Source organism: Alteraurantiacibacter aquimixticola, assembly GCF_004965515.1.
Lineage (GTDB): Bacteria > Pseudomonadota > Alphaproteobacteria > Sphingomonadales > Sphingomonadaceae > Alteraurantiacibacter > Alteraurantiacibacter aquimixticola.
In genome coordinates this window covers 906,889-1,022,231 of the sequence record NZ_SSHH01000001.1, presented here as the reverse complement: position 1 = coordinate 1,022,231, position 115,343 = coordinate 906,889, and the positions used below count along the sequence as shown (strand labels likewise).

88 protein-coding genes and 2 pseudogenes (1 of these 90 running past the window's edge) are annotated in these 115,343 nt (G+C 62.9%); 30 read left to right on the top strand and 60 right to left on the bottom strand.

The window, feature by feature from the left end; genetic code table 11:
* Positions 1–282: the end of a phosphoribosylaminoimidazolesuccinocarboxamide synthase gene (gene purC / locus E5222_RS04610; RefSeq protein WP_136692517.1), read on the top strand. It extends 525 nt beyond the left edge of the window; the window shows 282 of its 807 coding nt (coding positions 526–807); the start codon falls outside the window, past its left edge; its stop codon occupies positions 280–282.
* A 53-nt stretch (positions 283–335) separates the two neighbouring features.
* Positions 336–3,212, top strand: a complete 2,877-nt coding sequence (locus E5222_RS04605) for a M16 family metallopeptidase (RefSeq protein ID WP_136692516.1) — start codon at positions 336–338, stop codon at positions 3,210–3,212.
* A gap of 3 nt (positions 3,213–3,215) precedes the next feature.
* Here E5222_RS04605 and E5222_RS04600 read toward each other — a convergent pair whose 3' ends face one another.
* Entirely contained in the window at positions 3,216–4,403 is a 1,188-nt protein-coding gene (locus tag E5222_RS04600; RefSeq protein WP_136692515.1) for a PepSY-associated TM helix domain-containing protein, read from the bottom strand.
* Between the two features lie 191 nt (positions 4,404–4,594).
* Here E5222_RS04600 and purS point away from each other — a divergent pair, with 191 nt between their 5' ends.
* Both purS and purQ read left to right on the top strand, forming a co-directional pair.
* The gene (gene purS / locus E5222_RS04595; RefSeq protein ID WP_136692514.1) at positions 4,595–4,834 is read left to right on the top strand and encodes a phosphoribosylformylglycinamidine synthase subunit PurS; all 240 of its coding nucleotides are present in this window, start codon (positions 4,595–4,597) and stop codon (positions 4,832–4,834) included.
* Entirely contained in the window at positions 4,834–5,505 is a 672-nt protein-coding gene (gene purQ / locus E5222_RS04590) for a phosphoribosylformylglycinamidine synthase subunit PurQ (RefSeq protein WP_136692513.1), read from the top strand. The genes purS and purQ overlap by 1 nt, the downstream gene beginning before the upstream one ends.
* Positions 5,506–5,856: 351 nt before the next feature.
* On the opposite strand, the gene E5222_RS04585 is transcribed toward purQ, so the two are convergent.
* Positions 5,857–8,211 (bottom strand): putative bifunctional diguanylate cyclase/phosphodiesterase, encoded by a 2,355-nt coding sequence (locus E5222_RS04585; protein WP_342773163.1) that lies wholly within the window; start codon positions 8,209–8,211, stop codon positions 5,857–5,859.
* Between the two features lie 90 nt (positions 8,212–8,301).
* On the opposite strand from E5222_RS04585, the gene E5222_RS04580 reads away from it, so the two are divergent.
* A complete protein-coding gene (locus E5222_RS04580; RefSeq protein WP_136692512.1) occupies positions 8,302–8,619 on the top strand; it encodes a hypothetical protein in 318 nt (105 codons plus the stop codon).
* Between the two features lie 74 nt (positions 8,620–8,693).
* On the opposite strand, the gene E5222_RS04575 is transcribed toward E5222_RS04580, so the two are convergent.
* The 6 genes from E5222_RS04575 to E5222_RS04550 all read right to left on the bottom strand — a co-directional run bounded on the left by E5222_RS04575 (position 8,694) and on the right by E5222_RS04550 (position 19,549).
* Entirely contained in the window at positions 8,694–10,730 is a 2,037-nt protein-coding gene (locus E5222_RS04575) for a glycoside hydrolase family 97 protein (RefSeq protein WP_136692511.1), read from the bottom strand.
* On the bottom strand, positions 10,727–12,322 hold the full coding sequence (locus E5222_RS04570) for an alpha-amylase family glycosyl hydrolase (RefSeq protein ID WP_136692510.1): 1,596 nt from the start codon (positions 12,320–12,322) through the stop codon (positions 10,727–10,729). The genes E5222_RS04575 and E5222_RS04570 overlap by 4 nt, the downstream gene beginning before the upstream one ends.
* A complete protein-coding gene (locus E5222_RS04565; protein ID WP_246021540.1) occupies positions 12,319–14,157 on the bottom strand; it encodes an alpha-amylase family glycosyl hydrolase in 1,839 nt (612 codons plus the stop codon). Before E5222_RS04565 ends, E5222_RS04570 begins: the two co-directional genes overlap by 4 nt.
* On the bottom strand, positions 14,154–15,668 hold the full coding sequence (locus tag E5222_RS04560) for a tryptophan halogenase family protein (protein WP_136692509.1): 1,515 nt from the start codon (positions 15,666–15,668) through the stop codon (positions 14,154–14,156). The genes E5222_RS04565 and E5222_RS04560 overlap by 4 nt, the downstream gene beginning before the upstream one ends.
* 119 nt (positions 15,669–15,787) lie before the next feature.
* The gene (locus E5222_RS04555) at positions 15,788–18,640 is read right to left on the bottom strand and encodes a TonB-dependent receptor (protein ID WP_136692508.1); all 2,853 of its coding nucleotides are present in this window, start codon (positions 18,638–18,640) and stop codon (positions 15,788–15,790) included.
* Between the two features lie 210 nt (positions 18,641–18,850).
* A complete protein-coding gene (locus E5222_RS04550) occupies positions 18,851–19,549 on the bottom strand; it encodes a DUF6445 family protein (protein WP_136692927.1) in 699 nt (232 codons plus the stop codon).
* A 127-nt stretch (positions 19,550–19,676) separates the two neighbouring features.
* Here E5222_RS04550 and E5222_RS04545 point away from each other — a divergent pair, with 127 nt between their 5' ends.
* From E5222_RS04545 to E5222_RS04535, 3 genes are all read left to right on the top strand, one after another.
* A complete protein-coding gene (locus E5222_RS04545; protein ID WP_136692507.1) occupies positions 19,677–20,768 on the top strand; it encodes a LacI family DNA-binding transcriptional regulator in 1,092 nt (363 codons plus the stop codon).
* 112 nt (positions 20,769–20,880) lie between these two features.
* Positions 20,881–22,407, top strand: coding sequence for an MFS transporter (locus tag E5222_RS04540; protein ID WP_136692506.1), 1,527 nt, complete (start codon positions 20,881–20,883; stop codon positions 22,405–22,407).
* On the top strand, positions 22,400–23,788 hold the full coding sequence (locus E5222_RS04535) for an alpha-amylase family glycosyl hydrolase (protein ID WP_136692505.1): 1,389 nt from the start codon (positions 22,400–22,402) through the stop codon (positions 23,786–23,788). Before E5222_RS04540 ends, E5222_RS04535 begins: the two co-directional genes overlap by 8 nt.
* A gap of 238 nt (positions 23,789–24,026) precedes the next feature.
* Here the strand turns inward: E5222_RS04535 and E5222_RS04530 are convergent, their stop codons facing one another.
* Together E5222_RS04530 and E5222_RS04525 are read right to left on the bottom strand one after the other, a co-directional pair.
* Positions 24,027–26,735 carry a TonB-dependent receptor gene (locus E5222_RS04530; protein WP_169053479.1) on the bottom strand — a complete coding sequence of 903 codons (2,709 nt, stop codon included), beginning with the start codon at positions 26,733–26,735 and terminating at the stop codon, positions 24,027–24,029.
* A 135-nt stretch (positions 26,736–26,870) separates the two neighbouring features.
* A complete protein-coding gene (locus tag E5222_RS04525; protein WP_169053478.1) occupies positions 26,871–27,734 on the bottom strand; it encodes a glycerophosphodiester phosphodiesterase in 864 nt (287 codons plus the stop codon).
* 174 nt (positions 27,735–27,908) lie between these two features.
* On the opposite strand from E5222_RS04525, the gene E5222_RS04520 reads away from it, so the two are divergent.
* On the top strand, positions 27,909–28,664 hold the full coding sequence (locus E5222_RS04520; RefSeq protein WP_136692502.1) for a DeoR/GlpR family DNA-binding transcription regulator: 756 nt from the start codon (positions 27,909–27,911) through the stop codon (positions 28,662–28,664).
* On the opposite strand, the gene E5222_RS04515 is transcribed toward E5222_RS04520, so the two are convergent.
* Positions 28,651–30,009, bottom strand: a complete 1,359-nt coding sequence (locus E5222_RS04515; protein WP_211196085.1) for a DUF5690 family protein — start codon at positions 30,007–30,009, stop codon at positions 28,651–28,653. The genes E5222_RS04520 and E5222_RS04515 overlap by 14 nt on opposite strands.
* A gap of 86 nt (positions 30,010–30,095) precedes the next feature.
* The gene (locus E5222_RS04510) at positions 30,096–31,178 is read right to left on the bottom strand and encodes a metallophosphoesterase family protein (RefSeq protein ID WP_136692501.1); all 1,083 of its coding nucleotides are present in this window, start codon (positions 31,176–31,178) and stop codon (positions 30,096–30,098) included.
* A gap of 321 nt (positions 31,179–31,499) precedes the next feature.
* Here E5222_RS04510 and E5222_RS04505 point away from each other — a divergent pair, with 321 nt between their 5' ends.
* From E5222_RS04505 to bktB, 5 genes are all read left to right on the top strand, one after another.
* Positions 31,500–32,756, top strand: coding sequence for a TetR/AcrR family transcriptional regulator (locus E5222_RS04505; protein WP_136692500.1), 1,257 nt, complete (start codon positions 31,500–31,502; stop codon positions 32,754–32,756).
* 66 nt (positions 32,757–32,822) lie between these two features.
* Complete coding sequence (locus E5222_RS04500; RefSeq protein ID WP_136692499.1) at positions 32,823–34,895, top strand: 3-hydroxyacyl-CoA dehydrogenase NAD-binding domain-containing protein; 2,073 nt, start codon at positions 32,823–32,825, stop codon at positions 34,893–34,895.
* Positions 34,892–35,671 (top strand): SDR family oxidoreductase, encoded by a 780-nt coding sequence (locus E5222_RS04495; RefSeq protein WP_136692498.1) that lies wholly within the window; start codon positions 34,892–34,894, stop codon positions 35,669–35,671. The genes E5222_RS04500 and E5222_RS04495 overlap by 4 nt, the downstream gene beginning before the upstream one ends.
* Positions 35,671–37,422, top strand: coding sequence for an acyl-CoA dehydrogenase family protein (locus tag E5222_RS04490; RefSeq protein WP_136692497.1), 1,752 nt, complete (start codon positions 35,671–35,673; stop codon positions 37,420–37,422). The genes E5222_RS04495 and E5222_RS04490 overlap by 1 nt, the downstream gene beginning before the upstream one ends.
* A 17-nt stretch (positions 37,423–37,439) precedes the next feature.
* Positions 37,440–38,627, top strand: a complete 1,188-nt coding sequence (bktB, locus tag E5222_RS04485) for a beta-ketothiolase BktB (protein WP_136692496.1) — start codon at positions 37,440–37,442, stop codon at positions 38,625–38,627.
* Between the two features lie 27 nt (positions 38,628–38,654).
* Here the strand turns inward: bktB and E5222_RS04480 are convergent, their stop codons facing one another.
* From E5222_RS04480 to E5222_RS04450, 7 genes are all read right to left on the bottom strand, one after another.
* Entirely contained in the window at positions 38,655–39,563 is a 909-nt protein-coding gene (locus tag E5222_RS04480; protein ID WP_136692926.1) for an SDR family NAD(P)-dependent oxidoreductase, read from the bottom strand.
* A gap of 83 nt (positions 39,564–39,646) precedes the next feature.
* Positions 39,647–40,345, bottom strand: coding sequence for a TetR/AcrR family transcriptional regulator (locus E5222_RS04475; RefSeq protein ID WP_246021539.1), 699 nt, complete (start codon positions 40,343–40,345; stop codon positions 39,647–39,649).
* Between the two features lie 58 nt (positions 40,346–40,403).
* On the bottom strand, positions 40,404–41,996 hold the full coding sequence (locus E5222_RS04470) for an AMP-binding protein (protein WP_136692495.1): 1,593 nt from the start codon (positions 41,994–41,996) through the stop codon (positions 40,404–40,406).
* Positions 41,993–43,591 (bottom strand): carboxylesterase/lipase family protein, encoded by a 1,599-nt coding sequence (locus E5222_RS04465; RefSeq protein ID WP_246021538.1) that lies wholly within the window; start codon positions 43,589–43,591, stop codon positions 41,993–41,995. Before E5222_RS04465 ends, E5222_RS04470 begins: the two co-directional genes overlap by 4 nt.
* A gap of 177 nt (positions 43,592–43,768) precedes the next feature.
* Positions 43,769–46,039, bottom strand: a complete 2,271-nt coding sequence (locus tag E5222_RS04460) for a TonB-dependent receptor (RefSeq protein ID WP_136692494.1) — start codon at positions 46,037–46,039, stop codon at positions 43,769–43,771.
* 157 nt (positions 46,040–46,196) lie between these two features.
* The gene (locus tag E5222_RS04455) at positions 46,197–47,828 is read right to left on the bottom strand and encodes a carboxylesterase/lipase family protein (RefSeq protein WP_136692493.1); all 1,632 of its coding nucleotides are present in this window, start codon (positions 47,826–47,828) and stop codon (positions 46,197–46,199) included.
* Positions 47,829–47,845: 17 nt separating this feature from the next.
* Positions 47,846–49,513 (bottom strand): MFS transporter, encoded by a 1,668-nt coding sequence (locus E5222_RS04450; RefSeq protein WP_136692492.1) that lies wholly within the window; start codon positions 49,511–49,513, stop codon positions 47,846–47,848.
* Positions 49,514–49,765: 252 nt separating this feature from the next.
* Here E5222_RS04450 and E5222_RS04445 point away from each other — a divergent pair, with 252 nt between their 5' ends.
* A complete protein-coding gene (locus E5222_RS04445) occupies positions 49,766–50,833 on the top strand; it encodes an SMP-30/gluconolactonase/LRE family protein (RefSeq protein WP_136692491.1) in 1,068 nt (355 codons plus the stop codon).
* A 9-nt stretch (positions 50,834–50,842) separates the two neighbouring features.
* On the opposite strand, the gene E5222_RS04440 is transcribed toward E5222_RS04445, so the two are convergent.
* Positions 50,843–52,150 (bottom strand): spinster family MFS transporter, encoded by a 1,308-nt coding sequence (locus E5222_RS04440; protein WP_136692490.1) that lies wholly within the window; start codon positions 52,148–52,150, stop codon positions 50,843–50,845.
* Between the two features lie 46 nt (positions 52,151–52,196).
* The gene (locus E5222_RS04435; RefSeq protein WP_246021575.1) at positions 52,197–54,821 is read right to left on the bottom strand and encodes a TonB-dependent receptor plug domain-containing protein; all 2,625 of its coding nucleotides are present in this window, start codon (positions 54,819–54,821) and stop codon (positions 52,197–52,199) included.
* Between E5222_RS04435 and E5222_RS16500 the strand changes: the two genes are divergently transcribed.
* The gene (locus E5222_RS16500) at positions 54,820–55,041 is read left to right on the top strand and encodes a hypothetical protein (RefSeq protein ID WP_169053419.1); all 222 of its coding nucleotides are present in this window, start codon (positions 54,820–54,822) and stop codon (positions 55,039–55,041) included. The two genes, E5222_RS04435 and E5222_RS16500, sit on opposite strands and share 2 nt — an antisense overlap.
* A gap of 27 nt (positions 55,042–55,068) precedes the next feature.
* Here the strand turns inward: E5222_RS16500 and E5222_RS04430 are convergent, their stop codons facing one another.
* Complete coding sequence (locus E5222_RS04430) at positions 55,069–56,145, bottom strand: AraC family transcriptional regulator (RefSeq protein ID WP_136692488.1); 1,077 nt, start codon at positions 56,143–56,145, stop codon at positions 55,069–55,071.
* Between the two features lie 210 nt (positions 56,146–56,355).
* Between E5222_RS04430 and E5222_RS04425 the strand changes: the two genes are divergently transcribed.
* The 3 genes from E5222_RS04425 to E5222_RS04415 all read left to right on the top strand — a co-directional run bounded on the left by E5222_RS04425 (position 56,356) and on the right by E5222_RS04415 (position 61,281).
* Positions 56,356–57,483 (top strand): AraC family transcriptional regulator, encoded by a 1,128-nt coding sequence (locus tag E5222_RS04425; protein WP_169053476.1) that lies wholly within the window; start codon positions 56,356–56,358, stop codon positions 57,481–57,483.
* A 152-nt stretch (positions 57,484–57,635) separates the two neighbouring features.
* Positions 57,636–59,657 (top strand): acetoacetate--CoA ligase, encoded by a 2,022-nt coding sequence (locus E5222_RS04420; RefSeq protein WP_136692486.1) that lies wholly within the window; start codon positions 57,636–57,638, stop codon positions 59,655–59,657.
* 4 nt (positions 59,658–59,661) lie between these two features.
* Positions 59,662–61,281: a tannase/feruloyl esterase family alpha/beta hydrolase gene (locus tag E5222_RS04415; protein WP_136692485.1), complete on the top strand. Its 1,620-nt coding sequence runs from the start codon at positions 59,662–59,664 to the stop codon at positions 61,279–61,281.
* Between the two features lie 238 nt (positions 61,282–61,519).
* On the opposite strand, the gene E5222_RS04410 is transcribed toward E5222_RS04415, so the two are convergent.
* The 13 genes from E5222_RS04410 to E5222_RS04350 all read right to left on the bottom strand — a co-directional run bounded on the left by E5222_RS04410 (position 61,520) and on the right by E5222_RS04350 (position 72,907).
* Entirely contained in the window at positions 61,520–61,942 is a 423-nt protein-coding gene (locus E5222_RS04410; RefSeq protein WP_136692484.1) for a Fur family transcriptional regulator, read from the bottom strand.
* A gap of 9 nt (positions 61,943–61,951) precedes the next feature.
* On the bottom strand, positions 61,952–62,434 hold the full coding sequence (locus E5222_RS04405) for a hypothetical protein (RefSeq protein WP_136692483.1): 483 nt from the start codon (positions 62,432–62,434) through the stop codon (positions 61,952–61,954).
* 2 nt (positions 62,435–62,436) lie between these two features.
* Positions 62,437–63,249, bottom strand: a complete 813-nt coding sequence (locus E5222_RS04400) for a ferredoxin--NADP reductase (RefSeq protein WP_136692482.1) — start codon at positions 63,247–63,249, stop codon at positions 62,437–62,439.
* Positions 63,246–63,680, bottom strand: coding sequence for a hypothetical protein (locus E5222_RS04395; protein ID WP_136692481.1), 435 nt, complete (start codon positions 63,678–63,680; stop codon positions 63,246–63,248). Before E5222_RS04395 ends, E5222_RS04400 begins: the two co-directional genes overlap by 4 nt.
* The gene (locus tag E5222_RS04390) at positions 63,673–64,218 is read right to left on the bottom strand and encodes a hypothetical protein (protein WP_136692480.1); all 546 of its coding nucleotides are present in this window, start codon (positions 64,216–64,218) and stop codon (positions 63,673–63,675) included. Before E5222_RS04390 ends, E5222_RS04395 begins: the two co-directional genes overlap by 8 nt.
* A 706-nt stretch (positions 64,219–64,924) precedes the next feature.
* Positions 64,925–65,419, bottom strand: a complete 495-nt coding sequence (locus E5222_RS04385; RefSeq protein ID WP_136692479.1) for an EF-hand domain-containing protein — start codon at positions 65,417–65,419, stop codon at positions 64,925–64,927.
* Positions 65,420–65,449: 30 nt separating this feature from the next.
* Positions 65,450–66,256, bottom strand: coding sequence for a DUF4198 domain-containing protein (locus E5222_RS04380; RefSeq protein WP_136692478.1), 807 nt, complete (start codon positions 66,254–66,256; stop codon positions 65,450–65,452).
* Between the two features lie 47 nt (positions 66,257–66,303).
* On the bottom strand, positions 66,304–67,050 hold the full coding sequence (locus tag E5222_RS04375) for an energy transducer TonB family protein (protein WP_136692477.1): 747 nt from the start codon (positions 67,048–67,050) through the stop codon (positions 66,304–66,306).
* 53 nt (positions 67,051–67,103) lie between these two features.
* Positions 67,104–69,155, bottom strand: a complete 2,052-nt coding sequence (locus tag E5222_RS04370) for a TonB-dependent receptor plug domain-containing protein (protein ID WP_136692923.1) — start codon at positions 69,153–69,155, stop codon at positions 67,104–67,106.
* Between the two features lie 146 nt (positions 69,156–69,301).
* Positions 69,302–70,672 carry an NADPH cytochrome P450 oxidoreductase family protein gene (locus tag E5222_RS04365; protein ID WP_169053475.1) on the bottom strand — a complete coding sequence of 457 codons (1,371 nt, stop codon included), beginning with the start codon at positions 70,670–70,672 and terminating at the stop codon, positions 69,302–69,304.
* Positions 70,665–71,672 carry an FAD:protein FMN transferase gene (locus tag E5222_RS04360; protein ID WP_169053474.1) on the bottom strand — a complete coding sequence of 336 codons (1,008 nt, stop codon included), beginning with the start codon at positions 71,670–71,672 and terminating at the stop codon, positions 70,665–70,667. The genes E5222_RS04365 and E5222_RS04360 overlap by 8 nt, the downstream gene beginning before the upstream one ends.
* 47 nt (positions 71,673–71,719) lie before the next feature.
* A complete protein-coding gene (locus tag E5222_RS04355) occupies positions 71,720–72,214 on the bottom strand; it encodes a DUF2271 domain-containing protein (RefSeq protein ID WP_136692474.1) in 495 nt (164 codons plus the stop codon).
* Positions 72,215–72,226: 12 nt separating this feature from the next.
* Entirely contained in the window at positions 72,227–72,907 is a 681-nt protein-coding gene (locus E5222_RS04350; protein WP_136692473.1) for a PepSY-associated TM helix domain-containing protein, read from the bottom strand.
* A gap of 213 nt (positions 72,908–73,120) precedes the next feature.
* Here E5222_RS04350 and E5222_RS04345 point away from each other — a divergent pair, with 213 nt between their 5' ends.
* Genes E5222_RS04345 through E5222_RS04335 form a run of 3 tightly spaced genes read left to right on the top strand, consistent with a single transcriptional unit; the run spans position 73,121 to position 77,474 of the window.
* Entirely contained in the window at positions 73,121–75,394 is a 2,274-nt protein-coding gene (locus tag E5222_RS04345) for a TonB-dependent receptor (protein WP_136692472.1), read from the top strand.
* Positions 75,391–75,960: a hypothetical protein gene (locus E5222_RS04340; RefSeq protein ID WP_136692471.1), complete on the top strand. Its 570-nt coding sequence runs from the start codon at positions 75,391–75,393 to the stop codon at positions 75,958–75,960. Before E5222_RS04345 ends, E5222_RS04340 begins: the two co-directional genes overlap by 4 nt.
* Positions 75,957–77,474 carry a PepSY-associated TM helix domain-containing protein gene (locus E5222_RS04335; RefSeq protein WP_136692470.1) on the top strand — a complete coding sequence of 506 codons (1,518 nt, stop codon included), beginning with the start codon at positions 75,957–75,959 and terminating at the stop codon, positions 77,472–77,474. The genes E5222_RS04340 and E5222_RS04335 overlap by 4 nt, the downstream gene beginning before the upstream one ends.
* A 79-nt stretch (positions 77,475–77,553) precedes the next feature.
* On the opposite strand, the gene E5222_RS04330 is transcribed toward E5222_RS04335, so the two are convergent.
* From E5222_RS04330 to E5222_RS04290, 9 genes are all read right to left on the bottom strand, one after another.
* Positions 77,554–79,002: a PepSY domain-containing protein gene (locus E5222_RS04330; RefSeq protein WP_136692469.1), complete on the bottom strand. Its 1,449-nt coding sequence runs from the start codon at positions 79,000–79,002 to the stop codon at positions 77,554–77,556.
* Between the two features lie 12 nt (positions 79,003–79,014).
* A complete protein-coding gene (locus E5222_RS04325) occupies positions 79,015–81,162 on the bottom strand; it encodes a TonB-dependent receptor (RefSeq protein ID WP_136692468.1) in 2,148 nt (715 codons plus the stop codon).
* A gap of 132 nt (positions 81,163–81,294) precedes the next feature.
* On the bottom strand, positions 81,295–81,792 hold the full coding sequence (locus E5222_RS04320) for a DUF3299 domain-containing protein (protein ID WP_136692467.1): 498 nt from the start codon (positions 81,790–81,792) through the stop codon (positions 81,295–81,297).
* 11 nt (positions 81,793–81,803) lie between these two features.
* Complete coding sequence (locus E5222_RS04315) at positions 81,804–83,048, bottom strand: ABC transporter permease (RefSeq protein WP_136692466.1); 1,245 nt, start codon at positions 83,046–83,048, stop codon at positions 81,804–81,806.
* Positions 83,045–83,695 (bottom strand): ABC transporter ATP-binding protein, encoded by a 651-nt coding sequence (locus tag E5222_RS04310; protein ID WP_246021537.1) that lies wholly within the window; start codon positions 83,693–83,695, stop codon positions 83,045–83,047. The genes E5222_RS04315 and E5222_RS04310 overlap by 4 nt, the downstream gene beginning before the upstream one ends.
* Positions 83,692–84,126 (bottom strand): Fur family transcriptional regulator, encoded by a 435-nt coding sequence (locus E5222_RS04305; RefSeq protein WP_211196084.1) that lies wholly within the window; start codon positions 84,124–84,126, stop codon positions 83,692–83,694. The genes E5222_RS04310 and E5222_RS04305 overlap by 4 nt, the downstream gene beginning before the upstream one ends.
* Complete coding sequence (locus E5222_RS04300; RefSeq protein ID WP_136692463.1) at positions 84,114–84,500, bottom strand: MerC domain-containing protein; 387 nt, start codon at positions 84,498–84,500, stop codon at positions 84,114–84,116. The genes E5222_RS04305 and E5222_RS04300 overlap by 13 nt, the downstream gene beginning before the upstream one ends.
* Positions 84,497–85,078 (bottom strand): DUF1826 domain-containing protein, encoded by a 582-nt coding sequence (locus E5222_RS04295; protein ID WP_136692462.1) that lies wholly within the window; start codon positions 85,076–85,078, stop codon positions 84,497–84,499. The genes E5222_RS04300 and E5222_RS04295 overlap by 4 nt, the downstream gene beginning before the upstream one ends.
* A gap of 1 nt (position 85,079) precedes the next feature.
* On the bottom strand, positions 85,080–87,113 hold the full coding sequence (locus E5222_RS04290) for a TonB-dependent siderophore receptor (protein WP_246021536.1): 2,034 nt from the start codon (positions 87,111–87,113) through the stop codon (positions 85,080–85,082).
* Positions 87,114–87,296: 183 nt separating this feature from the next.
* On the opposite strand from E5222_RS04290, the gene E5222_RS04285 reads away from it, so the two are divergent.
* From E5222_RS04285 to E5222_RS04275, 3 genes are read left to right on the top strand one after another with little or no spacing between them, the layout of a single operon-like run.
* Positions 87,297–88,028 (top strand): ABC transporter ATP-binding protein, encoded by a 732-nt coding sequence (locus tag E5222_RS04285; RefSeq protein ID WP_136692460.1) that lies wholly within the window; start codon positions 87,297–87,299, stop codon positions 88,026–88,028.
* The gene (locus E5222_RS04280) at positions 88,025–89,470 is read left to right on the top strand and encodes an ABC transporter permease (RefSeq protein WP_136692459.1); all 1,446 of its coding nucleotides are present in this window, start codon (positions 88,025–88,027) and stop codon (positions 89,468–89,470) included. Before E5222_RS04285 ends, E5222_RS04280 begins: the two co-directional genes overlap by 4 nt.
* Complete coding sequence (locus tag E5222_RS04275; RefSeq protein ID WP_136692458.1) at positions 89,470–90,720, top strand: DUF3526 domain-containing protein; 1,251 nt, start codon at positions 89,470–89,472, stop codon at positions 90,718–90,720. Before E5222_RS04280 ends, E5222_RS04275 begins: the two co-directional genes overlap by 1 nt.
* Positions 90,721–90,777: 57 nt before the next feature.
* On the opposite strand, the gene E5222_RS04270 is transcribed toward E5222_RS04275, so the two are convergent.
* The 7 genes and pseudogenes from E5222_RS04270 to E5222_RS04240 all read right to left on the bottom strand — a co-directional run bounded on the left by E5222_RS04270 (position 90,778) and on the right by E5222_RS04240 (position 100,281).
* On the bottom strand, positions 90,778–93,834 hold the full coding sequence (locus tag E5222_RS04270; RefSeq protein ID WP_136692457.1) for an efflux RND transporter permease subunit: 3,057 nt from the start codon (positions 93,832–93,834) through the stop codon (positions 90,778–90,780).
* Entirely contained in the window at positions 93,831–94,988 is a 1,158-nt protein-coding gene (locus E5222_RS04265; protein ID WP_136692456.1) for an efflux RND transporter periplasmic adaptor subunit, read from the bottom strand. The genes E5222_RS04270 and E5222_RS04265 overlap by 4 nt, the downstream gene beginning before the upstream one ends.
* Positions 94,985–96,502, bottom strand: a complete 1,518-nt coding sequence (locus E5222_RS04260; protein WP_136692455.1) for an efflux transporter outer membrane subunit — start codon at positions 96,500–96,502, stop codon at positions 94,985–94,987. Before E5222_RS04260 ends, E5222_RS04265 begins: the two co-directional genes overlap by 4 nt.
* Positions 96,503–96,506: 4 nt before the next feature.
* The gene (locus E5222_RS04255) at positions 96,507–97,307 is read right to left on the bottom strand and encodes a MipA/OmpV family protein (protein WP_169053473.1); all 801 of its coding nucleotides are present in this window, start codon (positions 97,305–97,307) and stop codon (positions 96,507–96,509) included.
* A 64-nt stretch (positions 97,308–97,371) separates the two neighbouring features.
* Entirely contained in the window at positions 97,372–98,085 is a 714-nt protein-coding gene (locus E5222_RS04250) for a response regulator transcription factor (RefSeq protein ID WP_136692453.1), read from the bottom strand.
* Positions 98,082–99,185 (bottom strand): sensor histidine kinase, encoded by a 1,104-nt coding sequence (locus E5222_RS04245; RefSeq protein WP_136692452.1) that lies wholly within the window; start codon positions 99,183–99,185, stop codon positions 98,082–98,084. Before E5222_RS04245 ends, E5222_RS04250 begins: the two co-directional genes overlap by 4 nt.
* A gap of 403 nt (positions 99,186–99,588) precedes the next feature.
* Positions 99,589–100,281, bottom strand: a pseudogene (locus tag E5222_RS04240) (integrase core domain-containing protein).
* Between the two features lie 213 nt (positions 100,282–100,494).
* Here E5222_RS04240 and E5222_RS04235 point away from each other — a divergent pair.
* The 5 genes from E5222_RS04235 (at position 100,495) to E5222_RS04215 (ending at position 105,024) form a co-directional block, all read left to right on the top strand.
* Complete coding sequence (locus E5222_RS04235; RefSeq protein ID WP_136692451.1) at positions 100,495–101,964, top strand: ATP-binding protein; 1,470 nt, start codon at positions 100,495–100,497, stop codon at positions 101,962–101,964.
* Positions 101,964–102,656 (top strand): response regulator, encoded by a 693-nt coding sequence (locus E5222_RS04230; RefSeq protein ID WP_136692450.1) that lies wholly within the window; start codon positions 101,964–101,966, stop codon positions 102,654–102,656. The genes E5222_RS04235 and E5222_RS04230 overlap by 1 nt, the downstream gene beginning before the upstream one ends.
* Positions 102,657–102,909: 253 nt before the next feature.
* The gene (pal, locus tag E5222_RS04225) at positions 102,910–103,422 is read left to right on the top strand and encodes a peptidoglycan-associated lipoprotein Pal (protein WP_211196083.1); all 513 of its coding nucleotides are present in this window, start codon (positions 102,910–102,912) and stop codon (positions 103,420–103,422) included.
* A 97-nt stretch (positions 103,423–103,519) separates the two neighbouring features.
* Positions 103,520–104,296, top strand: a complete 777-nt coding sequence (locus E5222_RS04220) for a sulfite exporter TauE/SafE family protein (RefSeq protein WP_136692449.1) — start codon at positions 103,520–103,522, stop codon at positions 104,294–104,296.
* An 11-nt stretch (positions 104,297–104,307) separates the two neighbouring features.
* A complete protein-coding gene (locus tag E5222_RS04215) occupies positions 104,308–105,024 on the top strand; it encodes a hypothetical protein (protein ID WP_136692448.1) in 717 nt (238 codons plus the stop codon).
* Between the two features lie 266 nt (positions 105,025–105,290).
* Here E5222_RS04215 and E5222_RS04210 read toward each other — a convergent pair whose 3' ends face one another.
* The 9 genes and pseudogenes from E5222_RS04210 to E5222_RS04170 form a co-directional block, all read right to left on the bottom strand.
* Entirely contained in the window at positions 105,291–106,883 is a 1,593-nt protein-coding gene (locus E5222_RS04210; protein WP_136692447.1) for a PepSY-associated TM helix domain-containing protein, read from the bottom strand.
* On the bottom strand, positions 106,880–107,170 hold the full coding sequence (locus E5222_RS04205) for a hypothetical protein (protein ID WP_136692446.1): 291 nt from the start codon (positions 107,168–107,170) through the stop codon (positions 106,880–106,882). Before E5222_RS04205 ends, E5222_RS04210 begins: the two co-directional genes overlap by 4 nt.
* Positions 107,167–107,439 (bottom strand): hypothetical protein, encoded by a 273-nt coding sequence (locus tag E5222_RS04200; protein ID WP_136692445.1) that lies wholly within the window; start codon positions 107,437–107,439, stop codon positions 107,167–107,169. Before E5222_RS04200 ends, E5222_RS04205 begins: the two co-directional genes overlap by 4 nt.
* Positions 107,436–108,266 (bottom strand): alpha/beta hydrolase, encoded by an 831-nt coding sequence (locus E5222_RS04195; RefSeq protein WP_169053472.1) that lies wholly within the window; start codon positions 108,264–108,266, stop codon positions 107,436–107,438. Before E5222_RS04195 ends, E5222_RS04200 begins: the two co-directional genes overlap by 4 nt.
* Positions 108,263–110,470, bottom strand: coding sequence for a TonB-dependent siderophore receptor (locus E5222_RS04190; protein ID WP_136692921.1), 2,208 nt, complete (start codon positions 110,468–110,470; stop codon positions 108,263–108,265). Before E5222_RS04190 ends, E5222_RS04195 begins: the two co-directional genes overlap by 4 nt.
* 591 nt (positions 110,471–111,061) lie before the next feature.
* Complete coding sequence (locus tag E5222_RS04185; protein WP_136692443.1) at positions 111,062–111,394, bottom strand: hypothetical protein; 333 nt, start codon at positions 111,392–111,394, stop codon at positions 111,062–111,064.
* Between the two features lie 63 nt (positions 111,395–111,457).
* Positions 111,458–113,650 carry a xanthine dehydrogenase family protein molybdopterin-binding subunit gene (locus E5222_RS04180; RefSeq protein WP_136692442.1) on the bottom strand — a complete coding sequence of 731 codons (2,193 nt, stop codon included), beginning with the start codon at positions 113,648–113,650 and terminating at the stop codon, positions 111,458–111,460.
* Positions 113,647–114,633, bottom strand: a pseudogene (locus E5222_RS04175) (FAD binding domain-containing protein). The gene E5222_RS04180 and the pseudogene E5222_RS04175 overlap by 4 nt, the downstream one beginning before the upstream one ends.
* Entirely contained in the window at positions 114,630–115,133 is a 504-nt protein-coding gene (locus tag E5222_RS04170; protein ID WP_136692441.1) for a 2Fe-2S iron-sulfur cluster-binding protein, read from the bottom strand. Before E5222_RS04170 ends, E5222_RS04175 begins: the two are co-directional and overlap by 4 nt.
* Between the last annotated feature and the right edge of the window lie 210 nt (positions 115,134–115,343).

The window sequence follows — 115,343 nt, the reverse complement described above, 5'->3', positions numbered from 1 at the left end:
TTCAAGCTCGAATTCGGCCGCATCTACGATGGCGATTTCAGCCGCGTGATCCTGGCCGACGAGATCAGCCCGGACAATTGCCGCCTGTGGGATTTCAACACGGGCGAAAAGCTCGACAAGGACCGCTTCCGCCGCGACATGGGCGGTGAGGAAGAGGCATACCAGGAAGTCGCGCGCCGCCTCGGCCTGCTGCAGGGGGACGATAACGGCCCGGGTGAGGTGCTGGACATGAACGCCCACCGCTCGCGCCTGCGCTCGCCGCCTGCCAAGCCGAAGAAATAGGCCGCAGTAACAGGACATTGCAGGTTCAGCATTTCTGCCCCATCTAGCTGGGCATGAAATTCCGTGCCCTCACCGCGCTCCTGTGCGCAGCCGCCCTTCCGCTTGCCGCCTACGCACAAGCTCCCGAGTACCAGACCACGGATGCGGCCGTTTCCGTACCCGCCGCTGCTGCGGACGATCCCTGGCCCTTTGCCGCCAGCGACCTGCCGGTGGACCCGGACTATCGCGTGGGCGTGCTCGATAACGGGCTGCGCTATGTGATCCGCCCCAACGGCACGCCTGCGGGCCAGGGCATGGTCTATCTATGGGTCAATGCCGGGTCGCTGGGTGAGGAGCCCGACCAGGCCGGCTATGCCCATATGGTCGAGCACATGGCCTTCAACGGCACCACCAATGTTCCCGAAGGCGAGATGATCCGCCTGCTCGAACGCGAAGGGCTGGCTTTCGGCGCGGACACCAACGCCTCCACCACATTTGACCGCACGACCTATACGCTCGACCTGCCGCGCAATGACGAGGGGCTGCTCGACACCGCGCTGATGCTGATGCGCGAGACGGCGAGCGAGATCCTGTTCGAGCCCGAAGCCGTCGCGCGCGAGATCGGCGTGATCCATTCCGAACAGCGTGTGCGCGACACCTTCCAGCTGCGCAACCTGCTCGCCCGCCTCGAATTCCTCTACCCCGGATCGCAATTCGCGCAGAACTGGGTCGGCGGCACCGAAGAGACCATCGCCAATGCAACCTCGCAGCGGCTTCGCGACTATTACGAACGCTGGTACCGGCCCGACAATGCCGCGGTGATCGTGGTCGGCGAATTCGATCCCGACCAGGTGGAAGCCGCGATCCGCCAGCATTTCGCCAGCTGGGAAGCGCCGGCAGTGGAAGCGCCCGCCAGCGCCGGGCCGATCCCCTATGAACGGCAGGGAGATACCGAGGTCTATCTCGACCCCGCCCTGTCCGCCGAAATCCTCATCACCCGTCACGGCCCCTATATCGACCGTCCCGACACGGTCGAATCGCGCCGCGAGCGCGTGCTGCGCCAGATCGGCTACGGCATCATCAACCGCCGCCTCACCCGCCTTGCGCGCGAGGACAATCCGCCCTTCCGCAGCGCGGGCATGGTGACGGAGGAGAATTTCGAAATCGTCCGTTCAACCTCGCTGGTGGTGCAGGCGGCCGAGGGTGAATGGGAACGCGGCCTCGCCGCCGCACAGGAGGAATATCGCCGCGCGATGCTGTATGGCTTCAGCGAAGGCGAAGTGGCGGAGCAGGTCGCCAATCTACGCGCTGCGATCGAGAGCAATGCGGCTGGCGAGAACACCCGCAACAATCGCGATTTCATGACCGGCGCGCTGACCCTGCTGCAAGATGGGCAGGTCCCGACCACGCCTGCCAGCGCGCTCGAGCGCTTCGAAGCGCTTGAGCCCACGATCAACCCCGAAACGGTGCTTGCCGCGCTCAAGGAAGATGTCGTCCCGCTCGATAATCCGCTGATCCGCTATGCCGGGCGCGAGGCTCCCGAAGGCGGCGCAGAGGCTTTGCGCGCCGCGTGGGATGAAGGCATGGCGCTGGTGCTGCAGCCGCGCGAGGAAGCCGCACTCGGCGAGTTTGCCTATACCGACTTCGGCACACCCGGAACGGTAGTGAGCGACGCGGTGGAGCCGCTGCTCGGCATCCGCCAGATCACCTTTGCGAACGGTGTGAAGCTGAACTTGAAGCGCACCGACCTCGAAGAGGATCGCGTCTCGGTGCAGCTCAATATCGATGGCGGGCAGATGCTCGACACGCGCGAAGCACCGCTGGCCACCGCTATGACCAGTTCACTGCTGGTGGGCGGCTTGGGTGAGCACTCGCTGGATGAGCTGCAATCTGTGCTCGCCGGGGCGCAGGTCGGCCTCAATATCGATGCGGATGAGGAGACGTTCCGCTTCCGCTCCACCACCACTCCGCGAGATCTCGACACGCAGTTGCAACTCTTCGCCGCGATGATCGCCGATCCCGGCTATCGCCCGCAAGGTGAAGAGCAATATCAACGTAATGTCAGCAACTTCTTTGCCCGACTTAACGCGACGCCTGATGCAGCCCTGGGCAATGAACTGGGGTCGATCCTGTCGGACAATGACCCGCGGTTTTCGTTGCAGCCGGAGGAGGCCTATCTCCAGCTCAGCTTTGCCGGATTGCGCGATGCAATTGCCGAGCGCTGGCAAAACGGCGCGATCGAGCTGGCGCTGGTCGGCGATTTCGACGAGCAGGCCGCAATCGACCTGGTCGCCGCCACACTGGGCGCCCTGCCCCCGCGCGAAGCGGATTTCGGCGCATGGGCGGATAATCGCGACCGCCGCTTCACCGATAGCCGTTATCCGCGCATTCTCTATCACCAGGGCGAGGACAACCAGGCGCTGTTGCACATGATGTGGCCCACCCGCGATGGCGAGGATCTGCGCGAGACGCTGGAGCTGGAACTGCTGCAGGCGGTCGCCCGCTCCCTGCTGCTCGACACTTTGCGCGAGGAGCTGGGGCAGACCTATTCGCCTTCCGCCAGTGCGCAGCAATCGCGCGTCTATCCCGGCTATGGCACCTTCGCGATCAGCGCCTCCCTGACCCCCGACGATGTCCCTGCCGCGCGCGACGCGATGTTGCAGGTGATCGATAGCCTGCGCAGCGCTCCGGTGGACGAGGACACGCTGCAACGCGCCCGCGCGCCGCAGCTGGAAGCCTATGACAATCTGCTGAAGACCAATGGCGGCTGGATGGGCCTTGTCGACCGCGCGCAGACGCAGGCGGACCGGCTGGAGCGTTATACCGAAGGCCGCGCGGTGCTGGAGGCTCTGACACCCGAGGACGTACAGGAAATGGCGCTGCGCTATCTCGATCCGGCGGAGCGGCTGGAGATCACCGTGCTGCCCGATCCGGGCGAGGCGGCTGACTAAGGGTCAGGCGCGGCGCTTCTTGTCCAGCTCGCGCTTGCCCCAGACATAGATCCCGCTGATCGCAAGGAAGGTCAGCGCGATACCGCTGAGGAAGACGAGCAACTCCCACACGATGCCGCCAATGGTGGCGTAATGCGCCTGCCGCATCCATGTCGACACCGCGATGGCGCGGGTGGGCGCGGGCGGCGGACCGGCACGCGCGGGGCTTTCCTCGACCGAAACGGGACCGCCATTGAGCGGCACGCTGGCGGTGGCTTCCATGCCCTCGCCGACAAGGTTCACGGTCCACGCGGCGCTCTCGACCGTCGGCGCGCTGATCGCGGTGGGCCTGCCGTCATAGGCTGCACTGGCGGAAGCGAGCGCGGCCATCCAGGCCTCATCCTCTGCCTCCAGCACCTCACCCTGCGGGCCGCCGCCGCGCCGCGGGCGCTCGGGCTGCTCCACGCCCGGCTCCACCAGCATGGCGAAGAAGCCGGGGAAGGAAATCCACGCGCCGGTGATCGCTTCCACGACCAGCACGATGGACAGGACGAAGCCCGACTGGCGATGGATGTTGAGCATCTTCCCGTCGCGCTTCTGCCACTTCAGAGCGGCCCAAACGCGCTTCATGCCCGGCCAGAAGACATAGATGCCGGTCACCGCCGAAATGGTCAGGAACAGGCCCATAATGCCTACGATCTGGCGGCCGATGCCGGGGATCAGGAACAGGCCGTGGATGAAGTGCATGTACCACATGAAGCCGCCCGAACTGTCGGTATTGTCGATCACCTCGGCACTGTCGGGATCGACATAGGCCTGGCGGCTCATCCCACCGGGAGCACCAATGCCGAAGGGCGGATCGGCATAGCCTCCAGTGGAAGCAACGATCGGCTCGCCCACCTCGCCCATCTGGATGCGGACGATGGGCCCGTAATCGGCCAGCGCCTCGCGCGCCTTGGCGATATGGTCTTCACTGATGGCAGCCGGATCGGCGGTGGCGGCGACCTCGCGCTGCGGGTTGAGCAGCGCCTCGGTCTCCTCCGGCCAGACTTGTGCAGAGCCGGTCACGCCCAGCACCGCCATCGGGATCAGCAGGATAATGCCCAGCCAGCGATGCACCGCCAGCCACAGCTGCCGCCGCTTCGCCTGCTTGGAGAGATAGGGCTTGGCCGTCATCGCCGCGCCGTCATTACCGCTGGTTACCTGGTCCATCGCATCCTCGAATCACTCGAATATGCTGGGTTAATGAGAGGGATTCGCAGCAACAAGCCCTGAATTGTAACAACTCCACCCACAACGGCCATTTGGCGGGGGCTTGTTCGGGTGCTTGCCCTTGCAGCACGGGGCCTCCATCGCCATAGGCACTCGTGAACCGACTCCATAGATATGCGAAGGTCCGCCCCATGAAAGTCCGCATCCATGTCAGCCTCAAGCCCGGCGTGCTCGACCCGCAGGGCCGCGCAGTCCACCATGCTCTTGAAGGCCTCGGCTTTTCCGGCGTCGAGGATGTGCGCATCGGCCGCCTGATCGAACTGGACGTGGCCGACAGCACCACGGACGAGGCGCTGGACGACATGTGCCGCAAGCTGCTCGCCAACATGGTGATCGAGAACTACCGGATCGAGAAGCTGGAGACAGCCTGATGAAAGCCGCGGTCATCACCTTCCCCGGCTCGAACTGCGACCGCGACATGGCAGTGGCGATCGAGCAGATTTCGGGCAAGGCGCCGCTGCGCGTATGGCATGGCGATGCGGCCCTGCCCGACGGGCTCGGCTTCATCGCCCTGCCCGGCGGCTTTTCCTATGGCGATTACCTGCGCTCCGGCGCGATGGCCGCGAACAGCCCGATCATGAAGAGCGTGGTAGAGGCGGCCGGCAAGGGCGTGCCCGTGTTGGGCGTGTGCAATGGCTTCCAGGTGCTGACCGAAAGCGGCCTGCTGCCCGGCGCGCTGATGCGCAATGCGGGCCAGACCTTCATCTGCCGCACCGTCGCGCTGAGGGTGGAGAATAGCCAGTCGCTCTTCACCAGCCGCTACGAAAAAGGGCAGGTGATCCACATTCCCGTGGCGCATCACGACGGTAATTACTTCGCCGACGAAGCTACGCTGGACCGGCTGGAAGGCGATGGCCGCGTGGCCTTCCGCTATGCCGAAGCCTGCAACGGCTCGCGCCGCGACATCGCCGGCATACTCAATGCGGGCGGCAATGTGCTCGGCATGATGCCCCACCCCGAACGCGCGATCGAGAGCGACCATGGCGGCAGTGATGGCCGCGCGCTGTTCGAGAGCGTGTTTGAAAATCTTTCGGTAGCGTAGCTTGTTTCATGCGCCCGCATCCGCGGGCGCGTCCTCGGTGAATTTTGTTCGGCCTCAAGCGCCGGCGGGGCCATCCGGCCCCTTGGCTATCCTCGCCTGAATCCCTCCGTTCCGCTTCACTCCACTACGGGGCGGCGCAGTTTATCCTGAGCGGCTGCTGCAAGCAGCCAGCCGAAGGGGGCGCGCGTTCGCGCTTGCGGGCCTGCGGCCCGTTACAGAGCTTATCTGGCAGGTCCGAGCGGTTCTTGGTCACGGCAGTAAAAGGCCGACTGGCCGCCCGCAGGTGCCCCGCAGCGTAGCGGAGGGAACAGCACCGAGGACGAAGGCGCGGATGCGCCTTCGCAAAACCAATCACGCAGCAGCGTTGCGCCGCTTCACCACCAGGCTGCGCGCTTCGATGGCGGGCATCGGGCGGCCGAAATAGTAGCCCTGGATCTTGGTGCAGCCGAGGTCGCGGACCATCTGGGCCTGCTTCTCGTCCTCCACGCCCTCAGCGGTCGTGGACATCTCCAGGCTCTGCGCCATGGCGACAACGGCATTGATGATGGCGAGGCTCTCGCGATTGTCCTGCGCGGCGCCCTGCACGAAGCTGCGGTCCACCTTGATGGTCGAGAAGCGCAAAGTACGCAGGTAGCCGAGCGAGGAATAGCCGGTGCCGAAATCGTCAAGCGCGATGGAGCAGCCGAGATCCATGATCTCCTCCAGCGTCTGGCGCGCATGGCGCCCGTCGCGCAGGAACACGCTTTCGGTAACTTCCACTTCCAGGCGATGCGCGGCGAGGCCCGTATCGGCCAGCGCGCGCACAACGGTCTGGGCGAAGTTCGGTTCCAGCAGTTGCTCGCCCGATACGTTCACCGCCACGCGGATATCCTCGGGCCAAGTGGCGGCATGGCGGCAGGCCTCGCGCAGCACCCAGTCGCCGATCGGCACGATCAGGCGCGTATCCTCGGCCAGCGGGATGAACTTGCCCGGGCTGACGAAGCCATGCTCCTTGCTGTTCCAGCGCAGCAGCGCCTCGAAGCTGACGACGTTTTCCGCCTTGGCATTCACCACCGGCTGGAAATGCACTTCCAGCTCCTCGCGCGAAATGGCGTGACGCAGCGAGGCTTCCAGCTTCAGCCGCTCCTCCGCATCCGCATGCAGCGAAGGTTCGAAATAATGATGTTCGCCACCGCCCTCGTCCTTGGCGCGATAGAGCGCGAGGTCGGCATTGCGCATCAGCGTCTCGACATTCAGGCCGTCGCGCGGACCGATGGCGGAACCGACGCTGGCACCGATATAAAGCGTGTGGTGGTCGACCGTGTAGGGCGCGGAGAGCGAGGCGATGATATTGTCCGCCACCTTGCCGGCATAGGCCGGGTTCGGCACGTCGCGGATAACCACGGCGAATTCGTCACCACCCAGGCGGCCGACCTGTTCATTGTCGCTGATGACCTGCTTCAGCCGCAGAGAGACCTGCGCCAGCAGCTTGTCGCCTACGTGGTGGCCCAGAGAATCGTTCACCGCCTTGAAACGGTCGAGATCGATCATCAGGAAGGCACAGCGCGTCTTCCATTGCGCGGCATAGCGCAGGGCTTCGTTCAGCCCCTCGGTCAGCATCAGGCGGTTGGGCAGCCCCGTCAGCGTGTCGTAGCGGGCAAGGTAGGCGATCTTTTCGGAGGATTCGCGCTGTTCGGTGACGTCCGAACCCACGCCGCGGAAACCGCCATGGCCGCCTTTCTCATTGGCGATCGGCGTGCCGGAAAGCTCCCACCAGCGGCGCCCCGTGGACAGCTCCACCTGCACCACCAGGTTGGCGAAGCTTTCGCGCCGCTTCAGCCGGTCGGCCAGCTCGTGGAGCGAAGGCGGCAAATTGCCGCTCTTCCAGCCCTCGTCGCCGCATAGCAATTCGACGAAGCGCTTGCCTTCCACGCTCTTGGCATCGCAGCCGAGCGCATAGGCGAAGCGCGGGCTGGCAGCCTTGATGCGGCGGTGCTGGTCGACCTGCCACAGCCAGTCGGCCTCGTTCTCCTCGAACTCGCGCAGGAGGAGCGAGACCACCTCGTCCTTTTCCGCCACGCCCGCTTCGGCGACGCGTGCGGTCAGGAAGGTGCGCGCAGAGGAAATCGCCCCGCTGATGATGATGCCGCAGAAAAGGACCGAAGCGAGCGCGAAGACATAGCTGCCCTCGAGCACAAAGATATAGATCCCCGCGGCACCGCAAACACCGGCGAAGATGATCGAGGTGATCGGGGCCTGCGATGTCTTGAGCGCAGAGCCGGCCACCAGCATCGCCACTGCCGTCCACAGTGCGTATTTGTCAGCCGGTGAAGCGGTCGGCGCAAAACCCAGCAGCGGCAATGTCCACACCGTCGCAAGCGCCAGCACGGCCACGGCATGACGGAAATAGTCGGCCTTGGTCATCAAGCGATGGTCGACGCCCTCCAGCGAGGCTTCCACCCGCGTGATATGCGCCACGGCGATGGCCAGCGTGCCCATCCAGCCGCCCAGCAGCAGGATCGGCAGGTCGCCCAGGAAGAGGCCGAGCGTGATCAGCGCGGCCAGCATGTGGCCGATGATGCGGGTAGAGGTATTGGCGTAGAGATCGCGATATTGCAGAGAGCGCAAGCGTGCCCAATCGCCCTCGCCGGGTTCGGCAAGACCGATCACCTGCATAGCGTTCAACCGCAAGGGCAGGCTGGGCAGTCCGGAGTAGTTCTCACTCACACGACCGTATTAGGCTGAAAAGCGTTGATTTCGGGTAAAGCAAAAACGCTGTTCCGACACTGGGCGAAACGTTCTTGCAATCAGGGCGATTTGCGCGACCGAATCGCTACGTTCCGCCTGTCACGGCAATATCATGCGAAAGGCACCCAGCTTGAAGGCATCGAAGCGGTAGCCGTAGCTGGGCCGAAAGGGAAAATTCTCGCTCGGGTGCGGTGCCTTGCCTTCGTCGGCCAGCCTTGCAGCAAGGAACCGGTCATCAGGCAGCACAGGCTTATCGAAACCTCGGCGATGCCGAGAAGATCGGACATGGCCCTCAGCTACGGCGTAGAGCCTTCACCCACACCGAAAATGCCGATTGCCGGGCTTTCGACGACGGTGGCCTTGCCGCCGCGCCCAGCCCAGCGGTGATGAAGCAGGCAAGCGGTTGTCCGCCCCCGCGCCGCCGCCGCCAGGAACGACGATGCGCGGAGGCGCTGGATAGCTCACTCGCCAGCAGGTGCCAGCTCGATGGCGAAGCCACCCGCGCGTGCCATGTGCAAGGTGAGGGTGTCGGTAGAAGTCACCGTGTAGCTGCGCACGTCCAACGCGTGGCGATCCTCTCCCAGGCCGTCTGCCGTTTCACCGTCTTCCCAGATGGTGGCGACATAGGCGGTGCCAGGGTCGAGAAAGTCCAGCGCCACGGTGGCATCGCGTGCCTCGGCATCGGTCACGCCGCCGATATACCAGCCTTGCGAATTGCGATCCCGCCGCGCGATCACCGCATATTCGCCCACGGCGCCGTCGAGCAGGCGGCTCTCGCTCCAGTCAGCAGGCACGCGTTGCACCCAGTCGAGCGCCTCGGGGTAGGCAGCGATATTCTCGGGCAGGTCGGCCACCATCTGGATCGGTGAGTAGATCGCCACGTAGAAGGCCAGCTGGCGCGCCAGCGTGGAGGGAATGTCAGGCGCCTCGGCCCCGCGGCCACGCAGCGAGAAAACGCCGGGCGTATAGTCCATCGGCCCCGAAAGCAGGCGGGTGAAGATCATCTCGGGCACATGGTCCGGCCCGTTCTTGGGCACGCCCCATGCGTCGTATTCGGCCCCGCGCGCGCCTTCGCGACTGACCCAGTTGGGATAGGTGCGGCGCAGGCCCGTATCCTTCACCGGCTCATGCGGATTGACTGCGATGTGGTGATCGGCAGCAATCCGGACCACGCGCAGGTGGTGTTGCACAGCCTCCTGCCCATCATGCCAGACGAAGACTTCGCCGCCCTCGCCATCCGGCGCGATCACGCCGCCGGCATCGGCGACATAGCCGGTCTTCACCGCATCGATGCCAAGGCTTTCGTAGAAGGCCATCGCCTCTTCGAGCTGGCGCTCATAGACACCGATATTGCCGCCGGTTTCGTGGTGGCCGATGATCCGCACGCCGCGCTCGGCGGCATAGGCAGCGACGGCCTCGATATCGAAATCGGGGTAGGACTGGGTGAAGCTGAAGTCGCGCCCATTGCCGAACCATGTGCCGTCCCAGCCGACATTCCAGCCTTCGATCAGCACGCCGCGAAAGCCGTGCTCGGCAGCGAAGTCGATATAGCGCATGGCATTCGCGGTGGTCGCGCCGTGACGGTCCCCGCTGTTCCAGCTGCTCTCGTCGAGGTGCATTTCCCACCAGATGCCGATATATTTGTGTGGCTTGAACCAGCTGACGTCGCCCAGCGCATTGGGCTCGTTCAGATTGAGGATCATCGCGCTTTCGAACAGGCCTGCCGGGCCGTCAGCGATCTGGATCGTGCGCCACGGCGTGTGGAACGCGCCTTCACGCACCACTTTCGGCCCGCGCGGACTGGGCGCAAGCTGCGCGCGGAAATTCGTGCCTTCCATGCGGCGCAGCCACATGCCCGAATAATCGACCAGAGCCGCCTCGTGGAAGGAGACATGCGTGCCGTTTTCCAGCACCATGGTCACTGGCGTGTGCACGGTGGACAGCGCGCTGATCGGGGTGCGCTCATAGAGGTATTCGTAGCGGTTCCAGTCGCCTGCCTGGATCGACCAGGCCTCGCCATCGCCGGCAATGCGGAATTCGGTCAACTCCTCGGCAATGTTGGCCACCGGCATGCTCGCCTGCTCGGGGAATTCCATGCGGAAACCCAAGCCATCGTCGAACACGCGCATGCGCACGGTCATTTCGCGCGCAGCCTCGTCCTGCTGGCGGAAGGTGACGGCCAGCTCATTGTGGTTGTCACGGACGAAGCGCCGTTCGCCCCATGGCTGTTCCCATGTAGCGTCGACGCTGTCGGTGGTCTCCGCGATCACTTCGAAACCGCGCCGCATCGGGTCGGCATCGGTGAAATTGAACCCGATGGTCGAACGTGCGATCACGGGTTCGCCATTGAAGCTGACTTCGTAGACGGGAATGCCTTCGCCATCGGCCTCCAGCGTGGCGACGATGCGGCCATCGGGCGAGGAGACCGTGCCTGCCAGCGCGGCCGTGGGCCATGCCACCAGCGTGGAGGCTGCGATAAGGGATCGGACGATATTCATGCCTGCACCACCAATGCTGCATAAGGGGGAAGTAACTTTGCGCTCGCGCCGTTGACCTTGGCGAGTACCGCGCCATCGGCTTCACCGGGCTCAAGTGCGATCGGATCGGCGCCGAGATTGACGAAAGCGCGCACGCATTCGCCCTCGCTACGGCGGCCCAGCACCAGCAGCGTTCCGCGTACTTCGCAGCGCGAAACTGCACCGTGATGCAGTGCCGGATGCGCCTTGCGTAGCGCCAGCATGGCGCGGGCGTGGTTCAGCAAGGATGCTTCGTCCGCCTCCTGCACCGCCACGGCACGGGCGCGGTTTTCCTCGCCCATCGGCAGCCACGGCGTTTCGCTGCCAAAGCCGCCGCAGCCACGCGTGTCCCACGGCATCGGCGTGCGCGCACCATCGCGGCTGAGCGTGAGCGGCCAGTTGGCGATGGCTTCGGGATCGTGCAGCTGGTCGAAGGGGATATCGACCTGCGTCAGGCCCAGCTCCTCGCCCTGGTAGAGGATGATGTTGCCCCGCAGGACAGCAAGCAGCAGCATCTTCATCCGCGCGAAGGCATCGCGGTTGCCGTTGTCGATCCAGCGCGACAGGGCGCGCGGCGCGTCGTGGTTCTCGAAAGCCCAGCTGGGCCAGCCGAGGCCTTCCTCATCCGGCCAGTTCGCCAGCGCCTTGCACACCAGTTCGCCGGTCAGCTTGTCGGCGTAGAGGAAATCGAAGCCATAGGCCGAGTTGAGATGGCTCTCTCCCGCCGTGAACGCCTTCATCTCCTTGTCGGCATCGTCCCCGCCCACCTCGGCGACGGTGAATATGCCGTCGAACTCGTCGGTCAGGGCGCGGATCCGCTCGATGAAAAGCGGGATATCCGCATGCGACTGGTTATGGAGCTTGAGCTGGAAATCGAACGGGCGCGTGCGCTGTTTGCCGTTATGGGGCGCGGGCGGATTGTCGCGCAGTTGCGGGTCGTGCATCGCGAAGTTGAGCGCATCGATGCGGAACCCGTCGACCCCGCGATCGAGCCAGAAACGCATCACGTCGAGCACTGCATCCTGCACCTCCCGGTTGTGCAGATTGAGCTGCGGCTGAGATGAGAGGAAATTGTGCAGGTAGAACTGCCCGCGCCTTGCATCCCAGGTCCAGGCAGGGCCGCCGAATACGGACTGCCAGTTGGACGGTGGTGAGCCATCGGGCTTGGCATCGGCCCACACGTACCAGTCCGCCTTGGCACCGTCGCGGCTGAACCGGCTTTCGGCAAACCAGGCGTGCTCATCGGACGTGTGCGAATAGACCTGGTCGATCAGGACTTTCAGGCCCAGTTCGTGCGCGCGTGTCACCAGCACGTCGAAATCAGCCAGCTCGCCGAAAATCGGATCGACGTCGCGATAGTCCGAAACGTCGTAACCGAAATCCTTCATCGGGCTGGTGAAGAACGGGCTGATCCAGATGGCATCGACACCAAGGGAAGCGACATGGTCCAGCCGGGAGGTGATGCCAGGCAGGTCGCCAATGCCATCGCCGTTCGAATCCATGAAGCTGCGCGGATAGATCTGGTAGATCGATGCGCCTTTCCACCAGGGCATGGGAGTTTCGGAAGTGCTCATTCGGCAACCTCGCTCACCCGGCAGAGCGCCCAGCCGAACGCAGGCAGCGTGAAGGCTGCACTGCCCGGTGCGGAAACGATGGCGGGACATTCGCCCGCCAGTGTCTCGAACGCGCGGGCATTGTAATTGACCCACATATTGACCGAGCGCTCCTCGTCGCTGGTGTTGAACACGGCGAGATATTCGGTCCCGTCGTCGGGATCGAAACGGGCTGCTGCGAAAATGCCTGCCTCCTGTTCATAGTGGCGCACCTGCTGAGGGCCGCGCGCGAGTGCCGGATGTGCACGGCGCAAGGCGGAGAACTCCGCGATCAGGCGATAGAGAGGGTGGGCGATGTCGAAATTGCTGTCCGCCGTGGTCGCATCGGTGCCGATCAGTACGTTGTCGTTGTATTCCGCCGTCAGACTGGGGAACATGTCCTCGCGCGCACGCTGGTCGTTGCCATCGCCAACGAAGCCCTGCTCGTCACCATAATAGATGGTGGGAGAGCCGCGCAGGCTGAGCATCATGGCGTGGCCCAGCATCACCCGCTGTAGGAGCTCGTCCTGCGAGATACCGGGAATGTCATCGCGGATCAGGGTGGAGAAGCGGCCCATGTCATGATTGCCGAGGAAGGTCGGCAGCGTGCGGGCAGTCTCCTCGCCATCCTCATACAATACGTCGCCATCGAACATTTGCGCCAGCACGACCGTGCCCTGATTGCGCCCCAGAAGCTCGCGCATGGCGGCCTGGAAGGCGAAGTCGAGTACGGCAGGCAGGCCGTCGCGGCGCGTGTATTCGGCGATATAGCCGTTCTCGGGCACGTCCTTGTACACTTCGCCGAACATGTGGAAGTTGGGGATGCCGGCCCCGGCCGCGCATTCCCGCATGGCGGGTACGAATTCCTGCCAGAAGCCGGGATCGACGTGACGCGCGGTATCGATGCGGAAGCCGTCGACACGGGTTTCGGTGATCCAGTCGCAGAAGATTTCCTGCATGCCGGCGCGCACGCGCGGATGTTCGGTAAACAGGTCATCAAGCCCGGAAAAATCCCCGAAACGACTGTCTTCGCCGGTGAAGCTGCTGTTGCCGCGATGGTGGTAGTAGATCGGATCGTTCAGCCAGACGGGCACTTTCACGTCGCGCTCCGCCTCGGGCACTTCGGGAATATAGGCGTAGTTCGGATCGACCAGCCGGGCGAAATTTTCCTCGCTCGAATCCTCATGGCCGGTGAAGCCGGGGTTGATCGGCTCTCCATCCACGCCGCCGCGCGTGGAATAGGGATAGTCGCCCAGGCTGCGATATTCGAAATTGCTCTCGTCACCATCGGCATAGGTAATCACGTCAGCCGTGTGGTTGGTGATGATGTCCATGTAGACCTTCATCCCGCGCGCATGCGCGGCATCCACGAAGGCGACAAATTCCTCGCGCGTGCCGAAATGGCTGTCAGGCCGGGTGAAATCGGTGACCCAGTAGCCGTGATACCCCGCGCTTTCATCTCCTGGCGGGCCCTGCACCGGCTTGTTCTGGAAAATCGGCGCGAACCAGATCGCGGTGATGCCCATTCCTTCGAGGTAGTCGAGGCGGCTGGTAAGACCGGCCAGGTCGCCGCCATGAAAGAAGCCGCGCGCTGCGGGGTCGAAGCCGGTTTGCAGGCGGTCGCCGGCAAATTCCCCGGTGTCGTTCGAAGGATCGCCGTTTTCGAAGCGATCCGGCAGCACGAAATAGATGATCTCCTCGCTCGGCAAGCGGTCGAGATAGGCTGCGCCATCGCTTTCGTCGGGCGCGGTGGTGCAACCAGCCATGGTCAGAGCGGCGAGCCCGACCGCGAGTTTCAGGGCGGATCGGATCGTCATGCAGTAACCTTTTCGTTTGTCTTACCAGTCACGAAGCCTTGCAGAAAATCGAGATGGCGCGGCATCGGCTTCACCTGTTCGACAAGCGACGCCTCTGTTTCGTCCAGCAGCGCGCGCAGTTCCGCCTCGGGCAGAGTGTCGGCCATTGGATTGTAACCACGCGCCTCGACGCCCTGTCCGGCGAAAACCTGGAACCAGGCGATTTCGGTAAACAGTTCCTCGTGCTCGCGGTGGATGAAGCCGCCCGCGCGCCATTGCTCCATCCTTGCGGTGAGCGTTGCGGGTAGTTCCATGCTGCGGACATGGTCCCAGAAGGGCCGCCCTTCCCGCTCGTTGGCGGTGTAGTGCAGCACCAGGAAATCGCGGATGCACTCCCATTCGAAGCTGCTCTGGGCGTTGAACCAGTCCACCGTTGCAGGCTCGCCCCGGCCTCGCGGCAGGACTGCCAGGAAGCGGCTGATCGCACTCTGGATCATGTGGATCGATGTCGATTCCATCGGCTCCATGAACCCGGCGGCCAGGCCTATCGCGAGGCAGTTGTTCTTCCAGTGCACGCAGCGCTTTCCGGTGGTGAAACGGATCGGGCGCGGTTCGGCCTGTGGCGCGCCATCGAGATTGGCGAGCAAGGTCTCGGCGGCTTCGTCATCCGACAGGAAATCGCTGCAATAGACGAGGCCATTGCCGATGCGGTGCTGCAAGGGGATGCGCCACTGCCAACCGGCCTTGCGGGCGATGGCCCTGGTATAGGGGGTGAAGTCCCCGCCACCTTCGCACGGAACGGCCATGGCGCGGTCGCAGGGGAGGAAATTGCTCCAGTCGTCGAAACCCGCACCCAGCGCGCCTTCGATCAGCAGCGCGCGAAAGCCCGTGCAGTCGATGAAGAAGCTGCCCTCGACCCGCTCGCCACCTTCCAGCTCCAGTGCGGCAATATCGCCGCTTTCGCCGTGCCGGGCGACCTTGGCGATCCTGCCTTCAACGCGCGTTACCCCGCGCGCTTCGGCGAAGCGGCGCAGATAGGCGGCATAAAGGCCCGCATCGAAGTGATAGGCATAGGGCATCTCGCGGCCCGCAGCTGTCTTGCCGCGGTACATACGCATGGTGCGCGCGGCCAGCTCGTTCAGGGAATAGCGTTGCAGCGGCTTGGCAAAGCCCGCGTGTTGCGCGCGCAGCCAGTAGTGCTGGAAAGGCAGCAAGCCCAGAGGGCGGCCCACGTCGCCAAAGGCGTGCATGTAGCTCTCGCCCTCGCGCCGCCAGCCGTCGAACTCGATCCCCAGCTTGAAGCTGCCGCGCGTCTCGCGCAGGAATTCGGCCTCGTCGAGACCCAGGGCTGAATTGAAAAGGTGGATCTGCGGGATCGTTGCCTCGCCCACGCCCACGGTGCCGATGGCTTCGCTTTCAACGAGCGTGACCGACGTGCCCGGGGGCGCGAAGCGGGAAAGCGCGGCGGCGGTCATCCATCCGGCCGTGCCGCCGCCGGCAATCACGAAGTCGTTTACTGCTGTGTCCGTCATTGCCAGTTGCCCCCAACGCCTGACCAGGCAAGTTTGCAATCTATCGAGGCGCTATCGGAACAGTGAACCGGCGGGGAGCATAGGGGAGGAGGAGCATCTCCCCGCCGGCCTGTTACCAATCAGAAGCGATAAGACGCCCCGATCAGGTAAGTGCGACCATAGGATTCGTAGTCGATGATCTGTGCTTCATCGTCGTTCTGGAACGAGACGAAGGGTTCGTCCGTCAGGTTCAGCGCCTGCAGCGTGATCGACAGGCCATCGAGCGAGCCACTTTCAAAGCGATAACCGATCTGGGCATCGAAGATCGATTCCGGATAGGTCTCGCGGAAGGTGCGGCTAGCCGAGATACCGATGAATTCGGCAAGGAATTCGGTCCGGTAACGATGGCTGATGCGCGCCTCGAAGCCGCCGGTCTCATAGAAGGCAGTGGTGTTGACCACCCATTCCGACAGACCCGGAACATCGGTTTCGAATGAGGGTCCCTGCTGCGGATGGATCGTCAGCTCGCTGTCGGTGTAGGACACGCTGCTCTGCAGGCCGAAACCTTCCAGCGCCTCGGAGAACATACCGAACGGCAGCGCCATGCTCGCTTCGATACCGAAGATGTGGCCGTCGGCTCCATTGTCCGGACCGCTCACGAAGCCGAGGTTCTGCGTGCCGCTCGCGTTGTAGGCGTCCAGCTGGGATCCGGTCAGCGAAGACACGAGATAGGAGAAATCGCGCACCACGGAGGCGCTCGGGTTCACGAAATCGTCGAGCCACTTGTAGTAGGTAGCGAGTGCGAAATAGCCTTGGCCGCCAGCGAAATAGTGCTCGACCGAAAGGTCCACACTATCCGCGATATAGGGGCGGAGCTGCGGGTTGCCGCCACTGCCGCTGAAGATTGAATCGAGCGCACCCTGGGGCTGGTTCGCGACGCTGGCGCTATACGAAGCGTTGAGCTGGTCCATGCGCGGACGGGCCAGAGTGCGAGCCGCGCCCAGGCGAAGCATGGTGTCCGGACCGACTTCGAAGCTCAGCGTCGCGCTGGGCAGCACGTCAAGATATTCGTCGCTCTGGAAAACCGGCGTCCGCGTGGCACCGATACCGCCCGGCGATTCGAAGCCGTCGGAAGACTGGTCGGTCTGCACGAACTGGACGCCGATATTGCCAGTCATCGGCAGGTCCCCGAGCATGGCGTCGAGATCGACACGCACATAGCCGGTCAGCACCTGCTCGTTGACGGTCCAGTCACCCGGGAAGGGCAGGCTGGAACTCTGCACGTCGGTGAGCGCATAGGTGCCATCGTTCAGCAGCGCGAAGGGATCGTAGGCGACCTGCGGGCCGAAGCCGATGAAGCTCAGCGACGCGGTGGGATCGAGCAATGCCGACGTGGGGATCGGCGCACTGGTTACCGCTCCCTGGTCGGCATAGACCGAAGGGCCACCCGCCAGGCTGATGAAGTTCTGCGTGATGTCGCGCGACTTGGTGCGATCGTCGAAGGCCGCGCCGAACACGACCTGGTCGACGAAGGAGATGCGATCGACCGGAAGGGCGATCTCGCCGCGGATCGTCCACAGTTCGTCCTCGGTCTCGGTGTCGTTGATGAAACCGGCCTGCACAATGCCGCCAGCACCCCAGCCACGCGGATCGGTCAGCTGGACCAGGTCGGTGTCGGAATAATCGATCTGGTTGCTGAACTGGAACGGAAAGCCGCCCGAGCTGAGCATGGCAACGACAGTGTCCGAAGGCGAAGCCGGATCAGCCGCATAGCTGAGGCCCGAATAGCTCTCGATCTGCTGCAACCTGCGGTCCGAGCGCGAATAGGCGACGTCGAGCATCAGGATCGCGTCGTCGCTGTCGTACTGGGTGTTCCAGCCGATCGCGAAGGTCTCGGTATCCTTGCGGTCATAGTCATTGCGCACGACCGGACGTACACCGGCAAAGGTTGTGCTGTCGGCAATGCCGTCCGCATCGCTGATGTCGGTAATGGTGGTGGTGGCACCCCAGCCCGGATTCAGCGGGAATTCGATGCCGCGCTGCGGGATACGCTCGCGATAATCGGCGTAGAACACGTCGATCGAGCTGTTCCATTCCGGCGACGGCTCCCATTCCAGCGTGCCAAACACGCCGAGGCGATCAAGATCGACAGAACGGGCGAAGGGCTTCATGCCGCCCAGCACCAGCGCGCCCTGCGAACCGTCGGGCGCGTTGCCACCATCGACATCGCCCTGGCCAAGTTCGGGATAACCCCATGCGTTGAACCGTTCGACCTGGCTCGGGCTCGACTGATAAGCCACGCCCAGCGCGACACCCAGCGTATCGTCAGCGAACTGGTCGACATAGGTGCCGGTGGCGCGGTAGCCCCAACCCTTGATATCGGGGTTGAGCGACCCGTCTTCGTTGAACTCCAGGCGACCGCTGACCGAGATCACGGTCTCGTTCTGGTCCAGCGGACGGATCGTGCGCAGGTCGACCGTACCGGCCAGACCCTGACCGATCAGGCCGGCATAAGGCGTCTTGTAGACGACACCGCTATTGATGAGTTCGGATGGGTACTGGTCGTATTCAACCGCGCGGTTGTCGCCCGAGGAAACGATCTGGCGACCGTTCAGCAGCGAGGTCGAATAGTCCGGGCCAAGGCCGCGGATCGAGAGGCTCTGCGCACGGCCGTCGACACGCTGCACGGCAAGGCCGGGCAAGCGGCCAAGCGTTTCGGCGATGGAGACGTCGGGCAGCTTGCCGATATCTTCCGCCGAGAAGGCTTCGACGATTGCCGTGCTCTGGCGCTTCTCGCCAATGGCCGACTCCAGCGCCTGGCGATAGCCGGAGACGATGATGACGCTGCCGGCATCCAAGCCGTCGTCTGCGACGGTGGCCTCGTCCTGCTGCTCGCCTGCATCCTGTGCGAAGGCGACGCCCGGCAAGGCCAGGGCGGCAATGGCAAATGCGGTGGTGCTGGCACCGGCGCGAAGGGTGTTGCGGATATTCATCTAGTCCCCCGGGACAATTGGGGCCGGTGGGATCCTTCGTCCCTTCCCGACATTCCTGCTCCAAACTCGCGGGTCTAAAGGCTCGCAGCCTTGCCTCGCTTGCCGTTTACTTACCGGGCGGAATGCACCTGGCGAAAGACAGCATACGTATACGCAAGCCGATGCAGGCATGATTTCGCCGCAAGAATGTTTGACTAAACAATCGGAATATCAGGCTTTTAAAAACAGATTCAGTGTCAGCCTGCCGCTGCGGGGATCGGCATCGGGCGTGAAATCATCGCGAAGCGCGGCGCAATGAAGCGTGTTGCCGCGATAGGCAATCATCCGGTTCGCCGCGCCCGCCACCCGGAGCGTTCGCGTGAAGATGGGCGAGTCTGCCCCGATATAGCTGGCGGGCGGAATGCCATGTTGCGCGGTGGCCGCCTCCAGTTCCGCCAGGTAGCAATCGTAGCGCGAACCATCGACGCTTTCGTAGCCGGTCGAGCACTGCCGATAGAAGGCCGTACCGCACGCGCTGTCGTCCGACAGGAACAGCAATACGGCAAGTCGCTCGGGTTCGGTCCCGTCGAAATGCGGCAGGCGCTGGATTGGCGCAAGTTCGCCAGGCGCCTTGGTGACGAGGCTGAGGTAGCACTCGAAATAGGCCGGTTCGCGCTCCAGGCCGAAGGTTTCGCACATTTTCGGCAGCAACGGCTCCACCAGCGGCATGGCGATTTTCGCCGATACGGGCGCACGCAGTCCCGGATAGAACGGTCCGATCGAACGATAGCTGTGCCTTGCGGCAATTTTGCGCACCAGCGCCAGGTCGGCGAGTGCGCCATCCACCTGCAACAGCGGCTGCGCTTCCTCGCCGAAATGCGAGACAGTCAGGCCGTACGTGGGCGAAAGGGCTAGCGGGGACTGGGACATCGATGGTACGGAAGAATTACCACGGCCTGCATGCAAGTATGCAGGTGTGTTTGCAATCGTCCGGGCGCACCAGAAAGCCTTTTCCAACCGAGAGAAAAGACAAGGAGCTAGCGCGGCGGGAGAGGACATGGGACGCGCAGCTACTGGTCGACCGACCAGCTTCGATATCGCATATCTTGCCGGGGTGTCGCAGCCCACCGTCAGCCGCGCCTTGCGTGGCGACAAGTCAGTCAGCGAGAAGACGCGCGCGCGGATCAAGCAGATTGCGCAGGACCTCAACTATACGGTCGACAAGAACGCCTCTTCGTTGCGCTCGCAACGCTCCAATACCATCGCCCTGCTGTTCTTCGAGGACCCGACGCCTGACGAGTCCATGATCAACCCGTTCTTCCTCGCGATGCTGGGATCGATCACACGCGCCTGCGCCAATCACGGGCTGGACCTGCTCATCTCGTTCCAGCGGATGGAAGATGATTGGCACGTGCAATACCAGGACAGCCACCGCGCAGACGGGCTCATCCTATTGGGCTATGGCGACTATACGCTCTACCGGGAACGGCTCGACCAGCTGGAGCGGCAGGGTACGCATTTCGCGCGTTGGGGCTCGGTCACCAGCGACAGCTCGGGCTCGACCATTGGCTCGGACAATTTCGGCGCAGGCAAGCTGGCAGGTGCACACCTTGTCGAGCAGGGGCGGCGCAAGCTCGCCTTCCTTGGCCATGCGGACGAGCACTACCCCGAATTCGCGCAGCGCTATCGCGGCATGTGCCAGGCACTGAAGGATGCGGGGCTGACGCCCGATAGCTCGCTGCAATACGATGCCATCACCACCGAGGAAGCCGGCCATGCGGCCATGCAGAACCTGATCGAGAGTGGACAGGAATTCGATGGCATCTTCGCTGCCAGTGACCTGATCGCCATCGGCGCGATGCGCGCCTTGGCCGAGGCGGGCCTGCGCGTGCCCGAAGATGTGGCGATGGTGGGTTTCGACGATATCCCAGCCGCCAGCCTCACCACCCCGCCGCTGACGACCATCATGCAGGACATCAAGGGTGCCGGTGAGCGGCTCGTCGAAACCCTGCTGGCCAAGGTGGAGGACCGCGAAGGGCCGGACAATCGCCTGCCGACCAGGCTGATCGTGCGCGCCAGCAGCGGTGCCTGCCCTCCCGTTCCACCAGCGCCTGCACCGCCGAAACCGCCCAAGCAGCCAACCGCCTGAGCAGTCCTGCACATTCGTATGCGTGTTGTCGGCTGGACGCATTCGTGCCAGCCCCTTCGCATTGACGCAGGACGGCCACAGACCTTCCGCGCAATGGGAAGGAACACGAAGGATGGAAAAACCGCGTCAGAGTTTCTGGGGCCTGTGGAACATTAGCTTCGGCTTTTTCGGCATCCAGATCGGCTTCGCGCTGCAAAATTCGAACATGAGCCGCGTGTTCCAGACCTTGGGCGCGAGCATGGACGACTTGCCCGCACTATGGGTTGCCGCGCCGCTGACCGGGCTGATCGTGCAACCGATCATCGGCCACCTTTCGGATCGAACATGGAACCGCCTGGGCCGTCGCCGACCCTATTTCCTGACCGGCGCGATCTTCGCGGCGATTGCGCTCTTCGTTATGCCGCTCGCCCCGGCTTTCGGAGCACCACTGCTGTTTGCAGCCGCCATGCTGTGGGTCCTCGATGCCAGCCTGAACGTCTCCATGGAGCCGTTCCGCGCCTTCGTGGGCGACATGCTGCACACCGACCAGCACAGCGCAGGCTATGCCGTGCAGACGGCCTTTATCGGCGCGGGCGCGGTTGTCGGATCGATCTTCCCTTACCTGCTGGAACATCTGGGCGTCGCCAATATCGCGCCGGATGGCGGCATTCCCGATACGGTGAAATGGAGTTTCTGGGCGGGGAGCGCGGCACTGCTGCTGGCGGTGCTGTGGACCGTTGTGACCATCAGGGAATACAGCCCCGAAGAACAGGCCGCCTTTGCCGGGGTTGAAGCGGTGGAGGACGGCGAGCCCGCCCGCCTGCTTGCCGCCAAGAGCTACATGTCCAGCATGGTCTGGCTCGTGGCCGGTGCAGTCGTGCTGGCCGCAGTGCAGCTGTTCGCGCTGGAGAAGGAGCTCTTCCTGCTTGGCGCGCTGCTGGCCATTTACGGCCTGCTGTCCGCCATTGCCATCGGCCTCGCACGGCAGGGACGGACGACCAACATGCTCTCCAGCATCGTTGGTGATTTTTCCGGCATGCCCGAAGTGATGAAGCGGCTGGCGGTCGTGCAGTTCTTCAGCTGGTCGGCGCTGTTCATCATGTGGATCAACACCACGCCCGTGGTGACGCAATATGTCTTTGGCAGCACCGACACCACGAGCGCCGCCTATAACGAAGGCGCGAACTGGGTGAACCTGCTGTTCACGGTCTACAATGGCGTGGCCGCGATTGCCGCGCTGGTGCTGTTGCCGTGGTTCAGCCGCAAGTTCGGACAGGTGCTGACGCACTCGATCTGCCTGACGCTGGGCGCCATCGGCTTCCTGATGTTCTTCTTCGTGCGCGATGCCCAGGCACTGCTGCTGGCCGAAGTGGGCATCGGCATCGCCTGGGCCAGCATCCTTGCCATGCCCTACGCCATCCTCGCCTCGAACCTGCCGCAGAAGAAGCTCGGCATTTACATGGGGCTGTTCAACATCTTCATCGTCGTGCCGCAGCTGCTGGTCGCGACGGTCATGGGGCAGATCATGTTGTGGCTATTCCCCGGCGAGCCCGTGTGGACGATGTTGTTCGCCGCAATCGTCTGGCTGATTTCCGCCGCCGCCATGCTGCGCGTGCAGGCCGTCCTGCCCTCGGCCAATCAAGGGATTTCCCATGCGTAAACTCGCCCTCGCGCTATCCCCGCTGCTGCTCGCAGCCTGCAACCAGGCCGACACTGCTACCAGCGATCCCTGGGAGCTGCAGCCCTACGTGCAGATCGAGGCGCCCGAATGGACGCGCGACGCCGTGCTGTATCAGATCAACACGCGCCAATTCACGCCCGAGGGCACCTTTGCCGCCGCCGAGCGGGAGCTGCCGCGGCTCAAGGAACTGGGCGTCGATATCCTGTGGCTGATGCCCATCCACCCGATTGGCGCAGTGAACCGCAAGGGCACGCTGGGCAGCCCCTATTCGGTGCAGGACTATTACGCGGTGAACCCCGAATTCGGCAGCGAGGAGGATCTGAGGAGCTTCATCGATGCGGCCCACGAACAGGGCTTTCATGTGATCCTCGACCTCGTCGCCAACCATACGGCGTGGGACAACCAGCTCGCGACCGACCACCCGGACTGGTACGAAAAGACCTGGGACGGCCAATTCCGCCCCACACCCTGGTGGGACTGGTCCGACATCATCGATCTCGACTGGTCGCAGCCCGGCGTGCGCAAGCATGTCGGCGAGGCGATGGAAATGTGGGTACGCGACTACGGCGTCGATGGCTTCCGCGCCGACGTGGCGGGCTATGTCCCGGTCGATTTCTGGGAAACCATGCGCGCCCGGCTCGATACCATTCGCCCGGTCTTCATGCTCGGCGAGGTACAGCAATCGAGCTACCACCGCGCCGCCTTCGATGCGACCTATGGCTGGGACTGGCACCACACGTCAAAGCGCATTGCCGCAGGCGCAGCGGATGCCACCGGCCTGTTCGGATACTACGCAGAACATGAAAGCCTGTGGCCGCGTGAGGCCATGCGACTGACCTATATCGAGAACCACGACAGCAATGCGTGGGAAGGCACCATCTACGAGAATTACGGCCCGGCGCTGGACGCAATGACCGCGCTTGCCTTCACCCACCAGGGCCTGCCGATGGTCCATAACGGGCAGGAAACCTGCAACGCCAAACGGCTGGAGTTCTTCGAGAAGGACCCGATCGACTGGAGCCAGGGCGAAGGCTGCGCATACGGCCAGCTATTGGCGGACCTGATTGCCTTCCGCGATGCCAACCCCGCGCTGGCCAACGGCAAGTGGGGTGCCATCATGAGCCAGGTCGTCAATGACAAGCCGCAGCAGCTGTTCGGCTGGGTGCGCCAGCAGGATGGCAACAAGGTGCTGGGCCTGTTCAACCTGTCCGGCAAGCCCGTGGAGGCTACGTTGGCCGATGGGTTGGCGGCCGGTGCCTATACCGAGTTCCAGACCGGCGGTGAGGTGACCATCGCGGCTGGCGATACGGTGAGCCTGCCTGCGTGGGGCTATCGCCTGCTGTCGAGCGGCGGCGAGTAACCCACGCGGCTGCTCGCCCCTCCTGCCGCGGATGCCTTGCTGTGCGACCGACCGCGTTCGCCCGCACCGGCTTTTTCGGCGCGCAGGATGTTTTCCGTGTTCACCGTCCATTCGGAGCACCCTGGAGAGGCAGCGCAGTAGGCCCGAACGACAAGACGCCGGGGATGGTCGGTTTGCCATCCCCGGCGTCCCCTATGCGGCTAGCCGATACTACGGATACATCGATCTGAACTTGCGATCAGAACGTATATCCCAGCCTTAGCATATAGGTGCGACCCGAAGTGGTCGTGCCGTAGAGGCGGTCGGCTGTGTCCGAATATTGTTCGACCGCTTCGTCGGTGATGTTCAGCACGCTCAAGTTGGCCTTCAGATTGTCCGTGATCGCGTAGTGGCTCGTGAAATCGACGAAGTTCGATCCATGGAAACCGCGCTCGTTCTCGTCCGTGTTCCCGGACTGGACCTGCGAGATGTAGCCGCTGCGATAGGCCGTCGACACGCGCATTCCCCAGCGCTCGGCCTCGTAGTAGAGGGTCACGTTCGCAGTGTGGTTCGAAAGGCCCGGGAAGCCCTTGTACTCCGCCAGCCCGGTGCCGCCGACATTCTCATACAGCGTCTCGCCGTCGGCATAGGTGTAGTTGGCGATGATGCCGAGCTTGTCGAACGGGGCCGGCAGGAAATCGAAGTCATGCCGCAGGCCCACTTCGAAGCCCTTTACCGTGCTGTCATTGACGTTTGCAGGCCGGTTGAACTGGAAGATCGTGTCTGCCGTCTGCGGATTGCCAGCACCATCGACGTCGCCGAGCAGCGAGAGCGGATAGCCGGTATCGCCATAACGCACATCGACCGAGGATGAGCCGACGATGTCGGTGATATCCTTGTAGAAGAAGGCTGCCGACAGATAGCCACCTTCGGGGAAGTAGTATTCCGCGCCCAGTTCGAAGTTCCAGGACTTCATCGGCCGCAGGTCCGGATTGCCGGCCGAGATGGTCAGGTCTCCGCCGCTGCTGGCATCGCTGTTCACGCGGCCCGCGACATTCAGCGAGCCAAGCGCCACTCGCGTCAGGTTCTTGCCGGCACTTGCCCGCAGCACCAGCTCGTCGGTGACATCCCATGCGAGGTTGAGAGTGGGCAGGAAGCCGTCATAGCTCCGCTCGATGGAAACGGGTGTATCGCCCACATGGCCTTCCGACGTGATCTGAGTATCATAGTAGCGCACGCCGATATTGCTGCGCAGCGAACCCTGCCCCAGCGGAATGTCCTGCAGGTCGAACAGCGCATAACCGGCCATGGTCTCTTCGATGACGACATGCTTCCTGTCCGGCTCCGGCAGGTAGCGCTCGATGCCCATGCGCCGGTAGACTTCCAGCACGTCCACGCTCAGCCACTCCGCGCCGGTGGCATCGCTCACGAAGGTGACATCCGGATCGACGGTGCCGTCGACCGACCCATCGTTGAAGCCCGCCTTGTTGATGTTCTCGTTTTCCACGACGCTGTATTCGTTGCGGTAACGCTTGAAGCTCGCGCCGAAACGCAGGGCGATGAGCGGATCGAAGCTGTAGTCGAAGTCCAGCTTCGCCGTATCGAACCGGTTTTCGATCTGCGGCTGCCAGATGTCGAGATCGGAGTAGGTGTAGCGGGTCGGATCAAGCGTATCGAAGTGATAGGTGTTGAGGCCGGTGAAGCCCTGGGTGAAGTCGAGCGTCATGTCGCCGCGCGTGACCATGTACACCTTCGCGCTGTTGTCGATGAAAGTCGTCTCTTCCCGACCTGCCAGACCGCTCATGTGGAAACTGTCCGAAAGCTGCCAGTCGGCGTTGAAGACCAGCTGTTCGATGGTGGAATCCGCATCCTCCACCTTGCTCTCCGAAGCCAGCGTGGTGTTGAGCAGCGAATAATAGGTGACGTGGTTCTGGCTGTTGAATTCCAGTTCGGTCACGCTCGCGCATTCGATCTCGCCGAAAAGCTGGTAGCAGCCCATGCCGGTCGAGGTGCCGGTCGCGTGCTGGATGTGGAATTCGTCGCGATTGGCGTTCAGCTCGCCATACAGGCCGTCAATGCCAAGGCGCAGGCCATCGGTGGGCTGCCATTGCAGCGCGATCGTTGCGCCCAGGCGCTCTGTGTCGCTGTCGAAGATGATCGGGCGCGCGCCGCGGGGGAACCACAGCTGCTTGTCCTCGATCAGGTCCTGCGTGGCCTGCGGAAGCGCGGAGATGTCCGCATTCTGCGAATCCACGCGGCGCCAGCGGACCGTGTCATAGCCGGTTTCGGATACGTCGCGGCGGCTGTAGGCGACCGAAGCGAGCAACCCGAAATCGCCCCAGTTATTGCTGATCAGCGCGGCAAAACGCTTGCCGATCGTGTCGACATTGTCGTTTGCCACGCCTTGTGCGCTGAATGCGGCCTGGAAGCCGTCATAGTCGAAAGGCCGCGCCGTCGTCAGCGCCACCGTGCCGGCCAGGCCGCCTTCGTCGAGTTCCGCCGAATAGGTCTTGTAGACATCGACCCGGTTGAACAATTCCGAGGCGAAGATGTTGTAGTCGAAACCGCGGGTACGGCTGACCGAACCGCGCGAGTCCATGGCCGATGAGGTGGTGGCCAGCGCTTCCATCCCGTTCAGCGTCACCTGCGTGAAATCGGGCCCGAGACCGCGCAGCTGGATCTGCCGCCCCTCCCCCGCTTCGCGCGTGATGGTGATGCCCGGGATACGCTGGAGCGCATCGGCAAGGTTATGTTCGGGGAAGGCCGCAATATCCTCCGCCAGGATCGTTTCACGCGTCCCGGTTGTCTCCTTCTTGATCTCCTCCGCCCTGTTCAGGCTGTCCTTGTAACCGGTGACGACGATCGTTCCGCCGGCGACGGCCTGATCGGCAGCATATGCGCTCTCATCCTCAGCCTCGTTCGCGTAAGCGACGCTGCCAAAGCCCGTATGCAGAGCGATTGCGACCAAACTGGCCCCTTTGAAATACCTCATTATTACCCCCTGTTCATTAGACGCGTTGACACACCCCCAAATCACCACCCGGCGAAATGAGAACCGTCACTTTTTTACCTTTGAAATTCAGACTTTTATTTCTTCAATTGATCACAATGAAATTATGTTTCTTGTGAAATATTCATAGTCCATATCAATCTGATATCCGTCGACACCGAGCCCGCGCGCATAGGCAAGGTCCGCCTGGCCCTGAGCGATCGGGTCCTCCTCCAGGTAATGCAGCAGGTTGACCGTCACGATCACATCCACGCCCACCCGGCGAAAACCGGCGATGTCCACGGCACGGAAATCCAAGGGATGATCGAAGGCGAAATACCGTGCGGGATCCCCGCCCTCCCCGATCACTTCCCGCTCGAATTCGGCAAAGGACTTGCGCCACTTCACCTTCGCGGGGCTGCCGATCCGTTCGATCACCGGGCCGCTGCCGATCAGCAGCGCCCCTTCTGCAAGGCCATGGCGGTGCAGCGACGCATTCACGCTTTCCGCAAAGGCGGGGAGGAGCAGGTCCGGCGTCTCCTTCACGTCCACCATCAGGTGCATCTGCCCGGCGGCGCACTCCCGGGCAAAGGTATCGAAGCTCGGCACGACCTCCGGGCTCACACGCTCATGGAGCTGATCCAGCGTGACCTCGTTGATATTGACGTCCACGCCGGTTGTTCGCGCAAGATTGCCATCGTGGAGGCAAACCGCCTGCCCGTCGCGGGTGCAACGGACATCGACTTCCACATGGGTGTAGCTCCGCCTCATGGCCTCGCGCAGTGCGGGGAGCGAGTTTTCGGTCCGCGTCCGGTCAACCACGCCGCCGCGATGCGCGATCAGGTAGGGCTTGCGCGGCCGCGTGACATTCGCTGCGGGAGCAGCCGCCAGCGCAGCCGACGGATTGAGCAAGGCAGGCGCCGCCATGCCGCCCATCGCCATCATGCAACCGCGCCGGGAAATCTGTCCGAGCTTCATTAAACCGATCCCACCATCCATCCGGAAGGGACGAGCCGCTTCCATTCGCAGGGCTGGCTAGATCGGCATGATGAAAGCTATGTGACATTACTGTGGTATTCGCATCGAATAATTTGCATGTTTGTCGAATAGGAAGCAGTATCCACATTATTCCACATAAAACGAGGATTTCGGATGATTTCGCAAAGCAGGCGCCAAGAGATCATGTCGCATCTCGAACAGCGCCGAAGCTGTTCGATCGCCGAGCTGGCAGAGGCTTTTGGCGTGTCCGGAGAAACAATCCGCCGCGATATCAAGGCCATGGAAAATGACGGCCAGGTGGAGAAGCTGCATGGAGGAGTCCGGATTCGCGAGAATCCGCTCGAAACGAGCTATCTCCGGCGTCTGAAGGACAATCAGCAAGCGAAAGAATCGATCGGCGCCGCCGCCGCCTCGCTCGTCGAGGATGGAATGACGGTCCTCATCGATTCGGGCACGACGTCCTACTACGCAGCGGAACACCTGCGGGCGGCCAACGCGCTCTCGGTTGTCACGAACTCGCTGCTCGTTGCCCGGCAGATGGCTCTCATCGGCAACAATCGCGTGTTTTTCACCGGTGGCGAGATCAACCCCTACTACCTGTCCGCCTTCGGGAATGAGGCAATCAGCCAGGCGGTCAAATATGCGCCCGAGATCGCCTTCTTCTCGATCGGCGCGATCGACCCGGCGCGCGGCGGGCTGGATTTCGACATGGACGAGGCGAAGTTCAAACGGGCCATGGCTCCCATGGCCCGCAAGGTCATCGTCCTTGCGGATTCGAGCAAGATCGGAAAGGGCGGGCTGGTGCACACCTTCCATCTCGACCAGATCGATACGATCATAACCGACAAGATGCCGCCGCCCGAAATCCGCTCCGCCCTGGGTGCGGTGCGTATCCTCATCGCGGAGTAAGGCTGCTTCGTTCCGGCTCGGCATTGCGAAGTGAATGTCCTGGCGTGTGCCCGACCAATCGCGCCCTGAAATAGAGCATCGCCAGAAACAGCAGGACGAAGCCGAAGCCGGCGGTCGCGTAGGAAGCGAGGATCAGGAAATCCACCCAGGCAAGGTCGAGATTGCCAAACGATTTCAGCAGCACCAGCGCCACCGAACCCGCATAGCCGCTCGCGTCCGCAACATAGATCAGGAATCCTGCGGTCGCGACAGCCTGGGTATTGGCAATCATGCGGTCGAACAGCATGGCGCTGAACGGCGTGTAGCCGAGATAGAGGCCGGTGCCGAGAAGCATCATCCACACGAGCGGTGACAGGATGTGGCTCTCGAACAGCAGCGTGGACAGGGTGATCATGACCAGTCCGGTCGCGATCAGCAGGAAATTGGCGACGAGGGCGATGAAGTTGTCCTTGATGAGGACGAGCGCAGCCAGCGCGACCAGCACAATCACCGCGCCGGGGATTTCGGACAGGGCAAAGACGCTGGCGCTATCGCCATACCCGAGCCCCTCCCAAATCTCGGCCGCGAAATTGTCGCGAAAATCGCGCAATGCGGTGAGCATCACATAGAGGACGATCAGCGCAGCAAAGCCCGGCGCGTAGGCGCGCAACAATGCCCGCCGCGCCGCCCGGTTCATCGGCGCACGGTGCCTGCGGGCTATCCTGTCCGCGTGATCGGGTTCGGGCATGCAGGCCAGCCCGCCCACGCAGATCATGAGTAGCGGCGCAAAGACGAGGCCGGTCAGCGCAGGCATGGAATAGGCATCGGCGAGACCCGCGTTCATGGTCCACTTGCCCACCGATCTCACCACGCCGGAAGCGATGATGAAGCTGGCGCACAGGATGGCGCCAAGTACTTCCGACAGGCGCCGTCCTTCCAGAAACCCGAAGACGAGCCCCCAGATCATGCCAAGGGGCAGGCCATTCAGGAACAGGAAGGCCGCATTGTAGGGAGGCGGCACCAGCCAGAAGCCGACAAGCGCTCCCTCCGCCGCCAGAACGCACACCAAAATGGACGCTGCGCGCCTGTTGGGCGTGACCTCCGACACAACACGAATGCCGATCACCTTGGACAGGGCATATCCAACGATCTGCGCTAGAACGAGGATGATCTTGTAGTCGATCTCCCATCCCGCCACCGGCTCGAACGTCGCCGCAGTGAAGGGCTTGCGGTAAGCATACATGGCAAAATAGGTGCCGAACGCCATCCCCCCTCCGTAGAGGGCGAAGACAGCCGGATGCGCTTCGGCGAGCTTGCGCCTCAGCCAGTCCTCACCTGTCCGTAAACCGTTCTGCCAAGATCCCATGACCGCCCCCTGCCTGGTCGGCCTCCCCCGCTTCCTTGCTTGCAGCATGAATATGACAGGTGTTCGGACGGCAGGGCTGAGGGCCCCTACTCGATCTCCGCCTCGAAATAGGCGTCGGACCAACTTTCCCAATTCGTGGTTCCGTCACGGAAGCGCATCCAGCTGCGGAACTGGCCGGGGCGCCTTTGGTCGAGCTCGATCACGCGACCGCCCCTCGCCCGGTCATTCGTGATGTCCTCTGGCGGCGTGTGCGGATAGCCGTAATAGCCGACCACGCCGACCTGCCCCAGCATCACGCCACGATACTTGCCGAGGTAATTGTTCACATGGTCGTGGCCGCAGAAGATGCCCATTACGTCGCCGCGATCGAGGACGGCGGCGAACATGCCGCTGTTGATGCGCGAGGGGGATTCCGTCTCATGGCGTTCACCAATGACCTTCCTGCTCAGGATCATCTCCTGGAATTCGGGCAGGGGGATGTGGAAGAACATGAGGCCGGGAATCCGGCGTCCGTAATGCTGTTCCAGCACTGCGGACCGCGACCAGTACCAGCCAACCTGGTCCGTGCGGATCCATTCGTAGCGGATCGAGCGGTCCGGGTGACCTTCTCCCGAATCGATCAGCCACAGCGCATTGACCAGCTCCCGACCTTCGGAATCCCAGAGCAGGAGATCCTTGTTCCCCGCGCCCGAAATTCCCCGCTGCCAGCCGCCATTCCGGTTGAAGGGATAGCTCTCGTAATATTCGAAGACCTGCTCGCGCGTCACACCGGTGCGGGCGAAATGCTCCTGGTCGTGATTGCCGAGGACGATGGCCCACGGCACCTGCTTGTTTTCCATCGCGGTCGCGACATTGCGAACAGCCGCCTCGACATCGGCGGGCGTGTCGCAGCGATCGCCGGAAATGTTGTCCCCCGTCGCAATCACGAGGTCGGGTTTCTCGATATCGATCAGCTTTTCCGTCAGCGCGATCCCGTCGGCATCCGGCTCGGGAATGTAGTGCATGTCGCTGACGACGAGCAGCTTGAACTTGCCGTCAGGGCGAAAGCGAAGTGCATTCTCGTCCGGCGACGAGGTGCTCGCGTCGAACAGGTTCGCAGCGGGTTGGGCGCGGACCATGGCGCTCGAAGCCAGCAGGGTGCCAGCGGTCAAAAAGGTACGACGTTTCACGAAATGAGCCCTCTCGATCAATGAGCGCCCGGGAAGGCGCAAATGGAGGGGCCACTCCGTTTCACAGCTTCATGACAGAAATTTTTCGCCGCGCGGTTTTCTTGGCGGCCTGCGGAAGGTTCCGCGCTGTCTGGGCCATCGAGCGCCTGATCCATCCGCTCTGGGCCAGCCGTAAACCAGATCTGTGCGTTTGGTTGCGGCTCCCGGCGTATCGGATTCGGACCACGCACCTGTAGGTGGCGTACATATTTTCAAAATTTTGCTCTTTGCTGGGCATTGTGGCATTCACTCGCCCAACATGGGCGACGTCGCGAGGATCAAGTGGAAACCGTATCGACCCTGGATCGGGGTGAGACGACCGACCGTATTGCGCAATCGGTCATCGAAACGCTCGCATCGCACGGGGTGAGCCGGCTGACGCATCGCCGCGTTGCCGCGACCGGCGGCATTTCGCTTTCGACCACCACCTATCACTTCCGCACCAAGCAGGAGATGGTGGATCATGCATCGCACCTGCTGCTGGAAAGCTATGTCGCGCGGTTTCAGGCGATCGCGCGCGAATGCGAAGGCGGGCAACGGCAGCCGGAGACGCTGGCCGACCTGTCGCTGAAAATCCTGCGCAACGCCGCCGGGAAGAACCGCTCCGCGGCACTGGCATGGGGAGAGATCATGCTGGATTTCGCCCGGACGGAAGGCGGCCGATCCAGCGCGTCCACGTGGTACGCACAGCTGGAAACTGCCTGGGTGCAAGTGGCCCGGGCTTTCGGTGAAGAGCATGATGAGCTGCGCATAGCTTCCATGATCGACCTCACCGTGGGCCTGCTGTTTTTCACCCGCGCGCTGGGGCTGGACGAAGCGCAGATCGAAGCCGTGGCGAACGGGCAGGACCTGCATCGCGAATGGAAGCTGGATGCGGCAACGGAGCCTTCGGATGCATCGCTACCGCCACCTCAGACCGACAAGGCGAAGGCCACCCGTGAGCAGATCCTTCAGGCAGCGGTAGACCTGTTGATCGCAGGAGGCACCGGCGCCGTCGGCTATTCGGCGATTGCGCGCAAGTCGGGCGTTTCCATGACCGCGCCTGCCTATCACTTCGGGAGCATTTCCGGCCTGCTCAAGCAGGCACAGAAGCACATGTTCGCCCAATCCAAGGACCGCTACCGGGCGGCCCTGTCCGGATCGCATGGCAACGGCTTGTCCGTGGAGGAACTGGCGGACGTCACGGCGGCGATTTTCATTCGCGAGGCAACCCAGTTTTCCGCGCAATCGCTCGCCCATTATTCGATCTGGCTGGAAGCGGCCCGCGACGACGATCTTCGCCCGGACGTGGCCTCCGCGATCGGTGACCAGGTGGTCGGATGGTCCCGTCGCCTTGCAACGATCTCCGGCTCCAGCCCGCATAATGCGATCCTGTGCCAGGCCATGTTCGTGGGCGCGCTTGTCCGTGCGCTGGCCACCGGCGCGCCGACCGAAATGCTCGCCCGGACCCGGGCGCAGTTCCTCTGGCTATTCACCCGCATCAGGGGAACGGAGGGCTCTAGTACACTTTTTCAAAAATTGTTGACCGACCCACACTGATCGCCCAGACATGTGGCCATATCGGGGAAACGATTCCCTGCAGCGCCAACGGGAGGTCACAAGCGAATGCATATCGAGCGGCACGTCAGCGAGGGCATTCTCGTGCTCGAATTTGCCAATCCCCCGCTCAACACGCTGTCGGTTGGCAATGGCCTGGTAGGTGAGTTGCTGGCCTCCGTCTCCGACGCGATCGCCGACAGCACGGTTGAAGCCATCATCCTCACCGGTGCCGGGGGCAATTTCTGCGCGGGCGCGGACATCAAGGATTTCGACGGGCCAGAGGGACAGATCGGCCTGCTCAGGGAGCTGCTCGACCGGGTCGAAAGCTCTCCCAAGCCGGTGATCGCGGCCATTGACGGTTTCTGCTTCGGCGGCGGGCTGGAACTGGCGCTGGCCGCCCATCACCGCATCGCCACGCATGATGCGCGCTTCGCCTTTCCGGAGATCAACCTTGGCTTGCTACCCGGTGCAGGCGGCACGCAGCGCGCGCCGCGCCTTGCCGGGGCAGCCAGGGCGCTTGGCCTGATGCTCGATGGCAAGCCGATCAAGGCGGAGGCGGCGGTCGCGATGGGCCTTGTCGACCGGTTGTCCGATGGCGATCCGGTGGAAGCGGGCAAACCACTGTTCCAGTCCGGCGAATTTGGCCTGCCCAGGCGAGCCAGCGAACTCCCTCCCCCTGCCGACCTGGCAGACGCGATCGCCGAAGCGCGCGAGAAGGGGCTGCCGACAGAAGCGGCAAGGCAGATCGTCGCCTGCGTGGAAGCCATCGCATCACGCAGCTTCGCCGAAGGGCTGGCACTGGAAGCGGAACGCTTCGCCGCGCTGATGGCATCGACGGAATCGAAAGCGCTTCGCCATGGCTTCTTCGGCAGGCGCACCGTACGCAACCTGCCTGGGGTACCCAAGGGGACAGGCCAGCAGGTCGAGCGTGTCACGATCATCGGCGGCGGGTTGATGGGTACCGGCATCGCGCTGGCCGTGCTTTCCGCAGGACTTCCGGTCGCTCTGGTCGAACCGCGCGAAGATGGGCGCGAGAAGGCGCGCGACGCGATCGCGCGGACCATCGTGCGCAACGTCCATAAGGGCCGCCTGTCCGAAGAGGCGGCCGACCGCCAGCTGGGCGCGCTACGGATCGTGGGGAAGTTGTCCGAAGCTAGCGATGCCGACCTGTTTATCGAGGCGGTTTTCGAGGACATGGCGGTGAAGCGCCAGGTCTTCGAAGAGCTTGACCGCCTCGCCGGACCCAATGCCATCCTTGGCAGCAACACCTCGACGCTCGACTTGGATGCCATCGCCGCATGCACCTCGCGCCCCGAACGGGTGGTTGGCCTGCACTTCTTCAGCCCGGCGAATATCATGCGCCTGCTGGAAGTGGTGCGCGGCGCGAAGACCTCTCCCGACGTGCTGCAAAGCGCAATGGGTTTCGCCAAGGCATTGGGCAAAACGGCGGTCGTCGCCGGCAATTGCGATGGCTTCATCGGCAATCGCATTTTCGAGGAATATCTCCGCCAGGCATGGTTCCTGCTGGAAGAAGGCGCCCTGCCCACGCAAGTGGACCAGGCGCTGGAGAAGTTCGGTTTCGCCATGGGGCCGTGCCGGGTGATGGACCTCGCCGGACAGGATATCGGCTGGAGCATCCGCAAGCGCCGCGCGGTGGAACAGCCCGACCGCCCCTATTCCAAGATACCCGACCAGGTGTGCAAGCTCGGCCGTTTCGGCCAGAAAACCGGGGCGGGCATGTATCTCTATCCCGATGGCCGCACGCCGGAGCCGGATCCGGCGATCACCGACCTCATCATCGCGGAATCGGGCCGCCTCGGCATCGAGAGGCGCACAATCGCCGACAGCGAAATCGTCGAGCGTTGCGTGCTGGCGATGGTGAACGAAGGCGCGCGCATCCTTGAAGAGGGCGTAGCCTATCGCCCGGTCGATATCGATGTCGTATTCCTCGACGGATACGGCTTTCCCGCCCTGCGCGGCGGACCGATGTTTTATGCCGACACGCTGGGGCTGGACACGGTGCTGGCCAGGATCCGCCACTATGCGGACCAAAGGCATGGCTGGGCGTGGGAGCCCTCCCCCCTGCTGGTGAAGCTGGCCGAAAGCGGCGGCACATTTTCGGAGTTGAACGCGAAATGACGCAACTGACCAAACTGTTCGACCTGACCGGGCGCGTCGCGCTCATTTCCGGCGGCTCGCGCGGGCTCGGCTTCCAGATTGCCGAGGCGCTGGGCGAATATGGCGCCAAGGTCGCGTTGGTCGCCCGCAAGCAGCATGAGCTGGACGAGGCCGTGGCGAAGCTCGCCGAACAAGGGATCGAGGCGAAGGCCATCGCCGCGGACCTGCTCGATCCGGCCAACGCGCCAGACGTCTGCAAACAGGCGATGGATGCCTTCGGAAGGATGGACGTGCTGGTGAACAGTGCGGGCGCGACCTGGGGCGCGAAGGCGGAGGATTATCCGCTCGATGGCTGGAACAAGGTGATCGGCCTTAGCCTTTCCAGCATCTTCCACCTGACGCAGGCGGCGGCCAATGCGGCCTTCCTGCCGCAGGGCAAGGGTGCGGTGCTCAATGTCGCATCGGTTGCCGCCTATGTCGGCCATTTGCCCAACCGTCCCGGTACCGTCGCCTATAACGCGGCCAAGGGCGGCGTCGTCAGCATGACACGTGCGCTCGCTGCCGAATGGGGACCGCGCAATATCCGCGTGAACTCGCTCGCCCCCGGCTTCTTCCCGTCCAGGATGACCGACGGCACTTTGGCCGAATATGGCAAGGAGATCGTCGAACAGACCCCGCTCGGCAGGCTTGGCGGTGATGACGACCTGAAAGGCGCGGCGCTGCTGCTGTCCGGCGATGCCGGTGCGCATATCACCGGGCAGACGCTCATCGTGGATGGCGGCGCCACGATCATCTGATGGCGGAGGCGACCGACAAGCTCCTGTCGCGCCGGGATGTGCAGTTCTGCCTGCATGACTGGCTGAATATCGGCGAGACGACCGATGCCGAAACGGTGGATGCGATCATCGACCTGTCGGCACGTTTGGCGGAGGAGCACTTCCTCAGCCACTACAAGGCCTCCGATACGCATGAACCCAGCCTCGATGCGGACGGCGTGCATATCCTGCCGCAGATCGGCGAGGCCCTGGGGCATTATGCGGATGCGGGCCTGTTCGCCGCAGGCTTCGCGGAGGAGCTGGGCGGTTTCGACCTGCCATTCCTCGCCTGCGCCGCCTCCTTTGCGCATTTCGCCGCGGCCAATGTGGCGACGGCGGCCTATCCCATGCTGACAGCGGCCAATGCACGGTTGATCGCGGCTTTCGGGTCGCCTGCGCAGGTCGAGGCCTTCGCCCGTCCGCAGATCGCCGGCGAATGGTTCGGCACCATGTGCCTGTCCGAGCCGCAGGCGGGGTCCAGCCTGGCGGAGATCAGGACGCGCGCGCAGCCCGATGGCGAGGACGAGCTGGGCCAGCGCTATCGCCTGCAGGGCAACAAGATGTGGATCTCTGGCGGGGACCAGGATGTGAGCGGGAATATCGTCCACCTCGTGCTCGCCAAGGTGCCGGGCATTGACGGCAAGCTGCCCGATGGCACTGCGGGCCTGTCGCTCTTCATCGCGCCCAAGATCCTGCCCGATGGCGCGCGTAACGATGTTTCGGTCGCCGGCCTCAACCACAAGATGGGTTATCGTGGCACGGCCAATTGCCTGCTCAATTTCGGCGAGAATAACGGCGCAATCGGGTGGCTGGTCGGCCAGCCGGGCGAAGGGCTGCGGCAGATGTTCATGATGATGAACGAGGCGCGCATTTCGGTGGGCCTTGGCGCGGCGGCGCTCGGCTATCGCTCTTACCTCCTCTCCCTGCAATATGCGCAGGAACGGCTGCAAGGCCGCCCCATGGGCGTGCGAGATGGGGAGCCGGTGGCGATCATCCACCACCCCGACGTGCGGCGCATGCTGCTGTCGCAAAAGGCCTATGCCGAGGGTTCGCTGGCCCTGTGCCTCTATTGCGCGAAGCTGGTTGACGCGCATGGCGATCCGGACAGCACAGCCCTGCTGGACCTGCTGACGCCCATCGCCAAGACATGGCCTTCCGAATATGGCCTCGCCGCCAATGACATCGCGATCCAGATCCATGGCGGATATGGCTACACGCGCGAATTCCATGTCGAGCAATTGTGGCGCGACAACCGGCTGAACCCGATCCACGAAGGCACGACCGGGATCCAGGCGATGGACCTGCTTGGCCGCAAGATCCTGCGCGATGGCAGCGCCCTGCCCTTACTGAAAGCAAAGCTGGAAGCGGCAGCCAAACGCGCCGAAAGCATCGAGGAACTGCGCGGGCTGGCGCCATCCATGCTACAGGCATGGTCGGCCATCGAAGCGTGCCTGCAACAGCTCTCCGACCGCCCCGCCGAACGCGCTTTCGACAATGCGACGCCGTTCCTCTGGGCGTTCGGCCATGTGGTATTGGGCTGGATCTGGCTGGAACAAGCCGTCACCGCCGCAAGGCTGGACAGGTCGGCAGAGACGCAGGCGCATTTCGCCGAAGGAAAGATCCGCGCCTGCCGTCATTTCTTCGACAGCGAGCTGCCCAAAGTGGCCGCTTGGCTCTGCGCAGTGGAAGCGGGCAGCGACACCGCCGCGACGGCACCCATAGAGACATTCTGAAAACAGGAAGAAGCAGCATGACCAATAGCGACATCTACATCCTCTCGGCAAAGCGCACCGCCATCGGCACATTCGGCGGCACGCTCAAGGATTTCGAGCCAGCAGATCTGGGCGCGGTGGCCGCACGCGCCGCCATCGCCGAAGCAGGTATCGAAGCGGGCGCGATCGGCAATGTCGTGTTCGGCATGGTCCTGCCCACCCAGCCGCGCGATGCCTATCTGGCGCGCATTATCGGCATGAATGCGGGCCTGCCGGTGGAGGTGCCCGCCATGACGATCAACCGCCTGTGCGGCTCCGGTCTGCAGGCGATCCTGACCGCCGCCCATTCGATCACCGTCGGCGATGCGGAGATTGCGCTCGCGGGCGGCGCCGAAGTGATGAGCCGCGCACCCTATTACGCGCCTTCGGTCCGCTGGGGCGCGAAGATGGGCGATGCCATGCTGGTCGACGGGCTGAACGGCGGCCTGACCGATCCCTTCAACAACGGGCTGATGGGCGTGACGGCGGAGAATGTTGCCGACCGCTATGACATCTCCCGCGAATTGCAGGACGAGGTCGCGGCCGAAAGCCACCGCCGCGCCGCCCAGGCGATCGCGGAGGGCCGCTTCACCAGCCAGATCGCCCCGGTGGAGGTGCGCCAGCGCAAGCAGACGATCAGCTTCGAAGTTGACGAGCATGTCCGCGCCGAAACCACGGCAGAAGGCCTGTCCGGCCTGCGCACCATTTTCCGCAAGGATGGCGGCAGCGTGACGGCGGGCAATGCCTCGGGCATCAATGATGGCGCAGCGGCCGTGATCCTCGCCAGTGAGAGCGCGGTGAAGAAGCACGGGTTGAAGCCGATGGCGCGCCTCGTGTCATGGGGCCATGCGGGCGTGGACCCAGCCTATATGGGCATCGGACCGGTCCCCGCAACGCGCCAGGCACTGGAACGCGCCGGGCTTACGGTCGGCGATCTCGACCTGGTGGAATCGAACGAGGCATTCGCCGCGCAGGCCTGCGCCGTGGCCAAGGAGCTCGGCTTCGACCCAGAAAAGACCAATCCCAATGGCAGCGGCATTTCGCTGGGCCATCCGGTCGGCGCGACCGGCGCGATCAACACCACCAAGCTGGTGCATGAGCTGCACCGCACTTCCGGCAAGCACGGACTCGCCACCATGTGCATTGGCGGCGGGCAGGGTATCGCAGCGATCTTTGAAAGGGTTTGATGCCCGCCATCTTCGGGCGCGGGGGTCCTACCCGCGCTCGAAGATCGGCCCGGTAAAACCGGCCCTCTCCAGCTCGCATTCGGCCTGCTTGAAGCCGTATTCGGGCACGATCTCGCCCGTGCGGTCCATCACGCGATCCCAGTTCGCGACGACCTGCGCCCCGGCATCTTCGCCACCTCCCGCATAAAAGCCTTCGGTCAGCGTGACATGCGATGCGGCGAAATTGCCCGCACCTGCGCACATGATCGCGCGCGTCGGTGCATCTTCACCCACCAGTGCCAGCAGACCGGGGCTAACCAACGCGGGATCGAGCGCGGCCAGCGCCCCATCCACCATCAGTCCCTTGGTCATCGGCGTCGCCGCCGTGGGCGCGAGCGAGTTGACACGGATATTGTATTTCGCCCCTTCGATGGCGAGCGTTTGCATCAGGCCGACCACCGCCATCTTGGCCGCGCCGTAATTGGCCTGGCCGAAATTGCCGAACAGGCCGGAGGAGGAGCTGGTCATCACGATACGGCCGTAAGCCTGCTGGCGCATCGTCTCCCACACCGCCTTGCAGCAATTGGTGGAGCCCATCAGGTGCACTTCGATCACCAGGCGGAAATCGGCGAGGTCCATCTTGGCGAAGCTCTTGTCGCGCAGGATGCCCGCATTGTTGACGAGGATATCGACACTGCCGAGGTCCTGCCTGGCCTTGGCGACCATCGCCTCCACGGCCTCGAATTCGGTCACCGAAGCGGCAAAGCCCATCGCCTTGCCACCAGCCGCGCGGATTTCCTCCGCCACGGCCGATGCCGAATCGTCCGACAGGTCGTTGACCACGACGCTCGCGCCCTTGCCGGCAAGGTAATGCGCGTGGGAGCGGCCCAATCCGCCACCGGCCCCGGTCACGATGGCGACGCGTCCCGCGAGTGGCTGTGATTGCTGGTTGCTCATGTCGATCCCCCGATATTCACTCACGCGATAGTGAGCCTTTTTTGTAAAGATGTACTACCGATAGCATCGCCGCGCGGAAAATGTCAGCTGGCAGCTGCTTTTTCGTCAGCTTTTTGCAGGCAGATTTCGCGGAAGCCCGCCGCCATGAAAGAGGCCATGCGTTCCTTCACCGCAGCATAGTCATCCGACCGGCACAGCCCGTCGGACAGCTTGTCGATACGCCCGGTCCGCGCCAGCGTCAGCATCAGTGCGCCGGTCACGAAATGATAGCCCCAGAAGATGTCCTCTTCGGATGCGCCGGGCAGGGCCTTCTTCAATATCTCGATCAGGCGATAGACCACCGGGTCGAAATATTTGTCCAGCATTTCCGCGCCTTCCGGGCCGTTCGACGCCCGCGCGCCGAATGCGCCGTAATTTTTCCAGCCCTCGCCGCCTTCGATATAGAGGTCGAGGTCGGTGTCGAGGAAGGCATGCAGCGCGCCTTCCAGCGTGGGCTTGCCGCCGCATTCCTTCTCGTAAGCATTGAGCGCATCCATGCGGCGCTTGCTGGTGATCGGGGCGCGGCGTCCGCACACCTCGTCAAACAGCGTCTGCTTGTCGGAGAAGTAGTAGTTCAGCAGCGTGTGATGCACGCCCACACGGTTGGCCACATCCTTCAGCGTGACGCCGTAAAGGCCCCGCTTGGAAAACAGATATTCGGCGGCATCGAGGATCTGCTCGATCATCGCCGCGCGCTGTTCCGCCTTGGTTGTCGGCTCGCGCGTCTTTGCTTTCCTGGCCACTATGCGGTCACCCCGTCTTGCATCAGCTTTCGCGCATGCAACAAGGGCGCCCTGCGTTTCAACCCCCCACATATTCTGCACGCAGTTTCATCTTGTCTATCTTGCCCGTCGGCGCCAGCGGCATTTGCACCAGGCGGACGATCTTTTCCGGGATCCACCAGGACTCCACAGCCTCCAGCAATGGGCTCAGCAGGTGTTCGTTGGTGACCTCCACACCCTTGCGCAGTTCGACGAAAAGCGCGGGCCTTTCACCCCATTTTTCATGCGGAACACCGATGACGGCGGCCATGGAAACTTCCGGCAGGGCCCCCACCCTTGCCTCTATCTCGGATGGATTGATCCACTCGCCGCCGGACTTGATCAGGTCCTTCGATCGGCCGGTGATCATGAGGTTGCCAAGCTCATCGATGCTGGCGAGGTCCCCGGTGGGGAACCAGCCATTGGCATCGGTGGCGCTTTCCTCATGTCCGAAATAGCGTTCCACGACCGCCGGGCCGCGTACGCGCAAGTGCCCTTCCTGGTTGCGCTGCGGCTCAAGCGGATTGCCCTCCGCATCGGTGATGAGCAGGTCGAGGCCGACATCGGGCCTGCCGCAAAGATCATAGGATCGCGTCTCGTCCCCGCGCGCAGCGACGGTTCCCACCGGGGAAAGCTCGGTCATGCCCCAGCTTGTCTGCACGATGACGCCCAGCCGCTCTTCCAGCCGGCGCATCAGATCGGGCGGCATTTGCGCGCCGCCGACCATGATGCGTTCGAGAGAGGGCAGTTCCATGCCCGTCGCCTCGACATGATCGAGCAGACCGACCCACACCGTCGGAACGCCGACGGCGATGGTGACCTCCTCCTCCTGGATCATGCGGGCGATCTCCGCCCCGCCCGCCTGCCGTGCGGGGAAGACCAGCTTCGCGCCCACCGCGGGGCCGGAATAGAGCAGGCCCCAGGCATTGGCGTGGAACATCGGCACCATGGTGAGGATGGAGTCGCGCCGCGACGGCCCCATCACATCGACCTGCATGGCGCGCAAAGTGTGGAGGAAGCTGGAGCGGTGCGTATAGGTCACGCCCTTGGGCGCGCCCGTCGTTCCCGAGGTGAAGCACAGCCCGCTTTTGGTGCGCTCATCGAAATCGCCCCATTCGACCGGATCGCCCGGCGCTTGCACCGCAGGATCGAGCGCCAGCAGTGGCGGCATGGTTTCGTCCCATTTTCCATCCGGAACAGGCCCGTCCACGACAAGCACTGCCGCCAGTGTCGGTGCATGCTGGACGATTTCGTTCGCCAGGCCGACGCAATCGGAGGAGACGATCAGCACCTTCGCCTCCGACTGGGCGACCATGGCTCCCAGTTGCGCGCCCCTCAGGCGCGGGTTGAGCGTGTGGCACACGGCGCCCATGCCGATGATGCCGTACCACGCCTCCATATGCGCCTGCGTATTCCAGGCTAGCGTGGCGACCCGATCGCCAAGCGTAACGCCGAGGGCGCGCAGCTGTCCGGAGATCGCGCGGGCGCGCTGTTCGAGATCGCGATAGGTCACACGTTGCGAAGGTCCCTCCGCCTGCGCAGTGACGACTTCGGCATGGCCGTGCCACTTCGCCGCATGGCGCAGGAACTTGTCCAGCGTCAGCTCGAAATCCTGCATTTCACCGTCGATCATTGGCACCCCCGCCCGGCAGGCGGGATGACTGGCGATGCCAGCCCCGTATTCCAGCCCCAGAGGATATCGCCCGCCATCTTGCGGCGGCACACGCTGGCTTCATGCAATTCGAACATGCCGGGAAACAAGCGTGCGACCATGCGTGGTTCGTCCTCGAACACCATGAAGGCGGTGCCCCGGCGATAGGGCAGCCAGTCCGGCTGGTCTTCCGATACGGGTACGCCGGTCCGGGCGAAGGATGCCCAGTAATCGCCCACCGCGCGGGTCAGCCGCGCTTCGGCAGCGCTGCGTTCCGGCTTGGGCCAGAGGCGCGGCGCACGGCCCATGGTCCCGAACACGTAGGGCAGCTCCGCCGCATGGAAAGCGTGGAGGCCGATGCTGTCGGCTTCCGGATAACCGTGATCCCACAGGTAGAGATAGGCGTCATGCCCCAGCAGCGACTGGCTGCGCGCCAACCTCTCGGACGTCCAGCCGTAAAGTGCGTCGCGCGTAGTGGCGAGCATGCTCTCCTCGATATCGGAGGAGGGATAGAGCCGCAGGAACTCCTCGGCGAGGTCACCATAGGCGGCGCGGATCCGCGTTTCGTAGTCTTCCGCATCCGCTGCCGGCTGCGGCAGCAGGTAACGCAGGCTGCGGATTTCGCCGGTGTTGAACCCGGCCATCAGCGGCACCGGTGCCTGCTCACCCGCAGTGAAGGTGTCGACCAGCTGCGCGGTCAGGAACTTGCCGTCCACCGCTCCCCATGGACCGTATCCGGCATCGATGGCCCGGCCGGTAATATCATGCGCATCGAGCACGCGCATCTCCGCGATGCTCGGTGCGCCCAAGGTTGCACCAATCGCCGTCCCCGCATCTTCGGCAGCTGGCCAGCCATGCGCGGCGCGGCTCAGTTCGGGAGTGGAAATCATGTAGGCGCTTTGAGCGATCGCCTTGTCGAACAAGCCGCGCGCCTCTGGCGAAGCGAGCAGGTACATCACGCTGAGCGCCCCGGCGGATTCGCCGGCAATGGTCACATTGCCCGCATCGCCACCGAAAGCGCCGATATTGCGCTCCACCCAGCGCAGTGCCTCGATCTGATCCTGCAATCCGTAATTGCCGGAAATGCCATCCGCCGATTCCGCGCTCAGCTCCGGATGGGCGAGGTAGCCGAGGATACCCACGCGGTAGTTGATAGAGACAACCACGATCCCGCGCTTCGCCAGTTCCGCCCCGTCATAGAGCGGCGCCGCGCTTGTGCCGGAAACCAGCGCGCCGCCATAGATCCATACGAAGACCGGCGCATTCTCCGCATCCTCCGGCGCCCAGATATTGAGCGAGAGGCAGTCCTCGCTCATTTCCTTGATGTCCCAGGAATAGATAGTGTTCTCGCTCACGCGCTGGATGCAGGAGGGGCCGAAATCCGCCGCATCGAAGCCTTCCGGCAGCCGCTCGAGAGCCTCGGGCGGCTTCCAGCGCATGTCCCCAACCGGCGCCTCGGCATAAGGAATACCCTTGAAGACGGAGAGATCACCCTCCGCCCTGCCGGTCACCTCGCCTACCGGCGCCTGCACCACCGGATTTCCCATCGCGGGAGGGCTGGCGCAGGCCGCGAGCATGGCGGCACAAAGACAAGAAATGGATCGTATCGCTTTTAGCATAAACAGCAGCATTATCCTGGGCCCGGGGCCCTGTTCCTGGTTCAGTCAGGCCCGCAATGGCGGGCCACCGGTGAGGTGTGGGAGGATGCCTTCACCGGTGGCCCGCCAATGCGGAAAGATGGCAATCGCCGCGGATCAGAACGAAGTCCCGATCCGGACGCCCACCGTGCGCGGACGCAAGGTCCCGAAGCGGCCGTCAATGAAGGCTTCGGGGTGCACATATGTGATCGAATGATCGTTGAAGAGGTTCTCCACATAAAGCGTGATGTTCACGTCATCCATGACCACGCCCGCCGCGGCATTCACCGTCTCGAAGCTCTCGGTGCGGGCGAATAGCGGATTGACCACGCCCGGCTGGCCGGGAACATTCTCGAACATGCCGGGGAAATCGCCGACATGCGTCAAGCTGGCGGTAATCCAGGCGTCGGTGGAACCCTCCAAGTTGAAGTCATAGCGCGCGCGCACCGTCCCCTGGAATTCGGGGAAGGCCAGTTGCGCGCCCAGCGTCGCACCGGAAATCGCCGCTTCCGCGGGCGAGAGCTCGCTCACCTCGGAATCGTTGAGCGAGCCGGTGAAGGTCAGGCTCAGGCCCGTTGCCGGAAGAGCGGTGATCTCGAACTCGAGGCCCTTGCTGACCGCGGCGCCGATATTGGTCGCGAACTGCACCGAGTCCGAAACGCGGTTGGCCTGGACCTGGATGTTGCTCCAGTCGATCCGGTAGGCGGCAAGATTGGCGAACAAATGGCCGTCGAGGAACTCCCCCTTGATGCCGAGCTCATAGTTGGTGAGCTTGTCCGACCCGGCACCATCCGGAATGATGATGTCATTGGGATCGAGCGCACTCGCCTGCCCTGCGCGGGCATTCACGATCGGCGTACGGAAACCGGTCGAAACCGTCGCATAGGTCGTGATGTCATCCGTGGGCTTGTAGGATGCGCTCAGCTTGAAGGAGGCCTTGCTGCCCTTCGCCTTTTCGCCCACCGCGGCGGCTACCGGCGTAACGGTAAGCGGCCCGTCAATGCCGAACAGCGCATTGGTGAGGTAGTTGCTGTCATAGCCACCCTCTTCGGTGAAGCCCTGCACTTCGACGCTGCCGTAGCGCAGGCCGCCGGTGAGCCAGAAGTTGTCGCCAAAGCGATAGGTTAGTTCACCAAACGCCGCGAGTTCGCGGGAGACCGAATAGGACCGGAAACTGAGATAGTACTCGTCGGGCAGGCCCGTCATTCCGTGCGCCGCCAGGAATTCCGGCGAGGAACGGTAGTCGAAGTCGACATCCCTACGCTTGTAGAAATAGAAGCCGCCCAGGACCCACTCGACCGGGCCATCATGCGTGGACGCCAACCGCACTTCCTCGACGAAGAGGTCGTCATAGGCATCGGCATCCAGCGCGAAGGGAATGGCCTGTCCGAACGTCGCCGCAAGGTCGACATAGAACAGCGCATCGTAGCGCGAGAGCGTGGTCGAGCTGGTTAGTTCGGCAAAGTCGAAATCATAGGTGATTGTGGCGTTACCGGTCAGCAGTTCGCCCTGGAACAGGTCGGGCCGGTCGGAGAAACGCGTTTCGCGGTCCGGGTCCCGATCCGGATTGATCAGGCTGGAATCCTCCGGATTGCTCTGCTCATAGGAGACCATGAACTTGGCCGAAAGACGTTCGGTCGGCTCGATCAGCAGGGTTGCGCGGCCGCCGAAATTTTCCAGCGTGTTGGAATTTTCGACGCCGGTGCCCAGATTGTCGACCCAGCCTTCCTCGTGCCGGTAGAAACCGACCGCGCGCAGTGCCGCCGTGCCTTCTGCAATCGGCACATTGACCACTGCATTGTAGCGCTGGCGGAAGGAGTCACCTGTCGTCAGGCCGAAATCGACCAGCCCGTTCGCCTCGAAATTATAGAGGTCGGGGCTGCGGGTGATGATCCGCAGCGCACCCGCCAGCGAACCGGAACCAAACAGCGTGCCCTGCGGACCGCGCAGGAATTCCACACGCTCGACGTCGAACAGACTCGGATCGAGAATGGTCGAGTTGCCGTTCGCAGAAATCGGTAGTTCATCGATGTAGATGGCGACCGTGCTCTGCAAATTGGCGTTGTAGCCATTGATGGCGAGGCCGCGGGCGCTGAAATTGTTGAAGTTGGCAGTCGGCTTATTGATCACCACACCGGGCGTTTCGTGGGCCAGGCCTTCATAGCCAACCACGCCCATCTCGGTCAGGTCTTCCTGCTGAAACGCCGTGATGCTGAGCGGCACGTCCTGCAGTTCCACCTCTCGCCTGGTCGAGGTCACGATGATCGAATTTCGATCGATCGCGCCGACGTGCTCTTCCGGCTCAGGATCCGTCGCCTGCGCGAATGCTGCTGCAGGACTCAGGAAAAACGCAGCCGTCGATGCGGCCGCAAGCAATCTGCCCTTCATAACTCTCCCCTCCATGCGTTGGCGGGATTCCTTCCCGCCTTATTTTCGCAAGATGTTTTTGCTCCATCCTCACGTCTGAGTCAATATTCACTATCGCGTGTGTGAAGATTATTGCAGGGGTGCATGCACAGGCACGTGCCGGCCTCCCATGCGATGCCTATTCTCCTGTGATTTCAGCGGGTAACGGCGCTTCGACACCGACATCGGTGAACCATTGCCGGCCAGCTTCGCGCCTGCGCCGGACCATCTCTTCATGCAATTCGAACATGCCGTGAAGCATGTCTTCTTCGCTTCGCGGTTCCTCCGCAAAGCGCATGAAGGCCTGGCCGCTCATATAGTCCAGCCACGCGGGAGCGTTGTCAGCCGAGGGAACTCCGTCGCGGGCAAAGCTGGCCCAGTATTCGACCATGGCCTGCGAAAGTCGCCTGTCCGCCTCGCCATCCGGCAGCGGCCAGCTGTCGGACAGCGGCGCATCCGGCCCCGCCTGTCCAAAGACATAGGGCAATTCGCTGGCGTGGAAGGCGCACAGCCCGCGCTCTTCTGCGGAAGGATAGCAGCGCTCGAAAAGATAGAGATAGGCCGGAAAGCCCGCCGCCACGTGCCGGTCCACCAGGTATTCGCTGGCCCAGCCGAACACGGCGTCGCGCAACACCGCCTTCATGCTCTCCTCGACATCGGAGGACGGATAGAGGCGCAGGAATTCCCCGGCGAGTTCGCCATAGCGCTGCCTGATCGCCGCCTCGTAACTTTCGGCATCCATCGAAGCGACGGGCGTGGGCACAAGGCCAGCGCGCATTTCGCCTTCGGTGAAGCCGGTCATCAGCGGGACGGGCGCCTGCCGCCCGGCATCGAAAGTCTCGACCAGTTGTTCGGTCAGCGACCAGCCATCAATCGTTCCTTCCGGCCGATGCCCGGCCAGTGTCGCGCGAATGGTCAGCGCCCGCGCATCCATCGTGCGCAGTTCCGCTACCGATTGCGCTCCCAGCGCTTCAGCAATATCCGCGCCTGTTTGTTCTGCAGACGGCATGCCATAGGCTTCCCGGTCAAGGACAGGCGTCGCCCGTGTATTGGTGCTCTGCGCAATGGCCTTGTGAAACAGGCCACGCGCGAGCGGGCTTGCGAGCAGATAGGTCACGCTGAGCGCGCCCGCCGATTCCCCCATGATGGTGACATTGCCCGCATCGCCGCCAAATGCCTCGATATTGGCCTGCACCCACTCCAGCGCACGGACCTGGTCCAGCAGGCCGTAATTGCCCGATGCGCCCTGCGGCGATTCCGCGCTCAACTCCGGATGGGCGAGCCATCCCAGCGCACCGAGGCGGTAATTGATCGACACGAAGACGATGCCCTGCCGCGCGAACACCTCCCCGTCATAGAGCGGCTGCGACCCCGCCCCGATACGCAGCGAACCTCCGTGGATCCACACCATCACCGGCGCACCGCGCGCATCCTCCGGCGCCCAGATATTGAGCGTGAGGCAATCCTCGCTCATAGGATCGCGCGGATCGTAATAGATGCTGCTCGGCGGCAGCGGTGGCTGCACGCAGCTGTCGCCGAACTGGGTGGCCTGACGCACGCCCTCCCACGGTGAGGGAGGAAGCGGCGGCCGCCAGCGCAACTCCCCGACCGGCGGGGCCGCAAAGGGCACGCCCCTGAAGACATGCAGGCCATCCTCCTGCGCCCCGGCCAGCACGCCCTCCTCCACCGCAACCTCCACCGATTGCGCGAGGACCGGCGCAGGCAGGGTGGCGGCGAGAAGTGCGATCAGGCGTGCGATCGATTTGGGCATCCCGGCCTCCCCTTCGCCTAGTGATCGATCTTGCGGCGGAAGGTTTCCGGCAGGAAGAGGATGCCGATCACCGCAGTACAGCCGGCAATCACCACCGGATACCACAGGCCGAAGAAGATATTGCCCGTCGCCGCCACCATCGCGAAGGCCATGGTCGGCAGGAACCCGCCGAACCAGCCATTGCCGATATGATAGGGCAAAGACATCGATGTGTAGCGGATGCGCGCCGGAAACAGCTCAACCAGCAGCGCCGCCAGCGGCCCGTAAGTGCCCGTCACCAGGATCATCAGGAAGGCGAGCACCATAATGACCATGGGCCGGTTGATCTTTTCCGGATCGGCACTGGCGGGATAGCCCGCCGTATCGAGCGCGGCCTGCACCTGCTGGCGGAACTCGGCCACGGCGACGGCCTTGGCTTCGGCACCGAGACCCGCCGGATTTGGCGCCACGATTTCCACGTCGCCTACCATGACCTGCGCACCCGAACCGGCGGGGGCATCGCTGTTGCTGTAGTTCACGCCAGCGCCTGCCAGGAAAGACTTGGCGATATCGCAGGACGTCGTGTCGAAGGTATTCTTCCCGATCGGGTCGAACTGGAAGGCGCATTCGCTTTCGGGCGCGACCACCACGACCGGCGCACGCTCCACGGCGGCGGACATTTCGGGATTGCCATAATAGGTCAGCGCCTTGAAGGCCGGGAAGCTGGAGAGCGCCGAGAGGACCATGCAGGTCATGATGATCGGCTTGCGGCCGACCTTGTCGCTCAGCCAGCCAAAGATCACGAAGAAGGGCGTGGCGATCATCAGCGCGATCATGATGAGCACGTTCGCCGTCGCTGGCTCTACCTTCAGGATCCGCTCGAGATAGAACAGCGTGTAGAACTGGCCCGTATAGCCCATCACCGCCTGGCCCGCGACCGCGCCGAACAGCACGATCAGCACCAGCTTCAGGTTCTTCCAGTTGCCGAAAGCCTCGGTGATCGGGGCCTTGGAGGTGCGCCCCTCATCCTTCATCTTCTGGAAGACCGGGCTCTCGTTCAGCTGCAGGCGGATCCAGATCGAGATGGCCAGCAGGAAAATCGAGATAAGGAAGGGAATGCGCCAGCCCCACTCGGCAAAGGTATCCTCGCCCATGGTCGACCGCAGGCCGATCACCAGCAGCAGCGAGAAGAACAGGCCTGCCGTGGCCGTCGTCTGGATGAAGCTGGTGAACAGGCCGCGCTTACCTTCGGGCGCATGTTCAGCGACATAGATCGCCGCGCCGCCATATTCGCCGCCGACCGCAAGGCCCTGCAGCAGGCGCAGCGCCACGAGGATGATCGGCGCGGCAATGCCGATCGAATCATATCCGGGCAGGAAGCCCACCGCGAAAGTGGAAAGGCCCATCAGGCCCATGGTGACGAGGAAGGTGTTCTTGCGCCCGACCACGTCACCCACGCGGCCGAATACCAGCGAACCGAAGGGCCGGACAATAAAGCCGGCAGCAAAGGCCGCCAGTGCCAGGATGAAGCCTGTCGTCTCGTTTACGCCGGAGAAGAAATGCCGCGAAATATAGGTCGCCAGCAGGCCGTAAAGGTAGAAATCATACCACTCGAACACCGTTCCGAGCGACGAGGCCGCAATGACCATCTTCTCATTCTGCGGCTTGGGCTCCTGCCCCTCGCCCACCGACTGCACTTCGGCCATTGCCTGGCTCTCCCCCTCCTTAAACCGCCATCCGTTTCCCCGGATGTGCGGCGATCCTGTTCCCGTTCCAAGTTATTCACTAACTTGTGAGTTAGTTGAATGCCAGAGCCGGTGATGTTAGGCAAGCCACCAAGTTGATCCGGCCTGAAAACAGACCCAAACATGGGTGCAGCCGGAACAGTGCAATGACAATCGGCTGCAGGGCGACTGCCCCTGTTCAGGCCGGTTTGTCACCAGGAAAGGGGAGACGGGATGAGGCAGATTGCATTGACTTCGATGATGGCGCTGGGGCTGCTCGCCTGCAGCGAGGCGGAGGCGCCGGAAGCGTTCGAACCGCCGGTCTGGACGCTGGAACAATCGAGCCTGTTTCCCGAAAATGGCGGGCTAACCCATGCGGAAGACGGCGTGGTCCTGCCCGATGGCACATTGCTGGTCGGCGATTTCGAGCATGGCCTGCTGGAGATCGCTCCCGACGGTAGCACGAGCCCATTCGGCGACTTCGCGGCGGCAGGCTATGAAAGCGCGCCCTCTCCCGACAGGGGTGGTCCCAACGGCATTTCCTTCGAGCCTGATGGCCGGCATGTGTTGGTCGCCGACATCTTCACCGGTGCGATCTATCGCGTCGATAGCGTGACAGCCGAGATCACCCTCATTTACGACCATCCTTACGGCGTGAACTCCGCCGTGCGCGACAGCTCCGGCACGATCTGGTTCACCCAGTCGACAAAGAACCCCGGTGGCGAAGGATCGGAAGAGCGGATGTTCGAAGCCGTCTTCACGCGCATGGGCGATGGTGCGCTGTTCCGGCTCTCCGCCGAGGAGCTGGCCAACGATGACCCGGTCGCAGAGGAAGTGCTGTCGGGCCTCCACTTCGCCAACGGTATCGCCTTGGATGAGGATCGCGGCGCGCTCTACGTCAATGAATTGCTGGCCAACCGCGTCCTCGGCTTCAGCATCGATGTCGCGGCGGGCAGACTGGGCGAACAGCGCGTCATCGCCGATGTGACGACCCCGGACAATGTCGAGCTGGATGAGGATGGACGCCTGTGGGTCACCTCACCCATCGCCAACGAGGTCGTACTGGTCGATCCAGAGAGCGGGGAGAGCTGGAAGGTCTTCGCCCCCAGCGCCGACACGAGTGCGGAGATTGCCGCCGAATGGCGCCGGTTGCTGGACGAAGGACAATCCCCGCAGGCCTTGCTCGGCCCGGAAATGTCCGGACCTATGCCCGGCATCCTCACCGGCGTGATCCTCTCGCCCGGCAACGGACCCGTCTATGTCTCCGGCCTGGGCGATGCGCTGGTCATGCTGCCACGCTAGGCCGGCTGCTCACTCAGCGGCTTCGCTCCGGCGGATCATGCGGGCGAGTACCATGAACAGGCCCGCCCCGATGAGGTACATTGGCGCCAGGGCGTAATAGGCGGCCTGCAGGGCGTGGTCGCCATAGGTCGGCCGGAAATAGTCGCTCGCCATGCCAACATAGGTGGGGCCAAGGCCGAGGCCGATGAAGTTCATTACCAGCAGCAGCAGGGCACCCGAAATCACCCGCTTTTCGGGGGCGACCTCGCCCTGCACGAAAGTGACCGTGGCCGACAGGAAGAAGGAGTTGAGGAACATCGGCACCAGCAGGAACAGCAGCGCCAGCTCCCAGCCCGGCGCCCAGGCGAAACCGATGAAGAAGGGCAGCGCCAGCACCAACGAGACGGCAGGGACCGTGGCATAGGCGCTCTTGCTGCGCGCGGCGAAGCGGTCGACCAGCCTGCCCGAGGCATAGATGCCGGCGCTCATGCCGATACCGACGACAAGCGCGTACCAGATCGCCACTTCCTCCAGCTCCATGCCCTTTTCGCGCATGAGGAAGAGTGTGGTGAAATTGAGCAGGCCGTATGTGATGAAATTGCCCGCCCCGCTCGCCAGCGAGGCCATCACAAGCAACGGGTTGCGGAAGAACTCAGCCACCGATGCGAAGAAACCCTGTGTGTCAGCGTCGGCGGGAATCGCAACAGGCAAAGCATCGGCCTCGCCACGCTTGGGCTCGCGGATGACGAGGTAGACGACCATTGCCGTCACCACACCGATTGCGCCGACCATGTAGAAGGGCACGCGCCAGTCGAACGCGGCGGCGAGCGACGCCCCGAAGGCTACCCCCATGGCCGAGCCAATCGGCGGCCCCAGGTTGAAGATCGCCATGGCCGTGGTCCGCCTCTCGCGCGGAAAGGTGTCGGAGATGATGGCATATGAAGGCGGCACGCCGCCCGCCTCGCCCACGCCCACCATCATGCGCGCAACGGCCAGCTGGCCATAACTTCCCGCCATGCCGCAAGCCGCGGTCGCCCCGCTCCAGATCCCGCAGGCGAGCGACAGGACCTTCACCCGGTTCGTGCGATCGGCAAGCCAGCCGATCGGTATGGCGATGAAGCAGTAGAACAGCGCGAAGTAGAACCCCGTCAGCAGGCCGAGTTGGCCGTCGCTGATCTGCAGACTGTCCTGGATCGGCTTGGCGAGGATCGAGATGAGCTGGCGATCGAGGAAGTTGAGGACATAGACGAAGCACAGCATCCCCAGCGTCAGCCCCGCGCGGGCGGGCACCGCCGCTCCCTCTTCCGTCACCTTTCCGGCAATTGCGCCATCCTGCATCTCGACCCTCTCCCCTTATTCTTCGACTACGACCGCGAGCCAGCGATCAGAAGGCCTTGCGCAGGCTGAGCGCCGCGTAGCGTCCGATCGGGTTGTAGGTGCCGCCAATCCCGTCGCCGCCGGGAAAATAGGGCGGATCCTGGTCGAACAGGTTGTTGACCTGCAGGCCGATCTGCGTGCCACCGGCCAGCCCGTCGCCCGGCAATTCGACCGACAGGCGCAGGTCGACGGTCACATAGGCGTCCGCATCGAATTCGGCGGTGCCGGTAGGTGTTGCATACAGGCTGGTGATCCCGTCGCGATAGTTGACGAAGGCCACGGCATTCACGGCCCCGGCCTGCATGCCCAGCGTGCCACGAAGGGTCGCCTTGGGCACACCCAGGATCAGCTGGTCCGATACAGGTGCGGTTTCCGAAAGCTGCGTATCAAAGTTGAAGATGTAATTGCCCGCAATGCCGCCGAAGACACTGCCGAAGCTCGTATCGTGGCGATAGGTCACGTCGAAATCGAGGCCGTTTGTATTGCGAACACCGAAATTGCCCTGCCGGAAATCGAGCAGATTGCCGATCGTCGGCAGCGTGTCGGGCACGAAATTCACCGGCACCGCGATGGCGAGCAGCTCGTCGATCTGCGCCGCTGAAGGATCGCGATAGACGACCGATGCGAAGGTCGGGTCGGTGAAGGCGATGGAGCCTCCCGGCGTGCCGATCACATTGGTGTAGTGAATGTCGTAATAGGTCACGCTGGCGCGCAGGTTCGGCAGGAAGGCCGGCAGGAAATCCGCCCCGAGCGAGAAGGTCCGCGCCTCTTCCGGCTGGAGGTTGGTGTTCCCGCCATAGAGGATGACCGAATCCACCTGCGCCGCGCCGCGCACGGGGTCGCGAAGGGCGCTGCCCGCGATGGCCGCAGCGTTGAAGTAGTAAGCGCCGACGGTCGCGCCGACATCGCGCAGGCCCGGCGCGCGGAAGGACGTGCCATAGGAGCCGCGCAGGGTGACCCCGTCCGCCACGCCCCAGGTCAGGCCGATCTTGGGATTGGTGGTGGAGCCGAAGTCGCTGTAATCGTCATAGCGTCCGGACAGGGACAGGGTGAGGCTGCGGAACAGCGGTGCACCGTTGTTCGCGCCCACCAGCGGAATGAACAACTCACCATAGACCGACTTGATATTGCGATCGAGATCCTCGGGCACCGGGCTACCGCCATAGATGCCGCGCTGGCGGAAGGTCTCGCCGCGATATTCCGCACCCACCGCGATCCTGAGCTCGCCGCCCGGCAGCTCCGCCAGCGGCCCGTCGATCTTGGCCGCGCCGAGATAGGTCTGCTGGCGGATCGCAAGGTCGCCGGCATAGTCGATGATGGCAGCGGCCACCTGCGGCGAGGTGCCATTGCCGAAGGGATCGAGCGCGGTCTCGAGCGTGGTTGCAATCGCAGCGGCGTCGAGCGCCGCCGGGTCGATCGCAGGCAGGTAGGAGCCGTTGGTGGCGCGGTCATAGGTACCGTAGACGCTCAGCGACAGGTCGCCGCCCAGGTCGAAATCGACACCGGCGGAGGAGTTGAGCGCCTTCACCCGGTAGAGGTTCTCGATGTGGTCGGCGCCATAGAGACTGTCGGTGCGGAACTGCACGAATTCCGTTGTCGCACCGGTGCCCGGCGGCGTCTGGAAATAGGGATTGGCGAAGCCGGGCAGGTTGTAGAGGATCACACCGCCCGAAGCTCCGGTCGCAGCAGGCGGCGCCGCGCGAACCGTGTCCTTGCGATCAGAATAGAGCGCCTCGGCCCACAGCATGACATTGTCGCTAAGGTCCTGCCGTCCGGTCACGAACAGGCTGTGCAGACGCGATGCGGGGACGAGGTCCGCCACCGCGCCATTGTCGCATTTGTTCACTGTGCCGGGAGCAAGCTCCGGCGCCGCGTAATTGACGGCATAGAAGGTGGTGTCGACCAGCACATTGGGCGACGGGCAATAGGTCGTCCGCGTGTCCACACCACCCTCTGCCGTATGATCGACGATGCGATAGTCGCGATCGGAACCGATGATATTGCCGTTCTCGCTATACTGGTAAGCCGCGAGGATGGAGCCGCTGCCCCAGTCCTGACCCGCCAGCGCACCGGCGCTGAAGGTGTGGTAATCGTCCGCCACGCCATAGCGCACCGAAGCCTCGATCCCCGAAGCACGCGTGCGAGTGATGAAGTTCACCACGCCCGCGACCGCGTCAGAACCGTAGATGGCAGAGGCACCGTCGGCGACGATTTCTACCCGCTCGATCGCCAGTTCGGGAAGGAATGGGAAATCCGGATTGGTCTGGTTCACCGCGCCCGCCACAAGGCGATGACCATTCATCAGCGGCAGGGTCGCCGATGCCGGCAGGCTGCGCAGGCCGGGCGCAAAGGCACCGGGGCCGCCGCCCGCTGCCCGCGGTGCGGTGTTGAAGCTGTTGAGCTGCGGCACGGCGGCGAGAAGCTCGGGCGTGGTATTGGCGCCGACCGCCTCGATCTCGTCACGCGACATGCTGATCAGGTTCGATCCGGTCGGCGGCACGCCACGGATGCTGGAACCCGTCACGATGATGACGGATTCTTCCCGGTCATCCTCGCTGGCGGAGGCCGAGGTGTTTTCGTCCGTATCCTGCGCATGGGCAGGCGCTGCGGCGAACAGCGCCATTGCCAGCATGGACACCGCCGAACACGCAATTCCGGTCCCGAATTTTGAAGAAGCAGCCATCGAAGTTCCCTCCCGAATTATCCTTCCCGCTTTTGCGGGTTCGAACGCCGCCACGCTTTCCAGCCAATGCCCGAGCGCTTGCCGGGACGCCGGATGCGAAGGCGTTCACGATGCGGTGATGTCCAATCGCTGGCCGCTTGACCATGACGCGAATAACGCCCGGATTTGACGCAAGTGACGCGCGCTGATGCGGCAATCAATCCGCGCCGGAACGCACCTGATTGATCGTCTTGCCGGTCCATCGGCGGATCGCGCGGCGCAGGTTGGCAGCATCGCTGAAGCCAACCTTCCAGGCCACGTCCTCCACGCTCATGCCCGTCGTCTGCAGATATTCCAGCGCGAGCTTGCGGCGCACATCGTCGGCGATCGCCGCATAGCTCGTATCCTCGGCGGAAAGGCGACGGCGCAAGGTCCGCTCCTGCAAGCCCAGTTGCTTCGCAATGGCCGCCATGGAGGCAAAGCGATTGGGGGCGAGCAACAACAACTGGTAGACCTCCCCCGCAATCCCCGAAGACGCCGTCGATTGCCCGATCAGCCGGTCGCACGTCTCTTCCAGCATTACCCTGGTGAGGCGATTGCCGAGCTCCGGCGTCTGGTCGAGGATACCCTTGGGATAGTGCAGTTCATGCGCCGGCTGGTCATAGAGGCAAGGGCAGGACAGCGCCTGCCCGTCCTCGGCCGACCGGCCATCGTCGGGTAAGCCGAAACAGGCGCGCACCGGCAGGTTGTCCACCCCTGCCGTGTCGCGAATATGGGTGAAGGTCATCTTCATCTGCTGGCGCACCATGAATGTACGCAATTCGTTGCTCATGGCGTCTCGATAGATCTCGCCAAAGGCCCAGACGGCGTAGTCGCCCTCGATCCGCCAGCCCAGCCGCAGCGTCGGCGTGGCGAGCGGCTGGTAGCGCACCGCAAAGTCGAAGAAGTCTCGCATGCTGGGCGAGCACATCAGCGCATAGCCATACATGCCATAGGCGGAGAGGTGCAGGCGCGCACCGATGGCGAAGGCATCGCTGAATTGCGCCCCTGCCGCGACGATATTCTCGCATGCTGTCAGATACTGGCCGATAGAGGTCATGGTGTGCGGATTGCGCACCTCTTCCTCGGTGAGGCCGGTACGGTCGAGCACCACTTCCGCGGGAATGCCACGCGCCGCGACCACGTCGATCACGGTGGTCAGCTTGTAGGGCGCGAAGGATCGCTGGTTGAGCGAAGGGAAACCGGCGCGGGCGTTAACCGTGGGTGTCCCGCCCCTCTGCGCATCGACATCCATGTCCGGAACCTTCTCCCCCTACTTGTCCGGTAAAGACACAATCATGTCCGCCGAAGCACTAAACAGGGCAATAGCCCGGACCTATGCCTTGCATCAAGCCAGCAAAGCCTTGGCAGCGGCCTCGTCCGCAATAGGGAGAGAAATAGTGCTCAACGCGGATACCGCCGCTTGCGCCTCGCATCGGGGCGGGTGCCGATAATGGGTCAAGCGATGCCTACCCCATGCCTGGCGGCCTCTACGCCCGGTCTGGTCGAGCCTGCACACGGCCTTGGCGGGGCAACCATTGGCGAGCTGCTGCAAGGGGCCGTCCTCCAGGGCCATGACCCGCATAAATTGCTCGAAGCCGCCGGGATCGACCCTGCCATCCTCAACGATCCCGCCATCGCCATCGGCGGTCGCGACTTCGTCCGACTGGTGCGGCAGGTCCAGATCGCCCTCGACGATGTCTATCTCGGCTTCCTTCCGCAGGGCTCACGCTTGGCGCTGGAGGATGAGCGGATCCTGTGCCTGTTGCAGGCGGCCAATCTGGGCGAAGCCATCCGCTTCAGCGTGCGCTTCACCAATGCGATGACGCCCGATGTGGGGGCGCAGCTGTTTCCCGAGGCTTGCGGCGCGCTGCGCCACGCCTGCGCCTATCGGACAATTCCGGGCGTCAACCGGGCCATGCTGGTCTGGGTGCGCTTCATCTGGATCTACCAGTTCTTCGGCTGGCTGATCGGGCGGCCGCTCAAGATGAAGGGCCTGTCCGTCTCCGAACCCGGAAATGCGGAGCGTTTCGACCCGTCCGCATTGTTCGGATGCCCGGTCACCTTCGGCGCGCCCGAGGACATGCTCACCTACGACATGCGTGACCTCAACCGCCCGCTGCTGCGCCGCTCGGTACGCGAATACCAGGATTATTGCGCCACCGAGCCCGACTGGTTCGCGGCCGATATCCGCCCGCCCGACTGGACCACCCGTACCCGCAAGGCGATCATCGACCTGCAGCGGCTCGGCAGCTGGTTTCCGACCATCGAGCAGGTTGCCGATCGCGTCTCCTCCAGCCCGCGGCAGCTGCGCCATCACCTTTCGCAGGAAGGCGAGAATTTCCAGAACCTGCGCACAAGGCTGCGCGGTGAAGCGGCCAGCGCTTACCTGCTCGCCAGCGACCTGCCGATACAGGAGATCGGCATGCTGCTGGGCTTCAGCGAGCCGGGCAGTTTCTCGCGCCATTTCATCTCCTGGGCGGGCACCAGCCCGTCCGACTATCGCGCGCAGCACATTGGCGATGCAGGCCGGATGGCCAATGCCAGCGCGCTGCTGGCGGAGCGTCGGCCGCTGAGGATCATCGAGCCTTAGGGGCCCGCCACGCCCATCAAGTCACTCCCATCAAATCCCCGTGTCAGACGGGTCATTCATTTCCGCCGCCCGCAATGCTGGATTTGCCCGACTTCGCGCGATGTCGCGCCGGACGAATATTCAGGAGGATCCCTTGGGACGGAAGTTGACGCATGGCCGATATCGCTGACCCGCAATTCGTCCCCCGGCTTGCCCTCTATCGCGACTGGCTGAAGCGCGAACGCAACCTCGAATTCGCCGATTACGAGGCGATGTGGGAATGGTCGACGCAAGACCTCGACGGCTTCTGGCGCAGCGTGTGGGACTATTTCGACGTCCGCTCGCCCACGCCCTTCCAGCAGGTGGTCGAAGGGACCATGCCTTTCGCGCGCTGGTTCAAAGGTGCGAGCGTCAATTACGCGCGCGAAGTGTTTCGCCATGCGGAGCTTGCCGATGCGGCAGGCCAGCCCGCCATCATCGCGGAGAACGAACGGGGCGAGGTGGAGGAGATCAGCTGGCGCGAGCTCAGGCGGCGCAGCGCCTCGCTCGCCCTCACCTTGCGGGAGAATGGCGTCGACTGCGGCGACCGGGTTGCGGCCTACCTGCCGAACGGCCCCGAGGCCGTCATCGCCATGCTCGCCTGCGTCAGCCTTGGCGCGGTCTGGACGATGTGCGCCCCGGACATGGGCACGCCCGCCGTGCTCGACCGGTTCCGGCAGGCCGAACCCAAGGTGCTGATCGCCGCCGATGGCGTACATTACGGTGGCAAACCGCGCGACCGGTCGACCACCGTGCACGAAATCCTGGCCGGCCTCCCCACGGTGACGAGCGTGATGATCGTCCGCTCGCGCGATGCGGCAGGCCAAGTCGCCAACGCCATTTCCTTCGCCGACGCCATTGCACACGATGACGAGGCCGTCGCTGAATTCGAGCCCGTGGCCGTACCCTTCGAACACCCGCTCTGGATCCTCTATTCCAGCGGCACCACCGGCCCGCCCAAACCGATGGTCCACGGCCATGGCGGGGTGATCCTGACCGGCCATGTCGGAAACATGCATCTCGACCTCGGCGCCAGCTATTCCGCGAACAATTTCGGCGAGCGCTTCCACTGGTACAGCTCGACCGGCTGGGTGATGTGGAACGTGCAGGTCGGCGGGCTGCTGAGCGGCACGACGATCTGCCTTTATGACGGTGCGCCCAAGGGCACCGGGCAGGAGCCGGACTGGCACGCGCTGTGGTCCTTCGCTGCGCGCCACAAGGTGACGTGGTTCGGTGCTGGTGCCGCCTTCTACGCCAATTGCCGCAAGGAGGGCCTCGTCCTGTCAGAGACGGGCGACCTTTCCGCGATCCGTGCGCTGGGCACCACCGGCTCCGTGCTGGACGGCCCGTCCGAAGCGTGGGGTACCAGCGAATTCGCGAAGATCGGCAAGCCCGGCATCTGGTGGTGCAACATATCGGGCGGAACCGATATCGCCGCCGCCTTCATGTCCGGAAACCGCGAATTGCCGCCCACGCCGGGCCGCCTCCAGTGCCGTCACCTTGGCGCCGCGATCGAGGCGTGGGACGAGAATGGCAAAGCGGTGACCGGCGAGGTGGGGGAGCTGGTCTGCACCAAGCCCTTCCCCAGCATGCCGCTCTATTTCTGGGGCGATGAGGAGGCCCAACGCTACTGCTCGACCTATTTCGAGGAATGGGAAGGCATCTGGCGCCATGGCGACTGGCTGACCATCCACCCCGATGGCAGCTGCGCGATTTCCGGCAGGAGCGATGCGACCATCAACCGCCACGGCCTGCGCATGGGAACGGCAGAGATTTATGCGGCGGTCGAAACGATCGATGGCGTGGAAGATACGCTGGTGATCGAGCTTGAGGTGGAAGGCGGCGATAGCCAGCTCCTCATGTTCGTCGTGCCCGCCGCGAACAGCTCGCTCGACGAGGGAATGATGGCGGCGGCCTCCTCGGCCATTCGCGAAAAGCTTTCCCCGCGCTTCATTCCCGATCACTTCATCGCAGCGCCGGGCATCCCGCGTACGCTGAGCGGTAAGAAGCAGGAACTGCCGATCAAACGCCTGTTTTCGGGCTGGCCGCTGGCCAAGGTGATCGATCGCAACCTAACCCAGAACCCCGAAGTGCTGGATTGGTATGTTTCGCAGGCAAATACGTGGCAACAAGGCGCGCTTGAAGGAGTGGAATAGGCAAATGACCGGAACGAAGACGCTGATCGCCCTGTCGGCCATGGCAGCCGCGCTGGCTGCCCCATCTACCGTGGCGGCGCATGAAGCATCGGGAGATGCGAGGAGCGCTGAGGATTGCAGCGCCCTTTCCGGCCTGCGCCTCGACGATGCGGTCATCGAAAGCGCAGAACTCGTTCCGGCGCAGGACGACCAGCGCAGCCTGATGGGTGATACGCCCGGCTATCCCGCCTTCTGCCGCGTCGTCGCCCGCGTACGCTCCGCCCCGGATTCGGATATCGGCGTCGAGATCTGGCTGCCCCTGCAGGGCTGGGAAGGCGTGTTCCACGGCAATGGCAGCGGCGGTTTCGCCGGCACCTTCACCACCGGATATTCCGGCATGGCGGACGGGCTGCGGCGCGGCTTTGCCACTGCCACCACAGATGCCGGGACGGCCCCTGCCTCCCCGCTCGAAGGCGATGCGTTGATCGGAAGCCCGCGAAAGTGGCGCGATTGGGGTCGGCTTTCCACCAATGTGATGACCGAAACCGGCAAGGCCATCACCCGCGCCTTTTACGGACGCGAGGCCGGACGGTCATACTATACCGGCTGTTCGACCGGCGGGCAGCAGGGCCTGATCGAGGCCATGTTCTACCCCGATGACTATGACGGAATCCTGGTCGGCGCTCCCGTCATTCATCGGACCTGGGGCCATGCTGCCGTGCTGTGGGATTATGCCGCCGCGCATCGCACACCGGGCAGCTTCCTGTCGGATACCAAGCTCAAACTGCTCAACCGCGCGGCCATCTCCACATGCTGGGCGCAGGGACACGCGCTGGCCGGGGACAGTTTCATCTCCGATCCGATGGCCTGCGACTTCGATCCCGGTGTGCTGCAATGCCAGGCGGGCGCCTCGGACAGCTGCCTGACCGATGAGGAGGTCGCGACGGCCCGCGCCTTTTATTCCGGCCCCACCAATGCGGATGGAAGCCCTGCCTATTACGGCTGGCTGCCGGGCAGCGAGGTTCCGGGCCTGTTCGGCTGGTCCTTCCTGCAGACGCCCATCAACGATCAGCCGCCCTTTTCCGGCCTGTTCAAATGGGTCCATGGCGCCAGCTGGGATTGGCGCAATTTCGATTTCCACCGCAACATGCCGCTCGTCCACGACCGGCTCGGCCCGATCGTCAACGATGCAACCCGGGGAAGCCTGGGCGAATTCGCGGCGCGCGGGCGCAAGCTGATGATCTATCACGGACTGGCGGACACGCTGGTCGCGCCCGGCCAGTCGGTCGACTTCTTCAATCGCCAAACCGCGGGGATCGGTGAAGCTGCCATGGCGGAAAGCGCCCGCCTCTACCTCGCACCCGGCGTCATGCATTGCGGCGGCGGGACAGGCCCGGATGCCTTCAACGCCACGCTGGGCATCCCTCCCCTTCCCCCGTCCGACGACCCGCGTCACGACATGTTCTCCGCCCTCATCGCCTGGACCGAGCGCGGGGAAGCGCCCGAAGAGATCATCGCCACGAGGTTCAGCACTGCCGACCCGTCGGAAATCGAAATGCAGCGCCCGCTATGCCCCTATCCGAAACAGGCGCGCTATCGCGGTGTCGGGTCAACCCTCGCGCCCGCAAGTTTCGAATGCCGATAGGTAATTGGTATGCGGGAATGCTCCGGATCATTTGGAGGATTCAGCGTCAATCGATGGTCCCAGACATATTTGAGAGGCATCGCCACGAAGAACAGCGGGATCGTCGTCATGCCTTCGACAAGCGCTACCCGTCGGAATAACTTCAGCACATACTTTCCTCCCGGCGCTTCAAGGCGAGTGCAACTGCGGTTTGCGTCAGTGCCAAACGCCCGCGCTACGGATCGCCTATCCGCGAGGCCTATTCATCCTGGTTCAGCCTGACCGCGAACAGCTCCACGCGATGATCGACGAGACGGTAACCCAGGCGTTCGGCGATCTGTCGCTGAAGTATCTCGAGTTCGGGATCGACGAACTCGACGATCTCTCCTGTTTCCACATTGATGATGTGGTCGTGATGCGCGTCGGGAGCCGCTTCGAAACGCGCTCTCCCGTCGCCGAATTCGTGCCGGTCGACCAAACCGAGCTCTTCCATCAGGTTCATCGTTCGATAGACGGTCGCGAGGCTTATCCTGCTGTCACGCAACGCCGCGCGTCGATGTATTTCCTCTATGTCGGGATGATCCTTGGCCTTGGAAAGCACGGCAGCAATCGTGCGGCGCTGGTCCGTCATTCGCAGCCCCTTTTGCTGGCACAATGTTTCCAGATCGATCGCTTCTTCCATTACGCGCACTCAGGCCGCCCGCCCAATCCGATGCGGAGATCTCGCGAAGGGACAAGTCTGCACCGGTCCTTCGACAACTCCTGCTTTGCGCGAGATTTCCCACCCATCCTCGCCCAGTGCCTGCAGCACGGACATGGCCGCCCACTGCAATGCGCCGGGCAGGCCGTGCGGCACCCGCGAGTTTGGGCCAAGCGAAGTCAGCAGGGGCGTCTCCCGGATCGTCTCCAGCAATGCAACCTCGTCACCGGACAAGTGTGCATCCCCCGCTCCTCCCGCGATCAGGCGACGCTCGATGCAGGCCTCCGTAAGCGCGAAGAAGCTGTCGCAGGCGGACGCCAGGGTGAGCGTCTCCATCCGATTGCCCGTCACCCGTGCCATTTCAGGCAAGGGATTGTCGCCAAGCAGGCGCGCACTCGTCCATGCCCGGAACAGCCTGACCAGCAAGGGCAGCTCACTCGCTTGGGGATCGGGACGGGGAACGGAGTGATACATCGTCAGTCCACGAATGCGCGCTCGATCACGAAATCGCCGGGATTGTTGTTCGCCCCCTCACGAAACCCCCACCCTTCGAGCAGTTCGGCGAAATGCCTGTTCATCTCCATCGAACCGCACAGCATTACGCGGTCCGTTTCCGGGTCGAGCCGGGGAGCGCCCGTCACGCCTTCGAACAGCTTGCCGTTCTCGATCAGGCGATCGATGCGTCCCGTCGTATGGAACGCCTCCCTGGTGACGGTGGGGATGTAGTGGAACTGCACCAGTGCCTGGTCCTGCACCAGCGGATCGCCCGCCAGGTGGCTCTCCAGCTCGTCGCGATAGGCCAGATCGGCAACCCGGCGCACCGAGTGGACGAGGATGACCTCGCCGAATGCATCGTAGATATCGGGATCACGGACCAGGCTGAGAAAAGGCGCGAGGCCGGTGCCGGTGGAAAGAAGGAACAGCCGCCTGCCCGGCTTCAGGGCATCGGCCACAAGCGTTCCGGTCGGCTTGCGACCAAGATAGATGCGGTCACCCGGCTTGATATGGCAAAGCCGCGAGGTCAAAGGCCCATCGGGCACCTTGATGGAAAGAAACTCCAGCTCCTCGGCATAGCTTGCGCAAGCGATGGAATAGGCACGCAATAGCGGCCGGCCATCGCCCGGGAGGCCCAGCATCACGAACTCGCCGGAACGGAAGCGGAAGCTTCGCGGACGCGTGATCGCAAAGCTGAACAACCCCTCGTTCCAATGGCGGACCCAGCGAACTTCCTCGACGCTCAGCGCCCCTGTCGGCTCCATCGCAAAGCCCTGGTGAACCAGTTCATTCATCGTATCTTGCTTTCTTCATCGGGCTTCCAGCCGCTTAGCCCGGTAGGTACAAATCTGGCTGCAAACCCTGCTATCGCCCTTGCCGTCCGCTGCTTCTTCGCAGGCGCGACAAGACCCGAAAGCCTGCCTGCCACGGCTTCCGGGTCGCGACTTGCCGGGAAGGACAAGAGCGAGAGAATAACGGCTTCCTGTTCGGACACGCTTTCTCGTCCCAAGCGCTTGGGCTGGACCATGGTGTCACGAAGCGAAAGCATCATGATCTGGAAGAACGGCAGGGCGGCCATCATGCCGACACTCTGGAATACCGGCCCAACCCGCGAGCAACCGCAGCCATTGGCAGCCGTATCGAGCCACCAGCGACGCATCGACCATAGGATCAGCTGCGGCCGCTCTTCGAGATCGTCATAAGAACGGTCGACCCATTCATACATGATCCGGTCCCTCCGATGCACCCCGCGCGCGGAAGCGGGCAGTATGCTTCAGTGACGGAGGCAAATTCGCTATAAGGCGCTCGACCCGCTCGCGCATTGTGGGCCTGTCCAATCCGTGCCGGACCGGACCAAACGAACGCCCGGCCTGATCGAATATGCTGGCCACCGATCGCAATGCATGTGCGAGAACCGGCGCCATATCGGCATGCACGAGCCCGCGCGCCACCTCCTTGACCGGCTCAACCCCTTCAGACGCATGACCAAGGGCAGCAAGCAGGACGGCTTCGTGCTCGGTCACCGTCTCCCGGTTCCGGCAACCGAAATAGAGCGGAACCAGCGCGTTCTGGAACATCGTGCGCATGGCGAGATGGAAATGATCCGTGGCCTCACCTACCCCGTGGGCAGCAAAGGCCCCGCCGATCACACCGCAAACACATCGACGGGAACTCGCAGCGTTCATCCATTCACGCGTTGACCATATGAAGAACCGCGCACCAGGCTCGAGCCTGTATAGCGGGCTGTCGACAAACTCATACATGGACGGCTTTCCTCCTGCTGCTGCGAGGCAGAGCATTTCGCATATCTTGGATCTGGCGGATCATCCGCGCCAGTTTGGCGCATTCCGGACAGCACTCGCGTTCGGTCACGGTGGATCCGGCATAGAGCGACGAACAGCCACCGGCCCCGGAAAGACGAACGGTCATGTCCAGCACCATGGGCTGTGCGACATGAAGCGCCCGAGCAACGTACCAAAAATGCGGGAACGCGAGATGCAGCCGGGCCGAGCTGGACTGGTGGAGCGGGGAGAGATGCCCATCAGCCCAACCCGGCCTTCGCCCGCAATTTCGCGCACCACCCTCACAATGGTGCCGAGGCGGGGTTAATCCCAGACAGCGCCAAGGCCACGAACGCAGCAAAAGCCTCCGCATGAGTGTGAGATATCGCGTTGTCGTTTGCCAGCAAGGGGACCTCCCCCAGCACCGCCATTGAAACACCAGGAAACGAGATTTTCCGCATGCTCCCTCCTTTTACTCCAGGAGATGTTAATGCGAGTCATTTTCATTAGCAATGGCTTATTGAGGATTTTCGCGTGTAAATGCACTGAATGATCTGCCCGGACATTCGCGAATGCCATCATCCTCCCGCAGACAAGAACGGGCGGTGAGAGGTTCACCGCCCGGACTGCCTGTGCTGCCCTGCACCAACGTACAGGCGCAGGCATTTTGCCCGTCGGAGGACCGGCGTCAGAAATGCTCGGCCGTATCGCGCTGGTCGACGACGCCATCCTCGTTGGAATCGAGGCGGCTGAACATCCGGCTTCCGGACTCGTTGAACTCGTCGAGCGTCATGTTGGCGTTTTCATCGGTGTCGAGCACGCCATAGCGAACATGCGCCTGGCGGATCTGCCGCGCACGCTGTTCCGCAAGCTGCTGGTCGAGGCGGAACTTGTACTCATCGACATATTCGTCCTCGGCAACCATACCGTCGCCGTTCAGGTCGAAGGTTTCATAGGTTTCGGCTCGCCGGGCCATGAACTCTTCCGAAGATACCGTTCCGTCTTCATTGGTGTCGTATGAGTTCAGGAAGGCTTCCTTGCTGTGGCCACGGGCAGTCGACCGCCCGCCGTCGCTGTTGCGCGCCTCTTCCTGCTGATCGTCGCCTCCATCCTGCGCCGTGGCAGCGCAGGAAAGGGACATCATGGCGATCGCGGCCATGCCACTGGTCAACATATTCTTCATCGGGAACTATCCTTCTCGTGCTGGAATGGCTTAGCGCTGGACTTCGAAGGTCAGCGAAGTGGTGTAGCTGCGAATGTCGGACTCGGCCCCGTCGGGGGCGTCGGCACGGTGCCGCGTCATCAGGACATAGATACCGGGCTGGTCGAAGCTGAGGGATAGCCGGCCGTCTTCGCCGGTGGTGATTTCCTCGTGAAACTTCTCTTCATCATATTCGGAGCCGCTACGATCGATGGAGACCGCGTGCCCCGCCATGGGCTGGCCATCGAAGAGCACTGCCAGTTCGAACTCGCTGTCGAGGTAGACATCGCTGGGATGCGTCAGCGGCTGGACCAGAAGGCGCCCGATCCGGACATCGACCGGCGCGCGCGTGGGCGCTTTCTTGCTCACATAGACATCGGAGACGGTTTCGGTTTGGCTCGTGCGCGTTTCCGTTGCCTCGGCAGGAATCTCGTCGCCGCGAACCGTTTCCCATTCGCCATTCACCAGGGCCTGCGTGCTCTTGCGACCGTGGCGAACGCCCGAGGTAAAGCGATAGGTGCCCTCCGCCTCTATCGGGCTTTCGAGGATGACGATCTGCCTGTGCTGGGCGACATTCTCGAATTCGCCCCGCGAGCCATCGGGCAGGACCACGTGCCAATCATCTGAATCCACCGCGACCTCGGGTCGGAAGAAGTCCTCCGCGAACGAGCTCTGCACGGTGATTTGCTGCTCAAGGTTCGCCACGAACACATTGGGCAGCATGTAGGCCGTGTGTGCGTATGCGGTGCTGGCCGGCATTGCCGCCAGGACAGCTGCCGCGCATGTCGGCAGGAGCAGACTGCCAGTATTCCTCTTCATGATGTCATCCCTCTTTCTTGACTGATTGTTGTTGCGGAAGGCCCACTTCAGCGGCCCGTGATTTCGAAGTTGAACCGGCGCCTCACGCCGTCGGGAGGTGGCGGAAACGGAACGGCGCGGCGCACCATCTGCATCGCCTCACGGTCAAAGCGGGACGAACCCGAGGTCCGGGCCACACCGACGCCGTTGACCTTGCCGTCCAGAAGCACCGTGAAGTGGATAAAGGCCGAACCGGGACCGACGGTGTTTTGCCTCCGGAAGCGCAGGAGATGCTGCTTGACGGACGCCCCGTAGCTATCGCCTTCCGTGCTGGAGCTTGGTTGTGCATCGCCGCCCCTTGAGGCGACGGCGGGGACGCTTGCCTGCTGTCGGGCCGGTTCGATCCTCACCCTCTCGACCGGTTGCGCCAGCCGGTTTCTGGTCGGGATATGCAGGGGCTCCGCTGGATGAAGCACTTCTGGAGCTACCTCCTCATCGGCCTCTGCCGCGTCTTCGGAAACCAGTTCCGGCTCGGTCAGGAGCGCCAGTTCCTGAGGCTCCACGGCTTTCCGTGCCTCGGCCTGCGCCGACTGCGAGGCAGGCGGAGGCGAGGCTTCCTCGACCGGGCTTTCGGCCTCGACCTCCCCTTGATGGCCCACGTTGAACACGGCCAGCGCAGCACCCCGCTGCACAACCGCGCTGCCGATCCCCGTGAACCACGCGAAGCCGACAAAGATCGCCAGATTGAGCAGGATGGACACGGCCGCCGAAACAGCCTGCTGCCTTGTCCATCCTGTGTACGGATCAGCGTACATCGTGCTCGCCTCAATCTCGGGGCCACCCGCCGGGCGGCCCGTTTGCCGCCAGGTCAGATCTGGAGCGAAATCGACCCCTTGAACGTCCTGCCCGGCGCCGGCCTCGTAGCGAGCCCGTCCGTGTAGAACTTGTCGAAGATGTTCTCGACACTCACACGCAGGGTCAGGTTGTCGATGAAGTCCAGATCAGGCGTGAAGGAAGCCCGCAGGTTGTGCACATTGGTGCCCTCAACCGTGGACGATTCATACGTCGTCACCCCATCCGTGATGCTGCCGGTGCGGGTCGTCAGATCCTCGGAAACATATGCTTCCCACCGGATATCGAACGTCCTGCCGAACCTCTTGCCCGCAGCCAGGCGGTATGTGTTGTTGGGAAGGTTGGTCCAGTCATCGATCACGCCGCTGGTGCGCAGGCGCTCGCCATCGACAATGTTGCCATTGAAGTCGAGATAGAAGCCGCTTGCCGTGGCATAGGACGCCTCGATCTCGAACCCTTCGAGATAGACCTCGAGAACACCCGAATAGGACGTGTTGTCGGTCAATTCCGTATCGTAGTAATTGACCTTCAGCGCGACCCGGTCGTTCGCGGTAAAGACCCCGACCCGATCGAACGAGGCGCCGACTTCCCAGGTTTCACCCTGCTCCGGCTGCGTCATGTAGGTTTCGTTCTCCAGATCATCGAGGATCGGGAGGCTTTCGGTGTGCGCCCAGCTTCCGAAGACGGCGAGGCCGAACGGCAACTCGTAGCGAGCGGAGACGCCGCCCATGAAGGCGTCATTGTCATAGCTCACGGCGCTGCCATCATCGAGGATGCCCTCGACGCTCGAAGTCTCGTAGCGGATCGCCGGCGTCAGCGTGAAGCCGCGGAAGAGGTTGAGCTCGTCGACCAGAAAGGCAGCCAGGCGATCGTCGGTACCGCCCGGCGCGGAGCTCGCGTCGAGGCGATCCTTGTGGATGTATTCCGCGCCGATGCGCAGGGCATGGCGAACGCCGCCAGTGCTGAACAAAGCGCCGTTCTTCAGCGTGACCTTCGAGGTTTCATAGCTGTGATCGGCGCTGACAACGGCAAACCCGCCCGGAGGCGCGAAGGGAGAACTGCCCTCGACATACTCCTGCTCGATGTCCTGGTCCGAGAACGAGTAGACTAGGCTCAGGTCGATCAGGTCATTCGCGATCGGGTTGAAATAATATCCGGCAACGAAGGTCTTGGAAGTCGTGTCGCGATCGACATTGCCGAACGCGCCGCCGCTAGTGCCGAAACTGTCATAGGGCTTGTCGCGCTCGGAAGTCTCGCTCTGGCTGAAGCTTGCCTCGATCGTGTGCTCGTTGTCCTGCCCGAAGTGGACGCCACCCTTCACGAGGAAGCTGGGCAGTTCGAATTCGCTGTTCTCGATCGGATCGCCATTGCCGTCGGATTGCGTCCCGCCTTCGCGATAGCTGTAATTGGCGAGGAATTCGACATTCTCGCTGGGCATGGCAGCCACGGTGGTGGAGGTGGACCAGCCATCACCGTTGGTAAATCCGCCAAGCACCTGGCTCAGGCCGACACCCGGCTGCCCGCCAAGGACGTCGTAGGCATCGTTTGTCTCGAGCCGGACGACGCCGCCGATCACGCCGGAGCCGTATTCGAAGCTCCCGACCGTACCGCGGATGACGTCCACGCTCTTGTACAGCAGCGGATCCGTGAACAGCTGGGTCCCGATGCGATAGAGTTCCTCGGATCCCGTGGTGGCCCCATCGATAAGGATCAGAACCTTCTGGTCGGTGCCATAGGTTCCGTTCGCGCCGAACCCGCGAATATTGATGCCCGATCCGATCGGGGTCGCTCCGTTGATCAGCGTGACGCCCGGAACGGTATCGATCAGCTCGGCAATCGTATTGGCCTGGCGATCCTCGATCTCTTCGCGGTTGATCCGCGTCGTCGCCGTTGCGGTGCCGGTCTGGATGGCACGCGTGCTCTCGCCGATATCGATCGTGCCAAGATACTCGCCATCTGCAACTTCCGTTTCCTCGCCCTCTTCGGCGTCCTGGGCATAGGCGGCGCCATGGAATGACAGGGCAGCGCACATTGCGACAGAGACGCGCAGGACGGATTTAGAACTCATACTTGCAGTCACGAAGACCCCCTTTTTTCGACCCTCACTGTCGGAGCGCGTAATCCACAGCTCCATTAATGCAATCGATTCGCATTAGCGATTCGCTATTATCATCCTGCGACACGTTTGCAATAACAATCATCGCGGCCGTGCATTCAGTAGAAGTCGTGGCGCAGCCGGCCATCGGCCTGGGCTTGCTCAAGCCACTCCGCCCCAAGCGAGGCACGCAGGACGGCAAGTGACGCCTCGCCCATGGCCAGTCGCCCGCAAAGCACCACGCAGCCCTCGCCATCGAGGAAGTCCGCGACCTCGCGCGCCTTGTCCTCAAGCAGCGTCTGGACATAGGGCCCTCCGCCACGCGACAAGACGAGGTCGAGGCGCTGTAAACGTCCGTCTTCATGCCATTCGCGCATTTCGGCGAAGAGTTGCTCTGCCTGGCCAGCCTCGCGCTCACCAAAGACGAGCCAGCATCGCCTGCCCTGCGCTATCGCCTGCGCGATATGCGGGCGCAGCCCTGCCCAACCCGACCCGGCACCAACCGCAAGCAAGGACCCTTGCCCTGCCGGTGGCCTGAACGAACGGTGCTGGCGAATTCGCCCGGTGAAATTCGACCCGGCGTGATTGGATGCGGCCTGATTGGATGCGGCGGGCTCGATGCTGGTCAGGAGGCCCGATCCACGACCGGCAACACCGCCTTCCACCACTCGCCGGACAAATAGCAGCAGTTCATCGGCACCCGGCAGGTTCGCAATCGAATAATCCCGGAAATGGCCGTCGGGCGTTTCCAGCTCGAAAAGGTCACCTATGTCCCATTCCGGCCTGCCCCCGGCTTCCGGTTTGATTGCCAGCCGATAGAGGCCGTCACTGGTTTGCTCGCCCTCGGGACCGAATGCAGCGTCCGCAACCTGCTTGCGCTCGATGACCTGCCAGCTTTGCCCTCGGTCTTCCGCCGCCGGAACCGGTGGATATCCCTCTTCACCCAAATGCTGGTCCCATCGCGCAAGATCGGCGGGGGCAAGATCGTCCACCGGTACAAGCGGCACGCGAAGCTGCGCGCCACACCGCTCCGCCCAGTTCCACACCCTGAGCGCGAAACCGCAGAAGTCGCTGTAGCGCCGGTCGCCCAGCCCAAGCAGCAGCACCCTTTTGCCGGAAAGGTCGGCATCCGCCGAAAGAACCCTTTGCTCGAAAGCCCGGGCGTTGTCCGGCGCATCGCCATCGCCGGTGGTCGACAGAATGAAGAAGATCTTGCGCGCGGCGTCGAGCAGCTCTGGGGTCAGGCAGTCGGCCTCCAGCAATTGCACTGGTCGGCCGCCCGCAGCGATCCGGGCATGGGTGGCGCGGGCAATGTCCTCGGCATGCCCGGTCTGCGAGGCGAAGACGACGAGGCACTCCGCCTTGTCGATCGATTGCTCGGCGGGCTTCCGCAAACAGAGCCAGCATATCAGCAGCCAGATCCCCACCAGCACGAGCGAGATCGCCCAATGAACGGGATCACCGGAAACTCCGGCAAGGGTATCAATCATCGACCAGCCAGTCCTGCATAGCGGCGCTGCAAACAGGTCGCTCCCCACTCTCGCTGGGAATGAGCAGGCACGGAACTGCCAGACGATTGGCCAATGCCAGGGCGCCTTCCTGCCCGGCGACCAGCAGCGCTGTCGCCAAGGCATCGGCACGCCAGCACTCAGGGGCGAGGACGGTCACGCCAGCCAGGTCGCTCGTGGTTGGCTCACCGGTCGCCGGATCGATCGCATGGGAATAGCGCCGCTCGCCGTGGACGAATGATCGCTGGGCAACGCCCGATGACGCACAAGCCCAGTCGTGGAGAGCCAACCGCATGCGCGGTTCACCGGCGTCTTCCGCCCAGTCCAGATCCACCCACCACGGCATGGCATCGGGCTTGACGCCGCATCCCTTGAGCTCGCCGCCGATCTCGACGAGCACGGATGCGACGCCAGGCTCGGCCTGCAATCGATCCATCAGGAGGTCGACGGCAAAACCCTTGGCAATGCCGCACAGATCGAGCTGGAACCCGGCCTTGCGGATGAGCTCGTCGCCTTGAAGGCAAGGTCGGTCGCCGTGGCGGAGCGAGCGGATTGCACTCAACGCCCCTGCATCCGGCAGGCCATCGCCAACCGCGACCGGTCCGAAGCCCCACAGATCGGTCGCTTCGCCGATAAACGGGTCGAACAGGCCGCCAGTCTGTTGCCAGAGCACCAGCGCATCCCCGACCAGTGCGCGCATCGGTTCGCGCAGTGCCAGCGCCCCGCCATCGGGAAGCCCGTTGTAGCGATTGAGATCGGAATCCGCGATCCAGGGGCTCATCTGCTGGTCAACGAGCGCAAGGATTACCTCGCAAGCCCGCTGAAGCTGTCCGCGCAATACGAACAGCTCGAGCGCGCTGGCGTCATCGCGCATCACCATCCGCACCGACCAGGTCGTGCCGAAGATACGGCCGCCGAAACCGATCTCCTCGCCGGAAGGCAGACGATCAACCGGAGCCAAGACCGGCGGCAGGAACAGCAAACCCTCCGCCGCAGGTGCAGCGCTGGAAACCACTTGCGGCATAGTCTTCAGGGCCGGACGGTGACGCTGACAGCTCCAAGCTCCCTGCTGCCGCTGGCGGATGCGTTGGCAGCCCTGCCCGGCGTCAGGCTGAACGGGACCTTCACCAGTTCCCGCCCGCCATTCTCGCGAACAGCTTCGACGACGACCGAATAATTGCCCGCCGCAAGTCCCTCCAGCCCGCGCAGCGGGATCGTGTGCCGCCCGGGAGCCCGGGTGGGACCTGAAATGCCATCGGAAGGCATGTCCATCGCGCGGCCGCCCTTGCGCCACCACATCCTGAGGTCCGGCAGCCAGCGCGCCCCGATGCGCGCCTGATCGTGCAGGACCGTCACCATCTTTACTTGCTGCCCGCCTTCGTTTTCGATCCAGACGGCGACATAGGGCTTGCGATAGGTATTGACCGACATTCGCGGAATTTCGATCGAGACGCTGCCGCTATTGGCCAGGGCCGGCGCAGGCAGGCCGATGGCTGCAAGGGCCAGGTAGTGTGACGGACGCATGGTGCTCAGCTCCTATAAATGGACAAAGAGAAGATAGGCGATGACAGGCAGGACCGCGCCGAAGCTGGTCAGCGGCCAGGTCGATGGCTGCATGCGCGCCTGCAGCCACAGCAAGCCAAAGCCGGTCAGCGCGAAGATGATGAAGCAGACCGCCGCAAGATCGATCAGGAGCGACCAGACCGGCCCCGCATTGCGGCCCTTGTGCAGGTCATTGAGCATGGCGACGGTGCCACGGTCGATTTCCTCGTGATAGGCCCGGCCCTCATTGAGATCGAGGACCAGGTTGCCGTCCACACCCGGCCGGGCAAGGTCGAACACCATCTCGCCATATTCGTTGCGCGCCAGATGCCCCGACAGATCGACACCGGTGCTTTCGCGAATGGCGGAGGCAAGGTCGTCCGAAAGCGGTGCTTCGGTTTCGATTTCCGCTAACTGCTCGACCACTGCGGGCGGCAGCTCAAATTCATTGAGTTCGCTCACACCTTCGGATTCGAAAAACCCGGCGTGATTCAGGGTGATACCGGTCACCGCGAACAGCATCACAAGCGCAAGGCAGAGCGCCGAACTGATCCAGTGCCATTGCCGCAACTGGCGCTTCCAGAAGCTGGCCCGTGCCGACCGAGCCGAGCCATTCGCCCCCACGCCCTCGCCGGCTGCAGATGCTGTCACCGCTGAACGGATCGCGGGCCGCATTGCGCCAATCCCGGCAAGGTCATTCGAATTGGACAATGTCAGCAGCCTGCCTTTGGGAAGATCGTTATATTCTATTGCGACTCATTTTCAATAGCAGTTAGGCTGGCCCCCAGCCCCTGTCAACGATCATAAAGCCCGAAGGCAACCCGCCACTATTTGCAATTGACTCGCATTAACACCGTTTGTAGTGGCCGGCCGTCACAAGGGGGTAAAATGCGACACTACCAGCTATTCATCTCTGCAAGCGCGCTTGCGCTGTCATCAATTGCGCCGTCCGCTGCGTCGGCTGAGGATGGGGAAGACGCCTACGATTCGCCTCAGGACACGATCGTTGTGACAGGCGAAAAGACTGAGCGGTCCCTGCAGGAGACCACCACCAGCGTCGCGGTGACCACGACCGAGCGGATCGAGCAGGAGAATGTCCAGACGATCCAGGAAATCTACCAGCGCACCGCCAACCTCTCGGAGACCTACGGCGCGTCGGGCTTTTCCATCCGCGGGATCGACCAGCGCGGAGTTTCCGGCGGTGGTGACGGTTCCACGGCCACAGTATTCGTCGACGGTGCGCCTGTGCCGCAGGAGGTGCTATCGAACGGTCCCACCGATCTGTGGGACGTGGCGCAGGTGGAAATCTTTCGCGGGCCGCAGTCGACGATCCAGGGCCTCAACGCGCTGGCTGGCGCGGTGCATATCCGAACGCAGGATCCGACATTCTATTGGAGCCTCCGCGGAAGCGCGGAAGTTTCCTCCTTCGACACGACGCGCTTCGCGATTGCTGGCGGTGGCCCCATCGTGCCGGGTGAGCTGGCCTTCCGTATATCGGGCGAGAAGCGCGATTCCGACGGCTATATCCACAATGTGACGCGCGACGAGCCCGAAGCGTCAACCGACACCACCTCGATCCGTGGCAAGCTGCTCTGGACACCCTCGGCACTGCCCGAGTTCGAAGCGCGTCTCACCTACCATCACTTCGAAACCGAAGGCGGCTATGTCTTCGTTTACACCGACAGGTCGGTGGGCGACTATTTCGAGAACCCGACGAACTCATCGGATTTCCCCAATAGCAGCGTGGTCGATCACGATCAGGTCACGCTCGATCTGCGCTATGACCTGGGGGGCGATTTCTCACTCAATGCCCTGGGGACCTATAGCGATACCGGTTATGTGCGGAAGTATGACGGCGATTTTTCGCCGGAAAGCCTGGCCTATAGCGATATCTCGGGCGCCGAGGAGATCTTCACCCAGGAACTGCGGCTCAACTATGATGGCGAGCGGCTCAGCGGCCTGGTCGGACTATTCTACAACCATCGCGACAGGACCAGGCAGTCGCATCAGGTGACGCTGGTCCAGACGCCAGGCTCAACGATCGCAAATTTGCTTGCCGGATCACTCGGCCAGGAGACTGCCGAGCAGGTCGCCGCACTCTATGTCGATGCGCTGCCGTATATCCCTGTGGATTACACGTCCGATTTCCCCTCGAAGGTGGAAACGATGGCCGTCTTCGCCGATGCGCGGTTCGCGCTGACAGACCGGCTCTCGCTATTGGGCGGCTTCCGTTACGATCGTGAACGCAATCGTATTGGCGGCGAGGCCATTGCGACCTTCGTCGGCACGCTGCCGGATCCCGCAGCTTACGGCCCGCTCGCTCCGGCTTTTGCCGGTGTGAATGCCGCTGTGTTGGGCCTTGTCACGGATGCCAATGGTTCGGCACCGGCGGGTACGCGCACATTCAATGCCTTCCTGCCCAAGGCGGGCATGGAAATGGCCTGGACGCCCGACCTGTCCACCGCCTTCGTAGTGCAGCGCGGATACCGTTCGGGCGGCAGCAGCTTCAACACGGCGCGCTCCCAGCTCTTCGCCTATGATCCTGAATATACCTGGAATTACGAACTGTCGCTGCGTTCCGCCTGGCTCGACAATCGCCTGACGGTCAATGCCAACGCTTTCTATATCGACTGGACCGAGCAGCAGACCAACGCCAACTTCGGCAATGGCACCTATGACGCGCACACGGTGAATGCCGGCAAGTCCCATGTCTATGGCTTCGAGGTCGAAACGGCTTATGACGTGTCGGACACGTTCGATATCTACGCCTCCGTCGGCCACACAAGGACCCAGTTCGACGAATTCATAACCGACGTCGGTTCGATCACGGACCTGTCCGGGCTCGAGTTTCCCTATGCGCCGAAATGGACGCTTGCGGGCGGCGCGAACCTGCGCTTCGGCGGGGGCTTCAACGCCAATCTCAATGCCAGCTATCGTAGCGCCGTCTTCACCGATGTTTCCCATCCGCAGGCCGATGGCCTGGTGGGCGCGAGAACCCTGGTCAACGCCCGGATCGGATATGAGGCGGATTACTGGAGCCTTTCGCTCTACGCCAAGAATCTGCTGGATGAGCAATATGACCAATACGTCAACTCGGTCACCAACTACGCGATCATCGGCACACCGCGCCAAGTCGGCGTAATCCTCGAGGCCGGATTTTGACCGACCTCGCCTTCCTCACGATTTCGGCGCTGATACTGGCTGGCACGGGCGCGGCGGCATGGATGCTACGGCGCTCGTGGCAGGCGAAGGCCGGAAATCCGCAGTGGCGCCTTGCTGGCTGGGCACTGCTGGGCGCATGCCTGATCCTGCCCGCTTTCGCGCTGGGCGAAGCGCGCGGGCCGTTCATCGCGCTTAGCCTGGCCAGCGTGGCAGCGCTTCTCGTCGTTGCAAGCGGTTACAGGCTGCGCGAGCGCAAGTCCGGGCGCAGCAGCCTGGCGCCCGAGCCGGCCGAGCGGCTTTCCACCACCTGGCGCGGTGTACTGCGCTGGTTGCTGGCTGGGCCGGTCGGCATGATCTCGGCAATGGGGCTTGGCATTTGCTACGCGGTCTGGGTCCCCGGCGAGCCGCAAACGCGGCTGGTGGTCGGAGGGATGATCGTGCCCATCGCCTGGGGTGGCGCGATGGCATGGACGCTTGCCGACAGCCGCATCCTGCGCGCCACTACCGTGCTGGTCGGCGTTGCGATCTTCGGCTTCGGCGCATCGATCATGAAAGGCTTCACATGACCGCCAGCAAGAGCGCCGCTCTTCCGAAAAAGCGCAAGCCGCTGATGTCTCGCATTCCCGCCGATTTCGTGCGCGCCGTTCTCAAAGGCCATAGCGGGTTGGGACTGGCCTTTGCCGCAGTGATCTACATCGTCTGCCTATCGGGCACGCTATCGGTATTCGTCGACGAATTCGAGCGCTGGGAAGATGCCAATGCACCGGTTGTGGAAAGCGTTTCTCCCGAGGCGGTGCAGAGCGCATATGAGAGCGCCGTCGCCCGGGCGGGAAGCGGGCTCGAACACGTCTTCATCACCATGCCTGCCGGCGATCTGCCCAGGCTGCGTATCCAGACCGATGCCGAGGAAGATCGCATCTGGTTCGCCGATACGCAGGGGGAACTGGTGACGGAGTCGCATGGGCAATGGTCCACTTTCATCGTCGCTTTGCACGAAAACCTGCACCTGCCGCGGACTTGGGGCATGTTCCTCGTCGGGCTGACAGGCGTCGCACTACTCTCCTCGCTGATTTCCGGTATCCTCGCCCATCCGCGCATCTTTCGCGATGCCTTCCACTTGCGGCTGGGCGGGTCCCGGCGCCTGCAGGAGGCCGACCTGCACAACCGGATCGGTGTCTGGGGCCTGCCCTTCCATGTCATCCTGTCGCTCAGCGGGGCCTTCCTCGGTCTCACAACCATCATCGTCGGGGTGCTCGGGATGGCGGTTTTCGAGGGCGACACGGCCAAGATCTACGCGCTGTTCCAGCCTTCGCCGCCAATCGACAACCCGGCCGCCGCCGATCCGCTCGACCTGCTCCCGATGTTTGCGCAATTGCCGGATTCGGGCGGCCACCTCACCAGTATCTTCATGGAGCATCCAACCGAACAGGGCGGCGCGGCCTTGTTCAACATCCGGTATGACGGGGCGCTCGCAGCCGCCGACTCGCTCGCCTTCGACCGCTCGGGCGAGCTTTACTATGCAAAACGCGCTGAGGATTTCACACTGGGCGAAAGCATTCTCGGCAGCCTCGGTCAGCTTCATTTCGGCTGGTTCGGTGGCGGCGTCATAAAGATCGTCTACGGCCTCCTCGGGCTCGGCCTGACCTATCTTGCCGCGGGCGGCGTCAATATCTGGCTGGCCCGCAAGCGCGACCAGGGCAGGCCAGCCGAACGCTGGGAGAGTATCTGGGATGCGTTCGTGTGGGGACAACCGCTGGCACTGACTGCGGCTGCCCTGTCCACGGTGGCGGCACCGGGCTTGGCTATCGATCTTGCGGTCATGGTCTGGCTCGGCATAAGCCTTGGGTCCCTGGCTGCCGCTGCCGCCTTGCCCGCCCCGACAATTTCAAGGCTCGGTCGCGGTGCGAGCGGAGCGCTGCTGCTGCTCTTGGCGCTGGTTCACATCCTGCTAGCCAGCGGACCCGATGCGGTATCCTGGACCATCGACTTGGTGCTTGCTCTTGCTGGAGCGGTGTTGGTTGCAAGCGTTTTCCCATTCCGGCGAGGCAGGCACACAAAGCATCTCCCCATCGGGGGATGATTTTCTGTATTATTAACCCTTTAGCCAAGAATGCGTGCCGCCTGGGGGTTTCCCTGCGCAGATACGCCCGCTGGTTGCCTCACAACTGCGGTCGTGGCCGCTGACGTCGTAGCCTCACCCATCCGATATACACGGCAGTCACCGAACTGATCAGCCCGGCGATCGACATTACCCAGATGAGCAGGTCGCGAGAGGGGGAAGCCCTCAAGAACAGGTTCAGGTCCCAACGGTGAAACAGGTCGAACAGCCAGCGATAGGTTCGGCGGCGAGTATCCGATTGTCCAAGAAGTTCGCCAGTGGCCGGATCGATATGCACCCAGGTTTGTGCCTCATCGGTGAAACGCAGGCGCAATACTGGCAGGGGCACCTCGCCGCGAACTGCGTACCAATAGGAGTCGGGCTTCGTCAGGGTCTCCGTGGCGGAGATTTCCGCTCCGGGAACCAGCCTGGCCGCAGCAATCTTGATCCGTTCTTCGTTCACGTTGAGCGCGCCAAGCATCGCGGCATCGATCACGCGGTCTTCAAGATCGGGCTCCCTAATGCGGAGCACTGCCTGTCCGGCTGCGGAACGCACCACTACTTGCCGCGCTACCGGCCCAAGCTGCGCCAACTCCGCCAGGTCGGGCTCAGGCAAGCGATCGGTCCCCGCATATTCGCGATAGGCCCCCGCAGAAATCCCTTCGCTTGCGAACAGGCGAAAGGGATCAACCGACAGCCAGCCAGAGAAGACCCACAAGATCAGGAAGACGCTGCCGACCAGTCCCGAAACGTGGTGCCATTTCATCCAGCCGCGATAGGGTGTCATCCCACCGTCCTTGAAGCGCCTCTTGCCCGCTCTCAGGCGCATCAAGCCGATCCATGTCCCGGTCAGCGCGACAAGTATGCACGGTCCCGACACCCACATCACGACCTGCCGCCATACCGGCTGCTCCTCACGCAGGGCGCGTGGATAGAGCCAGTGGGGGATCGAGCCTAGCCAGTTCCAGAACCGCTCCTTGGCATCGGTATCGAGTATAACCTCGCCAGAGGTGGATGAGACATAAAGGACCCGGCCCTCCTCTCCCGCCAGTTCGGCCTTCCAGAGCGGGCGATGGACATCGTAGCCGCCGGGCACGCTCCACTGGTCATTGTAGATGCGGCGCATTGCAGACACCGGCTCCTTGCCAAACCCCTCGGCAATTCGCTGTGCCTCCAGCCTGTCGACAGTAGCGGTCGGCAACCCGCTGTCCGCCCAGACGGCGTAGGGATCGGCATCCCAGGGCAAGAGCCGCCAGACCGGCCGCCCGTCCCGCATTTCAAGCACGATCTCTCGCAGATCCTGCTCCCGGCCCGCATCGTAAGGCCCATGCTCGACCTGCTCCCACGCAATGGGCGTCAGGCCCTGTAACCGCTCCTCATCCTCGAGCGAGGGGAACGGCACGTAGAGCATGACCAGCCCAGATACGAACCACAGGACGAAGAGCAGGCAGGTGGCGATCCCCATCCAGCGATGGGTGAGGTAAAGCCAGCGCTTGAGCCTGTGCCACATCGTGCGGACGGGTCAAAAACTGGCGCGCAGCGTGACATCGACCGAGCGAGGGCGGCCGAGGATCCACTGCTCATTGCCATAGGTGCTGAAGGCATAATCCTCGTCGAACAGGTTGTAGAGCCTGAGATCGACCGCGAAGTTATCCGTCACCGCATAGGATGCGCCGAGGTCCACCACCGTATAGGCCGGGACGCGGAAGGCGTTGGCATTGTCCGTGAAACGGCGCCCGACATAGCGCAAATTGGCGCGGGCCGAAAAGCGGTCTCCGCCATTCCAGCGCAATTCCAAATTGGCCGCCGCTTCCGGAACGCCTGCAGGGGTGTTGTCCTCGAACCCATCGAACTCGTCGAAATTGGCATCGAGCACCGTACCGTTGGCGGAAAAGCCGAAACCGGCCGGCAGCGCGAGGTCGAGGCTTGCCTCGATACCTTGCGAGGAGCGCTGGCCGACCTGCTCGATAGCACCGCCCGGCACCGTCTGGCTGAACAGGTTCTGCTTCACGAGACGATAGGCAGCAAGGGTGAAGCTGCCGCGACCGTCCATGAACAGGCCTTTCACCCCCGCTTCGTATTGATAGCCATCGGCATAGGTCAGCTGGAACTGGCTGGCCGAGCCCGAGAATGTCGTCAGCGTGCCCAGCGGATCGACCGCAGTCGCATATTGCGCATAGAGGGAGATCGTCTCCACCGGCTGGTACACCGCGCCCACGCGCCATGTGGTGCTGGACAGCTTCTTGTAGGCATCCGCTCCGCCATTGAGCGCAGGCGTATCCCCGACAATCGTCGTTCCGCTATCGTCGTAGACCCAGTTCCAGCGCCCGACCTTGTTCTCCTCATGCCGGATGCCGGCGGCCAGCGACAGCTGCTCGGTAATCGCAAGCCGATCCTCGGCATAGATCGCCCAGGTCATGGTATCAGTATGATAGCGCGGGATCAGACCAACCGTATCGAGGAAGAGTCCGGGATCGAAGCCGGTGACCGGCACCAGGTCTTCCTGGTACTCCGAAGCGAACTGGTGCGAGTAGTTCAGCTCAAAATAGTTGACGTCATAGCCGATCAGCAGGTCATTGGAGACACCGCCTCCAAAGGTGCTCGCCAGCGCGGCATGGCCCTGGCTGCCATATTGATCGACATCGTGGATGATGCCGTAATTGTCCGCCCGGTAGATCAGGCCCTCGCCTGCATCGGCATAGGTTTCCAGATTGCGCCACTTGCGGTTGCTGGTGATGTAGTAGGCGGTATTGGCGATGCTGACCGTATCGCTCACCTGCCAGTCCAGCTTCAGTGCGGTCCGGTTGTCGCGATAGCGCATGGTGGCATCGCCGACATTGTAGTTCTCCTCGCGGATCGACGTGTCCAGTTCACCGTCGATCAAAGGCGTGCCGAAATATTTGGTCGGGTTGGCATTGCCGAAATCGTTGCGCAGGGTGAGCGAGAAATCCTCGCTCGGTTTAAACTCGAGCGCACCCGAGATCGCTAGGTTATCGCTCTCGCCGCGATCCACGAAGCCGTCGGATTCGCGGTAGCTCACATCAGCGCGGAAGGCGAACATGTCGCCAAGCGGACCGCCGGCCCCGCCCGCCACGTGCCAGGTATCTTGCGAGCCATAGCCTGCCTCCGCATCGGACTCGTAGCGTTCCGAATTGGGCCCCTTGGGAATGACATTGACGACACCGCCCAGCGCGCCCTGGCCGAACAGCACCGATGACGGACCGCTCAGCACCTCGATACGCTCGACATTCCACGGGTCGGAGGGAAAGGAAATCGAGCCATTGTTGGGGAACAGCCGCACGCCGTCATAGAGCTGCAGCACCGAACCCTGGCCGCTGAAGCCGCGCACCGCAAAGGTCAGGCCGGCATTGCCGGGATTGCCCGCATTGGTGACACCGGGCGCTCGCGACACCGCATCGACGATGGCGATATCGCCACGCGCCCTGATGTCATCGCCATCAACCACGCTGACCGTCGCAGGCGTTTCGAGGATCGACAGGCCGAGGCGGCTCCCGGTCGGACTTTCCTGTGTCAGAGCCTGCTCGCGCTCGCCCGTCACGATGATGCGGTCGCCTGGCTCTTCGCTATCCTGTGCAACTGCCGCCGTAGGCAGCGCCAGCGCGATGGCAAGCAGGGAAGTGGCGGATATATGGCAAGCAGTTGCACGCATTCTTTGTGCGCCTTTCGATCGTTGTCGGATTGTGGAGGCAGGCCCCGGTCAGGCGGAGAGATCGCAGAAGCGGGGCGCTTCGATAGGTAAATTACGGTTATGGCGCGGGGCTGTAACGTTACATGGCGGCCATCATGCCGGCCTCGCATTGTTGAGGACGTAGAAAATCCCGCTCTCGTCTTCGCCGGTCAGTTCGAGCACGCCTTCGACCACGATCAGCCCCTCATCGCTCAAGGGAAAGGCCGTGCTGGCCTTGACCTCGATGAACTGGTTGGGCGCGGCGTGCCAATGAAACGGGCAGCCGGGCGGATATCCCAGGAGGACGAAATGAGTCTGTCGGCGGCCCGGCTCGAATGCGTCCATCCAGCCCGCCACCTTGATGCGCTGCCCCTCCAGCCTGCGGACATGGTCGGTGAATTCGGGGCGCGAGATGATGTAGCCTTCGGCATCGGTTCGCGTGATCTCCCGCGTTGCTTCCAGCACCCGCCAGGAGGTGCCTCCGGGGGGAGTCGCTGCGGGCTGCCAGATATCCTCCTGCTCGGTCCGCTGGAGGTATTGCAGCTGGATGGCACCGGCAGGCAGGGCCGGGAACAGGAGGAGCGCCGCAAACGCAATCAGCTTCTTTCTCATGACTTCTCCTTTCAGTTGCGCTGGAGGATCGGGGCGAGGTGGGATCGGGTGACGCCCCATGCGGGAAGCAGTGCGGCGAGCGTGCCGACCGCGAGCGTTGCGAGGAAAAGGACGCCCTCTCCCGCACCGATCCGCCCGGCCACGATCCCGGCATCGGACACGCCTTGCCAGGCTCGGCTGGCGGCCCACAGCATCGCATGCGCCAAGGCGATCCCTGCGAGGGCTGCGAGCCCCGCTGTCATGACGCCTTCGAGAAGGACCGTACGGAAGATTGCTCCTCTGCTGGCCCCCATCACACGCAGCAGTGCAAGGTCCGGCTGGCGGCTTCGCATGGTCGACCACAGGCTGATGAAAATCGCCAGTGCCCCGGCAATCGCCAGTAGCAGGGCAAAGGCGCCCACCGCGCGGATCGCCGGCTCGAACAGCAGGATCAGGCGCGTACTCTCGCGCGCTGGCGAAGCCGCCTGGAGGTTCGTGCCGCGATTGATGTATGACGGCAGCCTGACTGCCGCTGAAGGATTGCGATAGCTGAGCAGGATGGCGGTGATTTCGGCCTCGCCTTCATGGAGGCCTTCCTTGGCCTCGTCATGAGCGTGTTCGTCCTCATGTCCGCCCTCACCGGCCTCCTCGTCATGATGCTCGATGCCGTGGACATCCCAGACGCTTTCGACACTGGTCAGGATCAGCCGGTCGACGGGCTTGCCAGTCGGCGCAAGGATGCCGACCACCTCGAACGGAGTTGCCTCGTGACCCTCACCTTCATCGCCTGCCGCCAGTCCATGACTGCCGACGAAGCGCTGGCCGATGCGTGCCCCGGTGGTACGCGCGACCTCGGCACCGATCACGGCTTCGAATGGCCGGGCATATGGCCGGCCTCGGGCGAGATGCGCGTCGTACAGCTCCAGCAGCGCTGCCTCGGTGCCGACGATGCGGAAGCCGTCGAACTGGTCACCGAGTGCAAGGGGGATGGCCGAGGCGACCAGTGGATTGCTGCGCAAGCGCTCCAGCTCCGCCAGCGGGATGTTCCCGGTCGGCCGGTCGAGATGATAGACGCTCGACAGGACCAGCTGTAGCGGCGATCCCTTGGCGCCCACGACCAGGTCGATCCCCTCGGCTCCGGCCAGGAAGCGCTCCTCGCTTTGCCTTGCAAATTGCAGCAGCAGCACCAGCATGGCGACCGGGATCGCCAGGAGTATGACGTTGAGCGCCGAGGTGAGGCGATTTTCGCCGAGATAGGCAAGCACCAGCCTGATCATGCCGGGACTCCCTCGAGCGCGATCGCCTTGTCGAAAAAGGGGCGCAGGCGGACATCATGCGTTGCCACCAGCAACCCCGTCCCGTGATCGGAGGCAAGGCGCAGGAGCATGTCCGCAACCCTGGCGGCATTGGCATCGTCTAGCGCCGATGTCGGTTCGTCCGCGATCAGCAGGCTGGGCCGTGCGATCAGTGCGCGCGCCACGGCGGCACGCTGCGCCTGACCTTGGCTAAGCTGGTGGGGCCGGGCGTTGGCTTTCTCCCCAATGCCCAGCTCATCCAGCAGGAGCGCAATATCCGTTTGCGAAGCCGCGCGTCCTGCAAGCCGGGCCGCCAGCTGCAAATTCCCCGCGACGCTGAGCGCCGAAACGAGGCGCAGCGACTGGAATACCACCGCGACATGCCGCTTGCGCACGGCATCGCGCGCCGCCTCCGCCCCCTGCGAAATGGCCTCCCCCGCAATCCGTATCTCACCGCTGCGCGGTTTCAGGAACCCGCAGATTAGGTTGATAAGCGTTGACTTGCCCGAGCCCGAAGGCCCGACAAGCAGGCATTGCCCGCCCATGGGCAGGGTCATGCTGAAATTGTGGAACAGTGCCGGCCCGCCAAAATCGTGGCTGACTTCGTCGATCTGCAGAAGGGCGTTCACTGATACTCCTCCCAAGCCGACGGCGCGGATGAGCATTGTTCGCACAGGCCGCAAAGCTCGATCACGGCTCGGGAAGTGCTGAAGCCGGCACCTTGCGCATGTTCGCGCAGGGCGTCGGCAAGGTGGGCGACGGACGGAAACCTGAGAGCACCGCACCGTTCGCAATAGAGGATAGCCCCGCCATCTTCGCCGCCAGCGCAATAGGCATGGAGACTTTCGATGCGTCGCACCGCACCTTCACTGCAAAGCCGGCCGAGCGAGCGATAGACCTGTTGCGGGGCCACCTTCTCGCCTTGCGAAGCCAGATGCTCGACCAGGTCATAAGCCGACATTGGACGGTTCCGCTCTCGCACCGCGGTAGACACCAGCTCATCCACCTTGAGCGGTGCGCGGCGCTTGGCGCCACCGGCTTGCGAGCTCAGACGTGGCAATGTCCTCTCCCGCGCCAGTTGAGGACATGCGCACTTGCCAGCAGGATCGCACCGGTGCTCGCAATCCATGGTTCGGCAGGGTGCCCCAGCATCACAACGCCGATAGCCATCAAGGCAAGCCCCATGCTGCCCAGAACCAGCGGCCTGCGGCGACCGCCTCGGCGTGCGGTGCGCCACAGGATCAGCAGAGAGAACGGCAGGGCCGCGAGCAGGAACCAGAAGTGGAAGCTCTCAGGTAGATCGAGCCAGCTCGTCCATGCCGGAAGCAGCGCGATGAGCACCGGAAGTGCCAGGCAATGAATCATGCAGGCGACCGAAGCCGCGATGGCGATGCCGTCCAGCCAGTTTGTAGGCCTGCCGCTCGCCGTGCTCATGCGCCCTCCTCCCCAACCGGAAAGGCCGGCGTGTCGATGACCAGGATCAGCCGGCGGACACAAAGATCACCGGCAGGCGGAGAGCGGTGGAAGCAGGGTTCGTGCCCCTCTGCGAAAAGGCGGCCCTTGAACAGGCCGATCCAGCCCGGTTGCATCGACCACAGGTTCGCCTTCGTCGGGTCCGCGCCTTGCCGAAGCACTTGCGTGGCGGGACCGGCATAAGTCGTGATCAGGCGAACATCGGTGACATCGGCGTGGATCTTGCGGCAGGCATTCGTTGTGATCCCCTCGAGGCGCAGGCGGACCTCATCCACGCCCATCAGTGCCGCAAACCGATAGGCAAGGTCGGCAATATCGTCTGCCAGAACAGCGGGCAGCGGAGCGAGCGCAACGCTTGCCTGTCCCGGCCGCCCACTCGCTACCCGATCGAAGGGTGCTTCAGCCAGAAGGTCCTCCGCCGCCGATCGCAAGCGGGCGTTGTCCCGCCGCTCGACAAGCAACGATTGGTCAGCGTCGCGGATGGCTTCCCATGCATTGGACGCCAGAGCGGGCGATCGCAGGATTGTTGCACTGGCCATGTCAGTACCTCCCGCTCAGCGTCACACGGAAGTTTCGTGGCGCGCCGGGCATGGTCCAGACATTGGCGTAGGAATTGGCGATATAGGCCTTGTCGAAAATGTTATCGACATCGGCACGGAGCGAGAAGTTCTCGTTGACCGCCCAGGTCGCATCGGCCCGCGCGATGGTATAGCCGGGCAGCATGTAGCCCGTGCCGAAAGGATCGCCGACGCGCTCACCCACATGGCTGATGCCGCCGCCTATCGTGACCGGACCGAGGCTCTTGCTGGCATAGATCGCACCCGAATGTTCGGGGACATTTGACAGCCGCGTGCCCACCAGGTCGGCGGCCTGGTCCTCGCGAATGGTCGCGTCGAGATAGCTGTAGACAGCAGTGACAAAGAAGCCGTCGAGGTCGAGCGTCACTTCGGTTTCCAAGCCGCGCGAACGCTGGCGGCCGATCTGCGTCTTGAGGAAGGGATCGACGGCATTAGGATTGAGCACGTTTCGCTTCGTCATCGTGAAGACCGCCGCCTGGCCGCGCAATGCACCGTCCAGAAGCTCGTACTTCATGCCGACTTCGGCTGAATCGCTCTCCTCCGCGTCGAAAGTGTTGAAACCGTCCGACGGGTTGAGGCGCAGCGATTCACCCCAGCTGGTGTAGATCGAGAAGGACGGCGAAACCGCCCATGTGATCGCGGCGCGCGGCGTGATGCCGTCGTCCTCGGTCAGCAATTGCGCACCGCCATTGAGATTGTCAGTGACCGTCTCTGCAAAATTGTTCCAGCGGGCACCCAGCAGGATGGTGACATCGCCCAGGCTGATCAGGTCCTGCGCGTAAACGCTCTCGCTACGGAAGGAGATTGCCCGATTGCTGAAAGGCAGCGTGTCGGGAAGGGGCTGGCCGTAAACCGGATCAAACAAGTCGATCAGCAGGATCGGGTCGCTCGAGCTGCCGCGAACACGCTGGAGTTCCGCGTCCATGCCGTGACGCACGCGATCGACCCCGATGCGCAGATCGTGTTCGAGGCCAAGAAACTGCGCTTCGGCCGTCAGCTCTGCCCGCAGGGAGAGATCGTCCCACGAATAGTCCGTGTAGCGCCGCTGGCGTCCGGCCGTCCGGCCATCGGCCTGCACACCACGTCCGCCGAAATCGACCATGGTCGAAAGGCCATCAAGGCTGCCGTCGCGATGGGAGAAGCCCAGCTCCAGCGCCACGCTGTCCGACAGGGCGGCGAAGAGGCTGCCCTGCTGCCACAGGATTTCCTGCGCGATCCGGCCATCGCCGGCTTCGCCAAGGAACGTGCGCACATCCATCGCCAGCGCATCGCCATCGAGGCCAACGATCCCGCGATCGAAGGTCGATCGGTTGCGCATATATTCGGCCTGGTAGAGCAGGCGGATATCCCGGCTGGGCGTGAAAGCTATCGAGGGTGCAATCAGCTCGCGATTGCTGGTGACATTGTCGCGAAAGCTCTCCCTGTCTTCGAGCACGCCGATCAGCCGGACCGCAAGCGTATCGGCCAGCGGGCCGCCGACATCGCCGGTCAGGCGCAGGCTGTCCCAGCTCCCATAGCTGGCCGAGGCCGCTGCATGGGCATGGTCCTGAGGTGCCTTGGTGACGATATTGAGCGAGCCACCCGGCTCGCCGCGCCCAGAGAGCGCCGCCGCCGCGCCTTTGAGGAACTCGAAACGCTCGACAGTTGCCGTGTCGATCGGGGCGTTGAAACCAAGATTACTTCCGAAGCGATTGATCAGGATGTCGGGCCCAGTATTCTCGTCACCTGCAAAGCCGCGGATCGAGTATTTGTCCCACAACCCGCCAAAATCGTTCTGCCGCGCGACGCCCCCTGCAAGGTCGATCACATCGTTCAGCCGGTCTGCGCCGATCCTCTCGAGCGTTTCGGAATCGATCACCCGCACGCTTTGAGGATAGTCCTGCAGCGACGTGTCCGATCCGGTGATGCTGGCACTCGCATCGCGCAGGGCGGTGACGATAATCTCGTCGTCTGCACCATCTTCTTGTGCCGCCGCCGGAGCGGCGATGAGAGCCATTCCCGACGTCGATAGGGCAAGCGCTATCCGCTGCGAAAACTTCATATTCCCCCTCATTTCTATGAACGAATCGTGATACATTATATCATTCTTGCTGCCTTTGAGGTGCGTCAGACGAAGAGTCAATGAGATGTTATATTACCTCATTGACTCTTCGTCGGATCGGGGCGATTGAGCGGCGATATGAGTGATTCTTCCGCTTCGCAGGCGCCGATCCGTATTGACGGTCTCTCCCTCTCAAGAAGCGGACGGACCGTGCTGAGCAACCTCTCCTTGTCGGTCGAAGCCGGCCAGGCCTATGCGCTCCTTGGCGGCAATGGCGCGGGCAAGTCGACTACGATTGCCGCACTGCTCGGCCTGCTTCCGGCGGAAGGCGGCGTGATGGAAGTGGCGGGGATCGATCCGGTCGAGGCCCCCGAAGCTGCGCGGCGGGTGATCGGCTACCTCCCTGAGAATGTGGCGCTCTACGAGCAACTCGATGCCTATGAGAATATCGCCTATTTCCTCGCCCTGGGCGGTGCGCGACCATCGAGAGCCGCGATTGATGAGGCGCTGGATGCGGCAGGCCTGGAAGCTGATGCAAGGAGACTGCGAACTGCCGATTATTCGAAGGGAATGCGCCAGAAGGTCGCCATCGCCATGGCCTTGCTCCGCGATGTGCCGGTACTGCTGCTGGATGAGCCGACCAGCGGCCTCGATCCTCGCGCGACGGCCGATTTCAATGCGCTAGTTAGGCAGCTCAAGGCGCGCGGCACGGCGATCCTGATGGTCACGCATGACCTTCTCGGCGCCGCCGACTGCGCCGATCTTATCGGCTTCCTTGCGAAAGGCCGGATCGTCGAGGAAGTCGCCACCGGTCCCAACCTTGACGTGATGGCCCTGCATCATCGCTATGGCGAAGCGGCTGCGGCATGAGTAGTCTTCGACTGGTCGCGCGCAATGAATGGCAGCTTATGCGGCGAAGCCGTGTCGCCCAGATCGCCATTGCCTTGCTGCTGGTGCTCGCCGGTATCGCTGCGATCACGTCCATCGCACATCGCAATGCCAATGACGACTTGCGGGCGCGCTTCCAGGCGCAGGCGAATAGCGAGTTCGACGGACAGCCTGCGCGGCACCCGCACCGCATGGTCCATTACGGCCACTTCGTGTTCCGCCCGCTACCGCCGCTCGCCGCTTTCGATCCGGGCGTGGACGCCTTCACCGGCAGCACGATCTTCCTCGAGGGGCACCGGCAGAACAGCGCGAATTTCGGCGATGTGAGGCAATCATCCTTGCTGGCGCGCTTCGGCCAACTGACGCCGGCCTTCGTGTTGCAGGCATTGGCCCCTCTGGTGCTGATCTTTGTCGGCTTTGGCCTGATTGCGCGCGAACGAGAGGCAGGCACATTGCGCCTGCTGACCGCATCCGGTGCCAGCCCCGGCGCGATCCTTGGCGGCAAGGCGCTCGCGCTGAGCGGCGTTGCGGCGCTCATGCTCATCCCGGCCGGCCTGGCACTACTCTGGATGATGGCAGCCGAAGGGGCCGGAGCTGTCGCGGCGGGATCCCTGCTCCTCGGATATGCGACCTATCTGGCGGTCTGGGTGGCGGCCATTGCAGGCGTTTCCGCCATTGCGAGCACGCCGCGAGCAGCATTGATCGCGCTGCTTGCGATGTGGGCGGTGGCGACCGTCCTCCTTCCCCGCGTGGCCCCCGAAGCGGCCTTGTCCGTCGATCCGCTCACCACCAAGCTGGAAACCGACATCGCCATCCAGCGCGAACTAAGGGAAATCGGCGACAGCCATGATCCCGATGACCCGCATTTCGAGGAGTTCAAGACATCGGTGCTGCAGGAATACGGTGTCGACCGGATCGAGGACCTGCCGTTCAATTATAACGGCCTGCTGGCGATGGAAGGCGAGACGCTGACCTCCAGCCTGTTCGATCAATATGCGGCACGCGAGACGGCGCAGGAGAAGCGCCATGCCGCCATCGTCACCAGCTTCGGCGTGATCAGCCCCACCATTGCGCTCAACCGCCTGTCGATTACTCTGGCCGGAACGGGGATGGATGGCCACCGCCGGTTCCTTGAGCAGGCGGAGGCCTATCGCTTCGCCATCGTCCAGCAACTGAACCAACTGCAGGCCGAGGCGGTGACGTTCGCCGATGACAGCACGCGCAACAGCGATCCCGTCGCTGGCCGCCGCGTACGGATCGACCCGGAACACTGGCACGAGGTGCCGGACTTCACCTATCGCGGCGCGACCACGGGCGAGCGGCTACAGGCTGCCGCAGCGCCTGCGCTAATCTTGCTTTTCTGGCTACTCGTGGCCGGCCTGTTCCTTCGCGAAGCACGCAATTACGTGTTGGGAGCGCATTGATGGCGCTCTGGCTTCACGAATTACGCCTGTTCGCGCGGCAGCGCGTGGCTGCTCCTGCGCTTCTTCTGCTCTTGATGTTGGGTAGCATGAGCGTGTGGAACGGGCTTTCGGAGATTGCCCACCAGCGCGACGTGATCGAGCGTATCCAACCCCAGCAGGAGGCCGACATTTCCGCCGTGGCCGATTTCGTAACACTGGACGGCGATCCCGGCTATGCCGCCTATTACACCTATCACGCCACATGGGACGATCCATCGGACCTGGCCTTCGCCGCACTCGGCCAGCGTGACGTGGCCCCCTATGTGCTGCGCGTGAACGCACTCGCGCTCGAGGCACAGATCCACAACAATGAGCGCTACAACGCCGAACTGGCTCTTCCCGGCAAGTTCGACTGGGCCTTCGTGCTGACCTATATCGCGCCGCTGGTCCTGATCGTCCTGCTGCACGACCTTGCCTCATCGGAGAGGGAAGCGGGCCGGCTGAACCTGCTCCAATCGCTGGCATCGAACACGAGGACGTTTTGGATCCGCCGCGTGACCTTGCGCTACTTGCTCGCATTGGCGGTAATTGTGCTGCCGTTCCTGTTCGGCGCTGCGATTGCAGGAAGCAGCATCGGCGACAGTCTTGCGGTATCGGCAATGACTGCACTTTACCTCACCTTCTGGACTGCGGCCTCGCTGCTGGTCGGCAGGCTGCGCTGGAACAGCGCGGCCAATGCCGGAGTGCTGGCGGCCAGCTGGTTCATGATCGTGCTTGTCCTTCCCGCGCTGGCCCACCTCGGGATCAACGCCGCGATCCCCGTCAGGCAGGGAGTGGAGCTTACCCTCGCGCAACGCGAAACGGTCCATGCGGGCTGGGACAAGCCCAAGCCGGAAACCATGGCCGCCTTCGGAGAACTCTATCAGGAATGGCGCGACACTCCGCCAATCGAAGGCGGGTTCCACTGGAAATGGTATTATGCCTTCCAGCATCTCGGCGATGTGTCGGTTGAGGACGAGACGCTCGCCTATCGCGAGGGACTTGAGGCGCGAGACCGCTGGACACGGAGGGTCGGCTATCTGCTCCCGCCTGTCGCGCTTCAGCATGCCCTGCATCGGCGCGCCGAAACTGATCTGAGAGCGCAGCTAACCTATCAGGATCGCATCCGGGACTATCACGGGCGGCTTCGCGAGTTCTACTACCCCTTTATCTTCAACGAACAGGAATTCAGCCGACAGGATTTCGCGCGGGCACCACTCTGGTCGAGATGAGCGTCGCATGCATCGCCAAGCTGTCCTCAAGCTTTCGGGAGCGGGAGGCCGATTCCCCTACCCAGCCAAACGAACCGGTCCCGGTGCCTGCCGCCGCGCGAATATGCGCCTGAGGCGCTGTTCGACGTCGTCCACCAGCGTGAAGACAACGGGCACGACCAGAAGGCTCAACGCGGTCGAAGTCAGCAGTCCGCCAATCACGGCCAGCGCCATCGGCTGCCGGAAGCTGGCATCGGCGCCATAGCCGAGCGCTATCGGCGCCATTCCGGCGATCATTGCCACGGTTGTCATCACGATCGGGCGCGCCCGCATACGACAGGCATGGACAAGCGCGTCATGGCGGGTCCTGCCATGATCGGCGATGCCGAGAATGGCGTGTTCGACCAGAAGGATCGAATTCTTGGTGACGATCCCCATCAACATGACCATGCCGATCATGGTTGGCATGCTGAGCGAGCTGCCCATCAGCACCAGCGCCACGAATGCCCCGCCAATCGAAAGCGGGATCGCCGACAGGATCGTGACCGGCTGCATGAAGTCCTTGAACAGCAATATCAGCACACAGAAGATGGCCAGCAGCCCGCCCACCAGCGCGGTCGCGAAACCGGATTCCAACTCCTCCCCGATCTCCGCACCCCCGCCTGCAATCACCGAGACCGCCGCCGGCAGGTCCGCAACGGCTGGCAAGGCATTGACCTGCGCCAGCACCTCCCCTTGCGGCATCCCGTTGAGATCGGCGGTTAGCTGGATGAAGCGCTGCCGATCATAGCGATCGATCTGCGCCGGCCCGCTCCCCATCGATAGCTCCGCCACGCTGGAAAGCGGCACCAGCCCTTCGCGGCCGGATACGCGCAAATTCTCGAACGTCTCGATGCTGCGGCGGGCCTCGTCCGGCAGGCGCACCCTGATGTAGAGCTGCCGGTTGTCGAGGTTGAGGCGGGCAACCTGGGCATCGAAATCCCCCGAAGTAGCAACCCGGACGACCTCGCCAATCTCGTCCGTCGTCACGCCGCGTTCCGCCGCGCGCGGCAAGTCGGGCCGGATCACGATTTCGGGCTGTTCCAGGCTGGCGGTGGAATTGATGTTGGACAGCCCTTCGATGCCGCGCATCTGGCGTTCGATATCGCGCGACACCGCCTTCAGGCTCTGCGGATCGTCGCTTGCCAGCACGAGCTCGAGCCGCTCCAGCCCCTCGCCAATGGCGAAGCGCACACCGGCTACGGAGGCGAGGCGCTCACGCATCATCGCCTCGATCTCCGTCTTTCTTGGCCGCTCGCCGCGCGGGGCAAGCAGGACGGTCACCGACGCGCGCCGTACGGCACCGGCCTGATCATCTCCGCCAGCGCCAACGGCAACGAAGACATGCTCCACGCCTTCGACCTCGCTGATCGCCGCGCGCACTTCCTCCGCGACCCCAGTCGTCGCCGCAAGCGGGCTTCCCGGCGGCAATTCGAAGGAAAGCCGCGTGGAACTGCGGTCGTCGGGCGGCAGGAAGCCTGTCGGGATCAGCGGAAGCAAGGCCAGCGAAGCGCCCAGGAACGCAGTGGTCACGAACATCGTGATGCGGCGATGGGAGAGGCACCATTGCACCGCGCCGATATAGGGCCGCATCACACGGTCGCTTTCGCTGGCATGTGCCGCATCGCCCTTGAGGAAATGGGCGGCGAGCATCGGCGTAAGCAGCCGGGCCACGAGCAGCGACATCACCACCGCGATAACGGCAGTCCAGCCGAACGATCGAAAGATCAGGCCGGGAATGCCACCCATCATGGCGGTGGGCAGGAATACGGCGACAAGCGTCAGGGTGGTTGCGATCACCGCCTTGGCGATTTCCTCCACCGCCTCTTCGGTCGCCTGCATGACCGATTTTCCCTGCCTGCGGTGCCGTTCGATATTCTCCACCTCGACAATCGCATCGTCGACCAGGATGCCGACCACCACCGTCAGCGCCAGCAGTGTCAGCGTGTTGAGCGAGAAGCCGAACCACGCCATGGCGGCAAAGGTCGGCAGGATCGAAAGCGGCAGGGCGGTGGCGGCAATCGCCGTGGCGCGCCAGTCGCGCAGGAACAGCCAGACGACCACGATCGACAGCAAGGCGCCCTCGTAGAGCATCGACATCGACCCGTCATATTGTTCGAGCGTGTAGTCGACCGAGCCACCCACGGGTGTGAGTTGGATATCGGGATATTGTTCCTTCAGGCGATCAAGCGCCGCATAGACCCCGTCAGCCACCGCGACTTCGCCCGTTCCCTTGGCACGGATCACCTCGAAGGCGACCACCGGCTTGCCATCCAGCAAGGCCAGTTGCGTGCGATCGGCAGCGCCGTCCTCAATGATCGCCAGCTGCTCCAGGCGAAGCTGTTGCCCGTTGGAGAGGATGACCGGCAGTCTTGCCAGTTCGCTCGCCTCGGCCATCAGCGAAACGGTACGGACCGATTGTTCCGCGCCGCTCAACTGCGCCCGCCCGCCCGACGATTGCTGCTGCATCTCGCGCAAGGCCCGCGACACGTCACCGACCGTCGCCCCCACTGCGGCAAGGCGCGTGGGATCGATGGTCACCGCAACCTCGCGCTCGATGCCGCCAACGCGGTTGACGCGCCCGACGCCCGGCACCGTGCGCACCGTGCGAGTCAGCGTATCGTCGACAAACCAGGAGAGTTCCGCCTCATCCATCCGGCTGGAGGAGATTGCATAGGCAAGCGCGGTGCCGGTGCCGAAATTGTTGGCGGTCACATTGGGCTGGAGCAGGTCGGAGGGCAGGTCAGAACGGGCGGAATCGACCGCATCCTTGGTCTCTATCAGCGCATCGGAAAGCAGCTTGTCGAGATCGAAACTCGCCTGGATCTGCACCGTGCCATCGGTGATCGTCGTGTTGGTGTGCTTGAGGCCGTCCAGCGAGGCCAGCGCGTCCTCCAGTGGCCGGGCGACCTCGGTTTCGAGTTGGGCAGGCGCCGCCCCGGGTAGAACCGCGGTCACCGACACGGTGGGCAAGGCAAGGTCGGGAAGGTCCTGGATCTGCAGGCCCATGAAACCGCGAATTCCGGCCACCGCCAGCAGAATGAACAGCAGGATCGGCGGGATCGGATTGCGGATCGACCAGGTGGCGAAACTCATGGCCGCCCTGCTCCCTCGCTTACTAGCTGCACCACGTCGCCATCATTGAGAAATGCCGCCCCCCTGCGGGCCAGGCGTTCATTTCCCGCAAGCCCCGTCAGGATTTCGATCCTCCCGCCCTGCCGACGGCCAGTCCGGACTTCGCGCAGGGTGATATGGTGCGCAGTTTCTGCATCGCCGCCGGAAACCAGCGCGACATAGTTTCGCCCGTCGCGCAGGATGATGCATTCCGCCGGTACCGCCAAAGCAGCGGCTTCTCCGGTCGAGACGATGCCGGTGACATACATGCCGGACTGTGCCCGGTTGCCGGGCGAGATATCGGCAAAAACGATGGCGAGGCGCGACTGGGCATCCATCGAAGGCGCGATCTGGCGAACCGTTGCACTGGCACTGCCGCCATCGGGAAGTTCGAGATCGATTGCCTGACCGCGTACGATCGAGCCGAGCTGCTCTGCCGTGAATTCCCCGCGCCACTCCAGCCGGTTCTGCCGGATCATCCGGAACAGTTCCTCGCCCGGAGGCACCACCGCGCCCAATGTGGCCGTGCGGGCGGAGATGACGCCGTGGTCGGGCGCGCGAATGGAAGTGTATCTGAGCTCAAGCCGCTTCGCTTCGAGCATGGCCCGCGTTGTGCGCACTTCGGTCTCATAGGCCAGCGCTTCCTGCTCGCTGATGCCGCCTACTTCCTTCAGGCCGCGCGCACGTTGATCATTTGCGACAGCCTGCTGGTGGCTTGCCAGAAGCTGTGCTTCTTCCGCCTGCAGCAATGCCGGATTCAGCCGGGCAAGGACCTGTCCGCGCCGGACATGGTCCCCCACATTCACGCGCACCTCGACAAGCTGGTAGCTTCCGATCTGCGTGCCGATGCTGGCTTCCTGCCAAGGGGCAATGACGCCGGATGCGGACAGTGTCACAGGCCAGGTTTGCCGCTCCGGCACCGCAGTCGTCACTGTCAGCGAAGGTCGGCTCGTATCGCTGGCTGGCTGATCCCCCTCGCCTGATGAGAAATAGGAATAGGCCGCGATTGCCAGGGCGAGCGCAGCGGCCAGCGCCGGAAGCAGCCAGCGCCTGCGATGCGAGCTGGCGTCCAGTTCAAACTCATTTTCCTCAAGGGCATTTTCGTCCCGAGGCACGTCATCGGTGCCGGAATTCATTGATCCATCGTCCTGTTCATGCTGATCGCGCGACCGCCTTCGGCGCTTCCTGCGTCCGATACCGGCCCGCTGGCGCGGACAAGTGCCACCCACGCCCTGGCGTCATCGGCGGCTGCGATGAGCGTGCTCTCCCGGGCGCGGATGAACTGGCGCCGGCTTTCTTCGAGTTCGTAGCGGGCAATGGCTCCCGCGCGCCAACGCGCCTCGTCTGCACGCAGGGCAAGCCGGGCAGCGCTGGCCGCGTCAGAAGTGGTTGTCCTGCGGGCACCGGCGGATTGTCTTGCCGCCAGTGCGTCCTCCACATCGCGGGCGGCGCTGCGCGTTGCGCCGAGCAATTGGGCAACCGCTTCGCGGTAATCGGCCTCCGCTCCCGAAACTGCGGCCGTTCCGGCTCCGCCATCGAATAGCGGACCAGCGATGCTGGCGCCGCCCGTGGCGTTGGCGAACACGTCCCCGGCCCCTGCAACCCGCAGCCACTGCCCCGTCAGAAGTGCCGCCAGGTCGAGGCGCGGCAGCCGTTCGGCGCGTGCCACCGCGATTTCCGACCACCGGGCGGCTGCTTCGCGCTCCGCCGCAACGACGGCGGGATGATGCAGGAGAACCGTCGCGGGCAGCCCTGGCGCAAAGGCAGGCGGCCTGGGCATTCCGTCTGAAAGCAGGCTGGAAGCCGCACCTTCATTCGCAATCCATTGGCGCTCCGGCGCAAAACCCTTTTCAATCGTCGGAGCATCCAGACCGCTAAGCGCCACGAGGGCGTTAAGCCGATAGCGGCAGCTCTCCTCCTGCATGATGCGATCGGTACGGGCAGTAGCAAGATTGCTCTCGATCCCGGCCACCGCGCCCGGCGCGATTGCCCCGAAGCCAAGCCTGGCGCGGGCAATCACCAGCTCGGTTTCGCGTGAGGCAATGTCGTGATCGCGCAGTACCAGCGTGAGATTGCATGCCCGCAGCGCGAGGGCCGTGTCGGCAATTTCCGCGATGAGCGCCAGCCGCGCCGCCTCGGCATCGGCATTGCGCGCCGCCAGCCGATGGCGGGCAGCCGCTGCATTCTCCCTTACGCGGCCCCACAAGTCGATCTCCCATGACAGGCGCAGGCCTGCGGAAGCCGAAAGCTGGTCGGGGTTTCCGGCTGAACCTGCATTTCCGGAGCCCGAGACACCGCCCTCGTAACCGATATTCGGCACCTTGCCCGCATCGGCGGCTGACAGCGCCGCGCGAGCGCGGTCCACACGCGCGGCAGCCTCGGCGAGCGAGGGATTGTCGCGCAAACCGGCAGCGACAAGCTCGTCGATCGCCGGGTCTTCCAGCAGCATCCACCAACCATCGCGGTCGAGTTGCAGGGCCGACGCATCCGCTTCAACCGGGTTGTGCCACGTCGTCGGAACCGGGTCAGCCGGACGCTGGTAGGGGGGCTGAAGGGCGCAGCCGCCAAGCGATATCCACGCAATGCATGCCAATGCTCGTACGAACTGCGCCCCGCGACCCGCAGGGCTGTTGCTCCGGCGGAAAACCATGGTGTCAGAAACGGTAACCGACGAAGGCCAGCACATAGGGGCTGGTCCTCCGCTCCACTATCGGGCTGTTCCTTACATCTCCGAGCAGCGTGGTGACGCCCGCATTGACGCCCATGCTGATCCGATCCGTGACGAGATACATCGACCCCAGTTCCGCCTTGGCATCGAGAAAGCCGCTGCCGGTGGAGAACTGCGACAGCCCTGAAGCCGTCGATTGCGCGGCGTTCACGCCGAAATAGCGATCATTGTGCTTCGCATCGGCCCAGCGCACGCCGACCGAGGGCATCAGCATGAAGCTCTCATTGATGAAAACCGGGCGCGAGACAGTGGCATCGGCCACGAAGCCCCCGGTGCTTCCGGTCACGATCTGCATCCCGCCAAGGGTGGCTTCGAAACCTGCCTGGCGCAGCTTCACGAAACCCCTGGCGCCGACACCGAAAGAAAGCTTCCCGATCCCTTCCGGGGCATCGGACGCCCGATAATTGTCCGCCATCGTGACGCCTGCGCCGATGGTGACGTTTTCCGTGTCGATCAGGTTGAGCCCAATGCCATCCTCGAAATTCGCGAAGAAGCGATCATACTTGATGTCGACAACCGGCAGGGGCTGAAAACGGTAACTGTCCGAACCGAGATAGCCCGGCTCATACATACCACCCACGCCGATCACGAACTGGTCGCCGCCCATGGGCGGGCCGCCCGGCGGCTGGTCATCCTGGGCGAATGCGGCCGAATGCCACAATGCAAGCGGCGCAAGGGCCAAGGTGGCCAGTGATGCGGGGAATTTCTGCGGCAAGCGAATCTGCATGGGGGTAGGACTCCTTTGGTGAAGTCGCACCCCTGGAAGTCCTACCTTCCGCCAACCTTTCGGCTCAGCCCGATTTCGCGCTAGCTCGCGAATTCGTGATTGCCATGTAGCCAAGCCCGCGAAGGGTCCTGATCGCAACGTCGGCATCCAGCTCTGCCAGCTTCGCGCGTACGCGGTGGATGTGAACGTGGATCGAGTTTTCGGTGTAGTCTTCCTCCAGCGAGTGGATGCTGTCGCCCAGCTGGGTCTTGGTGATCACGCGGTTGGGTGCCCGCAGGAAACGTTCGATGACGATGCTCTCCCCGCGTGAGAGGCTGGTTCGGCGGTCGCCTACCACCAGCTCATTCGAAGCCCGGTCAAAGCCCAGATTGCCCAGGCAGACGACGTCTTCCGCGAGTGCAAGCGGCCGCCGCGCCAAGGCCCTCAGCCGTGCCACCAGTTCTTCGATCGCGAACGGCTTGACGAGGTAATCGTCAGCTCCGGTTTCAAGTCCGCGCACCCTCTCGTCTACCGAACCGAGCGCAGTCAGCAATATGACCGGCGTGGAGATTCCCGCCGCGCGCACGCGCAGTAGCAGGTCCAGCCCGTCCTGCGGTTCCAGCCCCGCCTCGGGCGCGAGCATTATGTCGAGAATGGCGGCATCATATTGCGACGATCGCCAGGCGTGCCAGCCATCCTCCGCATCCCTGAACCAGTCCACCGCCAAGCCCGATCGCGCCAGCGCCTTGCACGTGGCTTCGCCAAGCCTGGGGCTATCCTCGACAAACAGCACCTTCATGCTGCTGCACCCGACGGAGAGCCGCCCGTGTGCGCGGAGGTCGCAGCCCGGGAAGAGAAATCGAGGATGAAGCGCGCACCGACCTCCGTGGGTTCCAGCCAGGCCTCGCCATCATGCAGCTCCATGATCCGGCTCACTATCGAAAGTCCCAGCCCGGCACCCGCGCCATGGGGGTCGGACTTGCTGAAGCGCTGGAACAATCGGGGTCGCAAATGATCGGCCACTCCGGGGCCGTCGTCGGCTACACAGATCTTTCCTTGGGGATCGACCGATACAATGACCTCGCTGTCGGAATGCGTGTGGCGCAGTGCATTTTCGAGCAGGTTGCGGATCGCGATTTCTACCAGCTCCGGCACTCCGGTGCATTCGCAGCGCTCCATCTCGTGCTCGAAAGAAATGTTTTTGCCGGCCGCCAGAAACACCCCTGCTGCATCGCTTGCCGCATTGCGGGCCAGCTGGACCAGATCGAACCGAGTCTGGTCGAGCTCCCCGCCATTTTCCGCTTCCGCCAGGGCGAGCAGCTGCGAAATCAGCCGCGCCAGCCGGTCGAATTCCTCCGTCGCGCTCAGGCGATCCTGCGCATCCAGCACGCTTTCCACCTGCGCACGAAGGGTTGCGAGCGGCGTGCGCAGTTCATGTGCGGCATTCGCCGAAAAATCGCGCTGGGCCCTTAGCCCTGCCTCCATCCGGTCGAGCGCCGCATTGAAGGAGGTGACAAGGGGCGCGATCTCGCGCGGTGTCTCATCCAGCGGCAGCCGCTCGGAAATATTGGCCGGCCCGATGCCGGCCGCACGTTCCGATATGCGGTGCAAGGATCGCATGCTCAGCTTGAGCGCGATGATGATACCGCCCATCATCAATGCCATCCATATCAGGAACAGCGGCAGGTTCGCCGCAACCTCTCGCACCAGCCTGATCGGCGCCAATCGCTGGCTGAGGCTGAGCCTGTCGTCACCGGGTATGACCCCAAGGATCTGCACCGCAACGAAGACCAGCGTCATCACCAGGACGACCGAAAAGAACAGCGCCCAGGTCAGCGAATAGCTCCCCTGTGGCGTTGAACCCTTGGGACGTATGCGCAGCAGCTTGGCGGGGATCACGCGTAATTCACTCGATTGAAATTCAACGAAGTTGGCTTCTGCCGGAACTGCTTACCAGTATAGCGTGTGAAGCTTGCGCCAACCTTTCGCGGCTTTCGTGACCTCCGGTCCAGTGAGAACAGATTGCGCAACTCAAGGCCATGGGAAGTGATGATCGCTAAATTGGCAGAGGGCAGCACCCATTGATGACTCGCTCACGAACTCAATTGGCGATCTGCCTGCCAACATCTTATGCGGGCGCGCCACTAATTTCCAGGCCTGCCCGGTCGAGCCGTTGACCTCCCCGGCCAGGGCAAGACGTCCTCCGAAGCAGGCTGCTCAGACACGGGAATCAGCCACGGTCGACCGGCTCCGCGCCATCTTCCGCTCGCAGAGTGTGTAGTGTAATCTGAGCCCGAGGCTTCTACCAGCTACGAGTAGAGCCTTGGGTCGTTTTGGCGCCCGTTGCTGGGCGTGATGGCAACAACCGTATCGTGGGCATGCCCCGATACGGTTTGCCGATTGATCCTGCCCCGATCTCGGCCGGGGTTCTGGGCCCGAGGCTCGAGTAGGGCCGGAAGTGGTTGTAGTCGTGCCGCCAGGTTTCCAGCTCTTAGCGGGCGTGGGCCAGGCTGGTGAAGATCGTCTCGTTCAAGAGCTCGTCCCGCAGGCGTGCATTGAAGCTCTCGATGAACCCGTTCTGGTAGGGCTTGCCCGGCGCGATATAGTGCCACTCGACGTTGCGCTCCTTGCTCCAGCGCAGGATCCCTATGCTGGTCGGTTCGGTGCCGTAGTCGCTGACGATCGTGTGTGGGCGTGCCATCCTCTCGAAGACCGCCGCATCGAGCTCACGTCCGACCCGTGCGCCGGAGATCGACGTATCGGGGATCAGGCGCACGCACTCCCGGCTGTAGTCATCGACCACGGCGAAGATCCGGAACCGCCGCCCGCAGGCGAAGGCATCGGACACTTCCCGCCCGCCATACCTCGACTTCCACTGGTAAAAGGTCGCCGAACCGATCCCATGGCGGCGGCATACGTCCGCCGTCACCATCCCCGCTTCCTGCTCCTTCAATACAGTGATGATCTGCTCCTCGCTGAACCTGCTCCGCTTCATCCGTCCGTCTCCTTGGTAAGGGTCGGACTCTACTTATCTGGAGGAAATCTGGGGGCTCAGACCAATTCCCGCACCACTAATTGGTGGACCATAAAGCATGCGTTGGATCGCTTGTGAGCAGCAGTTCGACCAGCATAAAAATCGCGTGGATGCCGCACGCCCGTTTTTCGTTTAGTTCGAGACCATGAGGTTAACCCGGACGAAGGAAAGAACGTGAATAGCCGAACATTGGTGCGCGCTGCGCTGGATTGCCTGATCTTCCTGGTTGCGGTGACCGGCACCTACCTCGCGCAGCAAGCCGATCGCCCGATTACTGCCGTCCTGATCTTCCTGACCGGCGTAATACTAATTGCTTTCCGTTCGGGCCTCGCAAGCGCGCTTGCCGCGGCGATCGCCGCCTCATTCGTATACAATTTCTTCCTCAGCGAACCGACATTCCGGTTCGGAATCACAAGCGCGGACGAGGCAGTTCCGCTGCTGGCATTCAACATCGCCGCCATTCTTGCAGGTGCCCTTATAGGCCGCCTCAAGGATTCCGCGCAGAAGGCGCATACCGCCCAGTCCGAGACGGCCTTCCTCCTGACGGTGAGCGATCGATTGCAATCGGCAGTGAAACTGAAGGATGTAGAGCTTGCCATCCGGGGAATAATCCCGCGACAAGGCGTGAAATCGGTCCACATCTTCCTCGCGAAAGGCAAAGCCTATGTCCAGCCGTCGACCGGCGAGGTCGAGTTTGACCAGCTAAAGCCCTTTATGGATGACGCAGAGCAAGAGCGTGAGACGGGGAAACCCGTTTTCATGGAGCTTGCAGGCGCGCGCGGGACGCTTGGTCTGGTGAAGTTCCTCCTGGTGGATATGACGCCAGACCGAAGCATGATGTCCAACCTCAAATCGATCGCGGCCCTGTTGGCGCTGGCCGTGGAGCGTTGTCTCCTGCTTGAGGAAGCGGCCGAGGCAAAGGCCGCAGCACGAAGCGAAACGCTGAAGGACGCGTTGCTTTCCTCGGTTTCACACGACCTTCGCACGCCCGTGACAGTCATACAGGCCGCGGCCGGGGCCTTGCGATCGACTGAAGTTTCACTGCCCGATCAGGAGCGCCAGAAATTCCTGAACTCTATCCTGGAACAATGCGCAAGACTGGACCGCTACACAGCCGAACTGCTCGATGTCGGACGTATCCAGTCGGGCATCACCGAAGATCAGCTCGAAATTATTGACCTGAACGAGATTGTCCTGCTTGCCATGAAGCACGCACAGGCGGTGCACCCGTCGCTGAAGCTCGAACGCAATATCCCCTCGAAGGCGGCATTCGTTCGAGCAAACGGGGCCATGCTGGAGCAGGCGATCTACAACGTCATCGACAACGCCCAGAAATACGGCGGACAGAACGGCCCTGTCCGGGTTGAGATGACGAGCAAGGAGGCGCGGGTGACGTTGAACATCACAGATAGCGGCCCCGGTATCTTTGAGCACGAGAGGCCGTATGTCTTCACCCGCTTCTTCAAGGGCGGCAAGGAAAGTTCGAAAAGCGGAATGGGCTTGGGTCTGTTCATCGCCAAAGGCTTCGTCGAGGCGTTCTCTGGAACGATATCGATGGAATCCCCGCTGGAAACCGGGAATGGCGCGCGCGTCACAATCGAGCTCCCTCTTGCGCAATCCCCTGATGCGGCGGCAGCGGCCTGATGAATATCCTGATCGTAGATGACGAACCATCGATCATAGAAACATTGAGACCGGTTCTCTCATCGCTTGGCCACGATGTGATCGATGCCGCCAATGGCGCTGAGGCGTTGAACGCGATCGAGGGCGCAGCCCTGGACCTCGTGCTCCTGGACTTGGGATTGCCCGACACGGATGGCTGCGACCTGATTGCCCCCGTCAAGGATCGGGCGAAGGCGAGCCTGATTGTCATCTCGGCCCGTCACCTTGAGAAAGACAAGGTCAGGGCGCTCGACCTTGGTGCCGATGACTATGTCGACAAGCCGTTCGGGCTGGACGAGTTGCTTGCCCGAATACGGGTCGTGGAACGACGGCGCGCGGAAACATACGGGGCCGCGGTGTCTCGTTACCAGTCTGACGATCTGGTGGTCGACTTCGGCCGGCGCGAGGTGATCCTGATGGACGAACCGATCCATCTCTCGCCCAAGGAATTCGCCCTGTTCGAACTCCTCGTTCGCAATTCGGGGCATGTGGTCACGCAGCGGCAATTGATGATCGCGGGATGGTCAAGCCCAACTGTAGATGGGCAATATCTGCGCAGCTACATGTCCATGCTGCGCGACAAGCTCGAAGCAGACCCGTCCGATCCCGAACTGATCCTGACCGAGCCGGGCGTCGGCTACCGACTGGCAATCATGATGGAACCCCAAGCGTAGCGACTGGTAGTCGGAAGGCTGCCGGGATGGCGGCTTTTTGGGGGCAAGCTGACCTTCCGACTACCAATCATTGTCAAGGAGGCAGGGGTTCGGAGCACTCCAGACTTTGCTCTCTTACGAGGAGAATCCTCTTCGCGTTGCAACGGGATTTTTATGCGACGCGTGAAAATCCCATACTAACTCAGCACAAGCACCAAACTCTATTCGAAGATCAGATTGTTGATCAGACAATCCGAATCGGAGTTTTCAAATCATGTCTCGTTCGTCACACGCTTTGCTGATCCTTACGGCAGCTCTTGCCACTTCCGCCTGTTCCAAAAAAACCCCCGAGGACCTTCCTCCTCCTCCGACCACCAGCCCGGCCCAGACCCGGACCGAAGAACGCGCACCCTCGATCATCCCCGGCAGCCAGGCGGACTTTGTGCGGCAGATGGCCGGCAAGGATATCATCTATTTCGACACCGACCGTTTCAATATCGATGACATCGATGCCACCGCACTGCAGACGCAGGCGCAATGGCTTGCGCGCTATCCGAACAAGCGCGCCACGATCGAAGGTCATGCCGACGAACGCGGAACCCGCGAATACAACCTCGCACTGGGCGAAAGGCGCTCGAATGCGGCAAGAAACTATCTCGTCTCGCTGGGTGTCGATGCATCACGGCTGACCGCAGTCAGCTATGGCAAGGAGCGGCCCGTCGCACTTGGCGCAAATGAGAGCGCTTGGGCGCAGAACCGCCGCGCAGTGACGATCACGATCGACTGAGCGCTGATCGAAAGAAAGAAAAATGGAACCGGCAATGCGGAATGGTGCGGGTCGGCTCCTGCGTCCTGTCGCAATCACCGCGACAGGACGCTGAACCATGGAATTTCTAGCAGAGCTGGGTTTCCATGAAATCCTTCCGTTCATCCTGATCGGCTTTGCCGCGCAGTTGATCGATGGCGCGCTGGGAATGGCGTTCGGCGTTGTCACACAGACGCTGCTGGTCGCCGGACTTGGCCTCCCTCCCGCAACAGCATCGGCAAGCGTCCACATCGTCGAAGTGTTTACGACCGGCGCATCGGGCGCGAGCCATTTGTGGAGACGGAACATCAATTGGCCGTTGTTCTGGCGGCTGGTTCCCGCCGGGGTGATCGGCGGCGTGACCGGGGCGTACCTGCTCTCGAACATCGATGCTTCGGCGGCAAAACCATACGTCATGCTCTATCTTGCAGCGATCGGTGTCCTTATCTTTTTCAAGGCACTGTTCATGGGGCGCACACCGCGCATCAGGGACCCGAAATACACACGTCCCCTGGCCTTGACCGGAGGGTTTCTGGACGCGGCGGGTGGCGGTGGCTGGGGTCCGGTGGTCACTTCCAACCTGCTGGTTCAGGGAAGCGATCCGCGCACAACGATCGGGACGGTGAATTCCGCCGAGTTCGTGCTGACGATCGCGGTCTCGGTGACCTTCATAGCTGCGCTGGGACTGGCTGCCTTCTCGATCGCCATTGTTGGTCTCGTAATTGGCGGAGTGATCGCCGCGCCCATCGGCGCAATCCTCGTCAGCAAGGTCCGCCCGCGCGTTCTGTTGTTCCTGGTCGCTGGAGTGCTGACCGTTACCAGCATCTACGGTCTCATCTCCGCATGGCCATTCTGAGCGATCGATACATGAGACAGCTGATCCTGCTTCCTTTTCTCGCTCTGGCCGCAAGCTGCGCATCGCTGCCGTCGGCATCGACCGTGGGAGCCATTGCCAATAGCTTGACCAGCCCAAGCGACCAGCCAGAAATGGCGCCGATCGACTTGCGCCGGCTTCAAACTCGCGAATACCGGGACGCCAAGCCCGCCGTGTTCGCCGCGACGATGGCTGTCCTGATGGACGTTGGTTATCGTATCCAGTCAGCCGATATCGGCAGCGGCTTGATCATCGCGAGCGCAACTTCGGTAGAAAAGGTCAAGCTGGACCTTCGCGGGCTTGTCGCGACCCGCCAGACGCCAATCGCATCGGTTTTTGTTGAACAAACAGGCGATGGAAGCCGGTTGAGAGTGAATTTGACAATTAGCGATGCGCCAACCGGCACAGCCGGGCCAGGAGAGCGCGCAATACGAGACGAAGGGGTCTACGCGACCTTCTTCGGACAGCTTGAATCAGAACTTCGTACACGCAGGGTGGCAGAAGCGGTGGAGCCCGCTGAGCCGCAGGTTCCCCATGAGGGACCATCAGCTTCGGATGCTAATGAAGCTGACATGATCGCAGACCATGCACTGACATCTTGGGAGAACACGCGGGATCCGCCCGTTCTGCCCCTGACAATGGTTGGTGAACCGCTCAGTGAGGAGACCGAAACGTCACCCAATCGATACAGACAGCTGTTTCCGAACTGATCAACCCGACAAGCGGACCGCGCTGGGCGAGGTATCGAGTAACAGGTCCAGATACAAGCGGCGGAACAGGCCGTTCAGCCAGCGGTAGGTCGCCTGCGCGTATCCGCCAAGCCAAGCCAGCCACCCATGACCGGACTGATAAGACCCTAGGTGTGCTTCGACAACAATACACAGCCCAATCCGCGCCTTCGCGCTTGCAAGTTTGAGCGGACTCAAGCGCATCAATATCGGCTCGTCGGGTATATAATCCCCATGCCTCGATAGCACTAGACTACTCTCTCCACTGAACCGTTCGCCGCTTGGCCGGAAGGCTTGATCGACCAGATGCTGTCGCGCCCTCCCTCGCGCGCGCGACGCGCGACCTTGCGCCAGGCGAGCCAGAATGCACCTGCGGCGGAGATCGCCATGATGTCGACCCAGACAATCTGCGCAGGATGGTCGCCTAGCGTCACCAGCGTAGCAAGTGGTATCAACAGCACAGCCGCGGCGGTCACTGGCAGCAATTCCATCGCTGCGCGAGGTGCTCCACGCATTAGTGCAAAGCCGGTGAAGGCGAGAAACACAGCGTAATAGATAGCGCTATGGATGGCCTCACTAGCATGCAGGCCCAGCGGCTTGGCTGCCGCCACCGTCACGGCAATCCCGGCAATGCAGCCCAGTGGGACACCAACCGTCAGCGCGCCGAGAACCTTTGTCGCGCGTGTCTGCTGCACGGCACCTCCACGCCGCTCTCGCTTACGGCGCGATTCAACCCAGAGCAGGTTGCCAGTGTAGAACAGGAATGCGCCTGCGATGCCGAGAAGGAAGTATGTCCAGCGAATTCCAGGGCCGCCAAAATTGCCGAAATGCAGCGCGAAAAAGCTTGTGACTGTCGCACCCCAACCGTCCTGCATGCCTGGCATATAGTCCAGTTCGGTCAGCTGGCCCGTGAAGGGATCAGCCTCCGCCATGCCGTATGTAGGCGCGCGTAGGCCATATCGCGGATCAGTCCCGGAAACGCGCACGACCTCTTCGCCTTCGGGGGACTGCATGAATGTGAGTGACCTCAAGGTGAAGCCGGGAGTCTGGTCATCTATTCGCTCGACCAGTTCAAGCACGGGCAAGCGATCCTGCCGTGCGGGCGGAGCTGCCGATGCTTCCATTGCGGGGCGACCGCTGTCCGGTTTGAACGCAAGGGTCTTTGCATCATAGAACTGATCGTGAAAGGCGAAGACAACGGCTGTCAGAGCCATAACAAGGTGAAAAGGCAGGCTCAGCAGCCCCAGGACATTATGCAGGTCCAGCCACATGCGTTTGGCATTCTTGCCCACGCGCAGCGCGAATAGGTCCTTTACCAGGCTTGGTAACAGCACGAAAATTCCAGATACGATGGCAATGGCATAGAGCAGCGCAATTGCGCCCATGATCGGCATTGATATCTCATGCTCGAACGGCAAGCCGACCTGCTGGTGTAATATGTCGACGAAATCCGCGACCGGCGAAGGGCCTTGCTCCACCACCTGCAGCGATCCGTCCTGCTCCAGCGCTGCATAGTAAGTCTGCAGCGCTGGATGCTCACCCTGCCCCCGGACAGTCCAAGTCAGCCGCGCAGGTTGCTCCGGTCCCGTGGCCAGGTGAATCTCGTAGCCTCGGCTTGCTTCCGGATGCTGCGCCAGAACTTTTTCCACCAGCTCATCCGTACGATCGAGAGGCGTAGGCCCGGCCAGTGCGGACGGAGGCGATGCCCAGCGCTGCAATGGCTCCTCAAACATGGTGATCGCGCCGGCAAAGAACGCAATAAACAGCGCTAGACCCGAGACGATCCCCACCCAACCGTGGATCTCCTTGTACATCTTGACGATGTCGGTGCGGATTTTCATGCCGATACTCCCATCGCAAACAGGGCCAGCCAGACCGCCAATGTGGCCCCACCCAGCCACAGCCACGCACGCACTCCGCTGCGAAAGAGAAAACAGAAGCTCAGGATTCCCGCCCAGATCGGACCCATTGCCCACATTGTGAACTGGGCTGGCAAGGAAAAGATATCGTCCCCGACATCGATCGATCGATAGAGGATTCCGGATATCCCGAGCGCTAATGCGAATCCCAGTATGAGGCCGGCGCTCGCCTTGCCGAACCAGTTCTTGCTGGTGAGCGGCTCGCTCATCGCTCTTCTCCTCGTTCGGCCGTGATCCATGCCGCGATGATTGGAAGCCCGGTCCAAATCAGCATGGTCAGGGTCATTGTGATGAAGAAGGACGTTGCCGGGCCAGACCATTGCAAAAGAGCGACAAGCCCCGCGAGAATCCCGCCCAACCCGCACCATTTCAACAGGGGCGAAGGCAGCTTGCGCTTTGTCACCTGCTGATTTGAAGAGGCAAGATATGTCGCAACGGAACCCGCCAGGACCAGGATTGAACCGATTATCAAAGTCACTTTCGACCTTCCTCCCCAAACGCGAGCGCAATCGCCTGTCCCATGGCGGCGAGCATCGTCGTCCCGTGATCATGGCCGGACAACAGGCTGACCTGGCTTGCGATGCCATGCTCTGCGAGCCGATCGCGAAGGCGTTCCGCCGCATCGCAGGCTTCCGTCCCTGCGCGACTGGTTTCGCCGTCGCCCAAGGCGATCAGGACTTCGCCTACCTTGCCCGACGGGCGGATCCTTGTGACAGGGACTTCATCGCCAAACCAAAGTGATGGACTGACTACCGCGAAGCGCGACCATGGGCCCTCGCCCTCCATGGCTTCCAGCGCGAGCACCGCGCCGAAGCTATGGCCGAGCAAGGTCTGTCTTGCATTGTCGATCGGCACATTGCGGGCAACCACTGGCACAATGGATTGCCGGACCAGCGCCAGAAAGGCTTGCGAGCCGCCTGTCATATGACCGTGGCCGGGCAGGCCTGCAGGAATCTCATATCCCTCCAGTCTTGGCGTGTAGTCGAAAATGCGGCGGGTCAGGGGACCGGAATCGATCCCGACGACAACTCCATGGTGAATGCCAGAGCGTTCGCCAGCACGCGCCAGGCGCCTTGCGGTGAGCGCAGCAATCGCAAAATTGTCCGCTCCGTCCAGAACCCAGAGGACGGGCCAGCCCTGTTCAGGCGCATCACCCTGGGGCCAGGCGATGGACACACTATATGCGTGCCCATCCTCTGCCTCGATTTTGTGGACCTCTGACCGCTCCAGTTGCCAGGCTTGTGCCTGCGCCGACGCGGGAGCCATCGCCATGGCCAGCAGCGCCAGGGCGACGAGATGCCTCACCATTTGTATTGCAGGCGAGCTGTCACCACCCGGCCCTGGCCATAATAGCACGAAGCCACGGTACCGCAGGTCACGACATATCGCTTGTTTGCGATGTTGCGAGCATTGATGGAAAGCGCCACGCCATCCATCGCCGGATTGGCCGCGCCGAAGTCGTAGCGCAGCAGCAAATCGAACAGCGTATAGTCGTCAATCGGGAACAGGTTGTTCGTATCACCGAAGCTCTCGCCAGTATAACGCACGCCAGCACCGAAACCGAGGCCGGCAAGAGGGCCGGACTCGATCCTCTGATCCACGAAAAGCGAGGCGAGGATTTCCGGCACCGCCTGCATCTTGTTGCCGACGATCGGATCGTTGGACTCGGTGATCTTGGCATCGAGGTGCGAGAAGGAGGCGATGAAAGTTGTCCCCGAAGCGAGGGACGCACGTCCTTCGATTTCCACTCCGCGAACCCTGGCTTCGCCCGCCTGGACCTGGCAGACGCGGCGGCCGCACAAGGTTCCGTTCGGGTCGGATGTCGCCACGTTCTGCTGGGTTATTTCGAACACGCCGGCAGTCAGGTAGATGTTCCGACCGCTTTGATAGCGAATGCCCGCTTCGAACTGTTCACCCGTCGTGGGTACGAAAAGGATCCCATCCAGCGTCTGTGAAGGATCGACTACCTGAGGCAGGAAGCTTTCCGAGTAGCTGACGTAAGGTGCCAGCCCGTTATCGAACAGGTAAACGGCACCAGCCCGCCAGGTGAAATCCTTTGCCTCCGTCGCAAAGCTCGCATCGGTCAGCAGATTGACACTCTCGTCATTGGCCCAGTCGTAACGGCCGCCGATCGTCAGGCGCAGGCCACCCAGACCGATCTGGTCCTGCAGATAGAGGCCTGTCTGCTCGCTCTTGGCACTGCCGTAGATCTGCGGGGTGAGGTTATCGAGATAATCGTCGGAACCGCGCGGTACGGGATTGAAGATGTCCCACAGCGGCAGAACCTGCCCGCCAGGTGCCCCTGGCTGGTTCACCAAGTCACGCAGATGCTCCCATTCCGTATCGAAATAGTCGATGCCAGCCAAAACTGTGTGTGAGAGGGCGCCCGTTTTGAACCGGCCTTCCAGCTGGGTGTCCACCGCAAAACCATCGCTCTCACCATCACCCTGGACCGCACGACGGCCGATCGTCTGTCCATCGATGCATTCGCTTCCGAATGAAGTCGCAGAGCAATCGGTGATTGTGTCGCCAGAGAGGACCGTAACGCGGAACAGCGTATCGACATGCGTGTACCGCATATTGTTGCGCAGGGTCAGTGCATCGCTGAAGTTATGCTCGAAAAGCGAAGCGATGAGGAACTGGTTGCGATCGAAGCGGTTCCAGTCCGGCTCGCCAATATTCGCATCATTAGCGATGAACCGGCCATTCGTCGGCTGATAAGAGCCGGTCGAAGGCAGGAACTGGAATGTCGAACCGCCTTCATCGCGCTGGTACTGCGCAAGCAGCGTCCACTGCGTGTCCGTTCCAGGCGACCAGGTGACGCTGGGCGAGACGTAATAGCGGCTATTGTCGACATCATCGACCTGTGTCCCTCCGGAATGAGCGAGCCCGACGATCCGCCCGGAGACCGTCCCGCTATCATTGAGCGACCCGGCAATGTCACCGGCAATCCGGCCAGACCAATTGCCCAAGTCGGTATATGACTGGCCCTGCACGAGGATCTCGCCTTGCGTGAAAGGGGTAGGCCGCTTGGAGACGATATTGACCATGCCACCCGGAGCTGCCTGACCGTACAGGACGCTGGACGGTCCCTTCAGGACTTCGATCTGTTCGAGGCCGAAAGGATCGAAGCCGAACCGGGTCCACTGTCCGCCTGTGGGCAGGCGCAAACCATCCACGAAGTTGTTGTTGGACGAGAAGCCGCCCGCGCCAAAGCCGCGCACCGAAACCTCGTCCGTGCGACTATCGATGCCGGAAGGTTCAGCCTGCACGCCGGCCGAGTAGGACAGCGCATCGGCAATGGTTGAGGCTGCGCGAAGGTCCATTTCCTCTCGACTGATAATCGAGATGCTCTGCGGAGATTCGATGATCGGCGATTCCGTTTTCGTCGTGGACACCGCAGCAGACAGGCCGGTGGCCGTCACGACGATTTCGTTCTCGTCTTCCTTCTGACCGGACGATGCGCTGCCCTGTGCCATCGCCGGCGTTGCGACGCTTGCGAGAAGCATTGCCACTATTGCGCGCCTGATTGCCATTTGTGTCGAACTCCCTGTTTCTGGTTGTGCCTCGCGCTCGCTGGCGTGCCGGCGAATGCGCGCGTTAGGCACGACCTCAATAGATGTCAATGCGACTCATTTGCATTAGCAATAAAGTTGCAGCCGTAACCGCGCGCTGTAAGCTAGACGGCAGAGTGGTCGGCCTTTTGGGTCAAGATTGCCCTCTTGGGCCTCGATTGAGCGCAGAAGTGCCCCTTGCACTGCCCGACCGCCAAGTCTGCAATTGCATATCCCTCTGCCAAACATGGACATTCCGGCCTGTCGATCAATCGGTATCCGAGTGACGTCCGCTTTCAGGCTCGTCAAAGAGGTCGCCGAATAACCGAAATAGGAGCGCAAAGCTGCCCAACGGCTCGGGGCGAGACCTACCAACAATCCCAAGATGAGCGCCAAGGGCCGATCTCCTCGGCGGAAGGCAATGTCCCGGCTTCAACTCTCGACCCATAGCGCGTCGACAAGGCCAAGCCCCACAAAGGGAGGTATCACAAGGGCGTTTCATCCCATGGGTCCGAAAAGCACGCCCTGGGAGCAGCCTCCAGAGGCCTAGATGAGAATAGTTCGCAAAATAAAATAGGGAGAGATTGGCAGAATTTCGCCAAAAACTGCGTTCAAAAGTGGCAAGACTCTTTTATCTGACAACAACTTGTTGCCACGCAAAAAAGACATTCCATTTCCGCACGCATTTCTGCGGCTCTCAGCCTCCCCTGTGACAATATAGTTTTTCCATTTTGGCTCCCTTGCGCCAGCCAAAAGGAGGCCATCGCCTTTCTTCCGATCAACTTGTAACAATAAAGTTATTCCGTTTTCACACCTAAGAATCCGCAGAATTTCGCCAATTTCGGCCTGACCCTTTGGTAGAAAGAGGGGATCGCCCATCTTATTTCAAAGTCCAGCGAAGGGATGCCCTACTGCAGCAACAGCTCACGTTCCTCGGTGGAGCTATTCCGGCAATGCACTCAAAACCCGGTCAGGCGTCATAGGAAACTCGAATAGGCGCGCTCCACAGGCATCGTAGATCGCATTGGCAATTGCCCCTGCCCCGCCGCACATGCCAAGTTCGCCGATGCCCTTGGCCTGGATCGGGCTTGCGGCCGGATCCCGTTCTTCGACCATGATGACCTCGACATCGGGAATGTCGCGGTGGACGGGCACATGGTATTCGGCGAGGTCGCAGTTCACCAGGTGGCCGTCGACCGGATCGAACAGCAGGGACTCGGTCAGCGCGGCGCCAATGCTCCATGTAATGCCGCCAAGACATTGCGAGCGTGCCGTCTTCTCGTTCAGCACGCGGCCGAACCCGAACGCTCCCAGCATCCTGTCGACTCTCGTCTCGCCGGTGAAACGGTTGACGCGCACCTGTGCGAAGAATGCACCGAACCCCGCCGCAGTATAGTCGTCCTCGATTTCGCCCGGTTCGTAATGCCCCTCCTCGCAAAGATCCTCCCCATCAAGCAGGTCGGTGAGACGGAGGTCGTTACCGGCAGTTCCGTCTTTCAGGACGAGATCGTCGGCAGCGATCCCGACCTTCCCGGCCAATCTCTCGCGAAGCCTGTTGCAGGCGACGAATACCGCCGATCCAACCGAGGCGGCTCCCCAGCTGCCGCCCGATCCGGAGCCGCGCGGCAAGCGGGTGTCGCCGAGTTCGACCAAGACCTTCTCCACCGGCAGCCCGAGCATTTCCCCCGCGATCTGCCCGAGGATGGAATAAGTCCCGGTACCGATATCCGTCATGTCCGTTTCGACCAGCGCCGTGCCGTCCGCTTTCAGCGTGACTCGAGCCTTGGCCTCTTCGATATTATGCACCCGCGCGGCGCTTGCCATGCCGGTCCCGATCCACCACTCGCCCTCGCGACGCTGGCGCGGTTTGCGAGGACCACTGTCCCATCCAAAAGCCTCGGCGCCCTGTTTCAGGCACTCGGCGAGTTTGTGGGAGGAAAACGGCAGGCCTTCGCTGGGATGTTTGTCCGGAATGTTGCGCAGGCGAAGTTCGACGGGGTCGATCCCCGCCTTCTCGGCGAGGACATCCATCGCCGCCTCGAGCGCGGGCATGCCGACGGCCTCGCCCGGCGCCCGGACAGAACCGGCAGTCATGCGGTGTATGCGCGCAACCTCCAGCTGGAGCAGGCGGTTTTCCGCCGCGTAGAGGAACTCGCTCGACTGCAGCACGGGTTCGGCAAAATCCTCTCCCGGCAGGTTGGAGACGCGCGCTTCATGCCCGAAGCCGATCAGCTTGCCATCCCCATCGGCTGCCAAGCGCAGGCGCTGTTTGGTCTCTGACCGTCGCATGATGCATTGGAACACCTGCTGGCGGCTCATCACCACCCGCACCGGGCGACCCAATTCCATCGCTGCCACGCAAGCGGCAACCGTTTCCTCGCTGATGCCGAGCTTCGACCCGAAGCCGCCGCCGACATAGCGGGAGATCAGCCTGATATCCTCTTCCTTCACATCGAGTGCATCCGCAAGTTCGATGATATTGTGGTTGAGCATCTGCAGCGAAGCATGGACGGTCAGGCGCTTGCCATCCCATTCTGCGATCGCGGCGTGAGGCTCCATCGCAGCCGATGCATGACCTTCAGTCCGATAGGTGAGGTCAACGCTGTGGGCCGCGCTTGTCATTGCGTGGGCCAGGTCGCCCTGCCTCGTTCCGTCATCTTGCGGCTCGGGGTCGGTCTGCACGGGATCGAGCGGAATGTCCGACAGATCATCGGCGCGATAATCCACCTTCAGCTGCTTTGCCGCATCGCGCGCTTCTTCAAAGCTTTCCGCAACTACGAGCGCGATCGGCTGCCCGAAATAGCCCACCTTGCGGGCCGGTTGCTCGGGAGCTTCATCTGCCCCGCCCTGCGCTGCCCTTGCGGTCAGTCGTTCGTCATCGATCACCGCCACGACGCCGGGCATGGTCAGCACGGATTGGGCATCGATGTCGGCGACCTCGCCCCTGACAATCGTCGCGGTGACGAGCACGCCTTCAAGGCAGTTCTCGACCGCATGGTCGGCCGTGTATGGCGCGGTTCCAGAAACCTTGGCCGGACCGTCGGGGCGCGATAGCGGCTTGCCGATCACTCCCTGCCGCATCTTGTCGAGCAGATTCCTCGTATCCGGCTTATCCTGTTTGAGATGGGCGGTCATGGTTCCACTCCCGTCGCCTGGGCGAGGACAGCGGCAAGCGTGCGCCGCGCCAGCGGTATCTTGAAATCGTTCTCGCCGTAGCCCTGCGCGCCTTCGAGCAGGATATCGGCCGCCTTGTCGAACAGAGCCGCATCCGGCTCCTGCCCCACCAGGAGCTCCGAAATGCGCGGATCATGCCATGGCTTGTGCGCCAGCCCCCCAAAGGCCAGGTCGGCACGTGCGATGCGTTCGCCATCCATCGCTACTACCGCCGCCACCGAGACCAGCGCGAACGCATAGGACGAACGCTCGCGAACCTTGCGCTAGATTTGGGTCCCGCCGACCGGAGCGGGGAGCGTCACTGCCGTGATGATCTCGCCATCCTCCAGCACATTGTCGCGCCATGGGGTATCGCCCGGAAGGCGATGGAATTCGCGGACGGGTACTGTCCGGCTCGCTCCCTCAGCGTTCGCGATCTCTACTTTCGCGTCGAGTGCGGCCATGGCCACGGCCATGTCGCCGGGATAGGTCGCGATACATTGTGGGCTGGTTCCCAGCACGGCATGCAGGCGTGCGATGCCGTCGATCGCGCCGCAGCCGGAACCCGGCTCGCGCTTGTTGCAGGGATGGTCGATATTGGTGAAGTAATAGCACCGTGTCCGCTGGCAGAGGTTTCCGCCGGTGGTTGCCTTGTTGCGCAACTGCTGCGTCGCACCGGCAAGGATGGCCCGCGACAGTACCGGGTAATCCGCCCGCACCCGCTGGTGGACAGCGGTCGCCGTGTTGGTGGCAAGCGCGCCGATGCGCAGGCCGCTATCATCCGTGTCCTCGATCCGGCCCATGCCGAGAGGATTGATGTCGACCAGGTTCGCGGGCGTCTCAACCTGCAGCTTCATCAGGTCGAGGAGATTGGTGCCCCCTGCGATCGCCATCGCCTCCTGCGCCTCAGAAAGCTGCGCGGCATGTTCCAGCCTGTCGGCGCGCGTATATTCGAACGGCCTCATGACAGCTCCTCCTCCGCCACTTCGCCGATGGCGGCGAGAATGTTGGCATAGGCGCCGCAGCGGCAGAGATTGCCGCTCATCCGTTCGCGGATTTCCTCAGACGTAGCGCCAATGGGCCCCTCAAGCTCCTCGCTCGCATCGCTGGGCCATCCGGCCCTGATCTCCGCCATCATCGCGGTCGCCGAGCATATCTGCCCCGGCGTGCAGAAGCCGCACTGATAGCCGTCATGTTCGACGAAGGCTTTTTGCAGGGTGGAGGGGCTTCCCAGCGAGCCCAGCCCCTCGATCGTAGTGATGCTGTCACCATCATGCATGACCGCCAGCGTCAGACAGCTGTTGATGCGCATTCCGTTGACCAGCACGGTGCAGGCGCCGCATTGCCCGTGATCGCATCCTTTCTTCGTGCCGGTGAGGCGAAGATCGTCGCGCAGATAGTCCAGCAGAGTGGTCCGCGGGTCGCCCGACAGATCGTGTTCTTGTCCGTTGATCGTGATTGCCATGGGAACTCCTGTTCCCTGCATGAATGCCGGACCGGCCGATTTGGTTTCCAAAGCATCTTCCAGTCAAAGTGGATGCTGGAGGGAGCAGGTCCTTTTGCGATCAATCACCCCACAATGAATCGCAAGAAGGAGATAGACCTGTTAGGAACAGGGCCGAGCAGATGGTCGAACACTGAAAAATCACTATATTTTTCCGTGTTTTGGGTTTGC

Bases quoted from the DNA above. Each gene is read 5' to 3' on its own strand.
- E5222_RS04605 (WP_136692516.1), top strand. From the start codon at position 336: ATGAAATTCCGTGCCCTCACCGCGCTCCTGTGCGCAGCCGCCCTTCCG.
- E5222_RS04600 (WP_136692515.1), bottom strand. From the start codon at position 4,403: ATGGACCAGGTAACCAGCGGTAATGACGGCGCGGCGATGACGGCCAAG.
- purS (WP_136692514.1), top strand. From the start codon at position 4,595: ATGAAAGTCCGCATCCATGTCAGCCTCAAGCCCGGCGTGCTCGACCCG.
- purQ (WP_136692513.1), top strand. From the start codon at position 4,834: ATGAAAGCCGCGGTCATCACCTTCCCCGGCTCGAACTGCGACCGCGAC.
- E5222_RS04575 (WP_136692511.1), bottom strand. From the start codon at position 10,730: ATGAATATCGTCCGATCCCTTATCGCAGCCTCCACGCTGGTGGCATGG.
- E5222_RS04570 (WP_136692510.1), bottom strand. From the start codon at position 12,322: ATGAGCACTTCCGAAACTCCCATGCCCTGGTGGAAAGGCGCATCGATC.
- E5222_RS04565 (WP_246021540.1), bottom strand. From the start codon at position 14,157: ATGACGATCCGATCCGCCCTGAAACTCGCGGTCGGGCTCGCCGCTCTG.
- E5222_RS04560 (WP_136692509.1), bottom strand. From the start codon at position 15,668: ATGACGGACACAGCAGTAAACGACTTCGTGATTGCCGGCGGCGGCACG.
- E5222_RS04555 (WP_136692508.1), bottom strand. From the start codon at position 18,640: ATGAATATCCGCAACACCCTTCGCGCCGGTGCCAGCACCACCGCATTT.
- E5222_RS04550 (WP_136692927.1), bottom strand. From the start codon at position 19,549: ATGTCCCAGTCCCCGCTAGCCCTTTCGCCCACGTACGGCCTGACTGTC.
- E5222_RS04545 (WP_136692507.1), top strand. From the start codon at position 19,677: ATGGGACGCGCAGCTACTGGTCGACCGACCAGCTTCGATATCGCATAT.
- E5222_RS04540 (WP_136692506.1), top strand. From the start codon at position 20,881: ATGGAAAAACCGCGTCAGAGTTTCTGGGGCCTGTGGAACATTAGCTTC.
- E5222_RS04535 (WP_136692505.1), top strand. From the start codon at position 22,400: ATGCGTAAACTCGCCCTCGCGCTATCCCCGCTGCTGCTCGCAGCCTGC.
- E5222_RS04525 (WP_169053478.1), bottom strand. From the start codon at position 27,734: ATGAAGCTCGGACAGATTTCCCGGCGCGGTTGCATGATGGCGATGGGC.
- E5222_RS04520 (WP_136692502.1), top strand. From the start codon at position 27,909: ATGATTTCGCAAAGCAGGCGCCAAGAGATCATGTCGCATCTCGAACAG.
- E5222_RS04515 (WP_211196085.1), bottom strand. From the start codon at position 30,009: ATGGGATCTTGGCAGAACGGTTTACGGACAGGTGAGGACTGGCTGAGG.
- E5222_RS04500 (WP_136692499.1), top strand. From the start codon at position 32,823: ATGCATATCGAGCGGCACGTCAGCGAGGGCATTCTCGTGCTCGAATTT.
- E5222_RS04495 (WP_136692498.1), top strand. From the start codon at position 34,892: ATGACGCAACTGACCAAACTGTTCGACCTGACCGGGCGCGTCGCGCTC.
- E5222_RS04490 (WP_136692497.1), top strand. From the start codon at position 35,671: ATGGCGGAGGCGACCGACAAGCTCCTGTCGCGCCGGGATGTGCAGTTC.
- bktB (WP_136692496.1), top strand. From the start codon at position 37,440: ATGACCAATAGCGACATCTACATCCTCTCGGCAAAGCGCACCGCCATC.
- E5222_RS04480 (WP_136692926.1), bottom strand. From the start codon at position 39,563: ATGAGCAACCAGCAATCACAGCCACTCGCGGGACGCGTCGCCATCGTG.
- E5222_RS04470 (WP_136692495.1), bottom strand. From the start codon at position 41,996: ATGATCGACGGTGAAATGCAGGATTTCGAGCTGACGCTGGACAAGTTC.
- E5222_RS04465 (WP_246021538.1), bottom strand. From the start codon at position 43,591: ATGCTCGCGGCCTGCGCCAGCCCTCCCGCGATGGGAAATCCGGTGGTG.
- E5222_RS04460 (WP_136692494.1), bottom strand. From the start codon at position 46,039: ATGAAGGGCAGATTGCTTGCGGCCGCATCGACGGCTGCGTTTTTCCTG.
- E5222_RS04455 (WP_136692493.1), bottom strand. From the start codon at position 47,828: ATGCCCAAATCGATCGCACGCCTGATCGCACTTCTCGCCGCCACCCTG.
- E5222_RS04450 (WP_136692492.1), bottom strand. From the start codon at position 49,513: ATGGCCGAAGTGCAGTCGGTGGGCGAGGGGCAGGAGCCCAAGCCGCAG.
- E5222_RS04445 (WP_136692491.1), top strand. From the start codon at position 49,766: ATGAGGCAGATTGCATTGACTTCGATGATGGCGCTGGGGCTGCTCGCC.
- E5222_RS04440 (WP_136692490.1), bottom strand. From the start codon at position 52,150: ATGCAGGATGGCGCAATTGCCGGAAAGGTGACGGAAGAGGGAGCGGCG.
- E5222_RS16500 (WP_169053419.1), top strand. From the start codon at position 54,820: ATGGACACCGCCGAACACGCAATTCCGGTCCCGAATTTTGAAGAAGCA.
- E5222_RS04435 (WP_246021575.1), bottom strand. From the start codon at position 54,821: ATGCTGGCAATGGCGCTGTTCGCCGCAGCGCCTGCCCATGCGCAGGAT.
- E5222_RS04430 (WP_136692488.1), bottom strand. From the start codon at position 56,145: ATGGATGTCGATGCGCAGAGGGGCGGGACACCCACGGTTAACGCCCGC.
- E5222_RS04425 (WP_169053476.1), top strand. From the start codon at position 56,356: ATGCCTACCCCATGCCTGGCGGCCTCTACGCCCGGTCTGGTCGAGCCT.
- E5222_RS04420 (WP_136692486.1), top strand. From the start codon at position 57,636: ATGGCCGATATCGCTGACCCGCAATTCGTCCCCCGGCTTGCCCTCTAT.
- E5222_RS04415 (WP_136692485.1), top strand. From the start codon at position 59,662: ATGACCGGAACGAAGACGCTGATCGCCCTGTCGGCCATGGCAGCCGCG.
- E5222_RS04410 (WP_136692484.1), bottom strand. From the start codon at position 61,942: ATGGAAGAAGCGATCGATCTGGAAACATTGTGCCAGCAAAAGGGGCTG.
- E5222_RS04405 (WP_136692483.1), bottom strand. From the start codon at position 62,434: ATGTATCACTCCGTTCCCCGTCCCGATCCCCAAGCGAGTGAGCTGCCC.
- E5222_RS04400 (WP_136692482.1), bottom strand. From the start codon at position 63,249: ATGAATGAACTGGTTCACCAGGGCTTTGCGATGGAGCCGACAGGGGCG.
- E5222_RS04395 (WP_136692481.1), bottom strand. From the start codon at position 63,680: ATGTATGAATGGGTCGACCGTTCTTATGACGATCTCGAAGAGCGGCCG.
- E5222_RS04390 (WP_136692480.1), bottom strand. From the start codon at position 64,218: ATGTATGAGTTTGTCGACAGCCCGCTATACAGGCTCGAGCCTGGTGCG.
- E5222_RS04385 (WP_136692479.1), bottom strand. From the start codon at position 65,419: ATGAAGAATATGTTGACCAGTGGCATGGCCGCGATCGCCATGATGTCC.
- E5222_RS04380 (WP_136692478.1), bottom strand. From the start codon at position 66,256: ATGAAGAGGAATACTGGCAGTCTGCTCCTGCCGACATGCGCGGCAGCT.
- E5222_RS04375 (WP_136692477.1), bottom strand. From the start codon at position 67,050: ATGTACGCTGATCCGTACACAGGATGGACAAGGCAGCAGGCTGTTTCG.
- E5222_RS04370 (WP_136692923.1), bottom strand. From the start codon at position 69,155: ATGAGTTCTAAATCCGTCCTGCGCGTCTCTGTCGCAATGTGCGCTGCC.
- E5222_RS04365 (WP_169053475.1), bottom strand. From the start codon at position 70,672: ATGATTGATACCCTTGCCGGAGTTTCCGGTGATCCCGTTCATTGGGCG.
- E5222_RS04355 (WP_136692474.1), bottom strand. From the start codon at position 72,214: ATGCGTCCGTCACACTACCTGGCCCTTGCAGCCATCGGCCTGCCTGCG.
- E5222_RS04350 (WP_136692473.1), bottom strand. From the start codon at position 72,907: ATGCGGCCCGCGATCCGTTCAGCGGTGACAGCATCTGCAGCCGGCGAG.
- E5222_RS04345 (WP_136692472.1), top strand. From the start codon at position 73,121: ATGCGACACTACCAGCTATTCATCTCTGCAAGCGCGCTTGCGCTGTCA.
- E5222_RS04335 (WP_136692470.1), top strand. From the start codon at position 75,957: ATGACCGCCAGCAAGAGCGCCGCTCTTCCGAAAAAGCGCAAGCCGCTG.
- E5222_RS04330 (WP_136692469.1), bottom strand. From the start codon at position 79,002: ATGTGGCACAGGCTCAAGCGCTGGCTTTACCTCACCCATCGCTGGATG.
- E5222_RS04325 (WP_136692468.1), bottom strand. From the start codon at position 81,162: ATGCGTGCAACTGCTTGCCATATATCCGCCACTTCCCTGCTTGCCATC.
- E5222_RS04320 (WP_136692467.1), bottom strand. From the start codon at position 81,792: ATGAGAAAGAAGCTGATTGCGTTTGCGGCGCTCCTCCTGTTCCCGGCC.
- E5222_RS04315 (WP_136692466.1), bottom strand. From the start codon at position 83,048: ATGATCAGGCTGGTGCTTGCCTATCTCGGCGAAAATCGCCTCACCTCG.
- E5222_RS04300 (WP_136692463.1), bottom strand. From the start codon at position 84,500: ATGAGCACGGCGAGCGGCAGGCCTACAAACTGGCTGGACGGCATCGCC.
- E5222_RS04295 (WP_136692462.1), bottom strand. From the start codon at position 85,078: ATGGCCAGTGCAACAATCCTGCGATCGCCCGCTCTGGCGTCCAATGCA.
- E5222_RS04290 (WP_246021536.1), bottom strand. From the start codon at position 87,113: ATGGCTCTCATCGCCGCTCCGGCGGCGGCACAAGAAGATGGTGCAGAC.
- E5222_RS04285 (WP_136692460.1), top strand. From the start codon at position 87,297: ATGAGTGATTCTTCCGCTTCGCAGGCGCCGATCCGTATTGACGGTCTC.
- E5222_RS04280 (WP_136692459.1), top strand. From the start codon at position 88,025: ATGAGTAGTCTTCGACTGGTCGCGCGCAATGAATGGCAGCTTATGCGG.
- E5222_RS04275 (WP_136692458.1), top strand. From the start codon at position 89,470: ATGGCGCTCTGGCTTCACGAATTACGCCTGTTCGCGCGGCAGCGCGTG.
- E5222_RS04270 (WP_136692457.1), bottom strand. From the start codon at position 93,834: ATGAGTTTCGCCACCTGGTCGATCCGCAATCCGATCCCGCCGATCCTG.
- E5222_RS04265 (WP_136692456.1), bottom strand. From the start codon at position 94,988: ATGAATTCCGGCACCGATGACGTGCCTCGGGACGAAAATGCCCTTGAG.
- E5222_RS04260 (WP_136692455.1), bottom strand. From the start codon at position 96,502: ATGGTTTTCCGCCGGAGCAACAGCCCTGCGGGTCGCGGGGCGCAGTTC.
- E5222_RS04255 (WP_169053473.1), bottom strand. From the start codon at position 97,307: ATGCAGATTCGCTTGCCGCAGAAATTCCCCGCATCACTGGCCACCTTG.
- E5222_RS04250 (WP_136692453.1), bottom strand. From the start codon at position 98,085: ATGAAGGTGCTGTTTGTCGAGGATAGCCCCAGGCTTGGCGAAGCCACG.
- E5222_RS04230 (WP_136692450.1), top strand. From the start codon at position 101,964: ATGAATATCCTGATCGTAGATGACGAACCATCGATCATAGAAACATTG.
- pal (WP_211196083.1), top strand. From the start codon at position 102,910: ATGTCTCGTTCGTCACACGCTTTGCTGATCCTTACGGCAGCTCTTGCC.
- E5222_RS04220 (WP_136692449.1), top strand. From the start codon at position 103,520: ATGGAATTTCTAGCAGAGCTGGGTTTCCATGAAATCCTTCCGTTCATC.
- E5222_RS04215 (WP_136692448.1), top strand. From the start codon at position 104,308: ATGAGACAGCTGATCCTGCTTCCTTTTCTCGCTCTGGCCGCAAGCTGC.
- E5222_RS04210 (WP_136692447.1), bottom strand. From the start codon at position 106,883: ATGAAAATCCGCACCGACATCGTCAAGATGTACAAGGAGATCCACGGT.
- E5222_RS04205 (WP_136692446.1), bottom strand. From the start codon at position 107,170: ATGAGCGAGCCGCTCACCAGCAAGAACTGGTTCGGCAAGGCGAGCGCC.
- E5222_RS04190 (WP_136692921.1), bottom strand. From the start codon at position 110,470: ATGCTTCTCGCAAGCGTCGCAACGCCGGCGATGGCACAGGGCAGCGCA.
- E5222_RS04185 (WP_136692443.1), bottom strand. From the start codon at position 111,394: ATGGGCGATCCCCTCTTTCTACCAAAGGGTCAGGCCGAAATTGGCGAA.
- E5222_RS04180 (WP_136692442.1), bottom strand. From the start codon at position 113,650: ATGACCGCCCATCTCAAACAGGATAAGCCGGATACGAGGAATCTGCTC.
- E5222_RS04170 (WP_136692441.1), bottom strand. From the start codon at position 115,133: ATGGCAATCACGATCAACGGACAAGAACACGATCTGTCGGGCGACCCG.